The sequence below is a fragment of the Alteromonas lipotrueae genome (assembly GCF_019249255.1).
Lineage (GTDB): Bacteria > Pseudomonadota > Gammaproteobacteria > Enterobacterales > Alteromonadaceae > Alteromonas > Alteromonas lipotrueae.
The window spans coordinates 346,028-441,709 of record NZ_JAESDJ010000002.1 but is presented as its reverse complement, the minus strand read 5'-3'; the positions used below and the strand labels follow the sequence as shown (position 1 = coordinate 441,709).

General features: G+C 44.7%; 83 protein-coding genes and 2 tRNA genes (1 of these 85 running past the window's edge). 47 read left to right on the top strand and 38 right to left on the bottom strand.

Annotation, left to right across the window (positions count from 1 at the left end):
* Positions 1-2: 2 nt before the first annotated feature.
* From KYS23_RS05350 to orn, 3 genes are all read right to left on the bottom strand, one after another.
* Positions 3-75: transfer RNA gene (locus KYS23_RS05350), tRNA-Gly, on the bottom strand.
* Between the two features lie 64 nt (positions 76-139).
* Positions 140-215, bottom strand: a tRNA-Gly gene (locus KYS23_RS05345).
* 104 nt (positions 216-319) lie between these two features.
* Positions 320-865, bottom strand: a complete 546-nt coding sequence (gene orn / locus KYS23_RS05340; RefSeq protein ID WP_013785622.1) for an oligoribonuclease — start codon at positions 863-865, stop codon at positions 320-322.
* Positions 866-949: 84 nt separating this feature from the next.
* Here orn and rsgA point away from each other — a divergent pair, with 84 nt between their 5' ends.
* From rsgA to KYS23_RS05320, 4 genes are all read left to right on the top strand, one after another.
* Positions 950-1,996, top strand: a complete 1,047-nt coding sequence (rsgA, locus tag KYS23_RS05335; protein WP_126872918.1) for a small ribosomal subunit biogenesis GTPase RsgA — start codon at positions 950-952, stop codon at positions 1,994-1,996.
* 168 nt (positions 1,997-2,164) lie between these two features.
* Positions 2,165-3,115 carry an archaetidylserine decarboxylase gene (gene asd, locus KYS23_RS05330; RefSeq protein WP_159528375.1) on the top strand — a complete coding sequence of 317 codons (951 nt, stop codon included), beginning with the start codon at positions 2,165-2,167 and terminating at the stop codon, positions 3,113-3,115.
* Positions 3,116-3,118: 3 nt separating this feature from the next.
* Positions 3,119-4,003: a DMT family transporter gene (locus KYS23_RS05325; protein ID WP_126872920.1), complete on the top strand. Its 885-nt coding sequence runs from the start codon at positions 3,119-3,121 to the stop codon at positions 4,001-4,003.
* Positions 4,004-4,693, top strand: a complete 690-nt coding sequence (locus KYS23_RS05320) for a glycerophosphodiester phosphodiesterase (protein WP_159528373.1) — start codon at positions 4,004-4,006, stop codon at positions 4,691-4,693.
* An 83-nt stretch (positions 4,694-4,776) separates the two neighbouring features.
* Here the strand turns inward: KYS23_RS05320 and KYS23_RS05315 are convergent, their stop codons facing one another.
* Both KYS23_RS05315 and KYS23_RS05310 read right to left on the bottom strand, forming a co-directional pair.
* Complete coding sequence (locus KYS23_RS05315) at positions 4,777-5,205, bottom strand: MerC domain-containing protein (protein WP_159528371.1); 429 nt, start codon at positions 5,203-5,205, stop codon at positions 4,777-4,779.
* Positions 5,206-5,537: 332 nt separating this feature from the next.
* Positions 5,538-6,380, bottom strand: a complete 843-nt coding sequence (locus tag KYS23_RS05310; RefSeq protein ID WP_218395602.1) for a divergent polysaccharide deacetylase family protein — start codon at positions 6,378-6,380, stop codon at positions 5,538-5,540.
* A gap of 302 nt (positions 6,381-6,682) precedes the next feature.
* Between KYS23_RS05310 and KYS23_RS05305 the strand changes: the two genes are divergently transcribed.
* A complete protein-coding gene (locus KYS23_RS05305) occupies positions 6,683-7,015 on the top strand; it encodes a hypothetical protein (RefSeq protein ID WP_218395604.1) in 333 nt (110 codons plus the stop codon).
* A 43-nt stretch (positions 7,016-7,058) separates the two neighbouring features.
* Here the strand turns inward: KYS23_RS05305 and KYS23_RS05300 are convergent, their stop codons facing one another.
* A complete protein-coding gene (locus tag KYS23_RS05300) occupies positions 7,059-8,159 on the bottom strand; it encodes a murein hydrolase activator EnvC family protein (protein WP_373996582.1) in 1,101 nt (366 codons plus the stop codon).
* Between the two features lie 311 nt (positions 8,160-8,470).
* On the opposite strand from KYS23_RS05300, the gene KYS23_RS05295 reads away from it, so the two are divergent.
* From KYS23_RS05295 to gpsA, 4 genes are all read left to right on the top strand, one after another.
* Positions 8,471-8,896, top strand: coding sequence for a rhodanese-like domain-containing protein (locus KYS23_RS05295; RefSeq protein ID WP_159528363.1), 426 nt, complete (start codon positions 8,471-8,473; stop codon positions 8,894-8,896).
* Positions 8,897-8,908: 12 nt separating this feature from the next.
* A complete protein-coding gene (gene grxC / locus KYS23_RS05290; RefSeq protein ID WP_159528361.1) occupies positions 8,909-9,169 on the top strand; it encodes a glutaredoxin 3 in 261 nt (86 codons plus the stop codon).
* Between the two features lie 62 nt (positions 9,170-9,231).
* Positions 9,232-9,738, top strand: coding sequence for a protein-export chaperone SecB (gene secB / locus KYS23_RS05285; RefSeq protein WP_013785633.1), 507 nt, complete (start codon positions 9,232-9,234; stop codon positions 9,736-9,738).
* An 11-nt stretch (positions 9,739-9,749) separates the two neighbouring features.
* On the top strand, positions 9,750-10,754 hold the full coding sequence (gpsA, locus tag KYS23_RS05280) for an NAD(P)H-dependent glycerol-3-phosphate dehydrogenase (protein WP_159534338.1): 1,005 nt from the start codon (positions 9,750-9,752) through the stop codon (positions 10,752-10,754).
* Positions 10,755-10,814: 60 nt separating this feature from the next.
* Here gpsA and trmL read toward each other — a convergent pair whose 3' ends face one another.
* From trmL to KYS23_RS05260, 4 genes are all read right to left on the bottom strand, one after another.
* Entirely contained in the window at positions 10,815-11,279 is a 465-nt protein-coding gene (trmL, locus tag KYS23_RS05275; RefSeq protein ID WP_218395608.1) for a tRNA (uridine(34)/cytosine(34)/5-carboxymethylaminomethyluridine(34)-2'-O)-methyltransferase TrmL, read from the bottom strand.
* Between the two features lie 84 nt (positions 11,280-11,363).
* A complete protein-coding gene (locus KYS23_RS05270; protein WP_159528357.1) occupies positions 11,364-12,329 on the bottom strand; it encodes an alpha/beta fold hydrolase in 966 nt (321 codons plus the stop codon).
* Positions 12,330-12,401: 72 nt separating this feature from the next.
* Entirely contained in the window at positions 12,402-13,772 is a 1,371-nt protein-coding gene (locus KYS23_RS05265; RefSeq protein ID WP_159528355.1) for an ATP-binding protein, read from the bottom strand.
* On the bottom strand, positions 13,769-14,509 hold the full coding sequence (locus KYS23_RS05260; RefSeq protein ID WP_159528353.1) for a response regulator transcription factor: 741 nt from the start codon (positions 14,507-14,509) through the stop codon (positions 13,769-13,771). The genes KYS23_RS05265 and KYS23_RS05260 overlap by 4 nt, the downstream gene beginning before the upstream one ends.
* Before the next feature lie 248 nt (positions 14,510-14,757).
* On the opposite strand from KYS23_RS05260, the gene KYS23_RS05255 reads away from it, so the two are divergent.
* Positions 14,758-15,582 (top strand): Spy/CpxP family protein refolding chaperone, encoded by an 825-nt coding sequence (locus KYS23_RS05255; protein WP_218418180.1) that lies wholly within the window; start codon positions 14,758-14,760, stop codon positions 15,580-15,582.
* Between the two features lie 53 nt (positions 15,583-15,635).
* On the opposite strand, the gene KYS23_RS05250 is transcribed toward KYS23_RS05255, so the two are convergent.
* Together KYS23_RS05250 and KYS23_RS05245 are read right to left on the bottom strand one after the other, a co-directional pair.
* Entirely contained in the window at positions 15,636-16,826 is a 1,191-nt protein-coding gene (locus KYS23_RS05250) for a flagellar assembly protein T N-terminal domain-containing protein (RefSeq protein WP_159528349.1), read from the bottom strand.
* 12 nt (positions 16,827-16,838) lie between these two features.
* Positions 16,839-17,588, bottom strand: a complete 750-nt coding sequence (locus KYS23_RS05245) for a flagellar basal body L-ring protein FlgH (protein WP_159528347.1) — start codon at positions 17,586-17,588, stop codon at positions 16,839-16,841.
* A 159-nt stretch (positions 17,589-17,747) separates the two neighbouring features.
* Here KYS23_RS05245 and KYS23_RS05240 point away from each other — a divergent pair, with 159 nt between their 5' ends.
* Positions 17,748-18,584, top strand: coding sequence for a hypothetical protein (locus KYS23_RS05240; protein WP_159528345.1), 837 nt, complete (start codon positions 17,748-17,750; stop codon positions 18,582-18,584).
* A 65-nt stretch (positions 18,585-18,649) separates the two neighbouring features.
* Here the strand turns inward: KYS23_RS05240 and KYS23_RS05235 are convergent, their stop codons facing one another.
* On the bottom strand, positions 18,650-19,060 hold the full coding sequence (locus tag KYS23_RS05235) for a methylglyoxal synthase (protein ID WP_159528343.1): 411 nt from the start codon (positions 19,058-19,060) through the stop codon (positions 18,650-18,652).
* Positions 19,061-19,586: 526 nt separating this feature from the next.
* On the opposite strand from KYS23_RS05235, the gene argC reads away from it, so the two are divergent.
* The 8 genes from argC (at position 19,587) to KYS23_RS05195 (ending at position 29,582) form a co-directional block, all read left to right on the top strand.
* Entirely contained in the window at positions 19,587-20,600 is a 1,014-nt protein-coding gene (gene argC, locus KYS23_RS05230; protein WP_218395618.1) for an N-acetyl-gamma-glutamyl-phosphate reductase, read from the top strand.
* The gene (gene argB, locus KYS23_RS05225) at positions 20,600-21,406 is read left to right on the top strand and encodes an acetylglutamate kinase (RefSeq protein WP_159528339.1); all 807 of its coding nucleotides are present in this window, start codon (positions 20,600-20,602) and stop codon (positions 21,404-21,406) included. Before argC ends, argB begins: the two co-directional genes overlap by 1 nt.
* Positions 21,403-22,314 (top strand): ornithine carbamoyltransferase, encoded by a 912-nt coding sequence (locus tag KYS23_RS05220; protein ID WP_218395620.1) that lies wholly within the window; start codon positions 21,403-21,405, stop codon positions 22,312-22,314. The genes argB and KYS23_RS05220 overlap by 4 nt, the downstream gene beginning before the upstream one ends.
* Before the next feature lie 14 nt (positions 22,315-22,328).
* Entirely contained in the window at positions 22,329-23,534 is a 1,206-nt protein-coding gene (locus KYS23_RS05215) for an argininosuccinate synthase (protein WP_159528335.1), read from the top strand.
* Between the two features lie 10 nt (positions 23,535-23,544).
* A complete protein-coding gene (gene argH, locus KYS23_RS05210) occupies positions 23,545-24,927 on the top strand; it encodes an argininosuccinate lyase (protein WP_159528333.1) in 1,383 nt (460 codons plus the stop codon).
* A gap of 4 nt (positions 24,928-24,931) precedes the next feature.
* On the top strand, positions 24,932-26,242 hold the full coding sequence (argA, locus tag KYS23_RS05205) for an amino-acid N-acetyltransferase (RefSeq protein ID WP_159528331.1): 1,311 nt from the start codon (positions 24,932-24,934) through the stop codon (positions 26,240-26,242).
* 132 nt (positions 26,243-26,374) lie between these two features.
* Positions 26,375-28,630 (top strand): sensor domain-containing phosphodiesterase, encoded by a 2,256-nt coding sequence (locus KYS23_RS05200; protein WP_159528329.1) that lies wholly within the window; start codon positions 26,375-26,377, stop codon positions 28,628-28,630.
* A 91-nt stretch (positions 28,631-28,721) separates the two neighbouring features.
* Positions 28,722-29,582 (top strand): alpha/beta hydrolase family protein, encoded by an 861-nt coding sequence (locus tag KYS23_RS05195; protein WP_218418179.1) that lies wholly within the window; start codon positions 28,722-28,724, stop codon positions 29,580-29,582.
* Here the strand turns inward: KYS23_RS05195 and KYS23_RS05190 are convergent.
* The 4 genes from KYS23_RS05190 to KYS23_RS05175 all read right to left on the bottom strand — a co-directional run bounded on the left by KYS23_RS05190 (position 29,572) and on the right by KYS23_RS05175 (position 36,293).
* Positions 29,572-32,406, bottom strand: coding sequence for a tetratricopeptide repeat protein (locus KYS23_RS05190; protein ID WP_218418178.1), 2,835 nt, complete (start codon positions 32,404-32,406; stop codon positions 29,572-29,574). The genes KYS23_RS05195 and KYS23_RS05190 overlap by 11 nt on opposite strands.
* A gap of 26 nt (positions 32,407-32,432) precedes the next feature.
* A complete protein-coding gene (locus KYS23_RS05185) occupies positions 32,433-33,383 on the bottom strand; it encodes a choice-of-anchor A family protein (RefSeq protein WP_159534337.1) in 951 nt (316 codons plus the stop codon).
* 297 nt (positions 33,384-33,680) lie between these two features.
* Positions 33,681-34,853: a DUF2855 family protein gene (locus KYS23_RS05180; protein ID WP_218395628.1), complete on the bottom strand. Its 1,173-nt coding sequence runs from the start codon at positions 34,851-34,853 to the stop codon at positions 33,681-33,683.
* A gap of 18 nt (positions 34,854-34,871) precedes the next feature.
* Complete coding sequence (locus KYS23_RS05175; protein ID WP_218418177.1) at positions 34,872-36,293, bottom strand: NAD(P)/FAD-dependent oxidoreductase; 1,422 nt, start codon at positions 36,291-36,293, stop codon at positions 34,872-34,874.
* A gap of 152 nt (positions 36,294-36,445) precedes the next feature.
* Between KYS23_RS05175 and KYS23_RS05170 the strand changes: the two genes are divergently transcribed.
* Positions 36,446-37,036, top strand: coding sequence for a TetR/AcrR family transcriptional regulator (locus KYS23_RS05170; RefSeq protein ID WP_218395630.1), 591 nt, complete (start codon positions 36,446-36,448; stop codon positions 37,034-37,036).
* A 102-nt stretch (positions 37,037-37,138) separates the two neighbouring features.
* Here the strand turns inward: KYS23_RS05170 and yghU are convergent, their stop codons facing one another.
* The 3 genes from yghU to KYS23_RS05155 form a co-directional block, all read right to left on the bottom strand.
* Positions 37,139-37,996 (bottom strand): glutathione-dependent disulfide-bond oxidoreductase, encoded by an 858-nt coding sequence (gene yghU, locus KYS23_RS05165; RefSeq protein ID WP_159528317.1) that lies wholly within the window; start codon positions 37,994-37,996, stop codon positions 37,139-37,141.
* A 964-nt stretch (positions 37,997-38,960) separates the two neighbouring features.
* On the bottom strand, positions 38,961-40,652 hold the full coding sequence (locus KYS23_RS05160) for an NAD-dependent malic enzyme (protein ID WP_159528315.1): 1,692 nt from the start codon (positions 40,650-40,652) through the stop codon (positions 38,961-38,963).
* A gap of 71 nt (positions 40,653-40,723) precedes the next feature.
* Positions 40,724-43,402 carry a penicillin-binding protein 1A gene (locus tag KYS23_RS05155; RefSeq protein WP_218418176.1) on the bottom strand — a complete coding sequence of 893 codons (2,679 nt, stop codon included), beginning with the start codon at positions 43,400-43,402 and terminating at the stop codon, positions 40,724-40,726.
* A gap of 139 nt (positions 43,403-43,541) precedes the next feature.
* Here KYS23_RS05155 and pilM point away from each other — a divergent pair, with 139 nt between their 5' ends.
* From pilM to KYS23_RS05110, 9 genes are all read left to right on the top strand, one after another.
* Positions 43,542-44,609: a type IV pilus assembly protein PilM gene (pilM, locus tag KYS23_RS05150; RefSeq protein ID WP_218418175.1), complete on the top strand. Its 1,068-nt coding sequence runs from the start codon at positions 43,542-43,544 to the stop codon at positions 44,607-44,609.
* Entirely contained in the window at positions 44,597-45,181 is a 585-nt protein-coding gene (locus KYS23_RS05145) for a PilN domain-containing protein (RefSeq protein ID WP_159528309.1), read from the top strand. Before pilM ends, KYS23_RS05145 begins: the two co-directional genes overlap by 13 nt.
* Positions 45,178-45,789: a type IV pilus inner membrane component PilO gene (locus KYS23_RS05140; RefSeq protein WP_159528307.1), complete on the top strand. Its 612-nt coding sequence runs from the start codon at positions 45,178-45,180 to the stop codon at positions 45,787-45,789. Before KYS23_RS05145 ends, KYS23_RS05140 begins: the two co-directional genes overlap by 4 nt.
* On the top strand, positions 45,789-46,319 hold the full coding sequence (locus tag KYS23_RS05135) for a pilus assembly protein PilP (RefSeq protein ID WP_201299235.1): 531 nt from the start codon (positions 45,789-45,791) through the stop codon (positions 46,317-46,319). Before KYS23_RS05140 ends, KYS23_RS05135 begins: the two co-directional genes overlap by 1 nt.
* Positions 46,319-48,079, top strand: coding sequence for a type IV pilus secretin PilQ (locus tag KYS23_RS05130; RefSeq protein WP_218395634.1), 1,761 nt, complete (start codon positions 46,319-46,321; stop codon positions 48,077-48,079). The genes KYS23_RS05135 and KYS23_RS05130 overlap by 1 nt, the downstream gene beginning before the upstream one ends.
* 272 nt (positions 48,080-48,351) lie before the next feature.
* Positions 48,352-48,867, top strand: a complete 516-nt coding sequence (gene aroK / locus KYS23_RS05125) for a shikimate kinase AroK (protein ID WP_013785664.1) — start codon at positions 48,352-48,354, stop codon at positions 48,865-48,867.
* Positions 48,868-48,894: 27 nt separating this feature from the next.
* Positions 48,895-49,962, top strand: a complete 1,068-nt coding sequence (gene aroB, locus KYS23_RS05120; protein WP_159528301.1) for a 3-dehydroquinate synthase — start codon at positions 48,895-48,897, stop codon at positions 49,960-49,962.
* Positions 49,963-50,036: 74 nt separating this feature from the next.
* Entirely contained in the window at positions 50,037-51,530 is a 1,494-nt protein-coding gene (locus KYS23_RS05115) for an SPOR domain-containing protein (RefSeq protein ID WP_246604292.1), read from the top strand.
* A gap of 211 nt (positions 51,531-51,741) precedes the next feature.
* Positions 51,742-52,620, top strand: a complete 879-nt coding sequence (locus KYS23_RS05110) for a Dam family site-specific DNA-(adenine-N6)-methyltransferase (protein ID WP_159528299.1) — start codon at positions 51,742-51,744, stop codon at positions 52,618-52,620.
* Here the strand turns inward: KYS23_RS05110 and KYS23_RS05105 are convergent, their stop codons facing one another.
* The 3 genes from KYS23_RS05105 to KYS23_RS05095 all read right to left on the bottom strand — a co-directional run bounded on the left by KYS23_RS05105 (position 52,621) and on the right by KYS23_RS05095 (position 54,053).
* Positions 52,621-52,821 (bottom strand): DUF2970 domain-containing protein, encoded by a 201-nt coding sequence (locus tag KYS23_RS05105; RefSeq protein ID WP_159528297.1) that lies wholly within the window; start codon positions 52,819-52,821, stop codon positions 52,621-52,623.
* Positions 52,822-52,854: 33 nt separating this feature from the next.
* Complete coding sequence (locus tag KYS23_RS05100) at positions 52,855-53,133, bottom strand: hypothetical protein (RefSeq protein ID WP_159528295.1); 279 nt, start codon at positions 53,131-53,133, stop codon at positions 52,855-52,857.
* Between the two features lie 194 nt (positions 53,134-53,327).
* On the bottom strand, positions 53,328-54,053 hold the full coding sequence (locus KYS23_RS05095; RefSeq protein ID WP_159528293.1) for a TorF family putative porin: 726 nt from the start codon (positions 54,051-54,053) through the stop codon (positions 53,328-53,330).
* A 387-nt stretch (positions 54,054-54,440) separates the two neighbouring features.
* On the opposite strand from KYS23_RS05095, the gene rpe reads away from it, so the two are divergent.
* The 8 genes from rpe to KYS23_RS05055 all read left to right on the top strand — a co-directional run bounded on the left by rpe (position 54,441) and on the right by KYS23_RS05055 (position 63,158).
* Positions 54,441-55,118 (top strand): ribulose-phosphate 3-epimerase, encoded by a 678-nt coding sequence (rpe, locus tag KYS23_RS05090; RefSeq protein ID WP_218395636.1) that lies wholly within the window; start codon positions 54,441-54,443, stop codon positions 55,116-55,118.
* A 30-nt stretch (positions 55,119-55,148) separates the two neighbouring features.
* Complete coding sequence (gene trpS, locus KYS23_RS05085; RefSeq protein ID WP_013785674.1) at positions 55,149-56,156, top strand: tryptophan--tRNA ligase; 1,008 nt, start codon at positions 55,149-55,151, stop codon at positions 56,154-56,156.
* A gap of 30 nt (positions 56,157-56,186) precedes the next feature.
* Positions 56,187-56,762 carry an anthranilate synthase component II gene (locus tag KYS23_RS05080; RefSeq protein ID WP_218395638.1) on the top strand — a complete coding sequence of 192 codons (576 nt, stop codon included), beginning with the start codon at positions 56,187-56,189 and terminating at the stop codon, positions 56,760-56,762.
* Between the two features lie 232 nt (positions 56,763-56,994).
* Positions 56,995-58,161 carry an HDOD domain-containing protein gene (locus tag KYS23_RS05075; RefSeq protein WP_218395640.1) on the top strand — a complete coding sequence of 389 codons (1,167 nt, stop codon included), beginning with the start codon at positions 56,995-56,997 and terminating at the stop codon, positions 58,159-58,161.
* Between the two features lie 325 nt (positions 58,162-58,486).
* Positions 58,487-59,695, top strand: a complete 1,209-nt coding sequence (locus tag KYS23_RS05070) for an aspartate aminotransferase family protein (protein ID WP_218418174.1) — start codon at positions 58,487-58,489, stop codon at positions 59,693-59,695.
* Between the two features lie 24 nt (positions 59,696-59,719).
* Complete coding sequence (gene astA, locus KYS23_RS05065; RefSeq protein WP_159528283.1) at positions 59,720-60,757, top strand: arginine N-succinyltransferase; 1,038 nt, start codon at positions 59,720-59,722, stop codon at positions 60,755-60,757.
* Between the two features lie 16 nt (positions 60,758-60,773).
* Positions 60,774-62,243 (top strand): succinylglutamate-semialdehyde dehydrogenase, encoded by a 1,470-nt coding sequence (gene astD, locus KYS23_RS05060; RefSeq protein ID WP_159528281.1) that lies wholly within the window; start codon positions 60,774-60,776, stop codon positions 62,241-62,243.
* 108 nt (positions 62,244-62,351) lie between these two features.
* Positions 62,352-63,158, top strand: a complete 807-nt coding sequence (locus KYS23_RS05055; RefSeq protein WP_159528279.1) for a DUF1338 domain-containing protein — start codon at positions 62,352-62,354, stop codon at positions 63,156-63,158.
* A 74-nt stretch (positions 63,159-63,232) separates the two neighbouring features.
* Here the strand turns inward: KYS23_RS05055 and KYS23_RS05050 are convergent, their stop codons facing one another.
* The 3 genes from KYS23_RS05050 to parC are packed head-to-tail and all read right to left on the bottom strand — an operon-like array spanning position 63,233 to position 68,311.
* Positions 63,233-65,404: a putative bifunctional diguanylate cyclase/phosphodiesterase gene (locus KYS23_RS05050; RefSeq protein WP_159528277.1), complete on the bottom strand. Its 2,172-nt coding sequence runs from the start codon at positions 65,402-65,404 to the stop codon at positions 63,233-63,235.
* 3 nt (positions 65,405-65,407) lie between these two features.
* A complete protein-coding gene (locus KYS23_RS05045; protein ID WP_159528275.1) occupies positions 65,408-65,944 on the bottom strand; it encodes a heme NO-binding domain-containing protein in 537 nt (178 codons plus the stop codon).
* A gap of 60 nt (positions 65,945-66,004) precedes the next feature.
* The gene (parC, locus tag KYS23_RS05040) at positions 66,005-68,311 is read right to left on the bottom strand and encodes a DNA topoisomerase IV subunit A (protein WP_159528273.1); all 2,307 of its coding nucleotides are present in this window, start codon (positions 68,309-68,311) and stop codon (positions 66,005-66,007) included.
* Positions 68,312-68,605: 294 nt separating this feature from the next.
* On the opposite strand from parC, the gene KYS23_RS05035 reads away from it, so the two are divergent.
* Complete coding sequence (locus tag KYS23_RS05035) at positions 68,606-71,737, top strand: hybrid sensor histidine kinase/response regulator (protein ID WP_218418173.1); 3,132 nt, start codon at positions 68,606-68,608, stop codon at positions 71,735-71,737.
* A 14-nt stretch (positions 71,738-71,751) separates the two neighbouring features.
* On the opposite strand, the gene KYS23_RS05030 is transcribed toward KYS23_RS05035, so the two are convergent.
* The 3 genes from KYS23_RS05030 to KYS23_RS05020 all read right to left on the bottom strand — a co-directional run bounded on the left by KYS23_RS05030 (position 71,752) and on the right by KYS23_RS05020 (position 76,927).
* Positions 71,752-72,444 (bottom strand): DUF2982 domain-containing protein, encoded by a 693-nt coding sequence (locus KYS23_RS05030; RefSeq protein WP_159528269.1) that lies wholly within the window; start codon positions 72,442-72,444, stop codon positions 71,752-71,754.
* Positions 72,445-72,629: 185 nt separating this feature from the next.
* Entirely contained in the window at positions 72,630-75,776 is a 3,147-nt protein-coding gene (locus KYS23_RS05025; protein ID WP_218418172.1) for an efflux RND transporter permease subunit, read from the bottom strand.
* On the bottom strand, positions 75,773-76,927 hold the full coding sequence (locus KYS23_RS05020) for an efflux RND transporter periplasmic adaptor subunit (protein ID WP_159528265.1): 1,155 nt from the start codon (positions 76,925-76,927) through the stop codon (positions 75,773-75,775). Before KYS23_RS05020 ends, KYS23_RS05025 begins: the two co-directional genes overlap by 4 nt.
* 120 nt (positions 76,928-77,047) lie before the next feature.
* On the opposite strand from KYS23_RS05020, the gene KYS23_RS05015 reads away from it, so the two are divergent.
* From KYS23_RS05015 to KYS23_RS05000, 4 genes are all read left to right on the top strand, one after another.
* Positions 77,048-77,704, top strand: a complete 657-nt coding sequence (locus KYS23_RS05015; RefSeq protein WP_218395648.1) for a TetR/AcrR family transcriptional regulator — start codon at positions 77,048-77,050, stop codon at positions 77,702-77,704.
* Between the two features lie 85 nt (positions 77,705-77,789).
* Positions 77,790-78,821, top strand: a complete 1,032-nt coding sequence (locus KYS23_RS05010) for an aspartate carbamoyltransferase (protein ID WP_218418171.1) — start codon at positions 77,790-77,792, stop codon at positions 78,819-78,821.
* Entirely contained in the window at positions 78,808-80,091 is a 1,284-nt protein-coding gene (gene hemL / locus KYS23_RS05005) for a glutamate-1-semialdehyde 2,1-aminomutase (protein WP_159528261.1), read from the top strand. Before KYS23_RS05010 ends, hemL begins: the two co-directional genes overlap by 14 nt.
* 91 nt (positions 80,092-80,182) lie before the next feature.
* Positions 80,183-80,509, top strand: a complete 327-nt coding sequence (locus tag KYS23_RS05000) for a hypothetical protein (RefSeq protein WP_159528259.1) — start codon at positions 80,183-80,185, stop codon at positions 80,507-80,509.
* 41 nt (positions 80,510-80,550) lie between these two features.
* Here the strand turns inward: KYS23_RS05000 and KYS23_RS04995 are convergent, their stop codons facing one another.
* From KYS23_RS04995 to glnK, 4 genes are all read right to left on the bottom strand, one after another.
* Positions 80,551-81,480 carry a Dyp-type peroxidase gene (locus KYS23_RS04995; RefSeq protein WP_159528257.1) on the bottom strand — a complete coding sequence of 310 codons (930 nt, stop codon included), beginning with the start codon at positions 81,478-81,480 and terminating at the stop codon, positions 80,551-80,553.
* A gap of 50 nt (positions 81,481-81,530) precedes the next feature.
* Positions 81,531-83,210: a gamma-glutamyltransferase gene (gene ggt / locus KYS23_RS04990; RefSeq protein ID WP_159528255.1), complete on the bottom strand. Its 1,680-nt coding sequence runs from the start codon at positions 83,208-83,210 to the stop codon at positions 81,531-81,533.
* Between the two features lie 183 nt (positions 83,211-83,393).
* Positions 83,394-84,641, bottom strand: a complete 1,248-nt coding sequence (locus KYS23_RS04985; protein WP_013785694.1) for an ammonium transporter family protein — start codon at positions 84,639-84,641, stop codon at positions 83,394-83,396.
* A 32-nt stretch (positions 84,642-84,673) separates the two neighbouring features.
* On the bottom strand, positions 84,674-85,012 hold the full coding sequence (gene glnK, locus KYS23_RS04980) for a P-II family nitrogen regulator (RefSeq protein WP_013785695.1): 339 nt from the start codon (positions 85,010-85,012) through the stop codon (positions 84,674-84,676).
* 224 nt (positions 85,013-85,236) lie between these two features.
* Here glnK and KYS23_RS04975 point away from each other — a divergent pair, with 224 nt between their 5' ends.
* Positions 85,237-86,067: a hypothetical protein gene (locus KYS23_RS04975; protein ID WP_159528253.1), complete on the top strand. Its 831-nt coding sequence runs from the start codon at positions 85,237-85,239 to the stop codon at positions 86,065-86,067.
* Between the two features lie 17 nt (positions 86,068-86,084).
* Here the strand turns inward: KYS23_RS04975 and KYS23_RS04970 are convergent, their stop codons facing one another.
* Together KYS23_RS04970 and KYS23_RS04965 are read right to left on the bottom strand one after the other, a co-directional pair.
* Complete coding sequence (locus tag KYS23_RS04970; RefSeq protein ID WP_159528251.1) at positions 86,085-86,966, bottom strand: DMT family transporter; 882 nt, start codon at positions 86,964-86,966, stop codon at positions 86,085-86,087.
* 214 nt (positions 86,967-87,180) lie between these two features.
* Entirely contained in the window at positions 87,181-87,924 is a 744-nt protein-coding gene (locus KYS23_RS04965; protein ID WP_218395649.1) for a helix-turn-helix transcriptional regulator, read from the bottom strand.
* Between the two features lie 172 nt (positions 87,925-88,096).
* Between KYS23_RS04965 and KYS23_RS04960 the strand changes: the two genes are divergently transcribed.
* Positions 88,097-89,011: a DUF808 domain-containing protein gene (locus KYS23_RS04960; protein ID WP_218395651.1), complete on the top strand. Its 915-nt coding sequence runs from the start codon at positions 88,097-88,099 to the stop codon at positions 89,009-89,011.
* A gap of 246 nt (positions 89,012-89,257) precedes the next feature.
* Here the strand turns inward: KYS23_RS04960 and KYS23_RS04955 are convergent, their stop codons facing one another.
* Positions 89,258-89,674, bottom strand: a complete 417-nt coding sequence (locus KYS23_RS04955; protein ID WP_159528245.1) for a hypothetical protein — start codon at positions 89,672-89,674, stop codon at positions 89,258-89,260.
* 440 nt (positions 89,675-90,114) lie between these two features.
* Here KYS23_RS04955 and KYS23_RS04950 point away from each other — a divergent pair, with 440 nt between their 5' ends.
* Entirely contained in the window at positions 90,115-90,402 is a 288-nt protein-coding gene (locus tag KYS23_RS04950; RefSeq protein WP_159528243.1) for a hypothetical protein, read from the top strand.
* A gap of 209 nt (positions 90,403-90,611) precedes the next feature.
* On the opposite strand, the gene mrcB is transcribed toward KYS23_RS04950, so the two are convergent.
* Entirely contained in the window at positions 90,612-92,882 is a 2,271-nt protein-coding gene (gene mrcB, locus KYS23_RS04945; RefSeq protein WP_246604301.1) for a penicillin-binding protein 1B, read from the bottom strand.
* 301 nt (positions 92,883-93,183) lie between these two features.
* On the opposite strand from mrcB, the gene KYS23_RS04940 reads away from it, so the two are divergent.
* Together KYS23_RS04940 and KYS23_RS04935 are read left to right on the top strand one after the other, a co-directional pair.
* A complete protein-coding gene (locus KYS23_RS04940) occupies positions 93,184-93,387 on the top strand; it encodes a hypothetical protein (RefSeq protein WP_218418169.1) in 204 nt (67 codons plus the stop codon).
* A 127-nt stretch (positions 93,388-93,514) separates the two neighbouring features.
* Positions 93,515-94,741 (top strand): lytic murein transglycosylase, encoded by a 1,227-nt coding sequence (locus KYS23_RS04935; protein WP_159528237.1) that lies wholly within the window; start codon positions 93,515-93,517, stop codon positions 94,739-94,741.
* Between the two features lie 28 nt (positions 94,742-94,769).
* Here KYS23_RS04935 and hrpB read toward each other — a convergent pair whose 3' ends face one another.
* Positions 94,770-95,682: the 3' portion of an ATP-dependent helicase HrpB gene (gene hrpB, locus KYS23_RS04930; RefSeq protein ID WP_218418168.1), read on the bottom strand. The gene runs 1,721 nt beyond the window's last position; only the last 913 of its 2,634 coding nucleotides appear in the window; its start codon lies off the right edge, out of view; its stop codon occupies positions 94,770-94,772.

The following is a 95,682-nucleotide window of genomic DNA, read 5'->3' as shown; positions in this document are numbered from 1 at the left end:
GGAGCGGGAAACGAGATTCGAACTCGCGACCCCGACCTTGGCAAGGTCGTGCTCTACCAACTGAGCTATTCCCGCATAGAGTCGATGCTGTTGCATCTGATGATACTCACTACCATTTGGATTGTGATAGGAGTTTTTTTGGAGCGGGAAACGAGATTCGAACTCGCGACCCCGACCTTGGCAAGGTCGTGCTCTACCAACTGAGCTATTCCCGCATGCAAAAAAAGGCACTTCGTTTTGAAGTGGTGCGCATTGTACAAAAATATTTTTATTTGGCAACCATTAATTGGATTTTTTTGTACAAACGCACCTTTCCCGCTTAAATCGTGAACACTTTCTCACGATAGTAGCGCATTTCTTCAATAGACTCTCGAATATCATCAAGGGCTAGGTGAACCCCCTTTTTATCAAATCCATCTAATACTTCTGGCTTCCATCGCTTAATCAGCTCTTTTACGCTGCTCACATCAATACTGCGGTAATGAAAGTAATCTTCTAGCTCTGGCATGTACTTCACCATAAAGCGTCTGTCTTGCCCTATAGTGTTTCCGCACAAAGGAGATTTACCGGCATCAACATAGTCAGATAAAAACGCCATTGTTTGACGGGCGGCTTCAGCTTCATTCACCGAACTGGCTCGACAACGTGCAGTAAGCCCAGTTTCACCGTGTACACGCGTACACCACTCATCCATATTATCAAGTACATCATCAGGCTGATGCACTGCAATAACGGGGCCTTCAGCAAGCACATTTAGCTGTGCATCTGTCACTATGGTTGCAATTTCCATCACCACACAAGTCTCTGGATCGAGCCCTGTCATCTCCATATCAATCCACACTAAATTACTGTCGTGCTTTGTCATCGGCTTCCTCTTAGTACTGAGGCATGGCAACCATGCCCTACAAACGTTATTATAAGCGCAGTATACGTGAACTAGAAAAGAATCGTGGCGAAAAAACCAAAACTTACACATAGACAGAAACGCCAAGTCGCAGCTAACAGAAGCAAACGGCTGCAAGATAAGCATGGTGACAACAAGCAAACGTCAGTAGATGAAAGCCAACTAATGAGCGGCGTTGTGACGGGTCGCTTTGGCAAACATGCCGATGTTGAAGACGCCGAGGGCAATGTGTCACGGTGTCATATCCGCCGTACAGTAGACTCTGTGGTATGTGGTGATAAAGTACTATTCAGTAAAGGCGACGATGCCGACTCTGGTAGTGTACGTGGTGTTATTGAAATAGTTAACGATCGCCATTCAGTCCTCACTCGCCCCGACTTTTACGACGGCATAAAGCCCATTGCGGCTAATATCGATAAAATTATTGTGGTAAGCGCTACCCTTCCATCACTCTCTACGCACATTATCGACCGCTATTTAGTGGCTTGTGAAGACATTGGCATTACCCCTTTTATTGTTTTAAACAAAGTGGAGCTCCTTTCACAAAGCGAAAGAGAAACCATTAATGAACAATTAAAGGTTTATAACGATTTAGGTTATGAAGTGCTTTTCACCAGCTGTAAGACCGGTGAAGGTATTGATGAACTTAATGCCTATCTTGATAACAATGTAAGTGTTTTCGTAGGTCAATCGGGTGTAGGGAAATCTAGCTTAATTAATAAAGTATTACCTGGTGCCGACATACTCACCGGTGAAGTATCAGATAACTCAGGCTTAGGCCAACACACCACTACCGCAGCCAAACTACTGCATTTACCGGCTGGCGGTGATTTAATAGATTCTCCAGGCGTCCGTGAGTTTGGCTTATGGCACATTCCTACCGAACGCATTACTTGGGGCTTTATTGAATTTAGGGATTACTTAGGTGGGTGTAAATTCCGTGACTGTAAACACCTTAACGACCCTGGCTGCATTCTTCGGGAAGCCGTAGAAGAAGGTAAGATTAATGCCGAGCGTTTTGCTAGCTACCACAAAATATTAACCACCATGGACGAGCAACGTCCGAGCCACAGCCAACCACCTGGCGCATAAGGCTTATATTTACGTTTTGTTTGGCTTGTTGAAACAGAATATAGACACGACTTCAACAAGCCCAACCTTTCTGGCTTATTCCAAGTTTGTAGCATACATAATCTTAAAGTTGCTTACGCGCTTATAAGTTAGGGTACAATTAACCTGTCTTTTTAATGGAGAGCTTTCGTGCTGGACTGGCTTAAAATAAACTTACAATACATTACCCCTAAACATTTGTTGTCTCGCCTAGTAGGCAAATTAGCGGCAGCAGAGCTTGGTGGTTTCACTACGTTTCTTATCAAGCTTTTCATCAAGCAATATAATGTTGATATGAGCGAGGCATTGCATTCAGATCCTGCGCATTATCGCAGTTTCAATGCCTTCTTTACTCGCCCACTAAAACCTGAAGTGCGCACCGTTGACCCACGAGAAGACGTGTTAATTCAAGCGGTAGATGGGGCGGTAAGTCAATTTGGCGACATTGAAGCTGACAGTATATTTCAAGCTAAAGGACACGATTACAGCCTAACCAGCTTATTAGGCGGTAAGCCAGATTTAGCGGCGCCGTTTAAAGACGGAAAATTTGCCACCATTTATTTAGCCCCTCGAGACTACCACCGCATTCATATGCCGGTAGAGGGCACGCTTACCGACATGGTTTATGTGCCTGGTGAGTTGTTTTCTGTAAACCCGCTTACCGCACAAAACATTCCAAGTTTATTTGCCCGTAACGAGCGCGTTGTGGCGTTATTCGATACGCCCGTAGGCAAAATGGCTATGGTACTAGTGGGTGCTACGATTGTTGCCAGTATAGAAACCGTTTGGGCAGGTACTGTATCGCCGCCTACCGGTAAAAATGTACAACATTGGACTTACGAGAAAGATACCGAAGCGAGCGTTCACCTTGCAAAAGGTGACGAACTAGGTCGCTTTAAACTAGGCTCTACCATTGTGGTATGTTTCGAAAAAGACATGATAGATTTTGATGCATTAGCGCCTGGGCAAATAACTCGCCTAGGTGAACCTATGGCTTTTGTTGCCAACGCGCCCGTAAATACTGATGCGAGCGCTGATTTAGGCGATAACACTGGCGATGACACAAGCGCTGATTTAGGCACGCAAGCGACAACAAGCTAGTTTATGAATGCAGTAAAACGAAGTTTGATATCACTGCACTTTACCGTTGTGTTATTGGGCGGTACCGCACTTTTTTCACATTTAGTGCCCCTGAGTGCCAGTGATATTACGCTAATGCGATCGGTATTTGCCTGTATCGCATTATTTCTCTTCCTGAAATTTTCTAGCGAAAATTTGGCGCTGGCAAGCCGCAAAGATTATCTGATAGCCATAGGGCTAGGTATCTTAATGGCCCTTCACTGGGTAACCTACTTCGCCGCAATGCAATACTCTAGTGTGTCGGTGGGTATGATTGCACTATTCACGTTTCCGGTGATTACGGTACTGATAGAGCCGTTCTTCGAAAAAGTAAGCTTGGTATGGCAAGATATTGTATCTGCGCTGACCGTTATTGCAGGCGTCTATTTTATTGTGCCTGAAACGTCACTGGATAATGACATCACTTTAGGGGTGCTGATTGGCGTAGGTTCTGCGGTGCTTTACGCGTTCAGAAACCTAATACATCGAAAACACTTCAAACAATACAGTGGCGCTAAAGCCATGGCATGGCAAACCTTAGTGATTGCTATTTTCCTGCTACCTACCGGCAGTAATGAAATTGCAAATGCCCCGATGAGTGCATGGTTAATGCTTTTGCTATTAGGTACGGTTTTTACCGCGTTGCCACATGCACTAATTGCGGCAAGTTTACGGCATTTACGCGCTAAAACTTTTTCGCTGATTGCCTGTATGCAGCCTTTCTACGGGGTTATTCTTGCCGTATTGCTGCTGGATGAAAACCCCAGTGGAAGCACACTTTTAGGTGGTATTCTTATCACCTCAGCATCTATCTACGAAACCTTAAATACCCATAAGCTACACGGTAAGTCAGAAAAGGACAGCGACTAAATGCTTATTATTGCCCACAGGGGCGCGAGTACGCTTGCGCCTGAAAACACGCTTAAAGCATTTACGCTAGCCTTCGAGCAGCAATCTGATGGTATAGAATTCGACACCTACCAGCATGATGACGCCATTATAGTATTTCACGATAAAACCCTTGTGCGCACCACAAACGGTTCAGGATTTTTATTACAAACTTCACTGGCGGATTTAAAGCAGCTAGATGCTGGGGAAGGTGAAGTTATTCCTACCTTGGAAGAAGTGCTGGCTACCGTACCAGATGGTGCGCTGTGTAATATTGAAGTGAAGCACTTGCGCAATGCTGAAGCCTGGGTGCAAGACGTAAAGTGTGCAGTAGAAGATGCACAGATAAACTCAAATTCCTTACTTATTTCTTCGTTTAATCACCATTGGCTAGCCGAAATAAGCGCATTATGGCCACAGGTGGCTATTGGCGCATTAACCGCCACCTACGCACTTGATGCAACGTACTGTGCCCGTCAGCTTAAAGCGAAATCGATTAATATTGCGTTAGATGTGGTGAATGCTGATTTTGTGAATGCGGCGAAGCAAGCAGGATTGGATGTGTATGTTTATACGGTAGACGAGCCAGAAGATATGCTGCAATTGAAGCTATGGGGCGTGAGCGGTATTTTTACCAACGTGCCGGATATTGCAAAGCGAGTTCTGGGTTAGGAAGCTAAAATTTAGCGTTATTTTTAAAGCTTGGGGCGTAAAGCTTGAGTTAAAAATTTATGCCAGTTAGCTTACGGAAGCGGCTATTCTACTTCGGTAGATAAGTGATTAGAGAATACCGTTTCTTTACAGCACTTACATTGACGGCACAAACGCATGTTAATCCAATGCCCTGCCACAATAAGTAAAGCCCCCACAGCGATGGTGAACGGCTCATAGGCTTCACCAAACATGTTCTTGTTCCAATAAATTGCACCTCCCGTAAACAGCAACGCCAACGGATAATAACGGCCGTGATAGCGTGTGGCCCCGCCGATAAGTGCAACCGCACCAATAAATAACGAAATGGTTAATATAGTACGTTCAAACCAAACCTGTGCGAAAAACGATGAACCAATAAGTGGCAATAATGGCACAACAACAGGCAGCGCTAGGCAATGCAACGCACACAAGCTCGACACCCAAATGCCAAGTCTGTCTAATTTTGTTGGATTGTCATCTACCGGATTCATTTACTGTACCTTTACAACATCAAAAACTTTAAAACACGCCACTTTACACATGCGCTTTAGTCTTAAGGGCATTGCTTATATTAACAATAGCCGCACGTGCACTGTAGACGCAGAGTAACTCTGCCAGAGACGTTATAATATAACATTTTAAAGGGAATGCGAAACTTTCCCCTATGATATTTTAAATCTTTAACAGAACAAAATGCCATAAGTGAAGATTCAGGTCCGGAAATGGCTGATTATTAAAAGATTAAATGTCGACCGGCTAATCACGGAAAAAGCAGAAAGGAAGAAAAAGGTAGCGCTTATTACTTCAATGAAACTAACAAGGGCTATTCATTAGGCGCGGCCGCTTCGGTTTCTAACAGCGACTTTTGATGAACCTCTTTTACCAAAGCGTTATTGGAGATGCTATAGGAGGTATTAGCCACCTGTGTGAAATAATCGTTTACCGACGCTAAAGAGATCCCCTCGTTAGCGAGGCTAGGCAAACTGTGCGCTAAAAAGGTAATAGTTTCTGGATAAGGGTGTGCAATAACCACAACGGTGCCGTTTCGTTTAGCCAATCGTTTTGTGTATTCGAATTGCTTACTAAGCGATGCTACTGAGCGATCGTTATCAAGAAACACCTGCCGACTTGCGTTCGGCACCCCCACTCTATCCGCCACCTGTTGCGCTGTGGTATTTACGCTGGTTCGACTATCTACAAAGAAGAGTCCTTGGCGCTTTATCTCTTCCATAATGGTTTGCATGGCAGGCTCTTCAACCGTAAATGCACTGCCCATATGATTGTTAACCCCCACTGCATTTGGCACACTTTTAAGTGCTGCTCTTAGCGTGTGAGTAATGGCAGCAGGATACATATCGGTAGATAACCCTAAGGGTCCCATGGCTTTGCCACTGGTCGATTGCATTGGCATGTGTAACATGACAGCGCGGCCTTGTTGCTCTGCTTTACGTGAAATAGTTTGCGCAAGAGGGGTTTGCGGAAGGATGGAAAAGGTCACTTCACTGGGAAGCGCAAATGCCGCCATATCTGATTTTCTATAACCCAGATCATCAAGAATAATAATAACACGAGGCTTTACTGGGATAGTCGCTGACGCAGCAGCATGACTGGTAAAGCTACTCATTAAAATTAACGATAAAATACACAGACGCCAAAGCACCTTCATCTACGTTTCTTCACTTCCATTATTGATTTTATTATTTCCACGCGCACTGCTGATATTAACAACGAGATACTATGCCTAAAAAGAACTGAGCCTAATAAGAGCTGAGCCTGACAACAATAGTTTGGCTACATCTTGGCTCCGTTGAACCAGCATTAATGCAGCATACCAATTTACAAAAAGGAAACAAGCACTGCTGAGCAGTTGTTAGCATGTAAAGGTTGCGTAAAGAGTGACCACTAAGCTCAATTTCCGCTTTAATAGTCGATAAGGTTAAAACGTATACTAATTATTGTGGAGTAATTATGATTTCTTCTGTAAACAGCTCGGCCATGCAAGCTGGCATGTCGCCTCGCCCTGAAGGCAAAGCACTTAGCGATACACAAAAAGAGTCCGTGAGTGCTATTCTGTCATCTTACGATCCCGAAAACCTATCAAGCGAAGATGCGGCTTCTATTGTAGAGCAATTCAAAGAGGCTGGTATTGAGCCAAGTAAATCATTGAATACCGCGTTAAGCAGTGCTGGATTTGAAGGTAAGAATATTGCTGAATTAGCGGGAATGGGTAAACCACCGCCTCCACCGCAACAAGAAGCATCGAATTTACCTGACAATTCAACATTTTCGATAACGGTGTAACCGCGGAAAAAGTTAACTTTTCGCAGTGTAGTGTGCTTGGCGATTAGTTAAACCAAGCGGTGGGATTTAACGCTTTTCCCTTGTGGCGTATTTCAAAATACAAATTAGGGTAATCTTGTCCGCCGCTTCTGCCTACCAAGGCAATACTTTCGCCTAAAAGAATATCGTCGCCAGCTTGTTTCAACAACGCTTGGTTGTGCCCGTAAACACTCATGTAACCTTCTCCATGATCGACAATGGCCACTAAACCAAACCCGCGAAGCCAATCGGCATAAAGTACTTTGCCCGATGCCACGCTCTTTACCGCTTCGCCTTCCGAACCATCGATAATAATACCTTTCCAGCGCACCTGCCCTTGTCTGCGATTGCCAAAGAGTTTACGAATGTGACCTTCAACAGGCACTGACAACTTACCCTTTAACTTGGCTAACCCATCCAGCGATACCTTGGCTCTAGCCGCAGCGCGTTCAGCGGCAATACGGGCAGCTTCAATAGCATCAAGTAAAGCCTTTTCATTTGCCTGCAAGGTGGCAATTCGTCCGCTTTCACTGGCAATGGTTTTGTTGAGTTTTACTAAGGTTTGCTTTCTATCATCTTGGCGAGTCAATAACACCCCGCGCTGACTTTCTTGTGTCTTGCGAAGGGCAAGCAAAGATTCCGCTTTATCAGCAAGCTCTTCGGTTACCGCTTCAAGGCGAGCCACGTTGTCTCTAAATCGGGTAATTTCTTGCTGACGTGCTTTTGCCAAATATTGATAATACGTAATGACCCGTTCGAAATTACGGGCATCTTCTTGATAAAATAGCATTTTGGCGTAGTCGTAATGCCCCGCCATAAAAGCACTTTTCAATTGACTTGAAAGCAAGGACTGTTGCTGGCGAATGGCTTCTTTTAACCCTTCCTGCTCTTTTACCAGCGCTTCTTCTTCCGCTAACACACTATTTAATTGCTGTTTGTTTTGCGCCAACGCTTTCGCCACTTTCGCTATTTCAAGCTCTGAGCGCTTGAGTACTTGCTCAAGTTCTTGTGCGCTAGCTTTGTTATTTTCTAAAACCTGCTGACGCGCTCTTAATTCAACTTGTAGCTCTGCCAGCTTCTCTTGGCTAACATCTTGCGCCTTTACGGTAGATGAGACTAAACCCATACCGAATATGACAGCAAGTAAACAGACAATTGTGCAAAATCGTTGAATAAACATAAAAAGGTAATAGCGGCCTTTAGCGGTGTATTGGTGGCAAAAACAAATTGCAGAATCCGCCTACAATCATGATGATAGTTAGCGTATCAGTGTATCTGAGGGCTAGATTAAATCCCAGTGCAATTTGATTGTAATATCAAGCCGCTATTGTACCGCGCACAATTACAAGACACGCTTGACTATTGCAGGGTGGTTTCTCGCCCGTTTTTCTATATACTTTGCACTCTTTTTATGGTCTGTAGACAAGGTTAGAAGTAATGGATCAGCTAATAGCGTTTGCCAGCGATAATATTGTACTTGCTGGTGTATGGGTTGCTTTGGTAGGCATGTTGGTGTTTAGCTACATTTCAACGTTTACCTCTTCAATCAAAGAAGTAAATACACACGAAGCCACTTTGTTAATGAATAAAGACGACGCAGTTGTCTTTGATACTCGTGCGGCAAAAGACTTTAAAGCAGGGCACATTTTAGGTGCTAGACAAATAAAACCGGAAGAATTGCGCGAGAAAAACTTCGCTAAGCTTGAAAACAGCAAAGATAAACCCATTATCGTTGTATGCGCTATGGGCAATCAAGCTCGTGGTACAGCCGGTGCGATGTCGAAAGCAGGCTTCACTAATGTGAAAGTCCTTAAAGGCGGCATGAACGCGTGGCAAAGTGCAAGTTTACCGATTTCAAAATAATAGGCGATCATAGTGAGTAAAGTAGAAATTTACACCAAGGGCCATTGCCCATACTGCCATCGTGCTAAAGCACTTCTCGCACAGAAAGGTGTTGAGTTTCAAGAGTACCCTATTGATGTTCAGCCAGAGTTGCGTGACGTGATGATTGAGCGCGCGAATGGCGGTTGGACAGTGCCACAAATTTTCATCGACGATAAGCTTGTAGGTGGCTGCGATGACATGATGGCACTAGAAGCACAGCAAAAACTAAATCCTATGCTTGGGTTAGCATAACGCGTCAGCGCGTAAAGCAACGCAATACATTAAAGTAAAACGACAATTAAACAGGAAATATCATGGCTGACGATAATCAGACTACTAACGGCGCCGCAGCAGGCGACCAAGCGCAAGCCCCTCAATTCAACATTCAGCGTATATTCACTAAAGATATCTCTTTTGAATCGCCAAATGCGCCGGCTATTTTCACGAAAGAGTGGAAGCCAGAAATTAAGCTAGATATTGACACTAGCACCAACAAACTAGACGAAAACGTTTACGAAGTGGTGTTGTCAGTAACAGTTACCGCTACACTTGGCGAAGAAACTGCATTCTTATGTGAAGTTCAGCAAGCCGGTATTTTTGCCATTGGTGAAATGCCAGATCAGAACAAAGCGCATACGCTAGGTTCATTCTGCCCGAACATGCTTTTCCCGTATGCACGTGAAACGATTTCAAACCTTGTGAACCGTGGAACTTTCCCTCCACTAAATTTAGCGCCAGTTAACTTCGACGCTATCTTCGCTGCTTACGTTCAAAAGCGTGCACAGCAAGCACAAGGCGAAGCGCCTAAGATGGACGCGTAAGCACCATTATGATGAACCCGAATTCGGTTTCAGTATTAGGGGCGGGGTCTTATGGCACCGCCCTTGCTTTTTGTTTAGCCCGAAATGGCAACCCTACTTTGCTGTGGGGTCGCGACGAAAAGCACATGGAAGCACTGGCCTCAAGTAGAGAAAACGCGCGCTATTTGCCAGGTGCTACCTTCCCTGATGCGCTTAGTGTAGATGCCAATTTAGAAACGGTCATTGCCGCAAGCCAAGATATCCTTGTGGTGGTGCCAAGCCACGGCTTTGCTGCAATGCTTCAAAGCATTAAGCCTTTGTTGCAGCCTAACCATAGAATTATTTGGGCAACCAAAGGGCTTGAACCTAAAACCGGCAGATTGCTTCGAGAAGTTGCAGAAGAGATTCTGGGTACTGCCTATCCGCTAGCCGTATTATCAGGCCCCACATTCGCGAAAGAAATGGTGGCTGGCTTGCCTACTGCTATTTCGTTATCGTCCACCGACAACACTTTCGCTGACGAATTTGCCGCTAAGCTACATTGCGCGAAATCGTTTAGGGTATACAAAAACCCAGACTTCACCGGCGTACAATTAGGCGGTGCAGTGAAAAACGTGATTGCCATAGGCGCTGGTTTGGCAGATGGGTTAGGTTTTGGTGCGAATGCCCGTACCGCATTGATTACTCGTGGTCTTGCAGAGCTTACACGTCTTGGCGTGAAGCTAGGTGCTCAGCCGGAAACCTTTATGGGCATGGCTGGCCTTGGCGACTTAGTACTCACCTGCACCGATAATCAATCACGTAATCGTCGATTTGGCTTAGCCTTAGGCCAAGGTAAATCTGTCGATACTGCCATTGAAGAAATTGGGCAAGTGGTAGAAGGCTACCGCAACACGGAAGAAGTACATGTGTTATCACATAAAGTAGGTGTTGAGATGCCAATTTGCGAGCAGATTTATGCTGTGCTTTATCATGGCAAATCGCCCAAAGAAGCCGCATTAACCTTGCTCGGCCGCGATCTTAAAAACGAAGCCTAACTAAACAAATTATACAAAATTGATAAAACGCGCAGCGTCAACACTGCGCGTTTTTTATGTCTAGCGCGCGCCGTCGTAGCCTAACTGGCGCCAGCTTTCATACACAAAAACCGATACCGCATTCGATAAATTCATACTTCTGCTGTCGGGTAACATGGGAATACGTACCCGCTGTTCTGGCGGTAGCGCGTCAATAACATCGTCGGGCAAACCTCTGGTCTCTGGCCCAAACAATAAAGCATCACCCTTCTTGTATTGAGCGTCACTGTGAAATGCTTTGCCCTTCGTGGTGCAAGCGTAAATACGACTTGGCTTTTCAGTTTCAATGTAAGCTTCCAAAGAGGCATGGCGCTTAACGTGGGCAAATTCGTGGTAATCCAGCCCTGCCCTACGTACACGCTTATCGTCCCACTCAAACCCAAGCGGCTCAATCAAATGCAGCATAAAGCCGCTGTTGGCACATAAGCGGATAATATTTCCCGTATTGGGGGGAATTTCTGGCTGGTAAAGTACGATGTCTAACATGCTGGCTCACTGTCGAAATGCTAAATTGCCACGCTTTTAAATGGCGATATGACGTACGGGCGCTCATCGCCCATCTACTTTATTTTACGCACTTAAAAAATCAAATACAGTAGAAAGTGCGGCATCGCGAATGTCGTCCGATTCGGTAAGCACCTCATGATACGCCACAGGTATAATTTCTACCTGAGCATTGGGGAACTTTGCCGCCACACGACGTTGGCGTTTGTTCTCTATAATACTGTCGCCATCAGCACTTAAGATTAACGATCGCGTAGTAATCGAGGCCGCATTGAGTTCAATGGTATTCATCGCGGCTTGCGCTGCACGTAACCATTCGGTGGTTACACCACCAAGTTGAATTTGGCGCTCTTCATCATACAGCTGACGAAATAAGCTGTAGCGGTTTTTACTATGCGTAAGCTTATTAAGGGCATAAGGAAAGGCAATATAAGGGGTTTGCCCAAAAAAGTAACCCGACTCGCGCTTTTTCAGTTTATTGATACTAAGCCCAACCTTTATAAGGCTATTGGCCAACCAGTTTGGTAGCGCAGGTTTAATACCAAACATGGGGGATGCGAGTACTGCTTTGTCGAACAAGCTAGGGTCTCTTAACAGGGTTAGTGCGCCAATAGCGCCGCCCATAGAATGGCAAAGTAACTGCAACTCGCCCTGTTGTCGCGGCATGACAATATCATTTACGAAGGTGATTAAATCATCCACATAATCGGCAAAATCTGCCACGTATCCGTGTTGAGGATCGTGAGTCATACGCCCCGATAGCCCTTGACCTCGGTGATCAAGAATGAAAACTGCAAAGCCATTTTGGTACAAATCAAACATGAGCTCTTTGTATTTTAAGTACGACTCGATACGCCCAGAACTGATCACTACCGTGGATTTCGGGTTTTCTGGTATGCACCACGCGTAGCGTACATCAATACTGTCTTTACCAACAAACTCGCCAAGGGTGACAGAAGTTTGCCAAAAAGGATTAATTGCAGTGGCAAACGTTGAAGCTAAGTCTTGCTCTGACGTAAACGTCCAGCTCATAGAAGCATATCCTAATAGAATTGTGACGCAGTGATGATTTGAACGCTACACGGCAGTGCGAAGCTATGCGCGTTAACGGTTTTCTAACTTACGAGGGAAGGACAGTGTGACACATAAGCCACCTTCTTCTCTTGTCACTGCTTTAATAGCGCCATGATGCAATTCTACAGCAGCTTTTGCAATGGATAAGCCCAACCCCACCCCGCCAGAGGCTCTTTCTCGGGCTAAGGTTGCACGATAAAAAGGGGCAAATACCCGCTCGCACTCCTCACTTGATAAACCTTCACCATCGTCGCAAATGGTCACTGCCCACTCCGATTCTGTAACGTTAAACTCAACCGTCGTTAAATATGCGCTGTGGCGGATGGCGTTACGTAATACATTCTCTACCGCTCGGCAAAGTAAAACTTGGTCTACCAACACGGTCAACTTGGGTATTTCATCGATATCGAGGGCTTTGTTGCTATTCGCGGCTTCAAACTGCCCGTCGGTAAAAATGTCGCTAAACAACAAAGATAATGAATAAGACGAGAAGGTAGTTACCCCGTTTTCAGCGCGGCTCAGTTCCAGCAATTGCGTCACTAAGGCTTCCATACGCTCGGCCTCTCGCTCAATACGCGCCAGCGAGGCTGGGTCTACATTTTGCTGATGTGCCAAGCCAAGTGCCATTTGTAATCGAGCCAATGGAGAACGAAGTTCATGGGATATATCTGCCAGCAAGCGCTTTTGAGCGCTCCACATTTTCTCTAATTGATTGGCCATAGAGTTGAAATCTCTGCCCAACTGGCCTAGCTCGTCTTGGCGCTTATCCGTGTTACAGATACGCGTTTCCCAGTGTCCACCGGATAACAAGCGTGCAGATTTCTGAATTCGCAGAATAGGACGGGTGAGCGATTTTGCGAACAACCATGACAGTAAAGAGGTAGTTATGATGGCAATACAAAGAAACAATATGAAAGGCGGCGCATTTTCGCTAGGGCCCTCAAATTTTGCTAAGAAAAGCCCGAAACGTCGTCCATCACGCTCAAAAAAAACGGGGCCTGTAATTTTTAGCGCGCCACGATTTAGTGTGATGGGCACTTTTTGATCTATGATGCGCTTTATGTCACGTTTGTCATCTTGGGGGATTGGCGGTCCTCCTGACGTTATTACCATGCCGGAATCAACATCCACAGCAATAATTCTGCCTCTCACACCCCGCGCATTCCTGTCTAAAACCATCCTTAGCGGCGTACGAATAGAGCGATCACGAGAGACCCCCTCAAGAACTCTTTCTAGCTGGCTAACTTCTTTTGGCGATGCACTATTGACTTGAAGCTCTTCAAAGAAAAAACGACTTCCCCACCCAGCCAGCACAGCGGTAACAATAAAGGTAGCCCAAAACCATAAAAACAAGCGCCCCATAATGGCGCGAGCAGGATTTATTTTACGAAAAAACGTCATTGACCAGAGAGCAACATATAACCCACGCCGCGGATGGTTTTAATTTTTTCAATATGACTAATAGCGGCTATTTTTTTGCGCAAGTTACTTACGTGCATATCGATACTTCTATCAAACGCTTGAAGAGATTTACCTAATACCTTCAAACTGATTTCTTCTTTCGTCACTCGGCTTCCTGTGTTTAGCATAAGCAACCGAAGAATAGAAAATTCTGTACTGGTTAAGGTCATTTCAACCTCACCGACTTTGGCGACTTGGCTACTGGTGCTTAAAAACAATTCATTCACAACCAAGTCTTGCTCAATAGTACCACCGCTGTTGGTCAATGCTAGTCTACGGAATATGGCTTTAATTCGCGCGACCAGCTCTCTATGATTGAACGGCTTTGGCAAGTAGTCGTCGGCACCTAGCTCTAACCCTAGAATGCGGTCGTAGTCATCACCGCGCGCCGTCAACATAAGCACAGGTGTAGCATGACTTATTCTTAACTTTTTAAGTACGTCGAAGCCATCCATTTTAGGCATCATAACATCAAGCAGAATAAGGTCGTAATGACCGCCGGCCGTCGCTTCCGCCAACCCTGACTGCCCGTCATTACTGACGTGAATTTGATACCCCATACTTGAAAGGTAGGTGGCTAGCATGTCAGTTAGTTCATTATCATCATCGATAATAAGAATGGACTGCAAATGAAACTCTGAACTCATGTTTTTGAAACCTACGACGGCTTGATTCATCTTTCGGATACCCAAGTATAATGCATAGAGGAATGACAACGATTAAATACTGCGCGCTGCGTTAAAAAACTAGGAAACGCAACGAGCGACGACCTAGCCATTCCCACACACAAACGATGGAAATGATAAACTTTGTGACCGATAGAATCTGCGTATGGTTCAAACTTTACACAAGCTTTACAATGCGTTGACTGCTTTTGGCCGCAGAGCTAGTAATATTCTGGGGTGCGAATACAAAGGAGACGCCCGTGAAATCAATTCTCATTGTTGGGTTATTAGCGACCACTTTTACCCTAGCCCACAGCGCAAATGCGGCCCCTCAAGGCCCCAAAATGCGTGATCATGCTCCTGGGATGGAAATGATCAAAACCTTAAGCCGCCTTTCTCTTTCTTCAGAGCAAATGGATGAGGTGAAAAAGCTTGTTACCGCGTTTAAAGCCAATCATGAACGCCCAGACGCCTCGCCGGAGCACCCAGACAAGCCCGACCTCGCTACCCTTTCAGAAAGTGAAATTCGTAGCCTTGTAGAAACCAGAATACTGAAACAACAATCGCATCATTTTGCTAGTGCAGAACTTCGCAATGCAATTTATGGACTTTTAACCGAATCGCAGCGCGCGTTACTTTCTGAGCAAAAATCAGCACGGGATGCCAGAAGAAGCTCAATGCAAGATGAAGCGCAAAATAGACCGCAAGGCAAGCCATTTGGGGCCCGCAGAGGTAACCCGTTAAATAACCTTAGACCGCCGTTTGAAGCACTTCAACTGACTGACGAGCAGTTAGCATCACTTGAAACCTTAAACGCCACTTTTCGTGAAACCCGCTTTCAACATAAAATGACACTGGATGAACTCAGAGACGCTGAGCAAGCCCTTGTGCGAAGTGGCAATTTCTCCGAATCTGCATGGGATGCACTTTACGCTGAATATAAAGATGATCTCGTTAATGCAGCAATAGAAAATATTACTCATAAACAAGCCACGTTTGCGGTACTTACCGACGCCCAGAAAACTGAGCTACAGCAAAGGCGAGAAAATGTGGACGCGCTTCGCCGTTTGTTCAGCGATAATTAACACTACTCGCTAGAAAAAGATAACAACATGGAACATAAGCAAAGACGCAAACTTTAGTTTGCGTCTTTTTTTTGTACTGGCGACACTATGTCATATAAGTGAACTGCCGATTCTGCGCCTTCAACCTTTAACACACTCACTTCATCCCCTAAATGGGTAATGGCGAATTGTCCATCTTCTACCGGTAACATAACGCTCTTAGTTGGTGATAAAAGTACCGGTAACGACTGCTGCTTGTACAACTGAAAGCTGTCGCCTTCGCGGATACCTTGGGCAAGACCTAAATCGACAATCAACTGCTGGTTACTGGTATTAACCACGCGCGCAAAGGTAGGCTCGCAGGTAATAGCGGCAGATATATCGGTTACTGCTGCATTTACGGTGTTTAATACCATTCGCCCATACTCACTGCGCCAGAATAAGCTGTTGTTAGTATCGACTTGATAGCTATTTTCAAACTCCCAATCTGCTTCACTGTGATAACTGTCGTTATAAATGATACGTTGCCTGAAGGTATCTAGCACGAACACTTGAAGGGTAAAGTTGCGCCTAACCGCTACCTCGTCGCTGCTAAAAAAGGACTCACTTTGTGCTATTTGCTCAAACAGACTTACATCTTTAATGTAGCCGAATAGTGCGAACTGCTGACCATAGGTATCGCGTAAGTAAGTCGATTTTTGTTGTAACTCTACGCCTGAAAGTGCTTCGGCAGACCACATATCGGCGCTAGTCATGGCTTGTGATATCTGCATGACATTAGGTGTATCCGCGGTATTTTTCAGTTGCTGCGCAAATCGTTGTGTAATGTGTTTACCAATATTATAAATACCGCCTGTGGCCGCCTGTCGTGAGTCGAGTAAGGCAAAGTGCGTCACCAGCAAACGCTTTTGAAAACGATTGGGTTCACAATCAAACAAGGGAGTTAGATTGACATTCACCACTACCGATAGGACATTGTCTTTAACGCTTTCGCTAATGATTTCAACCCGCTGTATTCGGCCTGCTGTACGAAGCTCGGCTTTGCTGCTGAGTATTAACCCATTGATTAGAACATCTTCGGCAGCAATAACACTTCCGCTCTTGTAAGACGCATCCGCGATAGCATTTTTAATCACTGTAGGGCGCACAGAATCTAAGTCTGCACCGGTAAAATTGAGACTTGCTTCACCTTGTACCCATATCGCCATGGCCGGGACATGCCACAGCGTTAATAGTGCTATACCCAGACGAAGATAGCCTTTCATACTTTTCACCTATTAACCGAATATTGCGAACAATTTGTCTATCACAGAGCGCTCTTGATTCTCTTGCAAATCACCGGTTCCACTATATTCAATGAGTGCGTTGCCTACTTTTGAAGACACCACTGTATTGCTTTCATCAACGTCTTGCTTGCGTACTTCACCAGAAAAGCGAATGTATTCTTTTCCTTTATTCATGGTTATCCATTTTTCCCCTGTGACCAGCAGGTTTCCCGCAGGCGTAATGGCGGTGACGTAAACCGTAATGCTGCCTTGCAATGAGTTTGACTGGCTTGATTGAGCCGAACTGGTAAATTCACTGTCTTGTCCGTGGTCTACTTCAAGATCATCGCCTTCAATTTGAATTCCCCCTACCCGCACAGTTAAAGGTTCTATATCAAAGGTGCTGTTTTTATCTTGGTTGTAATCAAGTGACTTCTCAGACTGGGTGGTCTCATCCAGTTTTATTAGAATCATATCGCCCACTTTGTACTGACTATGGCGCTGGTATAAACCCATGGCTAGCTCCGGGTTAAACAAAGAGCCACTAGGAATACGAACTTGTTCAACAGGATAAGCCCGCGGTGGAGCATAAGTGGGATCGCCGGGCGCAGGGTTATCAGAGGTAGGCGAGATGGCTCGTTGCTCTACTTTTGGGTTAGTTGGACTGCTTGCCACCACTTCTTCTTCTTGTGAAACCGTTTGGGCGCAACCGGTCATTGTAAAGATTATGGCAAGAAACACTTTCTGGCATCGATTTTTCATAATGTGCTCTGAAGGAAATAAAAAATAATGTTAATTAAATGCCATCCATGACCCGAACAGGAGCAAGTTTAAACGAATAATTTCCACACGAAATACGTTCTTTAGTAACTTTGCAAAACCTTTACAAAACAATGATATGCCTGCGGGTATGGGGGAGTTATGGCCATTGAAACATCGACACAAGGCACAATAAATTCGTTGCTTTCAGCAGTACCATTAACGGGGGACAATTCCACCTCGAATACGGCAGAGGAAGCGGCAACAACTAGCCAGTCTTTGCCGTCTATGTTTGCCGCTTTGTTGTCAAATGAAGAAGCTAGCAATGACGAAACGTCAGATTCACAAAGCAGTACTAGTACAAGTCAATTTGATACCAGCTTGTTATCGAACCTCGTCACTGATGACGCCATTAGTCTAATGCAAAACCAATTGCTTGGTGCGCTACAAAATAATGTCTTCGCGGCGCTTACTGCGGCAGCATCAACGTCTTCAACCGATACCGAAACACAAGCATCAAGCAGCGCTGCTATTTCAACTACCACTTCAACTTCTGTAGAAGCAGCAAGTACTGAAATCGATGCCGAAACAACCTCGATGTTCGATAGCATGATGACATCGGTATTTGGTGAGGACGGGCTGGGGCTTCAAGACGGGTTCGACGCACTAAATATTGTGAACCACTTGCCAGTTGTGTCTGATATTTATGAGGCGACGACATCAAGCCATATTGCGGCGGCATCCAGTATGGCAGGCAGCTTCTTATATGGTGGCCTCGGCGGATTACTTTATAACGCCGTCGACCTAACTGTAGAGGGGCTTACCGGTAAGAGTATCTCAACTAATTTATGGGATGCGGGCAAACAAATAATAAATGGTAATACGGCCACTGAAAGCACAGGTGAAAATAGCCTAATGATAGATGAGGCCGATGGCGAGACATCATCAACACCTGCCAGTGACGTTTATGAATTTGTACGTCGACAAGCTGGTGGCTAAGGGGTTACGCAAACTTTGGGGAGGTAACGTACGAGAGCTATAAGCGGCGGCTAGCGCCGCCACGCTTAAAAATTGGGCTTAATTGGTTTGTATTCAGACGATAAGAAAAGTGGTGACGTTACCATTAAATCGGCGGTGGCTGGCGTACATGCCACTGGCACATTCCACACTGAACATAATCGCAATAGTGCGCGAACATCAGGGTCGTGAGGAGCTGCGTTTAACGGATCCCAAAAGAAAAACAGCGCATCAAGTCTGTTTTCAGCGATTAATGCACCAATTTGCTGATCGCCGCCAAGTGGACCACTTTTAAACCGTTTTACTACTAGTCCGGTTTCGTCACTAATGAGCCCGCCTGTAGTACCTGTTGCCACTAGGTCACATTGTTTCATTATTTCGATATGATTATGAACCCATGCCAGTAATTCAGGCTTTTTATGATCGTGAGCGACTAGCGCAACGGTAAGTTTACTCATACTTAGAAATTCCAACTGTCGTTTGTTTAACCATGGATAATCCGTATCTTCGCCGATTTATGCGATAATTAGTATAAATATTCAGTTTTATACACTCAATTGTCAACATTATGTCATATCTCAGTGGCTACTATAGACAAAACTCCTCACAAGCTATTTCGTGCCAATTCTTCGGCGCTGAAAACTTAAAATATTTATACATTTTTATTGCATAAATATTCCATATAAGTAAACTAGGTGACGGTTAAGGCATCCAACCCACTTTAGGGTTGATACAGACACAGGAAGCACTGATGACACAACCAACTCTCGTTCATGGTAGTAATACTGGGAACGTAAAAGAGTTAACCTCTCCCCTGGATAGCTGCACATTGCATGGCTTGCGACGACGATTGTCTGCGAATATGCTTTTTCGGTAGCACACTTTTTACCTTTGTAATGTGGTAGCGGTTAGGCAAAGGATTACGCCAAATCAGTTTACAAAGGTAAAAAGTGATTTTTTTCTCCATTTATTGAATTTTTCATTATGTATAACGTTTCGATTATTGGTGCCAGTGGTTACACCGGCGCACAGCTAGTTCAATTAGTTCATCAACATCCTGCTTTGTCGCTTGAGGGTACTTATGTCTCTGAAAATAGCGCTGATACGGGCAAAAACATTGCGGCTCTGCATGGCAATCTAGCCCACCTCAACTATACGTTGACGCCTATTAGTAATGACATATTAGTCGAGCTGGCCGCCGAGATGGACTTCGTATTGTTAGCAACGCCGCATGAAGCTAGCCACGACTGGATGGAAACTTTGTCTGCGGGCAAAGCAAAAATACTCGACTTATCTGGTGCATTTAGAATTAAAGACACCCAAGTTTTTGAGCAGTTTTATGGTTTCCCTCATACCGCAAAAGCCAGTTTGAGCGAGGCGGTATACGGTCTGGCGGAATGGTACGAAGACGATATTGCACAAGCAGATATCATTGCAGTACCTGGCTGCTACCCAACTGCGAGCTTGTCAGCACTGAAACCTTTGGCTGCAAATGGCCTATTAGATGATGCGGTTCGCCCTGTGATCAACGCGGTATCGGGTGTCTCGGGAGCAGGCAGAAAAGCCAGTCTAACGTCAAGTTTCTATGAAGTTAGCTTGCAAGCTTACGGTGTGCTTGGTCATCGCCATACGCCAGAAATTGAAGCCTATTTAGCGACGCCGGTTATATTTACTCCTCATTTAGGCAACTTTAAACGGGGCATACTTGCCACTGTTACGGTTAAGTTAAATAAGGGAGTGACTAGCGCTCAACTAGATGCCGCCTTTACCGAAGCATATGCTAATGCGCCTTTGGTAAGATTACGCGAAAGCTTCCCTAAAATTGACGATGTGGCGCATACGCCTTTTGTTGATTTACACTGGAAGTTTGATGAAACATCTGGTTATGCAGTAGTGACGGCAGCCATCGACAATGTTATGAAAGGGGCAGCATCCCAGGCGATTCAGTGCCTTAACATTATGACTGCCCAACCGGTTGAAACAGGACTCGTGCAATAATGAACAGTTCACCCGTTGTAATAAAAGTGGGCGGTGCATTGCTAGACGACGCAGCCGCTATGCAAAAGCTATTTTTAAGCATTAAACACGTCAGCCAATCACGCCCTGTTGCTGTGGTTCACGGTGGCGGCCCTTTGGTTGAAACCCTGATGGCAAGTTTAGGCTTGGCAAGCACCAAAATTGATGGTTTGCGGGTTACCCCGGATGAGCATATGCCTTATATCTGTGGTGCATTAGCCGGCGCTGCAAACAAACAGTTATGTGCTGCGGCGATTGCCTCAGGATTAACGCCCGTCGGTCTTTCTTTACTTGATGGCAATATGGTAGTGTGCCAACCGATGGCTGAGAAATATGGCGCTGTGGGCATTCCTTCAACTGCCGATGCCTCTTTCCTTAAGAGTGCATTAGCGCAAGCCACATTACCGATTATAAGCTCAATTGGCAGTAGTCCTGAAGGGCGTTTGTTGAATATCAACGCAGATCAAGCCGCCACTGTCGTTGCCGAGTTGCTTGATGCTGAATTATTGTTGCTATCGAACGTTGATGGTGTACTTGATGCTGACAAGCAACTCATTGAAGTGCTTAATCACGATTCAATTACCGAGCTAGCACATGCAGGGGTGATTACCGACGGTATGAAAGTTAAGGTAGACGCCGCGCTGCAGTCTGCCAATACCCTTGGACACCCGGTTTATATTGCTAGCTGGACGGCTGACATAACTGATATTTTAAATAAGAATACGGGCACGCAGGTATTACCTACATCGCAAGCACCGGAACATGGCGTACTAGGAGACGCATTATGAAACAAGACCTACTGACTTTTTCCAATTGGACACCCGAAGCAATGCATAAGCTGTTGAATTTGGCTGTTGAAATTAAGCAATCACCTTCGAGCTACAGCAATGTATTAGCCGGAAAATCGGTAGTCGCCTTGTTTGAAAAGCCTTCCTTGCGTACCCGTGTCAGCTTCGATATTGGTATTAATCGCTTAGGCGGCCACATGGTGTATCTAGATAGCCAAGGTGGAAAACTTGCAGGCCGTGAAGACGCGGTCGATATGGCGGCTAATCTAGCATGCTGGGCAGATGCTATTGTCGCCCGAGTTTTTTCTCACAACACGTTAGAGCAGTTCTCTACTGCCTCTAAAGTGCCTGTAGTCAACGCACTCTGCGACAAGTATCACCCTTGTCAGGCATTAGCCGATTACCTCACCGTATTCGAACGCTTTGGTAAGACCCAAGGCATTACCATGGCCTACATTGGTGATGGCAATAATGTAACCCACTCTTTGTTAATTGCAGGTGCATTATTAGGCTGCAATCAAGTAGTGGTTACGCCAGAAGGTCACGAATGTGATGCCGAGATTGTCGCGCATGCTAAAAAGCTTGCCGAAAAAACGGGCGCGACCATCGTTGAAAGCCACGACGTTAGCGCTGCAAACGGCGCTGATGTGATCTACGCTGATACCTGGTTGTCGATGGGTGACGAAACGCCGCTGGCTGATATTAAAGCGAAATTTATGCCGTATCAGGTCAATGAAGCGCTGATGGAATCTACCGGTGCAAGCTATGTAATGCACTGCCAACCGGCACACCGCGACCTAGAAATTACAGGTTCGTTGATTGATAGCGACAAGTCGTTATTAATGCAACAAGCCGAAAATAGAATGCATGGCCAAAACGCCATTCTCACTCAATTATTAAGTGCCTAAGAGGACTCTTTTAGATGCAAAACGTAAAGAAAATCGTACTCGCCTATTCAGGCGGCCTTGACACTTCAGCCATCATTCCATGGCTTAAAGAAAACTATCACTGCGAAGTCGTTGCCTTTGCGGCCGATGTTGGCCAAGGCGATGAAGAACTAGAAGGTTTGCATGAAAAAGCAATCGCTTCAGGTGCTAGTGAATGTCACATCGTTGACTTAAAAGAAGAGTTCGTGCGCGAATACATATACCCCACCATTAAAACGGGCGCGGTATATGAAGGCGAATACCTACTTGGTACATCAATGGCTCGCCCGGTTATTGCCAAAGCGCAAGTTGAAATTGCCTTAAAAGTAGGTGCTGATGCACTTTGCCATGGTTGTACCGGTAAAGGTAACGACCAAGTTCGCTTTGAAAGTACCTTCGCTGCCCTTGCACCACAGCTCACTGTTATTGCGCCATGGCGAGAGTGGGACATGGTATCGCGTGAAGACCTATTGGCTTATTTAGCTGAGCGTAATATCGAAACCACGGCATCTGCCACCAAAATCTACAGCCGCGATGCAAACGCATGGCATATTTCCCACGAAGGCGGGGAATTAGAAGATCCATGGCAAGAGCCAACCAAACAAATCTGGACCATGACGGTTGATCCAGAAGATGCTCCAGATGCACCTGAGCGTGTTACGCTTTCTTTCAATGAAGGTGAACTCACTCACGTTGACGGTGAAGCCTTATCGCCTTACCAAGCGCTGGTTAAGCTAAACACAGTGGCAGCTGCACACGGTGTGGGTCGTATTGACATTGTTGAAAACCGTTTAGTGGGCATGAAGTCCCGTGGTTGTTATGAAACACCAGGAGGCACAGTAATGCTCAAAGCTTATAAAGCCCTTGAAACAATGGTGCTTGATAAAGCCGCGCTTAAATACCGTGAGCAAATTGGCCTTGAGTTCTCGCACGTGATGTACGATGGCCGTTGGTTCACAGCCTTAAACGATGCCTTACTAGCCGGCGCAGAATCTTTCGCTAAGAAAGTGACTGGCGACATCGTAGTGAAGCTTTATAAAGGTCAGGCGACCGTTACACAACGCCGCTCACCTAACAGCCTTTATTCAGAAGATTTTGCTACCTTTGGTGCAGATGATGTTTACGACCAAAAACACGCTGAAGGCTTTATTCGCCTGTTCAGTCTTTCAAGTCGTATCGCTGCATTAAAAAATCAAGGTTAAGGAGTAACACATGGCATTGTGGGGTGGTCGATTCGAATCAGGCGCGAGTAGCATGTTCAAGCAGGTTAACGATTCGTTGCCGTTTGACCAAGTGATGGCAAGCCAAGATATTCAAGGCTCTATTAGCTGGTCTCGTGCGCTGCAAAAAGCAGGCGTACTGACCACAGACGAACAAGCACAACTTGAAGGTGCACTAAGCGATTTGAAAGCGAAAGCTGACGCGGGTGAACTAGACTTTAACGCTTCTAGCGAAGAAGACATTCATAGCTTTGTTGAGTCTGCACTTATTGAACAACTTGGTGATATTGGCCGCAAACTTCATACGGGCCGAAGCCGTAACGATCAGGTAGCTACAGATTTTCGTTTGTGGGTGCGTGAGCATATTGCGTCACTTCGTAGTGATGTTGTGGCCGTTATTCGCTCACTCCTTAATGCCGCAAGTCGTCACCAGGAAGCCATTATTCCTGGTTACACCCACTTGCAACGTGCTCAGCCTATACACTTTGCTCACTGGTGCTTAGCATATGTTGAAATGTTTAAGCGCGACTTAAGCCGCTTAGACGATTTAAAAGACCGTATGAATCAGTGCCCACTGGGCTCTGGTGCATTAGCGGGTACGACTTACCCCGTTGACCGCCACGCTATTGCACAAGAGTTAGGCTTTGACTCGCCATGCTTAAACAGTCTAGATGCTGTATCAGACAGAGATTTCGTATTAGAGCTTTTGTTTGTCGCGAGCACCAGCATGATGCACCTGTCTCGCGTGGCCGAAGACATGATTTTTTATAACTCTGGCGAAGCGGGCTTCTTGCAGCTTGGCGATAGCGTAACCTCAGGTTCGTCGCTAATGCCACAGAAGAAAAACCCTGACGCATTAGAACTTATGCGCGGTAAATGTGGCCGTGTATTCGGTTCACTGCAAGCCTTGCTGGTGACCATGAAAGGTTTACCTCTTGCGTACAACAAAGATATGCAAGAAGACAAAGAAGGTGCCATCGACACGGTAAACCAATGGCATATTTGTTTGTGCATTGCTTCCGAGGTACTTGACTCATTACAGCTTAATGAAGAGCGTTGCCGCGAAGCCGCGACACAAGGTTTTGCCAACGCCACTGAGCTTGCCGACTACTTAGTAGGCAAGGGTATTCCGTTTAGAACGGGTCATGATATTGCCGGTAAAGTGGTACTAGAAGCCATTGAAGCAGGCTGTGCGATTGAAGATTTACCATTAGAAAGCTTGCAAGCTGTATGCGATAAAATTGAAGATGATGTTTATACCGTATTGCAATTAGAGTACGGCGTAAATCAGCGCAACATATTAGGTGGCACTAGCAAAGAAACAGTGACTAAAGCACTGTATCAAGAGCTAGAAAACCTAGATAAGCAAGGGTAATCACATGGTGCTTGCCCATCATGACGGCGTTAAACTTTTCAGGAGTTCACTGCCGTATATCAATGCTCATCAAGGGAAAACCTTTGTTTTGATGTTCGGTGGCGAAGCCATTGAACATCCTAACTTCCCCAATATTATTCATGACATTGCCCTGCTGAATACCTTAGGTGTTCGCGTGGTAGTAGTACATGGTGCACGCCCGCAGATTGATCAACGCGTGGCCCTTCGCAACATTGAAGGTCGATTTGAAAATGGCGTGCGTATTACCGACAAGCAAACCCTAGAGTGCGTTAAAGATGCCGCAGGCTCTGTGCGCTCACAAGTAGAAGCCTTACTTACCATGGGACTACCTAATTCACCGATGCACGGCGCACAAATTCGGGTGTGTTCAGGTAATTTGGTGGTTGCTAAGCCTATGGGTGTGCGAAATGGCATTGATTTCGAAAATACCGGCATGGTTCGCCGTATTGATACCACCGGCATTAACGACCACTTAAACGATGGTTCTATTGTGTTGCTCTCCCCTATGGGGTATTCAGCTACAGGGGAAGTATTTAATCTTTCCCATGAAGATGTAGCCACTCAAGCGGCCATTGCGCTTAAGGCTGATAAGCTCATTGTGTTTTCTAACTTTGACGGTATTTACAATAGTGAAGAAAAGTTACTTCGCACTATTGAGCGCCCGCAGCTAGAACAGCTCATTATGAGTGGCAATATCACTACCGAAGATACCGTTTTGCGTGCCCTTACCACCAGCGTAGCCGCTGGTGTGCCAAGAGCGCACTGCATTAGTTACGAAAAAGACGGCGCATTGCTGCAAGAGCTCTTTACCCGCGATGGTACAGGCTCGTTGGTGATGGAACATCACTACGAACAACTGCGTGCCGCGACTATTGATGATGTGGGTGGCATTTTAAAACTCATTAAACCGCTAGAAGAAAGTGGTGTATTGGTTAAGCGCTCACGTGAACGGCTGGAAAGTGAAATCAATCAATTTATTGTAATTGTTCGGGACGGGATGATCATCGCGTGTGCGGCGCTTTACCTTTACCCCGAAGATGGTTGCGCTGAATTAGCCTGTGTAGCTACCCACCCTGATTATCGCGGTAAAAATCGTGGTGAACGAATTTTAGATGAAGTTAAAATACGAGCCCGCGAAGCGGATATCAATCGTGTATTCGTGCTTACTACAGTTACTGCGCACTGGTTTTTAGAGCAAGGTTTTGAACACGCAGATATTAGTGCTCTGCCAGAAGTGAAAAAAGAACTTTATAACTTTCAGCGTAACTCTAAAGTGTTCACCCTAAACATATAGATTATGATTTAGCGCGCACCTTAAAAGAAAAATTAAATTATCAATAAATATCAGCAATTTAAAACAATATTCTCGACAAACAGCCAAGGCTGAGATAACGTTGATGATAGAATAATTACTCGGTTATATGTAGTGTTTAATCGTTGCAGTACGTTACTCAAACGTTACCTTCTTCTTGATGCAGAGCATGTTCGCGCCCCAGACGCTGATACATGGAAGCTTAGCGTGCTGCGAATTATCCTTCTTATTGGTGTTACCTTAACCTCAGCCATCGTACTGCACTCATCTTATGCCGCCTATCAAAAGGGCATGTATTACGTTTTGTATCTTACTATTGGCTTTTCAGCGTTACTTTACGCCACATTGGGGCTTCGTAAAGGTCAAATAAAACTCGCGTCAGCCAGCCTTACCCTCACTATAGTTTTAGCGGGGCTGTGTATACTATTCTTCACGATAGATATTGCCTCGGCTCGTTACGGCTTGTTATTTTTCTTCACGCTTCCCATTATTTTGAGGCTGTTTTATGGCAATAAAGCCGCCATGATTGGTATGTTTGTGAACCTTATTCCTTTTGCCGTTCTAATAAACAACCAGCCAATTGCCCCACTTTTCGGCATCGACATCACCTTACCCGACACTCACACCTATTTAAGTTCGTTAATATTCCTGTTTTTTAACTTTTGCCTTCCCATGGCAGTGATTCGCGTGATGACATCATTGGAAAGTCAGTCATCGCAAAACTTGAAGCAAACGAAAAAGATGGAAAAACTGGTAAGTCGCTATCAAGAAATTTTTAACAACGGCGGCACCCCTTCCCTTTTTTGTGATCAGCAAGGGAAGATATTGCAAGCTAACAAAAGCGCCCGAAAACTGATTAATCAATTACCGGAACCCTGCCATTATATTCATCAACTTTTTGAGCTAAATGAGCCGCTAAGTGCAGGTCATCGGCAAAAGACACATATATCGGGCAATCCACATGCCACCTTCGAGCTTCAATCTGCCAGCCTTCAGCACCACAAAAAACAATTGATCCATTGCTTCGACGTATCTGAGGCAACGGAACATGACCGCAAGTTTGACGCTTTTAAACGCCAGCATTTTGAAAAGCATTATTACGATGAGCTCACCGGCCTGCGAAACCACCATTATTGGAATTGCAGTATTAATCAGCCCGTTCCCGCAAACACACACGCGGTCATGCTAAAACTTGCGAATTTACGTGACATTAATTTGCAGTATGGTTACACCCAAGGTGATAAAGCATTGGCCAGATGTGCGGCGCAGATACAAAGTGTGCTGCCCGCATCGGTGAACGTATATCGATTACCTGGCGCTAGATTTCTGGTCTCAAGTCAACATGACTCCCGCAAGTCCAAAGACTTTAATACTTGGCTTCGGAATAAGCTTCCCCGCACTATTCAGATTGATGACAATTTCGTAAAGCGAACTCAAACACTAAACTGGTTGGGCGGTTTTGTACAAGTAAACACCCCCAAGTCGCCCTCTCAGGTTACTGAGTCTTGTGCAATCGCCTTAAGCCAAGCCAGTAGCGACAAAGATTTCAGTCAGTTCGATAGCAACGTAGTAAAACTTATTCGTAAAGACACGCAACATAGAGACAAGGTGAAACGGTTACTCGACAATCGCTGCTTAGCGTTATGGCTACAACCTCAAGTTTCAATTGATAATGCAATTGTCGGCTTTGAAGTGCTTGCTAGGCTCAAAGATGATGAAGAGGATAAGATACTTCACCCCTACCATTTTCTTCCTGTTATTGAAAAGAATAACTGGCATATTCTCTTTACTCAAAAGGTGCTCGATAACACCATCGAGCTTATAGAAAACTGGCCGAACACTATTCCGCCAGTTCCCGTGGCAATAAACTTGTCAGGCCCTGAACTACTCAGTGATTTGTTCTACGAAAAGCTACTACGCCGCTATTCAGAGAGCCCATTTTTACGAGAGCGCCTGAAACTTGAATTAACAGAAACATCAGTATTGGCAAGTCACCAAGAAACGAAACGCAGGCTAACTTCATTGGCCAATGTGGGCGCAACTATTATTATTGATGACTTTGGTACTGGCCACGCGTCGTTGTCGCAACTTATTGATATGTCAGCATCGGTATTAAAGGTTGATAGAGAATTTATAGATCGTATAGACAGTTCAGAGCGTCACCGAAAAATTGTTCAGATGACGCTAGAGTTGGCAAAAAGCCTCGATATGAAAACCATTGCCGAAGGGGTAGAAACCCAAGCACAGCTTAAGTTACTCACCGACATGGGTTTTACCCTATTTCAAGGCTACCTTTTCGGGAAGCCAGCTCCTCTTGAGGCCTGGCAAGGAATGGAGACAGCCATCATCGTTGGAAAATCCGCAGTTTGATAGCGGTCTATAACAAATTTAAATACCCATTCTCTTGCAATTTCAATCGGCTCCCGCTTTACTGGTAAGACCAGAAGAGCGAGAACGACGAATGCTTAAAGATATCAGCGTTACCTGTGAAGACAGTACTCACTTAACCGCGACACTTTACACACCAGAGCACGCCGTTAGAGGCGCAATAATGATAGCGCCAGCCACGGGTATCAAGCGTCAATTTTACGCGGCGTTTGCTAGCTACCTTTGTGAGCAGGGATTTGGTGTGATCACATTCGATAACCGCGGTATTGCTGAATCGTTAAAAGGTAAGGTTAAACACAGTAAAGCGTCGCTAGTCACTTGGGGGCAACAAGATATGCCCGCCGTATTAGAAACCCTAAAAATGCACTTCCCTAAGATCCAATACTTTTTAGTTGGCCATAGTGCAGGCGGCCAACTTTTAGGGCTAATGCCAAACGTAAACGATCTTACTGCATTTTGTAACTTCGGAAGCTCATCGGGCAGTTTACGCAACATGCGAGCAAGCTACTTACTAAAAGCGCACTTCTTCATGAATTTTTATATTCCCTTAAATAACCTACTTTTCGGGCACACTAAATCGCATTTAGTGGGTATGGGTGAGCCTTTGCCTAGCGGTGTTAGTAGGCAGTGGCAAAAGTGGTGTAATGGCCAGGGTTATGTAAAGGAAGCCTTTGGTAAAGAAGTACTCAAGCACTGGTATGATGATATACGCCTGCCATCTAAATGGTTGTTAGCCAGCGATGATGATATTGCCAACCTGTTGAATGTTGAGGATATGATTAGCGTTTTTCCAGAGCTAGACGCTGAAATCCGTCTCATCGAGCCAAATGACTATAACCTTGCAGAGATAGGCCACATGAAGTTCTTCTCAAGGAAATGTCAAGCGCTGTGGCCGGAGGTAAGTGATTTTCTGATAGCTCACCTCAACGTTTAATTTCTGTAAGCAACGCTTCGGCCTGTGAGTGGAGATCAACATATTCTTCTTTGGCTAGTAATGACGTTAGAATTCGTTCGGCCTCATCAAGGCTACCCAAGTTATAAAGTGTATAGGCTAATCGATATTTAAGTGATGGTGATATCGCATCCCTTGCCGATGCCTCTCTTAGAATAGGTAAGCTTTCTTTGTAACGGCCATTAAGCGCTAAGCTCCACCCATAGGAATGCAAGACATCTGCATTGTTGGGCGCAAGCTCAAACGCTTGTTTTGCATAAACGAAGCTTTGGCTAGTATTGGTGGGAAAATGTAAAATAGCCAACCGATTTAACATGGCATATCGGCTATTGTCATCAACAAGACTAAGTAATTGCTGATAATGACCAATAGCTTGTATTCTATCGCCATAGTAGTAGTGATATTGAGCAAGTAAATTGCGAGGGAAATAACGCGTTGGATCTTGCTTTACTATACTATCTAAGCGCGCCAACAAGCGGTTAAAGCTTTGCTGTTGCACACTAATTGAATACAGCTTTGCTAAGGCCAAGTCGAAACTTGCATCTAGTGCCAAAACGTTTTCAAAATACTGATAGGCTGTGTCTAATTGCCCTTGCGCTTGTGCTAATTCACCTTGCTTAAATCTCACTAGCGGGTCATTAGGGAAGTCGCTTTCAAGTATTTCAAGGGAAGTCGCGGCAGCTTTCAATTCCCCAGAAGCAAGCATCAACTTCACCAGCTGCAAATGGATATTTTTATCACCTGGCACTAGTTCATGTGTACCTTTCATGACCTCTAACGCCTTGGCTTGCTGGCCTAATGCTGTCCAAAGCGCGACTTGCGCGAGTCGAGTGTTGATAGAAAGCGACGGGATAATATCCATCTTTTTAAGTGTAGTAAGCGCTTGTTGTTTATCTCTTACTTTTACATAGAACCCTGCTAGTTGCACTAACGCGACTTGGTTTCCAGGTTCACTAGCTAACAGCGTTCTCAGCAAGTCTATAGCACGCTTGTAGTCGCTTACTTGCGCATAGGCTGCTACTGCCGCAAAGGTAACGTTCGATGGTGCCGCAGCACTATTAGACACTAATATTTTACGAAAGCCTGAAATGGCTGCCTGAAGATTACCCATTTGGAAATCAATTTTGGCCAGCTGAAAAGCAACTTGCAAATGTTCAGGACGTAAAGCAGATAGGGAGAGTAATATTTCCCTTGCTTCATCTAACTCATTACGCTGGAGCAACAAGGTTGCCTGATTATAGCGTGCTGCGAACAACCTCGGTGATTGTATAAGTACCTTATCAAGAACCTCTTGCGCTTTTTCGTACTGCTTATTAATAATAAGCTGCGCAGCGTACATATTTTGAATCGACACGTCACTTGGAAAGCGTGTTATCAGAAGCGCAATTGCTTCACCAGCGAGTACCGAGTTTCCGTTATTGAGATGATGTAGCGCATAGGTCATCAGTACTTGCCGATTTTCAGGGTAACGTGCTTTTAAACGAGACAGTTGCGCATTGCTTTGTGCAACTTTCCCGCGACTTAAGTTTACTCGCACCGCATATAAAGCGACGTTAACGTTATTTGGATATGCTTCTTCCAATTTATTCAATAAGTTTACTGCTGCAAAATTCTGCTTGTTCTCAAGAAAAAGCGTTCCGAGCATTAAGGCTTGATCAATATTGTTGTCTATCAAGGTGTCTGCATGAGGCTGCAAAGCTGACATCGCTGATTTCTTATCCCCAAGCGCAATATTAGTACTTGCTAGCAATATCGCCGTTTGTACATCTTCTTCTGTGTACTTCGCATAACTGAGAAAATTATCGCGGGCTGTTTCGTAATTTTTCTGCATCAACGCCACCATACCGCGTAGGTAATAAAGTGCGGGGTCAGTATGCAACATCACGTCATCTACGTTGGCTAATTGGGTAGCAATTTGCTCTAACTGAGGCCGGATAACCGCTAAGGATTCAACCTGACTAGTCAGCCAACTATTGACGAACAATACGTAAAGATCGCCTTCCGTTTGCAGCAACAAATCTTCAGTGATTAAAAGCGCAGCATCAAAGTCAGAAGAAGAAATGTAAGCATCAATTAAACTACGCGCCATGGTTGGATTATTGGGAGACAACAAGAAAGCTTTGCTGTAAAACGTTTGTGCTTGCGCATACTCCCGACGTTCTTTGGCCAGTTGCCCCTTTAGCCACCACGTTTGCGCTTGGATATCACTTTGCCTCATGGACTTCGCTAATAGGGATTCAGCTTCTTTAAAACGACGCTCAAGTATGGCTAATAGTGCCAACCCGTTGAGGCCTTTGGGATGGTCAGCAGCGCGTGTTAAGATCTGGTCATATTCATACCTAGCGCACAATATTCTAGATTGCTGTATACACGCCTTAGCACGAATTGTATGCCAGTTTATTCGCGCTTCAACAGGAAAGGTTGAATCAAAATCAAGAGAGAGGATGCGCTCACTCTCACCTAAGCGAAGTAGTACCTCGCCCCAAGATTCGAAAATAAGCCCTGCATCGCCCCCTGCGTCATAGGCAGCTTGAAATGCAGCGTCTGCTTGGTTAAACATGCCGTTAACCTGATACAACTGTGCCAATAATATCTGTGCGGGTAAATAGTCTGGTTCAGCTTGAAGTGCATTCTTCGCATAAATAAATGCTTCTTTGTATTCCTTTTGGGCGAAGGAAGCCTTCCCTTTTTCATAGTCTTCGTTATTCGCAGGATATACTGAGAAAGAAAAAGAAAAACACACAAAGAAAACAAGCGCACACAGTGCGCTTGTATTCATAGAAAGCGGGGGAGAGATTTTACTCATCAAGTAACATAGTCTGCTATGGAAACTTAGTCGCAGCGTGCTCTTCTAAAGCTTAAGAATAACAACAATAACGCTAATACTGCAATGGTAGGTGGCTCTGGCACACTCACCACTGGAGGCGCTGAAGGTGTCTCATAATTAAATACATAGTTATGAAATTCTCGGGCGCCGGTATATGAAACCGCAGCGAAAGAGCCATCGAACGACGCACCACCACGGGTTGTCGCTAAGGGCGCTAACACCGAACCTTTAACCGCTAAACTATTAAAGTCAATGCTCTCTGCGTCGTAGAAGTTCCACAGTACATTTGAAAACGCTTCACTACCGTTGAAACCATTGTTCAGGTTCACTCCACCACCTACTACTATGTCATTCGCAAGCGCGTTGCTCGCAGAAACATTGATGATAACGGTTTCTGCATCGCCCCAGTTTAGTGACAAATTACTATTTTGCGCAAAGATATCGTCAGCTGACACATTAAATACTGCAACGCTGTCAGTACCTATATAGTTAAATATACCATCACTGTACGTGCCATTCGCGCTAAGGCTAGCAAAGTAAGCTGAATCGGCGTGAAGTGAGGCCGCGACGTCATCAACACTGAGGTCGGCGTTATAGATTGCTTTGCCATCATTACCGTCATTCAGTTCTACGTGCGATACATTAAGTGAACCGCCATAAACTAAATTATTGTCATTTAATACACGAATTTGGTTAGCATTGACGTCGCCCATAATGGTAACGGCATCTATGGCAGTATTTGTATTTGCAAGTCGACTTCCGAACTCAGCCGCATGACCGCTAGCATTCAAATCACCACCGATAAGCACCTGTCCCTGCACGTCTCCACCTTGAAAGTTATAATCTTCCAACAAGATGAGGTTGTAAGTACCTAATGTGCTTGAAGTAGTCTCTTCGGCGCTCACCGAAGCTATAAATGTAAACAACGACATCACTAACACTGCTAAGCGAATCATTACGCACTGCCTTATGTTTGTATAAAGTATGGCCAAGTCTATTAACTTAGGAAATAAAGCTAAAACTTGTGCCTTTTAGTACGCGATTTGCAAAATTCACACCAAACATGCAAACTCATGATTTAAATAAAATTTATAGACTCAGCTATTATATTAAATATCAGCTTGTAAAATTTACTGACATCCGACAATATTTTTTACATTAAATTAACTTAAGGCACAACATTGGTGCAATGAGTATTCTAAAAAACGTTTTGTGTCTCCGCCCCCATTTGAAAGGGGGGCGTTAAAAATAATTTATGGCGCGAATATCAGGCCTTCTTTAGGTGAAACATCGCCATGACAAATAGCATCAAAGTTATGCAGTAACGACGCAATATTTTCATGCTCTCTTACCGATAACCACGATGCTGTCCACAGCATAGCTTCTTTTACAAAAGCCCCGCTTTTTGCGTGAAATACACCCGCACCTAACTCAGTCATTCTGGTTTGAATGTGTGCAGGAGCAAAAAAGAATTCATCACTTACGCCAGAGGCGTCTTTTGTATTTTCAGTGCCATCACCTGTGCTTACTTCTTGCCAATGGGTTAATCCCACTTGCACATAGCGCATAAGATCATCGCCAAGCTTATTCTTAAGCCGCAGCTTTACCTTATTGTTGCCCGACATATCTACCACAATGCTGGCTTTGTTGGCGATGTCATCTAGGTCGTCATAACAGACCACTTGATGGTAAACATCTAGTCCTTCAACAAATCCTTGGCTTTTACCAGAAGTCACACCTACCACGTGATAGTCATCTTTTTTAAGAGCATAAGCCAATCCCAGACTGGTTTTACTTGATGCGCTTAATACAATCACTTGTTTTGGTTTAGGTGCATTGCACTGGTCGATTAAATCCCATAAGCAATAGGATGTGATGTATAAAGGCCACAATAACATTTGCAGGTTTTCACGGTGTGACTGAGCTTTATCACCACTACGTTCTAATGGCCGATACAGGTTATAACCCTGCGGTAGTGCTTTTCTATGCGCGCTGGTATCAATCAAATTTCCTTGAGCAAAAGTAATGGCGTCCATATGCAGATGAGTGGCAGGCGGGAAATACCCAAAATAACGACTGCCTACGTCCACACCTTCTACGCTAGATGCTGATACCTTACCTATACCCCACACAGGAATAACGCCCCATTTGTCGTTGGCGTTGTTCTCCAAAGGTTTGTTGGAAGTCGCGTCACCCGAAACAGCTGGAAAAAACTGCCAATACCCAAGCTTTTCACCCATCATGAAATAAGTGAGATTGTTGGCCGTAAACGCAAAACGCTCTACTTCAAAGGTCACACCCTCTTTGGACTGTTCTTCTTTTAATGGTGCGTCTTTTAATGGCGCTTGTTTATAAAGATCGGCATGTTCTATGGAGACTATACGGTGTTGGCTTAAGTCCTGTTTATCAACTTGAAACTGTTGCATTACTTTATTTCCCTTTTCTTAAGATGCGAGTTTGCCGCTGGCTTTCAGCATATGCATGTACTCCATGAGTTTACCCATAGCAGGTTGCGACCCGGCTTTTAGGCGCCCTAACACTTGTAGTTTTGGCATATCGTCTTTGGCCACACCATGAACAATTTTGGAAAAACCATCGAGTCTACAATTATGGATCCATGCACGAAGTTCAGGCGCTTCGCCCCAAACATGCATATTTCGTAGCATCGCTGCCGTCATAGGAACCCAGTCAATATCACGATTTGGCAGAGGAACAACTTGTGTCAGTTTCTGTTTGGTGGCTTCATCATCATAGGCTGCCTCAACATGCGCAATCAGCGCTGCACTGAACACCGGTTGGTAAGCTCGCACGGTTTGCGGCGTAATCGTATTGCCTTCAAAAACAGGTTTTATTTCTAAATTTGTGAGTGCTGATGCCGAACAGTCCACCACCAATGCATCTTCTGGCATTGCCCACTGAGTATCCTCAAACGTAAGCGCCTCTTTTCCAACATGCGTTACTCTGCCATGGCGAATTATATTAGGTAAGGTTTGCAGTGCTGCCAATTCGGCTTCACTTACCGTGGCACCATGGAACATAGCAGGCCTGACGTCTTTATCTATACGCAGCATGACGCCCTTTTCCTCTAATTTATCGAACATGTCATCGATAGAGGTCGACTGTGCAATGGCTTCCATTTGGTTAGCTTGCGCGCCAATGGTATCGAAGAAAAATTCATCTAGTGGCTGGGTGTTTTTTCTATTGAGCAGCCATGCGTCCCGAGATACCACCCAATGAATGTTTTCAGGGTTTACAAAATTGCTAAGTAACCATAAACAGGTGTCGATCCCCGTTTTACCTCCCCCAATGACGACATAATTTTTATGACCTGTTACTCGTTGGGTTAAGGTATTGACTGGCGTAAAATCAACCTTGTCATCACGGGTAAAGCTTGGCTTGTGGGTAATGGGAATACTGGTTTTTAAATAAGTCGCGTCTACTGTCTTTTTGTTGACGGTAACGTCGTACGTTTTACCGCCAGTGATATTGGTAAATTTGCCCTCGCCTTCGTATTGGCTGAGGGGAAAATATTGAACACGACCCGAGGGCAAAAAGGTCTCTTGCATGACTGAATCGAAGTAGGCACTCACCTCAGCACCAGAGGCTAAGCTCATCAAGCCCTCATTCATTCCTGTTTTATCAATCACCCCGCGATTTAGCTCTCGTGAACAGACTCCATAAAAAGCAGATGGCTGATGCAGGGTGACAAAAGGATAAACTAAGTTCCAATGGCCGCCTGGCTTGGCATATTTATCGACTATGATAATGCTGGCATCGGTTTCACTGAGTAGTACATCGGCAAACGCCATGCCTACCGCCCCACTTCCCACAATCAAATAATCGCAAGTTAATTGTTCTGCTTTCATATACTATGTCCTTTATGTATGAACCTGCCTGCACGCGGGTTTAATAAATGTAATCACGCTAAACGACAATCTAATGGAACGATTGAATATAACAGTGTTATATTCAATATATATAACGCCGTTATATTGCGCAACATGTAAATTCAATGTAAATGAAAAAAGATACTCGTCAGAAAATTTTAGAAGCGGCTTCAACCCTGTTCTTAAAAGGGGGGAGTCACGCGTTAAGCGTACGTGCTATTGCTGAGGGTGCAGGTATGTCTACGATAGGCATCTACAGCCACTTCAAGGGGAAGCAAGGTATTCTTGATGCCCTGTATATTGAAGGCTTTACCCTTGTTGATGAAATGATGAAGCAATCTGAGGGTAGTACCCCATCAGATAGGTTGCTCAATGCCTGTGAACACGTACTTCAATTCTCTGAAGCACATGCAGCGCATTACAATCTAATATTTGGCTCTAATCTAAAAGATTACACCCCCAACGAAGACGCGATTGCTGCTGGGGAAAAGGCATTTATTACCTTAACTAAAGTGGTATCAGCGATAATTAAAAAAGAGATTGCTGTAGAAGAGCGTCAGGATATAGCAATGCAAATATGGGCGTTGTGTCATGGCTATATAAGTTTAAACCAACATGAGATTCGCAATAGAATTAATTGGGTAGATTGGAAGACGCGGGCGTTAAATGCTATTCGGCTGCACGTTTACGCGTTGGTAGCTACGCACAACAATAATTCATAACAACAATACAAAGCGGCAACACACAAACCAGCCTATCAAGAGAGTATACTCGAAATAGGTAACAATTTTATGTGTTGCTAACTCTTATCGCTGTTCGAGGGCTTATTTCACTTCGTTTAGCGCATCATCGATGTCTTTAGCACTATGTCTATTTTTAAGCTGCGCATCCCCCCACGTACGATTAACAATCACCCCTCGCGTTACAGCAGGGCGCGCCTCAATTTCTGTTGCCCAGCGTAAAAGGTGTTTGTAGTCGTTCACTTGCAAAAAAGTGGCTGCATCATAAAGATTACCGAGTACTAAGTTGCCATACCATGGCCAAATAGCCATATCAGCAATACTGTACTCCTCTCCGGCAAAATAGGTATTTTTGGCGAGATGTTTGTCTAGCACATCCAGTTCACGTTTTACTTCCATGGTAAAACGGTTAATGGGATATTCCATTGGGTAGGGCGCATAACTGTAAAAATGCCCAAAACCGCCGCCTAAGTAGGGTGCTGAACCTACTTGCCAAAATAACCAGTTGAAACATTCTACTTTTGCAGCAGGATCGGTAGGAATAAATACCGTAAACTTATCCGCTAAGTAACGAAGTATTGAACCCGATTCAAACAGCTTCGTTTCTGGTGAAGTGGAAGTATCTACCATGGCTGGAATTTTTGAATTTGGGTTTACGTCAACGAAGCCAGATGAAAATTGATCACCTTCACCGATATTAACCAACCACGCATCGTAATCAGCGTCAGTAATACCTGCGGCCAAGAGCTCTTCCAACATGATGGTGACTTTTTGTCCATTTGGTGTTGCCAATGAATAAAGCTGAAGTGGATGCTGGCCTACAGAGCGTTCTTGCTCATGGGTAGCACCCGATACTGGGCGATTGATACTAGCCCACTTGTTACCGTCATCTTCATTTTGGCTCCATACTTTTGGAGGGGTATAGGTATTACTGTCAGACATATCAGATCCTTTTCTATCGCATTAGCATGATTATAAATTTGATGTGTGTACTGAATATGGAATTACAATGAGCAGGATTAAGGATATACGACCAAGCGCTTCTCGCTAGGACAGTTCGCAAAGAAGGCAGAATAAAATCGTTTTTAAACGTATTTTAAACTGCCCCTGCGATAATAAAAGGCGCGCAATCCATTGCCCGCAAACTGTGTGGCCATTTGGTGCCTGCTAGTCATAGTGCATTCACTATGACTAGCAGCCCCAGTAACCGAATTCTATTCGAACAAGTACTCAATGTTGCTTGAAAAAGCCTAGTCTTGTTCCAAAGAGGACAATGCATCAAGCAACATGCACGTATTGAAATCGTTCGACATAAGCTCGTTTGACCTAAGCTCATTATCAAAAATGCTTCTGGTAAAATTCCTTACTATTGCAAACATACGCTTCCTCCCTGTGGGTATTGGGTTAACTCACAATACCGATGCTGTTATTACCGTGTTTCCAGTGCCGTGTTCCAAATACTATACAACTAGCATTACGATGCATTAAACCAAGCGATGCCCAAACTTATTAGGCTTAAAGCCCCCTTCCTCTTTTAAAGAGTACTACTTAAAAGGCGCGAGGCTGAGCTAGGCGAACCGACCAACGTAATGGAGCGGTTGCTGGCTTTCTAACTTGGAGCCCTACTAGGGTTCTTACCCGAACTTCTTAAGCTAAGCAGCATTTATGCCATCACAACAAATCAAATAATATCAATAACTTAATAGTAATATGAAATTAGGAAAGATAGGGGGGACTGAGAAAATGTTGCACTCTCGCAACACTTTATTACTGACGTGGAGAATAGCTGGAACTTGTAGTGAAAAGAGTAAGTACATGTGAGCTAGAAAAAGCTACCAGAAGAAACAAAAAAGCAGCCCTAGGGCTGCTATCGTATACTTGAACAAACGCGTGCAAAGATACTTATTTAAATACTCACGCGCTTATATGGTCTGTATTCAGCTTTCCAGAAATTACGCTCAATATGGTCATTCAACGCATCGTCTGACATCTCAAGGGCTAGCCCTTGCGCCATTGCGACCTTACCTACTTCAAAGGCTATTTTACGGCTAAGCTCAGCGATAGCACCCAATGGTGGTAATAAGGAACCTTCACCTGTGTTTACCAAAGGCGACGCGTCTGCAAGTGCGTTACTTGCCGCCATCAGCATTTCATCACTAATTAATTTTGCTTTTGCAGCAACCACACCAAGGCCTATGCCAGGGAAAATATACGAGTTGTTACACTGGGCAATGGTAAATACTTTACCTTTGTATTCAACTGGCTTGAACGGGCTTCCCGTTGCAATAACCACTTCGCCATCGGTCCATTCAATAACCTGCTCTGGTCGTGCTTCAACCTGACGAGACGGGTTACTTAATGGAAAGATAATCGGTAGCTCACAGTTTTGCTTCATGGCGCGAACCACCTGCTCAGTGAACAAACCAGGTTGCCCCGATACCCCAATAAGAATATCTGGCTTGGCACAGTGCATAACATCAAGTAGCGATGCGTAATCGCCGCTAAAAGTCCAAGTTTCAAGGTCGACTAACTGCTGATTGAGCTTTTGCTGGAAATCGCGTAGGCCTTCCATACCTTCGGTCACTAGGCCAAAGCGGTCTACCATGAAGACTTGCTTACGCGCCTGCGCATCGCTAATACCTTCATGCACCATTTGCTGAATAAGCATCTCAGCAATACCACAGCCGGCTGAACCTGCCCCAACAAACACCACTTTCATGTCAGATAACTTTTGTTGTTTCATGCGACATGCCGCTAAAATAGTGCCTAACGTAACCGCAGCAGTACCTTGAATATCGTCGTTAAAGCAACACACTTGATTGCGATAGCGGTTCAGCAAAGGCATCGCATTAGGTTGTGCGAAATCTTCAAACTGAATCATTACTTCAGGCCAGCGGCGTTTTACAGCCTGAATGAACATATCGACAAATTCATCGTAGTCTTCTTGCCCAATACGAGGGTGACGTGCCCCCATATACATAGGGTCGTTGAGCAACTTCTCGTTGTTAGTTCCCACATCAAGCATAACGGGCAAGGTATACGCAGGGCTAATACCACCACAAGCGGTATATAGCGAAAGCTTACCAATCGGTATACCCATTCCACCAATGCCTTGATCGCCAAGGCCAAGAATGCGTTCGCCATCAGTCACTACAATCACTTTGACTTTACGCTTGGTGGCATTACGAACAATGTCATCTATTTGGTGGCGCTCTTCCCACGATACAAACAGCCCGCGCGAACTACGATAAATGTCCGAGAACTGCTCACAAGCATCACCCACTGTTGGGGTGTATATAATTGGCATCATCTCATCAATATGTTTTTGAATAAGACGATAAAACAGGGTTTCGTTGTTATCTTGAATGGCGCGTAAATAGATATGCTTGTTCAGTACTTCGTCGAAGCTACTGTATTGCATGTACGCACGCTCAACTTGCTCTTCAATACTTTCGTAACGAGGCGGTACTAAGCCCGTTAAGTTAAATGCAGCGCGCTCTCTCGAGGTAAATGCACTGCCCTTATTTAACAGGGGCGTTTCCAACAGCGAGGGTCCAGCATGAGGAATATAAAGATATCGATTTGAATCTTCTGACATGGGTAATCCGGTTTTATTTACAGGCAATTACTTAGCTGCAACCTGATAAGCGTGCTTTTGCACGCTTTTTATTAAAATATTTCTTCAGGCTCTGGCGTCGTCGTTTTATTTTGCGAGGCAGGGTCGACCACTTCATCATCAAGAACATATGAGGTGGGTTCAGTGCCTTGCAAGAAATATTCGAACAGTGTCGTATGGTCTGTCCTTCGGGTCAACTTCCCACTGGTACGATCAATGCGGACACGCACTATTTTTTCAGGTACAGGAATAGGTGAATGAGGCTTTTCTGCCAATGCATATTCCATAAATCTTATCCATGCCGGACCGGCCGCTTTTGCCCCGTCTTCGGTACCAATTAACGCATTACCAATCCAATTGAATTTTTCAGGGTTGCGATTAACGAGGTTTTGATTGCGAGTAGCACGGCCAAGTTGTCTTCCCATGTTGTCAAAACCAACCCAAGCGGTCGCGACGATATCTTTTTGGAAACCACTGAACCATGTATCTCTTGAATCGTTCGTGGTACCTGTTTTACCTGCAATATCGGTGCGCTGCAGAATATTTCGTGCACGCCAACCTGTACCAAGCCAATAAGTCTTCTTACTCCAATTCCCATTAGCACGGACACCGGTACGCATCATCTCACCTACCAAGAAGGCATTTTGTGCGGTAATGACTTGGGGTGCACTCTGCTGTTCCGTTGTTTCGCTCTGTGCTAGCAATACATCTTTATTAAGCTGGGCTTCGAGTAAGGCTTCAACATCAACATCGTTATTGTCTAAATCGTTTTCTACATCACTTTCCGGATAGCTTTCAGGCGCATGAGCCTTGGTGCAGTTATCGCATGCCCAAACAGGGTTAGCTTCCCACAACACTTGATTATGTTCATCCAGCACTTTAGCAATAAAGTGAGGGTTTACTAAGTAGCCGCCATTAGCAATAACTGACATACCACGAACCACTTCTAGCGGTGTATGAGAGCTAGACCCTAACGATACGGTTTCGTCTAATGGAATATCGTCTGGATCGAAACCAAAGCGAGTCAGATAGTCTGCCGCTTTACGAAGCCCAACACCCCGCAGTAGACGAACTGACACTACATTCTTCGATTTACCCAAGGCTTTACGCATACGAATAGGACCATCGTACTCCGCCGGTGAGTTTTGAGGGCGCCAAGCAACACCGGTTGCCGCATTCCATTGATTGATAGGGGCATCATTAATAATAGAAGCGAGGGTATAGCCGCTGTCTATCGCCGCAGAATAAATAAAGGGCTTAATGTTAGAGCCTACTTGTCGTTTTGCTTGCGTCGCACGATTAAACTGGCTTTGGTAAAAACTGTATCCACCGACTACCGCTTCAACCGCACCATTTTTTGGATTAAGCGCAATAAACGCCCCGCTCACTTCTGGCAATTGCGCGATACGCCATGCGTCGTCTTGTTCACGAACATAAATTACCGCACCAGGTTGGGTGATATCTGAGGCTGTTTCGGGCTCGCTACCTTGCCTAAAGTCGGTGATATATCGTCTCGCCCAGTCTAAACCTTCCCAAGTGATCGTTCGCTTCTCGCCGTTTACATCAAGCACATCAATAGATTGATCAGCGGCCAAAAGTACAACTGCAGGCACAAGAGGCTTAATGTATGGCACTCGTGACAACGCAGAAAGCATCTCGCGCTCGCTCCAGTCACTGGCGAGCAACTTTTCACTTACGTCAAAATCTAAAGAAAGCTGAGGTACTGGCTCATCTTGGCTCTCTGGCGAAGGGGCGTCCCACAAATAGCCAAGCGGCCCTTTGTAACCATGGCGCTCATCGTAGTCGTGTAGATTCCTTACCACCGCGCGCTGAGCAGCGAGTTGTAAGTCGGAACCCGCGGTCGCGTAAACCTGATAGCCGCCTGTCTCCGCTTCATCTTTACCGTAAATATCGACCATTTCGTTATAGATGATGTCGGCTAAATAAGGTGCATCCACTTCAATTTCAGCCCCATGCTTACGTGCAGTTATAGGCGCGCTTACCGCATTATCAAAGTCCACTTTAGATATGTATTTTTCATCAAGCATGCGCAGCAACACCACGCGGCGACGGCCTGCTGATGCTTCAGGGTCAGTAATAGGGTTAAGCGCTGAAGGCGCTTTTGGAAGGCCTGCAATAGTGGCAAGTTGTGCCAAAGTGAGTTCATTAAGAGATTTACCATAATACACTTGGGCAGCGGCACCAAAACCAAACGAACGATGGCCTAGCTCAACTTTATTTAAATAGAGTTCAAGGATCTCTTCTTTACTGAGTTCCTGCTCCATGTGCCACGCGATAAATATCTCTTTTACCTTACGAATATACGTTTTTTCTCGACTTAAAAAGAAGCCTCGAGCAAGCTGCATTGTTAATGTACTCGCCCCCTGCCTTTTTTCTCCCGTAATAATTAAACTTAACGCAGCACGGGCAATTCCAATGGGGTCAATTCCGTGATGTTCAAAGAAGCGACTGTCTTCGGTTGCCAATATTGCGTGGATTAATTGTTCAGGAACTTCCTCAAGTTTTACGGGTATCCGCCGTTTAACGCCATATTGGGAAATTAATTTTCCATCATGAGTATATATCTGCATGGGCGTTTGGAGTCTAACATCCTTAAGTACAGTAACGCTTGGTAGGTTAGGTTTGATATAAAAGTAAATACCAACAAGCGCGACACACCCAATAAGGCCTGAGATGACAAAGAATAATAATAACGGTTTAATGTACTTCACAATTTAAGGATACCAAGGCATTTTTGCGAAAATGACGTATATTTTCATACGTATGTGTTATCAATAGAACCATACGCACAATAAAAACTGAGTAATATTGTACTTTAGAGCAACTACCATTGAAACCGGACACTTGTAAATGAAATCGCTGTTCAAGAAAAAGATGCCTCCCATTGTGGGTTTAGACATAGGCACACGTCAAATAAAAGCGGTATGGCTAGAACCTTCAGTCAATGGCTATATGCTTCAAGGCTATGCTTGTGAATCTATCAATAAAGTGGCTTTTTCTGAGCGAGATATTAAAGATTACGAGGCGGTAAGTTTAGCACTTAAAAAAGTACGTAACAGCTTAAAAACTAAAATAAAGCAAGCTAATGTAGCGGTAGCGGGTACATCAGTAATCAGTAAAATCGTTTATATGGAGCCAGACCAAAACGATTATGAACTTGAAAGCCAGATAGAAATTGAAGCGGACAGCCTCATTCCTTTTCCCCTTGAAGAAGTTTATATAGACTTTGAAGAACTAGGCCCAAGTGAAACACATTCTGGCAAGGTCAATGTTCTGTTGACGGCCGCACACAAAGATTTAGTAGATAGCCGATTGCTACTGTCCCGCGAAGCCGATTTCGAACCTAAAATTGTTGATGTGGAAAATTACGCAATTGGAAACGCTATCGACTTTTTCTATAACGGAAAAGTGGAAGATGAAACCATTTGCGCCATTAATGTAGGTGCCTCATTACTTCAAGTTAGCGTGGTACGTAACGGCAATGTTGCCTATACAAAAGAGCATGCGTTCGGGCTAAATAACTTAGTCAACGACATTAGCGCTATTCAAATGATTGAGCGTGATGAAGCCGAGCGTCTATTGATGGACGAGTCATCGTCTGACAGTTGGTTAGACGAAGTGTTACCTATCTTTGCCGCTAATTTACAGCAGAACATCAATCGTGCATTGCAAATGTACATGACGACATTTCATGTTGACCGGCCTGCGAAAATTTTACTTTGCGGCGGCGCTGCCACCATCCAACCTTTGGTCGATATTTTACGCCAAGACTTGGGCCTACACGTTGATGTATTCGACCCCTTTTTGGGCATGACCATGAACCCTAAGTTAGATTCCCAGCGGTTACGTCGTATCGCCCCACAGCTAACTATTGCCGCGGGCCTTGCTAGCCGGAGTTTCACATCATGGCACATGTAAACTTACTTCCTTGGCGCGAGCAGCGACGCCAACATCAAAAGCAGCAGTATTTGATGGGTCTGCTAGCCGTTGCTGCTATCGTGGGGTTAATTTTTTGGTTTATCGGTCAGGCCATCGACCAACAAATTAATCATCAGAATTCTAGGAACCAGTTTCTTGAGCGCGAGATTGCCTTATTAGATGCGAAAATAGCAGATATAAAGAATATTAAAGAAAGTAAAAATGCGATTGAACAACGCATGGCCCTCATTGAACAACTACAGGCTAGCCGAAATGTAGCGGCCATTATATTTGATGAGTTGGCCAAAATCGTACCTGTGGGTGTGACCTTTCAATCCATGAAGCGCATGGGAAATAAGTTAGAAATTGAAGGCGTTAGTGATTCAAATAACCGACTTTCTGATTTCATGCGTTCATTAGATAACTCTGATGTTTTTGTTGGAGCAGAATTATCGTCAATAAAAGCAGACACCAATGCCTCGCGCGCGATTAGCACCTTCACGCTTACCTTTATGGTTAGCGCTTCGGTATCACCGTTGAAGCAAGGCGCTGAAGGGAAGACTAATAAATGAAATTTGATGTAGAAAAGCTCAAAGAACTCAATGAGCTAGACTTTGAACAAATTGCTATTTGGCCCAATGAAGTACGCATAGTGGTTGCTGCCTTCGTGGCAATCTTAATTGGCGCGCTTAGCTATTATCTGCTTATAAGCCCTAAACTGCCTATCCTTGATACGGCCGAGTTAAAAGAACAAGAGCTGAAACTGCAATATGAAGCCAAGTACCGCATTGCGGTAAATGAAGAAGCGTACCGAGAACAGCTTGCCCAACTGGAAGATGACTTTTCTTCCATGCTGAAAAGCTTACCTACCAGCAATGAAACCCCAGGTTTGCTAGACGATATAACCTATGTAGGCACATCATCTGGGCTTACCTTTAAATTATTGAACTGGCAACAAGAAGTACCTAAAGAGTTTTACACCGAACTGCCTATTGAAATTGAAGTCAGTGGCGGATATCACCACTTTGGAGAATTTGTCTCCAAAGTGGCTGGACTTTCTCGTATTGTCACCTTACATGATTTCGATATTTTACGAGATAGCAATGGGCTCACATTGCAACTGCAAGCGAAAACCTACCGCTCAGAAAACAGTACCGGAATAAGCGGAGGATCTCAGTGATGCGCTTTTTTTTAGTACTTGCTGCGGTTGTTATGGTAACCGCTTGCTCGCCAAAACTTGATGACTTGCAGGCATATACGCAGAGTGTCAGCGAAAATGTAGTTCACAATATAGAGCCCTACCCTGAGTTTGCTACACCTACAACCTTTATATATTCAGCGAGCGAATTGCCTAGCCCTTTTGATTCGCCTAAAGAAAACACGGCGCCATTAACGCAAACTCGACAAGAAAACTGTTTTCAACCTGACTTTGAACGTACAAAGCAGAAATTGGAAAGGTATGGCTTAGACTCATTAGGCTTAACCGGTAACTTTAAAAGCCAAGGCATTGAATGGGCACTAATCACCAGTAATGACGGCGTTTTACATAAAGCCAAAATTGGCAGCCGCATCGGGTTATTTTACGGTAAAATCACCGGAATTAATCCAAACTCACTAACAATAGAACAGTTAATACCTGATGGCGCAGGTTGCTGGCAGAAAAAAGAGATAACGTTGAGCAAAACCTCAACGTCAGGAGAGAAAAAATAATGGCTGAGCGTTACCTATTTAACAAGTCTTTAAATCGTAGAAGTGCTCGCTGGCCTTGGTTGCTGGGTTTTGCCGCTATCTGTACGGTATTGATACTTTATGTTGCGCCCGCCAAAGCGTTAGAACCCGTATTGTACGACCCAAGTGACAACACACCGTCAACCCGGATTACCGATATAGACTTTACCCGAGAAGCAAATAATATCGGTGTTGCGCTAGTCACCTTTGAAGGAGCTTCACCTACCCCGCAACTCGTTGAGTCTCAAGGAAAGGTTACCATTACCCTCGCTGATAGCGAGTTAGATGAAAGTCAGCTCGTTGAATTAAACGTGACAGAGTTTTCCACGCCAGTATCAATCATTGAGACATTTCAAGACGAAAAAAGTACCCGCATAGAAATTCTTTATAGCGATACCGTGACCGCCCGCCACGCGGTAGAAGATAACGTCATTCGCATCAAAATTGAGCCGATGAGCTTGTCGCAACAAGAAGAATTAGAAAACAAAAAAACCTACACTGGCGACCCGATTTCGTTAGATTTTCAAGATGTACCTGTACGTCAAGTGTTGCAAATTATCGCGCAAGTTAATGGCTTTAACTTGGTGACCACAGACACAGTTACCGGAAATGTCACCATAAGCCTGTCTGGTGTTCCATGGGATCAAGCCCTTGATATGATTTTACGCGTTAAAGGGCTGGATAAACGCCTAGAAGGTAATATTTTACTGATTGCACCAACAGAAGAGCTTACCGCCAGAGAAACCCAAGCGCTGCAGTCAAAGAAACAGGTGTCTGATTTGGCCCCTCTTAGCACCGTCAATATTTCGGTAAATTACGCCAAGGCAGCCAAGCTAGCGACTATCTTGAAATCTTCAGAGGGTGGCATTTTATCTGAGCGCGGCACTGTCACCGTAGATGAGCGCACCAACACTATGCTTATTCGAGATACCTTACCTTCAATTGATGAAGCAAGAAAAATGATTGATGCACTGGATATTCCGGTTAAACAAGTATTAATTGAAAGCAGAATGGTCACCGTACTTGATAACGTTGATGAAGAGCTAGGCGTTCGTTGGGGCTTAAGCGATAGAGAAAGTGACAGTGGCGTTTCAGGGACTATTGAAGGGGCGGAAACTATTGCAGGCGGCTCTGTTCCAAGTATTGACGATAGACTAAACGTAAACCTCCCTGTTTCTGGTGCAGCTGGCACTATTGGCTTTCAAATAGCGAGCTTGGTTGATGGCACCATATTAGACTTAGAATTGTCAGCACTTGAATCTGAAAACAAAGGTGAGGTTATTGCTAGTCCGCGTATTACGGTAGCGAATCAGCAAGAAGCTTATATTGAACAAGGAACTGAAATTCCGTATGTTCAAGCTACCTCAAGTGGTGCTACTTCGGTTGAATTCAAAAAAGCGGTGTTATCGCTTCGTGTAACACCACAAATTACGCCAGATAATCGCATTATTTTGGATTTAGTTGTTACTCAAGATACCCGTGGTGAAACCGTTTCAACTTCAACCGGTGATGCGGTGGCCATTGATACCCAAGAAATCAAAACTCAGGTCTTAGTAGAAAACGGCGAAACCATAGTATTGGGCGGTATTTTCCAGCAAACGAGTACCGATAGCGTGTCAAAAGTGCCATTATTTGGCGACTTGCCGTTTTTAGGTGTACTGTTTCGAAATACATCAGAGTTTCAAGAGAAGCGTGAGCTACTTATATTTGTAACGCCCAAAATAATTACAGAAAAACCGTAACAACCTATAATTCAAGGTAAAATGCGGACTGAGAGTAGTCCGCTTTTTACGTTTTCTCGTACTGCAATGCCTCTGTATTTACATTATAGTGCTAATTGTTTTCAACAATACTTGCAAGGGCTTGTTAGAAACTGAGATAATCGCGGTCTCGAAATTTTAGCGAGGTTAAAGGAGTAGTGCTTATTGGACATTAAATAAGCACGAGTCAATGGGTAGGCTGGTAAGGCAACAGTGCATGCCCCTAACATGATAAAGTTGTGATATAAGCAAATATGGCTGAAAAACGTAATATCTTTTTGGTTGGCCCAATGGGTGCTGGCAAAAGCACCATCGGTAGACACCTAGCAGACGAACTTCACCTGGATTTTTATGACTCCGATCAGGAAATAGAGCGCCGTTCTGGTGCTGATATCGCCTGGATCTTCGACCTTGAGGGCGAAGATGGATTCCGTGCGCGTGAAGAAAACATCATCAATGATTTAACAGACAAGCAGGGTATCGTGCTTGCCACTGGTGGCGGTTCAATTGTAACCAAAGCAGTTCGTAATCGTTTGTCTGCACGAGGCATTGTTGTTTACTTGCAAACTACGATTGACAAGCAAGTTGCTCGAACACAGCGCGATAAGCGTCGCCCTTTACTTCAAAACAACGATCCGGAGCAAGTACTTCGCGATCTTGCTGATTTGCGTAATCCTCTTTACGAAGAAGTTGCAGATTATGTAGTTGATACTGATGACCAATCTGCTCGCGCAGTGGCTAACCAGATCATTAGTAAAATCGGTTTATAAATAAAATAATTAGGAGGTGCTACGCCCATGTCAACTTTAACTGTGGAACTTGGCGAACGTAGCTATCCTATACATATTGAGGCCGGGCTGCTTAAGCAGCCTGGCCTTTTTGTGCCTTATATAAAAGGCCCATTAGCGGTTATTGTCACCAACGAAACCGTGGCGCCTTTATATCTTGATGCAGTGAAAGCCGCATGTGGTAGCAAGCAAATCGAAACCATTGTCTTGCCTGACGGTGAACAATACAAAAACCTTGAGCAATTTGAGGTTGTCATGACCCACTTGCTTGAAATCAACGCTGCACGCGATACCACCCTTATTGCATTAGGTGGCGGTGTTATTGGCGATTTATGTGGTTTTGTTGCTGCAACGTATCAACGCGGCGTCCCCTTTATTCAAGTGCCCACTACCCTACTTTCTCAAGTAGACTCTTCTGTTGGCGGTAAAACCGCGGTTAATCATCCGTTGGGTAAAAACATGATTGGCGCTTTTTATCAGCCAATCTTAGTCGCCATTGATACGCAATCATTGTCTACGCTACCTCCCCGTGAATTCTCTGCAGGTATGGCGGAAGTCATAAAATACGGCATCATTTATGATGAAGCCTTTTTTTCTTGGCTTGAAGCGAATGAGCAAGCGCTAAAACAGCTTGATGAATCAACCCTTAATGTCGCCATTAAACGTTGCTGTGAAATTAAAGCGGAAGTGGTTGCTAAAGATGAACGTGAAGGTGGACTGAGGGCTATTTTGAACCTGGGTCACACCTTTGGTCACGCAATCGAAGCTGAGCAAGGTTACGGTAACTGGTTACATGGCGAAGCCGTGTCAGCTGGTACTATAATTGCTTGTATAGCAGCAGAGCAGTTAGGTTGGTTTACAGCGTCAGAAACTCGTCGCGTACGTTCACTCTTCGAGGCATTTTCACTTCCAGTGGAAGGCCCTAGCACAATGAGTAAGCCGGATTATGTTAAGCATATGAAGCGCGATAAAAAAGTAGAAGCAGGTAATATTCGTTTTGTGCTGCCTAAGAATATGGGTAATGCAGTCGTCACTAAAGACGTCACTGACGATATTCTTACTGAAATTCTGCGCTAGTCGTTTACTGGCGCATACCTAACTAACACCAACATTCGTTTTTTGCTAGCCCTTTTACGCAGGTATTGGGCTTTATGGGGTTATTGCGCATGCACAGTGAATTGCATGAACGTCTTGAGTATTTAGTTAATTATTCCTCTCAACTGGTTTTTGTCAGTGGCGACTCTATTGCAGAGCAACAGCAAACCCTTGAAGCCTTCGTTTACCAGCAGCATGACGATACTGAAATAGCATATTTAACTGCTGAGTCTAATATGGATATTTCTGACTACCGTGGTCAGTTATGCCGTCAGTTGTTAGGTCAAGTAGTAGGCAGTTTTGTACGCCCTCTTAACGAACTTTTATCCGCACTTAACATCCATGAAGGGCCAGTACTCATTGCTATAACGCAAGCCGAGCACATGCCCGACAAACTGCTTCAAGAACTATGGGATTTGGTGTTACAAAGCCGCTTTGCGGGTAACAAGCAGCATTTGAATGTATTGCTATTTGCCACAACCGAGTGGGCTGAAAATGCCAAAAAGTGGCTCCCAGCCAAAAATACCGATACGCCATTGCTTATTAGTAGTCAGTCTATTTCTTCAAATCTTCAAGGTTCAAAGTCTCAAGGCTCTGAACTAGATAGGATGATTTCCCAGCGCAGAGAAGCGTTTCAAGCTCACCTTGATAAACGAAACCTTCCTATCGAAACGACCCCGTCAAATCCACTTACCTCTACGGGGTTCTATATTGCTATTGCCTTAGTTTTCTTAATAACCTTTGGCGGGTTGGTTACCTGGCAATATGGCGATTCAATATCGTCATTATTTTCACCTATTGCACAACCGTCTATGCCTTCTGAGTCTGAAAATGTGATACCAGGCTCTGCTTTTAGCAAGGTTGCAGACAATCAAGCTGAACAGCCTATTGCCTCAATCACAGACAATGAGAGCAATGTAGAACTGGTGACTGACTGGAAAGGTGCCGTTTCCTCGCTTAATGGCGACGCAACAGATAGCGTTTTAATAGACGGCTCTGCTGAACAGACTACGCTTGTAGTAGATTCAATAGTGCAAAGCAGTAACCAAGATTCTCAGCAAAGTGGATTGTCTAATGAAGTTGACAATAACGCGCCTTCATTGAGCAAATCTGATACCAATACACCACAGCCCACTGAAAATGACACTAAACAAACCGCCACGGCTCAACAAGGCAACGCGCAGGCACAAGTTCAACCTCAAAGCGGTGATGAGACAAGCAGTGAAGGCATTACCTCCACCAAGGCAGAAATGTTACGCCCCAACATGGTTTTACCCAATGACTTTGTCATTCAAATGGTCGGCATTAAAGATAAAAACGTTGTTCGACAATTTATTGCTCAGAATAACCTACATGCCGTTACTCGTCAGTATGTGACTACACGGTATGGCGGTGATTGGCACGTGGTGGTCTTTCATCAGCCATTCAAATCATTAACACAAGCTCGTGCGGCGCTGTCCGCGTTGCCCGATTACCCGACTAAGAACGAAGCGTTCATTAAACGTGGGCAGCAAATTCTAGACGAAATGGCACTGGTAGCTGGCGAATAATAGTACGTTGTGCCCATTGTACTGACTTCAAACAAAAGAAAAGCCGTCAGCTTTACTTTTCATGGTTGTTCCATCGTATGAGGAAAGATACAATCTATCTTTAGCGTGGTATTGCGAAGTAATTGCAACGCCACTCCCCAGAATTACGCCAAACTCGGCGAGTACCGGATTGACAACCGTCTATATTCCGTGCAGGTAGTAACGTTTACGCATGATGCAGAAGAAAAACCGGGCCTTTTTAAAGTGGGCCGGTGGCAAGTACAGCCTAGTAGAGCATATTCAGGCAAGGTTACCTCAAGCAAACAAACTTATTGAACCGTTTGTAGGCGCGGGGTCAGTGTTTCTGAACACTCAGTATAAGCGGTATTTGCTGAACGACATCAACCCTGACCTTATAAACCTGTACAACTTCTTAAAAGTTCAGCCCGATGCCATCATCCACGACGCACGCAGTTTCTTTAACGGCGAACGTAACGATGAGAAAATGTACTATGCATTGCGAGAAGAATTTAATGCAACCGAAGACGAGTACTACCGAGCTATTTTGTTTCTATACCTCAATAGGCATGGGTACAATGGATTATGTCGCTATAGTTTAGCGGGCAGGTTCAACGTCCCTTTTGGCCGCTATAAAAAGCCTTACTTTCCTGAGCATGAAATGTTTGTGTTTGCAGAAAAAGCCCAAAAAGCCACGTTCACTTGCTTACCTTTTGAAAAAGTATTTACTCGCGCTCGTCGTGGAAATGTCATTTATTGTGACCCACCCTATGCGCCTATTAGTAAAACAGCTGCGTTTACAAGTTATGCGGCACGCAGTTTTGGGCAAGACGCGCAAGAAAAGTTAGCTGAACTCGCGATGCGATCAGCAAAAAAGCGGGGAATTCCTGTATTGGTATCAAATCACGACTTGCCACTTACTCGCACCTTGTACAAGGGCGCAGATTTCAGCATGTTGTCAGTAAAGCGCTCCATTAGTCAAAATGGTGCTACTAGAAAGCCTGTAGATGAAATTTTGGCGTATTTCCCGCCTAGCGCAGTAGCAAAAAAGCCAAAACGAAATCAACGCAAAAGTATAAAATTAGAAAAATAGCTAATAACCAGTTAGCCATTTCACAAACATCATTAACGATATCACCATCATGGCAACGAGAACTATGCCAATGATCAAAAAGCTGACAAAGGTTCCTTTCGTAAAATCACGCTCGTAGTTTTTATGGCTTTGCACACCGAAAACACCCGCGACAACACTCATAAGCACTGACCAAAAGCCGGTACCCGGTTGTTGACTCATTACTGATAAGTCTTTTGTTGGCAAGCGGCAATGTTACTTGCTGTCATCGTCATGAAGCAACTCAAGCAAGTCGAGAAAATGGAACTGAAATGAGGGTGACTTTCCAGCAATCCATGAAAGCCAACTGACTTCAGCAACGCCATCTCTGTGCCTGGCACACTGATTTTGCACATGGCTAGCGGGTAACTTAGGATTAAAACTAGAAGAAGGTTGAAACTCGCACACTGAGGCTTCCGAGCCCGAACGTGGATAGACCGCTACGCTAACTAGCGCAACCATGCCGCATACTGCATAAAATGGAAGTACTTTCATCCTGAACACTCCTTACGCTATTTTGCTTTGAACATCATTATAAATAAAACCTTATTAGTCACAAGATAATATTCATTAATGATGAATATAATTACTATTTCCAACAGTAAAAAAAACCTGACACATACGCATCAGGCTTTTAATTTTAAACATCAATAACAATTAATTCATTGTTTTTGATGTCATTTATCAATTTACAGTTCGAAGTCCATGCTATAAGCAACAGTAAACTTAACTGAATCGTTATCTAACGAATCATCATCACCACTGTCATCTAAATCAGTACCCGTTACTGCGAAGCTAAATCCGTCTTTGGCAATAGAAACACCCCAGTCTGCGTAACCGCCAACTACACCGTTGAAGTCTTCTGCAAAGTCACCTTGATGGTAACCAACATGGAAACCAAGTTCCGAGCCATTTAGCACTTCCATACCGTAGTCTAGAGAAACATAGGTAGCTTCACCAAAACCGTAATCGCGGTTGGTAGGCTCATCTGCTTCAGTGTGAGCAAGTACAGAAAGAGTAAGACTTAACCCGCCCATACCCACTGAGCCATATACTTCAGCAAAGTCAAAGTTTGCTGCAGCATCATAGTTGTAGTACAGGTAACCAACATCATAAGAGATGTCGCCAGACTCTCCTGAGAAACCGAAATACATATCGTGTTCGTACGAGTAATTATCATCTGAACCGTATTTCACGTTTGATGCCCAAGTACCTGCGTAAAAGCCGCTTTCGTTTGCGTAATCAATTCCGCCCTGAACTGCAGCTTCATTCATTGTTTGAGTTAGACCACGCCAAATATAGTTACTTGTTGCACCAGCGTTAGCAGTAACTTCTGCGTAAGTAGGTAGCGCAGTAAACAGGCAAGCTGACGATACTGCAACAGCAAGCAATGTGCTTTTAGTAGATAATTTCATGTGTGTGTTCTCCAGTAAATTCCAAAACTTGTTTTAATTAATTTTTCTGTCTTGATTTTTCTTATATTTGGGTTGGATTACGCAAGAGTGATGCCCACTTAATGCACATATACCAGCTCTCACAGAAAATACATAAGTAATTGATTTTATTACAAGTAAATTAAATAAAGTTATTTGAAAGAAAATTAACGTCTAAGATAAGTGCACAGAAATGCACCAAAAAAAGGCAGGCTCACCAATAGAGTGCGATTAATTTAATCTTTTGTATCCCTTCTATTTACTTACTCGTAACACAGCGGCGAATGCAATCAGCGCTGTTTTCAACTGCTAACTTTCGGTAAACTTCCCCCTTTACCACGTGCATCGCCTCGTAAATAGGGAAAACTGATGAAACCATTTTTGATTGCCCCCTCAATTCTGTCTGCCGACTTTGCGCGACTAGGAGAAGAAGTAGAGAACGTACTGAGCGCAGGTGCCGATGTGGTCCATTTTGATGTAATGGATAATCATTATGTGCCCAACCTCACATTTGGCCCTATGATATGCGAGGCGTTAAAAAAGTACGGCATTAGCGCACCTATCGATGTACACCTGATGGTGAAACCGGTTGATGACTTAATTGAAAAATTTGCTGATGCAGGTGCCAGTTATATTAGTTTTCACCCTGAAGCATCAGAGCATATCGACCGGTCACTGCAGCTTATTATTGATGCAGGGTGTAAACCAGGTTTAGTCTTTAATCCTGCTACGCCTTTGCATTATCTGGATCATGTCATGGACAAGTTGCACCATATCCTTATTATGTCGGTCAATCCGGGGTTTGGTGGGCAAAAATTTATTCCCAGCACATTAGATAAAATACGCGCCGTTAAGCAGCGAGTACTGGAAAGTGGTCACGATATAAGAATAGAAATTGACGGTGGCGTAAAAGTCGATAACATTCGCGCCATTGCTGAAGCTGGCGCTGATATGTTCGTAGCCGGCTCTGCTATTTTTTCCGAGCCCGATTATCGCGCAGTTATTGATGACATGCGCACTGAATTATCTCGTCTTTCTAAGGCGTAACTAAATAACGTTAACGTACAGGTACACATTATGAGTAACAAGCCTATTGTATTAAGTGGCTGTCAGCCTTCTGGACAACTTACCCTTGGTAATTACATGGGTGCGCTTAAGCAGTGGGTTTCCATGCAAGACGATCATGACTGCCTATACATGTTGGTCGATTTACATGCCATCACAGTTAGGCAAGACCCTAAGCAATTGTTTGAGGCCTGTCTTGATGGATTGGCGTTATACCTAGCTTGCGGTATTGACCCAGAAAAAAGCACCTTATTCGTTCAGTCTCATGTGCCTCAACATGCCCAGCTTTCATGGGTACTCAATTGCTACACGCAAATGGGTGAGCTAAATCGCATGACTCAATTTAAAGATAAGTCAGCGAAAAACGAAAACAATATTAATGTTGGCCTTTATGGCTATCCGGTATTAATGGCAGCAGATATCCTAATGTATCAAGCTGATAAGGTACCTGTTGGCGACGACCAAAAACAGCATCTTGAACTTACCCGTGATATCGCTAACCGCATGAACAACTTGTACGGCGATATTCTACGTGTACCAGAACCTCATATCCCAGAGTTTGGTGCCCGTATCATGAGCCTACAAGAACCAGAAAAGAAAATGTCGAAGTCTGACGTTAACCCGAACAACTTCATTGGCTTGCTTGAAGATCCTAAAAAAATTACCAAGAAAATTAAGCGTGCGGTAACCGACTCAGACGAACAAGCAAACATTTACTTCAACCCACAAGAAAAGCCAGGGGTATCAAACCTGCTTACCTTATTGTCATTATCGACAGGAAAGTCGATAGATGAATTAGTACCGGCCTACGAAGATAAAATGTATGGTCATTTGAAGGGTGACGTAGCTGAAGCAGTAGTGGGCCTGTTAGAGCCAATTCAGCAACGCTATGCCGATATTCGTACCAATCGTGACTACTTAAACGATGTTATGCGAAATGGCGCTGAAAAAGCATCAGCCCGCGCAGAAGAAACCCTTAAGAAGGTTTATGAAGCCGTTGGTTTTATCCCAAAACCTTAATGAATGTTTTATGGAACAGGTTAGGTTGTCGTGTTGCTGTTAATTGACAATTTCGATTCATTTACTCACAACCTGGCCCGTTACCTTACTGAATTAGGTGCATGCGTTAAGGTGGTAAGAAGCAATGCCCTTAGCATAGCCGATATAGAAGCCTTATCACCGAGTCATTTAGTGATTTCACCTGGCCCCTGTACACCTAATGAGTCGGGTATCAGCTTAAATGCAATCAGGCACTTTGCCGGGAAGATCCCAATACTTGGCGTGTGCTTAGGCCATCAAGCCATTGGCCAGGTTTTTGGGGCCTCTGTTATTGGGGCAAGAGAAATTAAGCACGGCAAAACGTCTGCGCTCTTTCATAAAGACCGAGGCTTATTTAGCGGGTTTGCGCAAGGTTATGCGGTAACCCGCTATCACTCGTTAGTGCTTGATGAAAGCCACTTACCCGAAACCTTAAATATAGATGCATGGTGCGTGACTGATGACGGGGAAAAAGAGATTATGGGCATCTCCCATAAAGCACTCCCTATCTGGGGTGTACAATTTCACCCTGAATCCTTACTGACCGAGTATGGCCACGATATTTTAAGTGCGTTTCTAAACGCCTAGAGCGTAACCCTTATTTATTCTTCCGTGGGTTCAGAATAAACTTAAGCTATATGGCTTCCTGCCGATAAAAAAGTTCTGCAATTATTCGCATTTGGCGTTGTTTTTCTTTACTTTTTATAGGTTAATCAACAAAGCGCCTTTGTTAGTATTTAGATTTAGGAAGTAGGGCGACCCAATGCACGGCATCTATGAACAGACGCACGAACAGTTACTTAGCAGGAGCTACTTTAAGATGACGACCCCAGCATCGACCCCGCCGCCTATCGATGAGCGCTTTGAGAGTCTATTAATTTCTCCAGAGCTCGCGATAAAAATGCTGGGAAAGCGTGGTCCAGGTGAGGTCAGCTTTGAACAATCAGAACAAGGTGACGCCCGCAGACAGTTACTGCATGTAGAAAAAGTCGCTATTGAGAATAAGCGCCTAAAAGCCCAATCTGATGCCTCGTATACCGAAACGGTTAACCATTACTTACATGAAGTCTTATTGGGTGAGCTTACTGAGCAGCTATCGTTTACCTCAGATGTTTTCAACAACACATTAAATTTAAGTGATGACACAGGTGCGTTACTCGACGCGCTATCGGTACGCGCAGCATCGGTATCAAAACTAGAGCCTATTGCAGCTAATTTACCTTGGCTTTATGATGAGTTGATGCACGTTGTGAACTCTCCGGCTTTTAGAAGACGGGATTCTAAAGGTAGAGTAATCGTTGTTGAAACCTTCAGAACGGCGCTGAGCTTTTTGGGGATTGAGAATTTACGCTTGCTTATTCCTTCTCTCGTCATAAAGCGCGCCATGCCTCAGGTAACCGACCCCTACCCGTGCATTAAACTCAAACTCACTCAGTTTGCGCACGGCACAGCGGTATCGGCTAGGCATCTCGCGCCACATTACAAACTAAATCCCGTTCAGGCTTATACTTTCGGCATGCTAAGTCAATTAGGTCGCTGTGCCATTATACGGTTGTACTTCAAGCTATTTGATAAGGTGCAGCTTCACCTGTTAACTGAAAGCCAAAAAGACAAAGAACGCATGCGTCATGAAGCCTTATTAAAATTGGCTCCATCGGCGAGTTATCTGATTGCATTACAAGATGAATATGCCGATGCGGTATCCGCCGATCTCATTGACAACATGATGTTGAAACGTTTATTTATTGGCGATGCGATGCGCCAATGTGCCACCAGAGAGCCCTGTGAAGCAGGGTCTTTGCCTAAGCTTCTGCACCAAGCGCGCGCTTATTCGAAAGTAAGAATGCTACATCAATCACGTATGGTTGAAGTGGCAGAAGTAAAACCAATGATTAATGAGCAAGAATATCCATCAGGTGCATTAGAAAAACTAAAATCTGTTGATATTTTCACCCTTCCTTTATCGAGGGACGAAGAAAATAGCTAATTTTTTGTGGATATTCATGCAAATTAGCTAAATGTGCCCTTTTGTCCCCATTTGAACTAAGCCAGATCAACGCGCTCTGGCTATGGGATTAAACACCTAATTCACCTTTTAATTACACTATTCCTAAACAATATGGCTTAGTAGTAAATAGTTATTCACTTTTCTTGCAAATTAAGCCAGAGTCCTTGTATATAAAGGGCTGCAGCCATTCACAAACAAGACAAACACTTAAAAAAATGGCATACTCACCGGTAATTTCGTTTATTTTTCCGCCTGTTCGAGGTCTATTGTACCAACACGGGCGCTTAAAACAGAGGTAACAAAAATGACAGTAACTCGCGCAACGTTTGATGAAGTGATGGTGCCTAACTACAATCCTGCGGGCATGGTACCCGTACGCGGTGAAGGTTCACGTGTTTGGGATCAGGATGGTGCTGAGTACATCGACTTCGCTGGCGGTATTGCCGTGAACGTACTAGGTCATTGTCACCCTGAACTCGTTAAGGCGCTTAACGAACAAGGCAGCAAGCTGTGGCACTTGAGCAACGTATTCACTAATGAGCCAGCACTTCGCTTAGCTTCTAAACTGGTGAACGCCACGTTTGCAGAGAAAGTGTACTTTGCTAACTCAGGCGCAGAAGCCAATGAAGCCGCATTAAAATTAGCTCGTCGTTTCGCATTAGATAACTACGGTGAAGACAAAAACCAAATTATTGCTTTTAACAAAGGTTTTCACGGCCGTACTTTCTTTACCGTAACGGTTGGCGGGCAAGCCGCTTATTCTGATGGCTTTGGCCCTAAGCCGGGCGCTGTTGAGCATTGCGATTATAACGATTTAGCCGCTTTTGAAGCATTAATCTCTGACAATACGTGTGCGGTTATGATGGAGCCGCTTCAAGGGGAAGGTGGTATCATTTCTCCTGATGTTGAATTTATCAAAGGTGTGCGTGAACTGTGTGATAAACACAATGCCTTGCTCATTTTTGATGAAGTGCAATCAGGTGTTGGCCGCACCGGTCACCTTTATGCCTACATGGGCTTAGGTGTAACACCTGACATTCTAACGACCGCAAAGTCGCTAGGTGGTGGCTTCCCGATTGGCGCCATGTTAACGACTACTGCGATTGCCGCACATTTAAAAGCGGGTACTCACGGAAGTACCTACGGCGGTAACCCATTAGCCTGTGCTGTAGCTGAAAAAGCATTTGATATTGTTAACCAGCCTGAAGTACTTAAAGGCGTGTTACACAAAGAAGCCTTGTACCGTGAGCTACTTACAGCCATTAACGACAAGTACGATGTATTTTCTGAAGTACGTGGGCAAGGTATGTTGCTTGGCTGCGCATTAAACGAAAAATACCAAGGTCGCGCTCGCGACTTTATGATGGCCGCAACAAAAGAGCATCTTATGTGCTTAATTGCAGGTGCAAACGTCATTCGTTTTGCTCCTTCTTTGGTTATTCCTGATGAAGATATTAAAGAAGGCCTAGCCCGCTTTGAACGTGCCGTTGCCGCGGTTGTGAACGCCGAATAAACGCCAATTTAGCGAGTAGCGAACATGAATATAATTCGCCCTATTAAGCAAGCTGATTACAAGGCCTTGTACGACATTGCCGTAGAATCAGGTATCGGGTTTACCTCGTTACCGGTTAACGATGATCTGCTACATAGAAAAGTCGACCAAGCGCAAGAAGCTTTCACCAAAGCTAACGTGACCCAACCCGGTGATGAGTCGTACCTTTTTGTAATGGAAGATACGACAACCGGTGAAGTAGTGGGTACGTCTGGCATTGAAGCAGCCGTAGGCATTGATGATGCGTTTTACCACTATCATTTGAGTAAGGTTGTGCACGCCTCTCGCGAGCTAAACATTCACAATACGGTTGAAATTCTAACCTTTTGTAATGACTACACGGGTGTTACTGAGATTTGTACGCTGTTTTTAAGAGAGCAGGCCCGTGGTGGAATTAACGGTCGCTTTCTATCGAAAGTACGCTTCTTATTTATGATGGAGCATCGTGAGCGCTTCTCTGAAACTATCATTGCTGAAATGCGTGGTGTTAGTGATGAAGAAGGTCGTTCGCCTTTCTGGGAATGGCTTGAAACGCACTTTTTCTCGATGGACTTCCCAACTGCTGATTACCTAACCGGTATTGGTAATAAGGTGTTTATTGCAGAACTGATGCCTAAATACCCTATTTACGTCAATCTATTGAGTAAAGAAGCACAGGCGGTTATTGGTCAGGTTCATGAAAAAACCCGCCCCGCCCTTCAGTTGCTTGAAGGTGAAGGATTTAGCTGTCGCGGTTATGTCGATATTTTTGATGCGGGCCCTACGGTAGAAGCCAATCTCAGTCATATCCGAACGGCACAATCTAGCTTAAAAATGCCAATTGTTATTGATGACGCGGCGGCGGCACAAGGCCAAACCCACTACATCATAAATACCTCTGTTGCAGATTTTCGCGCGGTAGCCACCGAAATAGGGGTTAACGAAGAGCAAAATATTGCCGTGCTTTCGCGTCAGGCTGCAGCCGCTCTGAATGTGCAAGAGGGCGACCATGTTCGCCTTGCACCCGTAAAGTTCAGAGACTAATTGAAGGACACTTTTTATGTTACATACACATTTTATCGACGGACAATGGGTGACCGGTGAAGGTCACGACCTAGTCTCAATCGACCCCGCTAAAAACCAGATTATTTGGGAAGGTAAGTCAGCCTCCCCTAGCCAGATAGACTTAGCGGTAAAAGCCGCTCGTGCCGCTGCCCCTGTGTGGGGAATGATGACGGTTGAAGAACGTTTAAACATTATTAAGGTTTACGGCGAAAAGCTAGGCGAAGCAAAAGAGCACCTAGCTAAAGTGATGGCAAAAGAAACCGGTAAACCTGAGTGGGAAACCGCCACAGAAGTGGGTGCCATGATGGGTAAAATCGCTATTTCTGAGAAAGCGTATTTCGAGCGTACTGGCAATGTTGAAAACCCTATGCCTTTAGGTAAAGCCTTTATTCGCCATAAAGCCCACGGCGTTGTAGCGGTATTCGGCCCGTATAATTTCCCTGGCCACTTGCCTAATGGCCATATTGTACCTGCCTTAATTGCAGGAAATACTGTGGTATTTAAACCAAGCGACCTCACCCCTATGGTTGCCGAAGAAATGGTTAAGCTATGGGAACAAGCTGGCTTGCCTGCTGGCGTATTGAACCTAGTTCAAGGTGAAGTTGAAACCGGTAAAGCATTAGCGTCGCATAATGGTATTGATGGGTTATTCTTTACCGGAAGTTCACGCACTGGCAAAATTTTGCACGAACAATTTGCGGGTCATCCAGGTAAAATTTTGGCCCTTGAAATGGGCGGAAATAATCCATTAATCGTGAAAGATGTAGCCGATATTGATGGAGCGGTTCACGATATCGTGCAGTCAGCCTTTGTTACGTCGGGTCAACGTTGTACCTGTGCGCGCCGCTTGTTTTTGCCTGCCAATGCTCAAGGTGATGCCACATTAGCCCGCCTGCTTGAAGTCACCAAAAATATCAAAATTGATGATTATGACGCAGAAGATCAGCCTTTCATGGGCGCAATGATTTCAGCAAACGCTGCAGCGTCCATGGTAAAAGCGCAGCAAGACCTTGAAGCCTTAGGCGGCAAGGTGCTACTACGATTAGAGCAGCCTGATACCCAGAAAGGTTTCGCCACGCCAGGTATTATTGATGTCACTGGCATGCTGTCTGAATTGCCTGATGAAGAGCACTTCGGACCATTGCTTAAGGTTATTCGCTACACAGACTTTGATGGCGCAATTGAAGAGGCAAACAATACCAGCTTTGGCTTATCGGCAGGACTGCTAGCTGATAATGAAGAAGACTACCGTTACTTCTTTGCACGAATTCGTGCAGGCATTGTTAACTGGAACCGCCCTATCACCGGGGCAAGTAGTGCAGCGCCGTTTGGTGGCATTGGTGAAAGTGGAAACCATCGCGCCAGCGCATTTTACGCCGCCGACTATTGTGCGTTTCCTGTTGCCTCTGTAGAGCTTGAAAAAGTGACCTTGCCGGGCAAGTTAAGCCCCGGTCTAACACTTTAAAGAAACCACTACAGACAAAGCCGCTATCAATAGCGGCTTTATTTATTGGTTTCTATTTATAAGTTTTTATTTACCCTCGCTACACTGGAAAAAAAAAGGACACACCCCATGCATAACAACATCGATACGCTCTTTGCCAACATGTGGGACGATTATGTTGCTATTACCCCTTCAGCTCACAAAATTCATGCATTACTTGCCGATGATGAGAGCACGAACAACATTGTTAACGACCATGTTGCTTTTAGGACCTTCGCATTAGATAAAACTACGCTAGAAAAATTGGCCGCGCACTTTCTTGCCCTTGGTTATTCCGAAATGGGAGATTACAATTTCGAAGCGAAGAAGCTAACCGCCAAGCATTTCGAACACCCTGATGACACCAAACCAAAAGTATTTATCAGCGAATTGAGGGTAAACGAACTGTCTGAAAATGCGCAGGCCATAATTCAAAAGCTGGTGGCGCAAATGGATGCCGATGTAGTGACTGCTGACAACTTCCTTTATTCAGGCCGTCACTGGGACATTAGTAAAGCCGACTACGATGCTCTACTTAGTGAGTCAGAATATGCAGCATGGTTGGCAGCATGGGGATTCCGCGCCAATCACTTCACGGTTAGCGTGAATCATTTAGGGCAGACTGATGAGCTTTCAGATGTAAATGCGCGTCTTAAAGAAGCCGGTTTTGTGCTAAACACCTCTGGCGGCGAAATAAAAGGCGGGCCTGAGGTATTCTTAGCGCAGTCGTCTACTATGGCCGACCGCGCTCCTGTGAATTTTTCTGACGAGACCGCTGCCATTCCTAGCTGTTTCTACGAATTTGCTCAGCGCTACGACATGCCTAATGGCAAACGTTACCAAGGCTTTGTAGCAGCGTCCGCTGATAAGATTTTTGAAAGCACCAACGCCAGTTAGATAGTTTACTCTTTAAATCGGCACACGCTGAACGAAAAATAAGAAGTACAATGGATAAAAGAGTGAAAGCCCTTTTATTCGTTGTCTGGAAAGGTACCTTTTGGGTTAGTGTGCCTTGCAAGGAACTGATCATAGGGCATGGGCTTATCGAAATAGAAGCCCTGCATGAGGTTCACGTCTGCATTTTCCATAAAGGGCAAATAAGACTCCTGCTCTACCCCTTCCACCACAATTTCAATTTGCAACCTGTTGAGCATGGCCACCACACCGCAAAATAGCGCATTCGCTTTACTGTTGTTGTGGATATCTTTAACCAAGCTTCTGTCTACTTTTACAACTTCAAAATGAAAGTTTCGAAGATAGCTTAAGGAAGAAAAACCGCTGCCAAAATCGTCCAGTGAAAGACGGAAACCAACGTCGCGTAGGCTATTTAGCGCAGCAAGCGCGGCTTTTTCATCTCTGATAAAAATAGACTCGGTGAGTTCAAGTTCAATCATGTCGGTTCGCACTGAACAGTCATTGCAAATTTTCGTGGCTTGGGCGGGGAAGTCGGTGTCTAGCATTTGGTTTACACTGATATTAATTGAAAGCGGGATACTCTCCCCTTGCTGCGCTTCCATCATGGCAATGTAGTCACATGCAGCTTCCAGTGCTTGCAAACCAATCAGCCGGTCTAGATCGTGCTCTTCAGCAATGGGGATAAATACCAAAGGAGACACAACACCTTGCAGACCAGATATCCACCGGCAAAGCACCTCAGCGCCTTTCAAATTACCCTGCAAGTCATACTTGCCTTGAATATAATAGTCGAGCAAGTTGTTTTCGATGGCTTTACGCAAATCGTTAACCATACTGACCTGCTGCGAAATTCTTTCATAAAGCCCATCTTCGTAGACATTCACTTGGCCTTTGCCAAGTTTTTTAGCGTGATACATCGCCGCATCTGCGCATTGCACAACGCCCTCAATACTCGTATTGTGTTCGGGAAATTTGGCAATGCCGATACTTGCAGACAGTTTCAATTCGACCTTTTTAGTTACCACAACATCTTCTTCGATGAGCCGAATGAGCGCTTCGGATTTCTCCACCGCCCATTCAGTATGTTGCCTAGGAAACACAGCGATAAACTCATCTCCTCCCCATCGCGCCACATCCCCAAACGGCCCAAAAGAAGCGGTGAGCAATGCAGCAACGCGCTGAAGCTCCATATCGCCTTTCTCGTGCCCTGCGGTATCGTTAATCGCTTTGAACCCATCAAGGTCGATGAACACCACTAGGAAGTCTGTCTGACTGTCGAAAAGGTTTTGAAAAATATCACGTAGAGCGCTTCGATTACTGAGTCCGGTTAATTCATCGTACAGAGCAAGTTGCTTTAACCGCGCTTCATTGCGTTTACGTTCACTAATATCACGCATAGTGGCAATAAGCGACGAGGAGGCTTGCAGGTAATTATCAAAAACAGATACGGAGATATCAACCGGTGTATTTTTTCCTACTCTGGGCACAATAACAGACTCAAACCTAAGCTGTTTTTTATGATGCAGGTTGTTTAAATTAACTTTTGCCCCCATCAGCAAATCATTGAGATTAAGGTTGATACAGGCCATTTTGTCTGGCGCACCTACCATCTTCACAAACGCTTCATTACATTCGTTTATGCTTAAATTGGGGGATAATACCAACATAGGTTCACGGGAATTTGCAAAGGCAGATGCCATTAATTGGAAGGATTGTTCCGCTTGCCTTTGCTGCGTGATGTCTCTCGTGGTACCCACTATTTGCAAGGCTTCACCACTACTGCCCCGCTTGAGCACACGCCCTCTCAAACGAACCCATTGTAACTGGCCTTGTATGCTCATACGAAAAGAAAGCTCTATGCGTTCGCGCCCACCATGAAGCGCCATCGACCATTGAAACTGTAAGTTTTCCAAGTCGTCTTCATGCACTAACGCCATTAAATCGATTGGAGTTCCAGACCAGGTAGATTCACTTTCTGAATTGAGTGAAAAGGCACGAATATCAATAATGTCATGGCTTGCCTGCCAATCCCAAAATGACTCTTGCGATGCCCATAAAGACAGTTCTAGTTTTTTCTGGGATTGCTGACTGAAAAGTAGTGAATTGTATAGCTCGTCAGCCTTAAGCAACAGCAAGGATTCTGCTTTTTCCCTTGCCGTTTTTTCACGCTGAAGCCGCCTTTCTAAGCTTTGTAGTTTTTTCTCTAGAGGATCTAGATCGGCGCCCATAGGCTACACAACCTGAATACTAAATTCGTAAGTATGAGGGAATGACATTTGATGAGTTTCACGTTCTAGCGTGCAATCGAAGTGCACTGCTGCTGCATCCATCAACCCTTCAGCAAGGGGATACAATTCTCGTTCCGAGAAGTAGCGCAAGCGCATACTACTATCGGTTCTAGATATAACAGTAAACCTAGGCAAATCAGCATCTGGATAGAGCTTGCGCACTTGAACATGAATGTCACCATCAAGGTGCTCTAGCAACTGCAAAATGTCTTTCGTGTCCGCAAGTACATTGCCATGTACTTGCGCCAACTTACCAAAAAGGTAAACCCCAAAATCGTACAGCAGTTCATTAACCGACTTACCGGTTTTCGCGGTAAGGATAGATAAGATTTTCTGCATTTCTTCAAAAGGATAATAGCCGACCGCAGTATAAGCTCCGTCGTTTGTTAACTCGGCTTCGACAATCACTTCGTCGGCAAATTCAGGCGATACTTTCTCTTCTAGCATGTCTATCAGCGAAGTAAATACAATCCCTAACATACGGTCCCCTTATACGATTAATAATAGTGTAGTTCAGTCACACCCAACGACAACCAATGTTTAGGAAATATCATTATCTTGGGTGTCTGAACTAACGTCACTCGAAGCGCTTTGACTTTTTACCACTTCAACACTATCAACCCGCTGTAAACCTCGAGGTAATTTGTTTCCTCTTCGCCCTCGCTCTCCATAATAGTGTTCTAAATCTGAGGCAGACAACGTCATATTACGTTTACCCGCGGTAACTTTTAATGAAGCGCCATCAGGCACTACTGCCAATACGGTCACAAACTCTTCGCGGGATTGCGCTTTGGCACCAGGAATATTAATTAGCTTATTCCCTTTCCCTTTACCGAGGCTTGGCAAGTCTTTAAGCGGGAACAGCAACATACGCCCTTCGTTCGAAATGGTTAAACACCAATCTGACTCAGGGTTAGTGACAGGTTTAGGCTTCATTACCTTGGCGGCTGTTGGCAAAGAAAGATATGCTTTCCCCGCCTTATTTTTGCTCACCATGTCTTTGAATGTACCTACAAAACCGTAGCCTGCATCCGAGCCAACTAAAAATTTAGCCTCGTCTGATGCCATAATAACGTGTTCAAACGACTCACCACCTACCAATGCAAAACGCCCTGTCAGCGGTTCCCCCTGACTCCGCGCCGATGGCAAACCATGAGCATCACAGGAGAAAGTACGTCCCGAGGTATCCATGAACACCGCAGGCTGATTACTTTTTCCTTCTGCACTGGATAGGTAGCCATCGCCCGCTTTGTAACTTAATCCTTCAGCATCAATGTCATGACCTTTAGCGCAACGTGCCCACCCTTTTTCTGATAACACGACGGTGACAGATTCAGCTGGCACGAGTTCTTTTTCTGATAATGCTTTCGCCTCTCCGCGCTCAACAATAGGTGAACGTCTATCATCACCATACTTTTCAGCATCGGCGAGAATTTCTTTCTTGATAAGCGTTTTTAAGCGGCGATCTGAGCCTAGCAAGGTTTGCAATTTATCACGCTCTGCTGCCAGCTCGTCTTGCTCGCCCTTAATTTTCATTTCTTCAAGCTTGGCTAAATGACGAAGCTTTAACTCTAGTATTGCCTCTGCTTGCTTATCGCTAAGCGAGAACCGCGAGATTAATTCTTGCTTGGGTTTTTCATAAGCACGAATAATTTCGATAACTTCATCGATATTCAAAAAGGCAATGAGCAAGCCTTCTAAAATATGTAAACGGGCCAGCACTTTGTCTAATCGGTACTGAAGCCGACGGGTCACTGTCTCTTTTCGGTAAACCAACCATTCAGACAAGATAGTACGAAGATCTTTAACTTTAGGACGACCATCCAAACCAATCATGTTTAGGTTTACGCGATAGTTCTTTTCTAAATCGGTAGTCGCAAACAAATGCTGCATTAACTGGGCAGTATCGATACGGTTTGAACGCGGCGTAATAATTAAGCGGGTAGGGTTTTCGTGGTCTGACTCGTCGCGTAAATCGCTAACCATTGGCAGCTTCTTAGCCTGCATCTGCCCAGCGATTTGTTCTAGAATTTTACCACCTGATGCCTGGTGAGGCAGCGCAGTAACAACAATATCACCATTTTCTTCGTGGAACACCGCACGCATTTTAATAGAGCCGCGGCCGGTTTCGTAAAGTTTACGAATATCAGCTCTAGGCGTAATAACTTCAGCTTCGGTAGGATAATCTGGCCCATTAACGTGCTCTAGCACATCGCTAAGCTCTGCTTTACTGTTGTCGAGCAACATGGCACAGGCATAAGCCAATTCACGCACATTATGTGGAGGAATATCTGTTGCCATACCAACAGCAATACCGGTAACGCCATTAAGCAAGATATGCGGCAAACGAGCGGGTAGCACACAAGGCTCTTCTAATGTGCCATCGAAATTGGGGGTCCAATCGACGGTGCCTTGACCTAACTCATCCAGTAATACTTCTGCAAAACGAGAAAGTTTAGCCTCGGTATATCGCATGGCAGCAAAAGATTTAGGGTCGTCCGGTGCGCCCCAGTTTCCTTGCCCATCGACTAACGGGTAGCGGTAAGAAAAGGGCTGCGCCATCAATACCATGGCTTCATAACACGCGGAATCTCCATGAGGATGAAACTTACCTAATACATCCCCTACCGTTCTAGCCGACTTTTTATACTTAGCATTGGCGCTCAGTCCTAAGTCAGACATCGCGTATATAATGCGTCGTTGTACAGGTTTTAGGCCGTCGGCAATATGAGGTAGGGCTCGGTCCATGATGACGTACATGGAATAGTTTAAGTAAGCGTCTTCGGTAAAGCGCCTTAAAGGCAGTTGTTCTACACCGTCGCGGTTAATAATAATCTCGTCGCTCATGATAATTTTTTCGTTTTGTTATTTTCACAATACAGCGTTAATGCCAAGCATTTAGTTTATTTAAACAGGTAGCAGCGTTAACGAACGGCGTGTTTATGTGGAAGTGTCTAACCACAAAATAGGACTTTTTATTAAGCCTTCAATGTTTCTATTGTGGGGGAAACTAAGGGCTAGTGCAATAATCACTATTAGGTTAACTGACTAGGACGATGGACGTTAATGTTTCAATCTTTTGTACAATTGTCCGTCAGAGTGGTTTAATAACAATAGAAGAAGATTAAGAAGCTATTCAGGATGTATTTGTTTCGAATTTTTACACTGCTGTGCGTACTATTTTGGCTTACCGCCCCTCAATCAAGTCACGCTCAGCACATTGAGCAACTTTTCGATGAAGATGCTTCTTTAGACCTCTCTGATTCCCTGTACTATTTATACGAAACCAATCTGCCACTCACAATAAACGATGTAAGTAGACGTCGCAGCGACTTTCGAATGCATCCCTATAGTAACCCTAACTTTGGTTTTAGAGACAAAGGAATGTGGTTACTAACGTCATTTTCCAACGTGTCAAACCAAGAGAACTGGGTATTTTCCATCAATTTTAGCCAACTCGACAAAGTCGATTTCTATTTGGTTAAAAACGGAGAAGTATTGCAGCAAAGCCATCAGGGTAAATCTCAAAAAGAACAAATTTTTCGTATCCCCACATTACGGGTAAGGCTGGCCAACGCTGAGCGGGTTGATTTATTTATACGTGTTGAAAGCCAATCATCAAGCCTTATCACGCCATTAAGAGTGCAACCAGAGCCTGTTCATAGCAGTTCGTTCCAAATGGACAGCCTGATGTGGGGTTTGTTTTACGGTGGTTTGCTGATACTGGCCGTCTATAACCTTGTGCTGTATTTCGGGGTTCACGAACGTAGCCTTATTGCCTATGTAGGCTATATATGCGCCGTTATTCTTTGGCAATTTATTTGGGGCGGCCATATTCACTTGCTGTTTTCAGGGGGGATACCCTTTTGGCTTGTTGGTCACACCGAACTGATATTTGTGATCATAGGTATCTCATCCGGTTTGTTTACCGTGAGCTTCCTAGAAACCAAAAAGAACGCCAAGGCTGCACATCCTGTCATTGTGCTGTTATTGGCTGTACAAATGGTTATTGGGGTAGTTTGTTTTCTCGGTTTGCTTCCTTCAATCTGGAAGAACAACTTGGTTTATGGTGTAGGTCTTATCGCAATTTGTAGTTATATATTTGCGGGTATTGAAGCCTTCATTAACCGCTTCCAACCTGCCCGATACTTTATATTTGCATGGGGTATGCTGGCATCAGGTGCCATTATTGGCATGCTAAGTTTAATAGGCGTACTCCCCTCAAACGACTTCACCACTTACTGTTTCCAAGTGGGTGTATTTTTAGAATCTGGGCTCTTTTCATTCGCGCTAATGGAGAAAAGTAGAAGCCAACTTGAGCATGAGGTTGAGCAAGCCACCGACGATTTACGTAATAATATGGAGCTCATTGAAGAGCAAAATGCACGCTTAGATATTGCCCGTAAAGATGCAATTAAAGCCAGTAATGTGAAATCGCAATTTCTTGCTAATATGAGCCATGAAATACGTACGCCACTGAATGGTATTCTTGGGTTTAGCCGAGAACTTACCCACGCTTCTCTGCCATCTGATCAACAAGAACAAGTGCGAATTATTAATACCGCCGCTGACAACTTGCTGACCATAGTGAACGATGTCTTAGACTTCTCCAAAATTGAAGCCGGTAAGCTGCAAATCAACAACCAGCCATTTTCTCCCAATACGTTATTGGAAGAAATGGTGACGATTATGGCGAAGTCCTCCCATTCTAAAAAGTTGGAATTTGTTTTCGATCTAGCGCCCTTGCCAGAAAAGTTAATAGGTGATGTATTCAGAATAAAGCAAATCTTGAATAACTTGCTTAGCAACGCCTTAAAATTCACGCCTTCCGGTACTATTACTCTTGCAGTAAGAGGCCGCCCCCTTTTGCACGGAATTCATGAAATTGAGATCACCGTTGAAGATACGGGTATAGGCATAAACCGACAGGACAGAAAGAAGCTCTTTAATGCGTTTTCTCAGGTAGATGACTCGATAAACCGAAACTATCAAGGCACTGGGTTAGGCTTGGTTATTAGTCGTGAGCTAGTTCGATTAATGCGAGGCGATTTAACCCTTAAAAGTACACCAAGGCAAGGCTCCACTTTTGTGGTTACCCTTAGAACTAACCACCTAAGCCAGAAATATGCATTGAGCACTGATACCGAGTGGCACGGAAAGCATGTGGTTATATTCGACCCCATTCCCGCTACGCGCCGCGCCAGTGCCTCTATGTTGAAGCAACTTGGCGCTAACGTTACCGCTGTCGAGTCCATCGATTATCTTTCTAGGTTGTCACTACAATCATCTTCCACTGATTTCTTTATGGCGACAGTGCCGGTATCGAAAATGGACAAACGGGATGAGTTTTTAAGCCGCTTTGTACAGTTTAATGCCACTAAACGTGTACTTTGGTATTCCGGCCCAGAGCCTTTTACCCAATACCCGAGTTTATCTCAACACTTTCATACTCAATTACGCATGCCGATGACACTAAGTAAACTCGATGGCTTAGTGAACAATAAAAAAGCGATGCCTCGAAATCCACTTCAAGATAAGTTGAACTCCCTTCCACGGGCAAGAATTTTAGCCGTGGATGATATGGATATGAACCTCAAGCTGCTGCATACCTGGCTTGATAACTCCCCCATATCATTAGTGACCACAACAAGTGGGGAAGACGCCGTAAATCAGTGCCAAACCCAAGAGTTCGACTTGATATTAATGGATGTTCAAATGCCTATTATGGATGGTCTTCAGGCGTCGCGAGCGATCAGAAAGACCACGCTGAATATGGGCACACCTATTATTGCGGTAACCGCCCATGCATTTAAAGAAGAACAAGAGAGGTTATTGGCTTCCGGCATGGACGACTATTTGCCCAAACCCATTGAGATAGGTTCACTGGTAGATCTTATTCGCTCTTGGTGTCATGTCACAGAGCCAGGGCACATTTTATTACCTTCATTAGACTGGCAGCTTGCGTTAAAGCGTGCACACCAAAACCATGAAGCAGCAAAGGAATTACTTGAAGACTTTATTACCATGGCGCCGGACATGCTGACGAATTTAAAAGCGCTGTGGAATAAAAGAGACTACGCAGAGCTTAAACTCGAAATTCATAAGCTGCATGGGGCATGTTGCTACATAGGAGCCCCGCGACTGCAAAGTTTGGCAGATGAGCTCGAAAGCGCCCTTAAGTTAGGGCAACATTTTCTAGTCGCTGAGAATCTGCCATTATTACTTGATGAAATTGAGCGAGTCTGTTCAGAAGGGCAGACGCGCGCAGGTTAGCCTAACCCAAGTTATTAGGCGTTATTGGTTCTGCGAGCGGCTTGGCATTGAGAAATAAGCGCAGCAAATTCTTCTGGAGTTCTATCTATGTCAGAGGTGGCAATAAACACGTCATAACCTAGGCGCTTGCGAAGCTCTGCCATACGGTTTGCCAACATGGCTTTTACCCCAGTGAGTACCGTGCCATTGTTTAACGTAAAATGATTGTCATCGAACATAGACTCTTCGTAGCAACTTCCCGTTGCACACCCTTCATTGGTGTTATGCAGCAACAAAGGCCGCTGCTCCATAAGCAAATGAGTGGCTAAACGTGGCGATATACTGGTTAGAAACTCGGTATAGTCTTTTAATTTAAAACCCACGGTTTCAAGCCCTACATGCTCTAATCCTTGTCGTACTCTGGGGCAGTCTGCCCGCTGTAAGTTTTCCCAATGTATCCGCCAGCTGCCTAAACGGTGGCGATAGGTAATTACCTCTGTGGTCATTTCTAGGCTGAATTCAGGCTCTCTAATTTTGAAGTAGCCCACCAGCAAGGTAACTAATGCGGCGCTGGTGATAAGAATACCTGCAAGGAAAAGCCAATCAGGGAGCAATACAAACCAAAGCGCAGCAAACACCAACCCTGCGCAACCAATAACAATACTGGTTATACCGTTACTTTTTGACGCGGCTCGAATAAGAATAGGTTCAGGGTTATTGCCAGACATACAGGTACACAACCAACATAATTAAGGCCCACAGCACATAAAGTCGAATACGCTGGCAGACGGCACAGTCTGTTTTCCACCAGCTAAAATGGCGTGTTGGCGCATTTCGTTTGTTCTGACTTTTACGCATAAACAGGCAAACAGATTAATAATAAATACAGTTTACCTGTTTATACCTCGTGTTGTTAGGCCAGATGTCGATAGCGGTAGCGCTGAAATGCTGCCACCAGTATGGGGGTGAACACTAACGACAATATGACAGAAAAGCCTACGCCACCGGCCAGCACGACAGCAAGAGGCGGCCAAAAGCTCCCTTCACTGAAGAGCAACAACGGGATTAATCCACCAACCGTGGTAAAGGTTGTGGAAAGAATGTGTCGACTACAGCCCATGGTTTCTTGCACGATAGCAGCGATATTCCCGTGTTTAGCCTGCGCGTTTGCATTTATCGCCGCAATAACCACGATGGAGCCATTTATCGCAACCCCGATTAACCCTGCCGATCCTAACAAGGGGTTAAAGCCTATCGGTAAGCCTGACAACCATAAACTAAACATACCGAGCCCTACTGACAGTATCGCTACCAATACAATCACACCAGCCATACGCAAACTGGTAAAGGTTAGAATTAAAGTAGTTAGCATGAGTACAAGGAGCACCGGCGCGTAAGTCCCTAGCTGCCCCATTGCTCGCTGCTGTTCATCTGCGTCACCTGCAATATGAATACGATACCCTTCTGGCAACGCTAAGTATTCATTTAGCTTCTGCCTTAGCGTATTACTGGCATCAACAGCGGGGACATTCGGCAAAAGGTAAGCCTGAATACGATTGACCCGTTCTCCATCTTGTCGAGTAATGCTGCTGATAGACGGTGCTAGTGTTAACGAAGCCACTGCACCTAACGACGACCAGTTTATAGCGCTATTTACCGAACTGTCCGCAGCCACCGGAATGGGCATGGAATTAATACCCGCCACATCTTGTCGGAAGCTATTTGACAATCTAACCCGCACAGGAATTTCTTCTGTGCTTTCCAAAACCGAACCACCAGCAAGCCCTGAGAAGTTAATTTGCATCTGACTAGCTAAGTCGGAAAGGCTCAGGCCAAGGTAAGATAATGTATCGCTTGAGGCATCAACATTAAGTTCTGGTTCACCCATGGTGATACTGGCTGTTGATTGGGAAATACCAGGGACATCTGACATTAAAAATCGAACTTGCTGTCCTAATTCATTCAATATGTCTAAATCGGGCCCAAATATTTCTACTTCTACCGGCGCAGCAATAGGCGGACCTTGTCCAAATGCGCGCACCACAATTTGAACTTCAGGGAAGGTATCATCAAGATGATGTTGCAAACGACTAATTAGTGTGGCCGCCTCTTCTACCGTATTTGTCGTAACTACTGCATTAGAAAAGTTGGGTAAATTATCGCGCGTCATGATTTGGTTGTAATACACTGAAGGGGCAGAACCTCCTACCAACCATGTTACCTGCTTCACCCCTTCGCTTTCGCGAATAACACTGTCGACTTTGTGGGTGTAAGCGAGTGTGTTGCCTATGCTACTGCCCTCTTTTGTCCACATATAAACTTCGAACTGATCTCTATCGGCGCTGGGGAAAAATACGTTAGCCAACGTGCCTGAGAGTACAAAACCAGAGATACAAAACACAAGAACTAGGGGCAAGACTAAAAGGGGCCGAGCAATCCACCCGGCTAAGTGTTCGCGAAACGCTTGGCTTAATTTAGGGGCTTGTAACCCCACTTGCCACCAATGTTTATTCGCCATATTTTCAGCTTGTTCACCTTTAGGGAGAAAGCGAGCTGCCAATGCCGCTATTACTGTCAACGATATGAACAACGAGCCGATCAATGCCATCACCACGCTTATAGCAATAGGCCCAACAAAATCACCAATATTGCCGTTTAGCAGGAAAATAGGCATGAAGCCCAATATGGTGGTAAGTGTAGAGGCCAGCAAAGGCGCAAAAAGGTGAGAAACACTTTTGGCCATCGCGCCAACCCGAGTGGCGGATGGGTCTTGTAAGTTAATCCGAATTTCATCGGTAATAACAATGGCGTTATCGATTAACAGTCCAATAGCGATGATCATGCCGAAGATAGACATTTGGTGAATTTGTTCGTTATAAAAGTTAAGAGAGAACAACGCAAAAGACGCACACAACGGAAGCGCCAACCCCACTATCCACGATGCTTTAAACCCCATGAAGAGCAATATAACTAACATGACTACCGCACAACCCATTAATAGATTGCCCGACAGTTCGGCTAAGCGATTGCTGGTATATTTATTTTGCTCAAAAGCGATATCAGCTGTTACCGTGCCTTTAAATTCCTGATTAAAGCTATCAACGACGCTTAGCGCATCGTGAGTCCATACATCTGCACGTAGCGAGGTTTGCATACGGGCAGCAACGAAGATAACTTCTTCTCCGTCAAGCACACCGATGTCAGAACGTGGCGTCACATACCCACGAGATACCGTTGCAATGTCTTCTACCCGTAAGTAACGACCATCTTGATTCACCAGCGGGATAGCAGAAACCATTGCCACCCCGTCTAACCCTTTCGCCACAGTGAAGCGTAAATTTGTGCTTTCAGTGTCCAGCACTCCCGCAGGAAGTTTAGGATCGGCATGACTAATAATACTGCTTACTTGCCCGAGGTTTAGGCCGGTTGCCGCGAGTTTATCAGGGGAGATACTTACGCTAATTTCTTCTTCGGGTGCGCCATAAATACGCACTAACTCGGTACCATGTACATTACGAAGTCTATCGGTAAGCTCTTCCGCTAACCGACCCGTAAGGGTAAGTGATGTGGTATCAGGGTGAGAGGCTTTTAATGCTAATAATAATGTAAATGCAGTGGCCCCTCGCTTTTCATCAAAAATAGGCGAACCCGCGCCTTCTGGGAAACCTACTGATGCTTCGCCTATAGCGTCTCGTATTTCACTGAATAACTGTTCGTTACTGCTGCCATCAATCCAATCCTGCGTTTCAATATTAATGACTGAAATACCAGCTCTTGAGGTAGATTTGACTTCTTTTATTTCAAAGATTTCTCGTAGCTTGTCTTCTAATACATCACTGACTAGGGCTTCCACCCTTTCTGCCGAAGCCCCCGGGTACGACGTAATCACAAGGGCATTTCGGGTATCAATTCTAGGGTCTTCTAAGCGCGGTAAGTTACCTAGCGCAGACATGCCTGCGACAAGTAATATCACTAAGCTTAAAACGAGTAAGTGAGGCCGTCGGTAGAATAAGGTATACCATGGGTATTTTTTATCGGTATCAAATAGCATAGGGTTCATCGCGTTGCTCCATCAGCGCTATTCAAATCACCCTCGCTCAATTTAACCGCTTGCCCTGGCGACAGCTTATGCGTACCACTTAATACTAAGCGGTCGCCTTCACTTAATGCGCCGCGTACAAAGGCACGCTCACCGTCAGTATAAATAACTTCAACGGTTCTGCTTTCAAGGGTAAGCGTCTCTTGTTCTGTCACCACGAATACTCGCCATAGCCCTCGTAAACCATTGCTAAGCGCACTTGCAGGTATCCAACTGCCGTTGCTATCGCCGTGACGCTGCCCCACCAAGGTGGCAAGATCGCCCGGTCTTAAGCCAGCATTACTCGATAAATTAACCAGGATATCAACAGTACGGGTTTGTCTGTTGCGTACAGGGGAAAGCTGGCTCACCGTTGCTTCAATATTTAACGCATCAACATTAAGGGCTACCTCTTCACCTACACGAAATAATGAGACCATATCCGCAGGCACCGCAAAGCGAGCTTGTAAGGGAGCATCGCTGGTAAGACTGAGCAACGCTGCACCTGCCGCAACAACACTACCTTCATCAAAGTAACGCGCACTGATTGTGCCTGAAAAAGGCGCGAGCAATTTTGTCTTAGTTCGTTCTACATCTAGACTTTCAATGCTTGCTTCAATCTCTTTAACCTGTGCACTAGCTGCAGCCGTATTAGCGTTGACTTCATCTAAACGTTGCGACGATTCTAGTTTTTTCTCTACCAGCACAGTCACCCGTTTTTCACTGAGCTCTGCCAACGTTAAATCTGCACGGGTACGTTCTAACGTCGCGTTTAATTCAACAAGGCGGGCAGACAATCTGTCACTGTCTAGCTTGGCGAGTACATCTCCTTTTTGAACCGTATCTCCCTCGTCTGCGAAAATAGCTATGACTTGGCCACTGGTATCAAAAGACACATCAGCCGCTTTGGGAGATTCAATCAATCCATAAATTTTTACCGGCATTTCAAAGCCGCTTTGTAGCGTGACTCGCGTAGTTGAAACCGCAGTTGGTGGATGCTCGGCAAATTTTTGTGTCGCGCCATTAAGCCCGGCAGCAAACAGCAGAAGCGTTAATCCAACAACGAAGATAGCGATAGCAGCATACAATGCTGCCGATGCCCCTTTTCCTTGTTCAGTAGACTCGGTTGTCATTTCAATTTCCTTGCTTCTGCAGGCTCATACGCCTAGGCATATTTGGTATACTAATTTTACTATGCTAGATTATAAATACTAGACCGTCTAGTTTGATATTAAATTTTAAGTGAGATTCCATTGTCTGAACAAAAAAACAAACGACAAGGCCGCCCCAAAAGCGAAGAAAAACATAATCTTATTCTTCATTCTGCGTCGTGTTTATTTATCGATAATGGTTTCGCCAATACCTCAATGGATAATATTGCTAAGGCATCGGGGGTATCAAAACAAACGGTTTACTCTCATTTCGACAATAAAGATGCCTTGTTTAAGGCCGCTATTACGAAGAAATGCCAATCTTATCAACTAGACACCAACCAATTGATGCAAGGCACTAGTGCTAACCTTCCGCTAAACCATTATTTAAAGCAGGTAGGTACGCAGTTCATCAGGTTAATACAAGATCCTGAGGCGGTTGCTGTTTTCAGGTTGGTCATTGGCGAAGCACAAAGCACCCCTCATGTGGCAAAACTATTTTATGATGCTGGACCTGGAGCATCGATAGAAGCCTTCTCTGAGGTGTTTTTCTTTTATGGCAAAGGTGCGCTAACGAAAGCTAACAGTGTGCAGTTGGCCATAGACTTTTGCTCGTTGTTACAAAGTGACTTTCACAACAAATTGCTGTGCGGTGTTCAAGAGGCAATGCTTGATAAAGCAATTAGCGCTCACGTAGAAATTGCTGTCGAGAAAACCTTACTGCTATTTAACACTTATTGTACAAATAAAGACGAATAACTCACCATCGCGACGGCGACGAAGGATTACTTATTTCCTCGTTTGTTATACACTACAGCCGTTTTCGTTGATGATTGAGTGATACATGTCTGACTTTACCGGTAACCACATTCTTTCGGTTAATCAATTCGATCGCGAGGCTATTGAGAAGGTATTCTCAGTTGCAGATTCTATGCAGCCTTATGCGAAACGCCAAAAGCGCACTACTGTGCTTGAAGGCGCCATCCTTGGTAATTTATTTTTCGAACCTAGCACCCGGACTCGCGTCAGTTTCGGCACCGCGTTTAACCTTTTAGGTGGTGAAGTGCGTGAAACCACCGGCATGGCCAGTTCAGCCTTAGCGAAAGGCGAATCACTTTATGATACCGCCCGTGTACTGAGCGGTTACTCAGATATTATTGCCATGCGTCACCCTGCTGCGGGATCGGTAGCCGAGTTTGCAGAAGGCAGTCGTGTTCCAGTGATTAACGGTGGTGACGGTGCTAATGAACACCCCACTCAAGCCTTACTCGATTTATTTACCATTAAACGTGAATTGGAATACCATGGCCATGGTATTGATGGTTTGCATATCGCAATGATTGGCGACCTTCGTTACGGTAGAACCGTACACTCGTTGTCTCGCCTTTTATGCTTATTCAAAAATGTGCGCTTCACGCTAATATCGCCTAAAGAGTTAGCCATGCCACAACCGATTATCGATGCCATTGAAAACGCGGGGCATCAGCTCAACATTACTGAAACACTTGAAGGCAGTATGGATGCCGACATTTGTTACCAAACCCGCATTCAGGAAGAGCGTTTTCCTTCTCAAGAAGAAGCCAATAAATACCGTGGGAAATTTCGTTTAAATCACTCTATTTATACTCGCCATTTCCAGTCTAAAACCGTCATTATGCATCCACTTCCTCGAGATTCTCGTATAGAGGCTAACGAGCTAGATAACGACCTAAATTTAAATCCAAACCTTGCCATATTCAGACAAACCGACAACGGCGTTCTCGTACGCATGGCGTTATTTGCGCTTACGTTAGGCGTTGAAGAGTTATTGACTAAATATGAACGTGAAGTGGTATGGTTCAGCAACAAGAGCAATGAATTACATGCAAAAATCTGAAGTCCTTTTTACCCGCGCCCAAAAAACCATTCCTGGCGGTGTTAATTCACCCGTTCGCGCTTTTAAAGCCGTTGGCGGAACACCTCGTTTTATTACCAAAGCTGATGGCCCTTACATGTGGGACGCCGATGGTAAACAGTATATCGATTACGTGCAATCGTGGGGCCCCATGGTATTGGGTCATAATAATCCACAAATTCGTCAAGCAGTCATCGATGCCTCTGAATTCGGTCTTTCATTCGGTGCACCTACCGAAGCTGAAATCATTATGGCTGAAACGGTAAGTAAATTGGTGCCGTCAATGGAAATGGTACGCATGGTAAATTCAGGCACTGAAGCCACCATGTCCGCTATTCGTTTATCTCGCGGCTACACGGGTCGCAATAAAATCGTTAAATTTGAAGGCTGTTACCACGGACACGCCGACTCGTTGCTAGTAAAAGCGGGGTCAGGGGCATTGACCATGGGCGTGCCGAGCTCTCCAGGGGTACCCGCTAACGTGGCTGAGCACACGCTTACCGTCGAATATAACAATATCGATAGTGTAAAAGAGGTGTTTAACGCTCACGGAAACGACATTGCCTGTATAATTGTTGAGCCAGTTGCTGGCAATATGAACTGCATTCCCCCTGTCGAGGGCTTTTTAGAAGGTCTTCGCGATGTGTGTGATGAATACGGAAGCCTTCTGATTTTTGACGAAGTGATGACAGGTTTTCGGGTATCGCGGGGCGGCGCTCAAGAGCGTTATGGCATAAAACCAGACCTAACTTGCTTAGGAAAGGTGATTGGCGGCGGAATGCCAGTAGGCTGTTTTGGTGGTAGAAGAGATATCCTAACCCATATTGCTCCTACAGGTCCCGTTTACCAAGCCGGTACGCTTTCTGGTAACCCAGTGGCGATGGCAGCAGGTTTAGCGGCCATGCAGCAGATTCAAGAAGAAGGCCTTTACGAAGGCATCTTTGAAAATACTCAAGCACTTGCTGATGGTATGCAAGCACTTGCCAATAAGCATGGTATTAAACTAAGTACTAATGTTGCCGGTAGTATGTTTGGAATATTCTTTACAGACATTGAGCGCGTTACGAATTATCAGCAGGCGATTAACTGCAATACTGAGCAGTTTAATAAGTTTTATCACGGCATGCTGGAGCAAGGTGTTTACCTGGCACCGGCCTCATACGAAGCTGGATTTGTATCGAAAGCGCATGATAAAGACATCATTGCTAAAACATTAGAAGCGGCTGACAAGGTGTTTGCAACGCTCAAATAACATCAATGTATAGGTAATTTTGTCGACAACGGATTGGTTACTACTAAGTGTTTAGTTTTTTGCCTACCGTGTTGTCGTTACCGCTGTGCTGGTGAGGTGTCGTCAGCACAGACTTGCCTATCGGCAACGACTTAACGCCAAGTCAAAATCTTACCCCTCTGACGACCCGCACAATCAACACATTGATAATGAAGCGTTAAGTTATCTCAAGCCGTTCAAAAGTTCGTCCGCCAACAGTTTATTGACCATATTACTAAAACCGGTTCAGGCCACATTGAGCTTGGTTATGCCATGGTGGTGGTATTTGATCACCCTGATGTTAACCTCACAAGATAAAGCGATTGACGTTGGGATGGCGTTACGCGAAGCATCACATCGATGGGTGTCTTATATATCAAAACATGCTGCTGCCAGATGACTGGGATGGCGCCTTAACTATTCAGTATAGCCTCACCGACGTTATTCAGATTCTATCTTTTTCGCCTGCTCGCGAATAAAAGTAACGGATGGCGCAAAAAAGGCAGCGCCAGTTTCCGCGTTGGTGAAATCTAACCAGCGGTCATAATCTCCATCACCATTGCCGTATATTTGACTATGTAGCATGGCTTTAAAGGGCCTAGCACTGGCCGAGCAACTCACGAACAGTAAACCTTGCGACACCATATCGCCATACGGCATACCTTGTTTAATCAGCCCTGCTTTACCACTTTCAGTGGTAATTATGTTGGCGCGAACACTATGAGAAGATTCAGATTGTTCTGCACTCACTAAGTTATGCTGCTGAGTGGTTCCCATCACTTGTTCTTGCTGCCGTGATGAGAGGCTGTGCCAACGGCGCAAGTCATGTTTGTAGCGCTGTACGTGTAGATAACTTCCACCGATAAAATCAGGATCGTTTTCATTTATGATGGCAACCTCTCTGCGTTTCATTCCACGAGGGTTGTCTGCTGCATACAAGTACCCGGTAAGATCGCGACCATCAAGGTAACGAAAACCACGAATTTGTTCTACCATTTCTACGTGTAATCGAAGTAAATCCATGACCTCAATGCCAATAGCATGGCAAATATCTAAACGGTCAGCCCTAATTTGAATAAACAAATCACAGGGCATTGTAGGCGCACTTCTATCTTCACATTGCATATCAGGGAAAGGCATCAGTTCTACTGGAATTAAGCCTGGGTACACTTCAGTCCAATAGCCAGTTCCAATAGCCACAACACCGGTCACCATAGCTTCGTAATGCTCAGACTCAAAGTGTTCGAATATATCTAACACGCGGGCAAGCTTCGCCCTTACCGCCTCACTATCGTCATCAATAACGTTAAGCAGTAAATATTGCGCATGTAAATTAGGTTCTGCGCAAATCCCTTTTTGTGGTTGTGTCATGGGCACTCTTATTGTTATTTAACCATGGCGAACAATGATACGAGTGTGTATTAATAACCCGCAGCTTGTCCATCTTTTCGGCTTTCAGAAGCCCCAAAGTAAACGTTGCGCTTATCATCCCACATAATTGCCTGATAGCCCCCAAAAGCACCAACAACGCGACGCAATGTGTGACCTCGCTCCATTAACTCTCGCTGTACTGTCTCATCAAATCCTGATTCAAGACTGATATAACCGCCATCAAGCATTAACTTGCCTGTTGGCGAACTAGAGCCGCTGTGCAAAATACGCGGAGCATCACCCGCTTCTTGCAAATTCATACCAAAATCGAGCATGTTCACAATAATTTGCGCATGCATTTGAGGTTGAGTACCTCCGCCCATTACACCAAAGCTTAAAAACGGCGCACCATTACGAGTAACAAATGCAGGGATAATGGTGTGAAATGGGCGTTTTTCAGGCTTAAGCTCGTTGAAATGACCTTCTTCTAAGGTAAACATCTCCCCGCGATTTTGCAGCACAAAACCAAGCCCTGGGGGTGTCATCCCTGATCCCATACCGCGATAGTTACTTTGAATTAGCGATACCATGTTACCGTCTTTATCGGCCACCGTTAAATAAACTGTATCACCATCGTAAATACCTGCGTCTACACGTTCTGCGGCTTTATCGCCGTTAATAAGCTGCTGACGTTCAGTGGCGTAATCTTTGGAAATTAACCACTCAACTGGAATGTCGTTAAATGCGGGATCAGCATAAAACTTTGCGCGATCTTCAAATGCTAACTTTTTCGCTTCCACAAAGGTATGAATATACTCGGCAGAATTAAAGCCCATGCCTTCGATGTCATAGCGCTCTAATATATTGAGTATTTGTAATGCCGCAATACCCTGCCCATTAGGGGGAAGCTCCCATACATCGTAGCCGCGATAATTTGCTGATACCGGCTCTACCCATTCTGACGTATGCGACGCTAAATCAGCATAAGAAAGGTAGCCACCTTGCGATTTCATATAGGCGTCAATATTTTGCGCAATGTCACCCTTATAAAAAGCATCTCGCCCGCCGGTTGCCATTTTTTCGTAGGTTACCGCGAGGCCAGGATTCTTAAAAACATCCCCTTTTTTGGGGACTTTCCCATTAATAAGAAACGTTTCTGCAAACCCATCGTAATGACCTATTCTTTCGTTGTTCATTGCTAAGTAATAAGCAACCAATTCAGAAACAGGAAAACCATTTTTAGCATATTCAATGGCCGGCGTGAGCAAAGCCGTCATAGGTAACTTGCCAAACTTTTCATGTAGCATAAACCAGCCATCTACTGCCCCAGGCACAGACACTGGCAGTGGGCCAAATTTAGGTATTTGCGCTAAACCTCTATCGTTAAACACTTGTTTGGTCAGCAGCTTTGGAGAGCGGCCCGATGCATTTAACCCAACTAGCTTGTTTTCCTTTGCATCCCACACCATTGCGAATAGATCGCCACCTACCCCCGCTCCTGTGGGCTCAACAAGCCCCAGCATAGCGTTAGCAGCAATGGCGGCATCTACGGCACTTCCACCGCGTTTAAGAATATCAAGAGCCACTTGGGTAGCAAGAGGCTGGCTTGTCGCAGCCATACCATGTTGAGCAATAACTTCTGAACGACTCGCAAACGGCGCGCCGGTAACCCTATCGTACCCATAAGCCATTTGACTGACACACAGTAGTAACAAACATCGCAACAGCATGATTTACTTTCCTAATAAGAGAATAAACCTAATGTAGCATTATTGCTAACTAAGTAAATTATCAATAGTTTAGCGTTATTTTTAACTTTATGAAAAACGAAAAAAGCCCCGCAGATGCGGGGCTTAAGATTGGTGATACAGGCATTATCGTTATTATAAGTAATTTTGCCTGTTCAGACTTCCTTACGTACGGCCGTTGGTGAAGTCAGGATAAGCTTCCAGACCACATTCACTCATATCAACACCGTCGAATTCTTCTTCTTCAGTTACACGAACACCAATAACGGCTTTAATCGCTAACCAAACAACTAGGCTTACTACAAACACCCAAACAAAGATGGTAGCAGCACCAATTAACTGACCCACAATGCTTGAACCGTCGTTAGTGAATGGAACAAGGATAAGACCAAGTAAACCAACCACACCGTGAACAGAGATCGCACCTACTGGATCATCAATTTTAAGTTTATCTAACGCTACAATGCTTAGTACTACTAAGATACCACCAAGGCCACCGAATAAGGTTGCTTGAAGCGGAGTAGGCGTTGAAGGCTCAGCGGTAATTGCTACCAAACCAGCTAGTGCACCGTTAAGGGCCATAGTTAGGTCAGCTTTGCCGAACATAATGCGTGCTAAGATAAGCGCGGCAATACAACCACCAGCTGCTGCGGCGTTAGTATTCATAAATACAATCGCAACCGCGTTTGCACTTTCAACTGTAGCAGTAGCAAGTACTGAACCACCGTTAAAGCCAAACCAACCCATCCATAAAATGAATGTACCTAGCGTAGCAAGTGGAAGGTTAGCACCTGGAATAGCGTTAACTTTACCATCAGCAGTATATTTGCCTTTACGAGCACCGAGTACCAGGACACCAGCTAGCGCTGCAGCAGCACCTGCCATATGAACAATACCAGAACCTGCAAAGTCAGAGAAACCAAGGTCACCAAGGGTGTACATGCCAAATACAGCTTCACCGCCCCACGTCCAAGCACCTTCCATCGGATAGATGAAACCAGTCATTACAACAGCGAATGCTAAGAAAGCCCAAAGCTTCATACGCTCAGCCACTGCACCCGAAACAATAGACATTGCCGTTGCAACGAATACTACTTGGAAAAAGAAGTCAGCAGAAGGTGCATACGTTGCTGCATCTTCAGCAACACCTGTTGCGCCGTCACCCATAATTCCACCTAGGAACGGGCTCCACTCGCCGCCGCCATACATGATGCCGTAGCCGCAAATCATATACATGGTGCTAGCAATGGCAAATAACGCGATATTTTTAGTTAGAATTTCTGTCGTGTTTTTAGCGCGTACTAAACCAGCTTCTAGCATGGCGAAACCTGCCGCCATCCACATAACTAGTGCACCGCAGATTAAGAAGTAAAAGGTATCAAGTGCATACCCGAGTTCAAATGTAATTTCCATTATGCTTTTCTCCGCAAATTAATCGTTTTGGCTTACAACGCGTCTGTGTCTGACTCGCCAGTTCGAATACGTACGGCTTGTTCAAGGTCGTAAACAAATACCTTACCGTCACCAATCTTGCCCGTCTTGGCTGCGCCAACGATGGCTTCTACCAAGCGATCTACCTGATCGTCCTGAACTGCAATTTCCAGTTTGACTTTAGGTAAGAAATCCACTTGATATTCCGCTCCGCGGTAAAGTTCAGTGTGTCCTTTTTGACGTCCGAAACCTTTCACTTCGGTAACGGTTAGACCGTCAATTCCGATTTCTGAAATGGCTTCACGAACATCATCTAGCTTGAACGGCTTGATGATAGCTGTGACTAGTTTCATGAGTTGCTCCAGTTTTTTAATGGTTGTTTTGCACATTTCGTGTCTTGTACAGGGAAGTAAACCAAGAGATGTGCCACAAATATTTAGCAAACAAAAACAATAAGTTAACTAAAATGATGTGCATTTTATTTACATTTAACGCACAATATTGGTGCATTGCGCCATCAATGCCCATTTTTGGAGCGTGGTGAGGTAAAATAACTGAAATTAGCGATGAAATTAGGATGGAACTAATTAGTCACGAAGCAGGTCAGTTAATAGGTATGACAAATATCACCCCTTCCATAGAGCTCAACTATGCGCCTGAACGTGCGCAGTTTTTTCGTGCAAGCAATAAGAGAAAACTCGCAAAAGGCTTACTTATCTCAACCCTTTTACACCTGATTGGGTTAGCAATAGTCATTTTCTCCACAACATTTGAAAGCGGCGTAACACCTGTACAAAAACCTGCTCCCATTAGTGCAACCTTGTATTTCCCGCCCGTTAGCGTAAAGCAGCCTGTTATCAGCCCAGCTGACCAGGTAGAAGCTGAGCCGAAGGTAGACGTTACTCCCCCCCCTGAAAATGACGCTTCTGCAAAAGACACTTCCAGAATAGACAAGCCGATTGCAACCCCACGCACATCGAGTCCTTCAGTGGAGGAAAATCCAGTACAAGAAACTCAATTACCAGAAAAGATGACTATTGATAGCAATGCGACCAACAATGATGCCGCAGTTAGGAACCAAAAAGCTGGTAGCTTAAATTTATCTCCTCGGGCAGGTGCCGCCCAATTTTTCAATCAACGAGAGCAGGAAGTGGTAGCTGAAGAAGGTTTGCGAGCTGCCAAAGCCCATAGACAAAAAATACAAAGCCCTGACCTTGTTGATACCAGAAAAGGCGAAGAGGATAAAAGCTTTGATGCAAGACCAGTGAAAAAAGTAAACTGCTCTGGTACAACAAATAAAACCCTTACTATTTTAAGTGGTATTACGGGCGGTACGCTTGAGTGCAGCAAGGGCAGCGATTATGAGCGTTTCATCGATGAACGCGTCGCTAAAAAGCCATCGAAATAACGAATCAAAAAACTACGCTACTGCGCGCTTGCCACTCGCCGATGTCGACGTTTTATAATTAGCGCAGGTACAGCATTGCTAATTACCGCGCCCAGCATAATAAGTGCAATTGCCATTGTAATTGCGCCAGACAGTGTACTTATTCCAAATAGAAATAGTGCAATACTGGAAATGACTGGTGTGGCAAAGCTTAGGCTTGCTAACAACTGGCGATTACCAAATTTAAGCCCAATATCCCATAGGTAAAACGCGCCGCCTACAGGCCCCAAACCTAATAATATGGCACTTACCCAGACGGTAAATGAAAGGTCCCAATGGCCTGACTCAAGGGTTAAATGGGAACCCAGCGCCAATATTGCTACTGCAATCGATATCCAGCCAATGTCTTCAACATCGCTTTTAGTGCCAGCCATAAACCACGAATAACCCGACCAAATTAAGGCGCAAATAAATGCCAGCCCATAGCCTAGTGTATATTCGCTGTTAAAGTGAATGCTTTCACCCCCTGTGACTAAAATTCCGCAACCAACAAACCCTAGTGCCCCCCCTATCACGGCAAACGCCCGTTGATGCGCATTAGCCACAGCAATACCGAGCAGCAGTGGCCAAAGGTAGGCAATAAGGCTTGCTTCGATGGGCGGTGCGTAGCGAAGGGCAAGGAAATAACAAAAGTGAAATCCAAATAGACCACAGGTAGCCACTATCCATTGGGTAAGTGTTAATTTAGGCAATTTGTATAAAGATTCTCGCTTGATTAGTCGCTTTATAAAAAGCAATAAAGCAGAAACTGAAAAGCAGATGAAAAGTAACTGGAAAGGCGGCACTGACGATGCGTAAACACCCAATACAGCTAATACGCCCCACGAAATGATGGCCACAAGCCCTATAAACGTTGCCATTACTTGCCTATTGTTAAAAGTTAAGAAGCCTAAGCATAACCGTAATTGTATATTCTATCTGTGCAGAAAAGGCGGTGTGGTTGATTTAAAAGCCTGATTTTCAGTTAAACTTTGCTGCGTTAATGAATACTACGCTTTCAAATATTTTGCGGGCAAATACTACTCGAATAAATACTTAGCTAATAAAAGGGACTGATCATAGTTACCTTCTTGGCTATCGACGTTTAAAGTGTGAGGGCGGCATGCCCAGATGCTGTTTAAACCGACGGGTAAACGCAGACACATCGTCATACCCCACGCTTGCAGCCACCGCAATAATAGGCATATCTGTGTTGCTTAGTAAGGCCCGCGCTTTCTCCATGCGCACATTAATAAGGTATTCCCTTAGCCCCACCCCAGTAGCGGCTATAAAGCGCTTTTTAAATTGTGTTGCGCCCACACAGGCAATGTTAGCAAGCGACGTGATAGTGTGTGGATAGGCGACATCTTGGTGAATGCAAGAAAGCACTGGAGCAATACGTTTATCGGTGGCAACACCGCGTTGCTGTTGAGCTAAAAGTGCCGAGAACAAACCTAGCATGGCATCATTTTCATCATAAGTTATGTGATGTGTTAATTGCACTTCAACGTACGCTAAAAACGCCTGCATGGGTGTGCTTATTCGAAAAATGGGAGCGCCTTTAGCGGGTAAAGAGCCTTCTGCAAATAAAATGCCGCCAGCAATATTGCCCGGCACCGATTGCAAGTCCGCTACAATGAATTTCGCCAGCTCATCAGCAGTAAAGCCATGAATGAACCCAGGCGCGATACAAATACCCTCTCCTACTCCTACACTGCCACTAAAATGATCAAGCGTTATATCGATATGTCCGTTAAGTGGTAACACTAACTGGTAATAGTCATGAGCATGCATGCACATAGTGCGGGTATACGAACGAATAGATAATGACGGCTTCACGTTACCTCACAGGTATGCATAGTTGCTTTAAATTAACCACCCCCTGTTAAACGTAATTGGGGCACAAAAACTCAATATATTAAAAATTAGCTATTACTTTTTATACCTTAACATTGCCAACCTATGACAGTGCAACGTATGCTGCATTTTTGGTTTTTTAAAGGAATGTGATGTGGCCGCTGCGAACTTATTAGCCCTTCTCGATGATATCGCAACATTGATGGATGACATTGCTGTTATGTCGAAAGTGGCAGCAAAGAAAACTGCTGGAGTACTGGGTGATGATTTAGCGCTTAACGCTAACCAAGTGCAAGGGGTGAAAGCTGATAGAGAATTACCCGTTGTTTGGGCAGTAGCGAAAGGCTCATTGCTAAATAAAGTTATCTTGGTCCCTGCCGCCCTCCTTATTAGCGCTTTTGTGCCCTCGTTAATCACGGTACTTCTTGTACTAGGCGGGCTTTATTTGTGCTTTGAAGGGGCCGAAAAGTTGCTCCACAAATACTTACCTCATGATGATGAGTCAGCAGAACGTGAAGCGAGAATAAATGCCCTTGCTGATGAAAAAGTGGATATGGTCGCGTTTGAAAAAGAGAAAATTAAAGGCGCTATTCGTACCGACTTCATTCTTTCAGCGGAAATTATTGTGATTGCACTAGGTAGCGTAACAGATGCGACTTTTACCACCCAGGTAGGCGTATTGGTGGCCCTAAGCATTGCTATTACGGTAGGGGTTTACGGGCTGGTTGCTGGTATTGTCAAAATGGATGATGTAGGGCTGTATTTACTGCGTAAATCACTCACGGGTACCATGAACACCCTACAACGCTTCTTTGGTCGGGCACTGTTAATTGCCGCGCCCATTTTAATGAAAACCCTTGCAATAGTTGGCACCATTGCCATGTTTTTGGTGGGCGGCGGTATTCTTACTCACAACATTAGTTTTCTGCATCACGCCGCAGTGTGGTTCAGCGAACTCGCGCCATCTATAACTACCGTAATGGCGATTGCTGCCGATGGTCTTGCGGGTTTAGTCGCTGGCGCGATTTTGGCTGTAGTCGCAACTATTATCAGTCGCCTACGCAAATAGTAAATATTAAGGGGCAACTTTATTGCCCCTTTAACGCTTTCTATCACTTTCCTAGTACTTTCCAACACTCTTCTATGCGCAATGACTCCATGTGAAAGCTAGCCTACGCATCTTATCATTGAGAAAGAGAGTCATACCAACGCCTCAACAATGGGCCCGCTAATACTTGGCTATAAATAGCGACTAAAAACCTCACGCCGAACGTTTTGCGTCATTTTGGTTAACTAGTTAGGCAATTTCACACTGCTATTCAATTTTGCTAATTTGAAGTTCTTCTCCAACCAAAGTTAGCCATAACTGAAGAGGAGGCTCCTTGCTGTACTCCAGAATCGACTGGGTTAAAAATTCTAAATCTTCACTAGGAACGTCAAAATTCTCTAGGTAGATCATGTACCCAGCCAGATCTGATTTCGATAATTGATGACTTCCAATTAAGAGAACTTTTTTGTTGTTCAGTAGTGATCTACTATCAAATGGAGCGTGGCCAATAAATGGTGACAAACCTTCAACTTCATTCAGCATCGGGATAGACTGGAATTTCTCCTGATAAATTGCGATATGGTAATCATCCCTATTGAAATCTAGTAGCCGAAACAAGGTTATCTCACCATTATCATCGGAGATACTTGCATAATAGCCACCCCAAGAAATTTCTATATCCACAATTATATACTCTCTTATTTCTTCCGTGTTGTTGGCCCTTTGCACGTCATCGCACGACTTAAAACGTTTGTTAGATAGTCACTTTTAATTAAGTCTAATACTTTAGATAACTGAGCCAAATATTTATCTTCTTACCTTACAAATATTCTCTGGTTTTCTGCGCCACACTTTAATTTTCACTTCCCACAATGACGAGCGTTAGTTATTTTGACCAAAACACATCTACAAACTAACTAAATATTAGTTAATTCGTTAATTACGAAAACCTACCTTAAAAACAATAAAAATAAAATACCATATTAATCATTAACTTAACTAATTATAAAAAGATGGCACATCCCTCGCTATAAACTAATTGTTAATTGATAACGACTTAATAAATAACTGCCAAGCAGTCCGATTTAGTGCAGTGACTCACTTTTACTCATAGGAGATGACCCATGTTTACCAACAAAAAATTACTTACTGCGCTGATTCTAAGTACTGCATTTACAGCCACCACTGCAATGGCGGATGAACCAACAAGTAACCTAACCTCGCAGACCGATTATTTAGTGGCCAGTGCGATGGCAGATGTAAAGCAAGATATGACAACAGGCATTACGTACGACGTGTTAACGGCCAGCCATACTTTTGAACCGAACGCGGCAGAAGCAAGCACTTTAATTGCAGATATTACGATTACGCCAATGAAAAGTGATGAGTTTCAAAACGATAACGACGCGTAAGGAGGCAGGTATGCTAACCGCGAGCTCATTATTGATGTTGATTTTGGCACCCGTAGCAGCATTTGCACTTAGCGCTGTAGTGTTTTCAACAGCGCGATATATGTTAGACCAGTTTTAGTACTACTTTTAAATTTTAGCCACTCCCTGGGGCTTTCAGGAGGCAATAAAAAGCATATTGAGTTGGATGCTTTTTACTGCCTACCTGTTTTTTATCCAAATATTCTTTCCCACCAGCTTTTCTTTTCGCTCTCTTTTTCTCCATCAGGCCTCACCGCATTGCCAGAACAATCTTGTTGTGCCGGCGGCAATACATCAAGAATAGCGGGTACACTCATGCTTCCTGCACACCCGGCAATCACCACCGCACCGGTCTTCGCGTCAAAGTGCGCAATACCCAGACCATCAGGAAAGCGGCGAGATAACGATTTAGGCGACTGAGACTTCATATAATTAATAAAAACCGGTAAGGCACCGCTGGCACCGGTTAAATTTACAGACAAGTTATCATCATTGCCTACCCACACAGTAACAACATTGTTGCGGTCAAAGCCGCTGAACCAACTATCTCGGTAATCATCTGTAGTACCGGTTTTACCTGCCATATTCACGTTACCAAAGTTGGCACCTATTTGTTTTGCGGTTCCATCTATCGTGACTTTGTAAAGTGCATAGTTCAGTAAGTAAGTAGCAGCTTCATCGGTTCGCTGCGCATAAAATTCCGCTTTTTTCCATAACAGTGCATTGTCGGCAGTTACGACTGAACTTACCGTATGCAAAGGCACATAGCGCCCGCCGTTCGATAATGTTTGGTACATTTGGTTGGTAACAAACGGCGTTAACTCTACCGCCCCTAAAGTAAGAGAAGGCACCAAATTGACCTGAGAAGTAACGCCTAGTCGTGCAATCGTGTCAGCAATAACATCAAGCCCCACTTGCATGCCTAAATTAACGGTAGGCACATTCAAAGATTCAACTAATCCTTGAATAAGCGGCACTTGCCCTCTGAATTCTTTATCGTAATTTAATGGTGACCATTGCTGTCCATTACGGCTTTCTAGCGTAATAGGCTCATCTTCCAGTGGCGTGGCTAAATTAAACTGAGTGGGATCTTCAAGGGCTGATAAATACACCGCAGGTTTAATTAATGAACCGATTGGACGCTTCGCTCCTAACGCTCGGTTAAACCCTTTAAATGAGTAATCTTTACCGCCAACAATGGCCCGCACTTCGCCTTTAGCACTGTCGGTCACAACCATCGCGCCTTGAAGGGGATTTTTTCTGTTCGTTTGTAAACTTGCAATCGTGCCAGAGAGGGCTTTTTCTGCCCGGCGCTGAGCCACGATATCTAACGTGGTAAACACTTTTACACCGGAGTCACGCAAGCTTGAGTCGGCTAGAATATCTGCAAGCTCTCGTCTTACCTGCTCCATAAAAGCAGGATGTTTGCCGCTGGCCAAACTAGCGCCACTGGCCAAACCTAACGGCATATTAATCGCCCGCTCATATTGGCTGCGGTCGATTTCATTTTCGTCAAATAACATACGCAACACCAAGTCTCGGCGCTCTTTGACGCGCTCGGGGTGTTTACGTGGATTGTAATAAGAAGGGCCTTTGATAATAGCCACAAGCGTTGCTATTTCAGTTGTGCTCAGTTCATTCGCTGGGCGGTCGAAGTAGAAATAACTAGCCAGCCCGAAACCGTGCACCGCCATGTCACCATTTTGCCCTAAGAAGACTTCATTTAAATAGGCTTGAATGATTTCCGACTTGGAATACCTGGCGTCTATGAGCACCGCCATAATGGCTTCTTTCGCTTTACGCACAATCGAGCGTTCACGGGTTAGAAACATATTTTTGACTAATTGCTGGGTAAGCGTGCTACCACCTTGTACGGTTCTGCCCGCCGCAATATTTGCTAATAGCGCCCGTAATATAGATAAAGGAGCTACACCGTGGTGATTATAAAAATTGCGATCTTCCACCAACGTTAACGCTTTTGGCAGCATATCGGGAATAGTATCCAGTGTGACCAACATTCTGTCTTCCTGACTACCGCTGACCATGCGCGTAACCAACCATGGCTCAAGTTTTACAGTGCCAAATGGGCGAGTTTGCGTTCTGTCTTGAATCAGACTAATCCGACTGCCTTGCCAAGTTATCTCTAAATGACGAAGCCCTTCTGCCCCTTCAGGAAAATGAAACGCGCGGCGCTGAATATTTAAAATGCCATTTCGATAACTGTACTCGCCGCTACCATCTGCCTCATTAACTTTGCGATATCCCAACAAGGTTAATTCATCAATCACTTCGGTGGGAGTAATTTCCTGCCCTTTACTGAGTTCTAAGGGGCGGGCAAAAATCTGTGCAGGAACTTCCCATTTATTACCTGAAAATTCATGTTTAATTTGCGCATCTAAGTAAAAGGCGTAGGCGCCAAGTACCACTACGCCTATCAGAAATAAGCGTAAGAAGAGCTTCATTATTGAAAAAGAGTTAGGTTTGGATGCCGCTTTAGTTTGTTTTTTTGCCACTTTTTTTGCCACTGAGAATGCCATGATATGAAGCTGAAAAAATTGTGCAGCTTTCTGAACACAATTTCCAGCGAATGCTGAAGAATTTTGTAGCCGCATATAAACAACTGCGTGCTGCACACTCTGAAGTTAGCGAACACTACCACTGCTCCTTCTCGGCAACAACTACAAAAATAGCACCACGTTAAAATCAATCGTTTCAATGACGCCACCCGTAGTAATGTTGAATACATACACTCAAGGAGCAATAATGACATCTGAAAATAGGGCGAGTTCTATTGCCAATATGGAAGGGTTACAATCGGCTATCGTGGCGGGAGAGACGGCCAGAGTGAAAGAGCTATTAGAGGGTCGTTCGTTAGATGAACTTCAAAAAGGGTATTTAATCGAGCTTGCTGAATTAAACAATGATGGCGAAATCATTGGGGTTTTAAAACAAGCGCCAACGGCATAACGCCACAAGGTAGGTTTACATATTGTTACGTATCATCTGCCATAAACCTTAGCGCATCATTGAATTATACTCGCGTTTTACAGTCACATTGAGATAGCATGTGTGCTCGCAATACAGGAATTGAACTATGGGTTTTAAGGGTAAAGGGAAGCAGTGGGTTACTGCAGTATCAATGATGTCGGCACTGCTGTCAGGGCTGTGCACCGCTTCTGCAATGGCCGATGAGGCGTTTTCCATGTGTACCTCTCAACTTGCTAACAAAGCACTTGAGCAAGGTGTCAGTCAAGACACTGTCGATGCCATTTTCCCCACATTAGCATACCAAGCACGTGTTATTGAGCTTGATAGAAGCCAACCAGAATTCGTTCAAACCTTTCCAGGCTACTTTAGTAAACGTGTAACCGATTGGCGCACGAACAAGGGCCAGGAAATGTACGAGAAGCATAAGGACTTGCTGCACAAATTAAGTGACAAGTACGGTGTGCCGCCGCACTACTTGCTGGCCTTCTGGGGGCTTGAAACTAACTTTGGTAATTACAAAGGCAAAATGCCTGTTCTTGATTCGTTAGCCACGCTTGCTTGCGATCCCCGAAGAAGCAAATACTTTACCCAAGAGCTTTTGGTAGCAGTGAAATTATTTGAGCGTGAGTCACTCACCCGTGAGGAAATGGTAGGTTCTTGGGCTGGCGCTATGGGTCATACCCAATTTATGCCGTCGGCTTATACCCATTACGCGGTAGATGGCGACAATGACGGTCAAATCAACTTATGGAATAGTGAAGAAGATGCGCTAACCTCTGCGGCCAACTTTCTTGCGAGTTTAGGCTGGCAACGAGGCTTTCGTTGGGGCCGGGAAGTGCAGCTTCCAGAAAATTTTGATTATCAACTCTCTGGGTATAAAAACCGCCGTACTCTAGCCCAGTGGAATGAACTCGGCGTGAAACAAGCCGATGCAAGCCCGTTGGGCGAGGACGACACGAAAGCGTATGTGGTGGTTCCTGCTGGTCATGCCGGTCCCGCGTTTGTGGGTTACCAAAACTTTCGCGTGATCATGCGTTGGAATAATTCAGAGTTTTACGCCATTGCGGTAGGCGTATTAGCCGATAGAATTTCAGGCGCATCAGGTATTATTGCTCCCCTTCCGGATTTACCAGCTTACAGCCGAAACGATATTATTGGCCTACAGAAAAAGTTGAACGACCGTGGCTTCGATGTAGGCACCCCCGATGGAATAATTGGCCCTGCTACCCGCGAAGGTATTCGCAACTATCAAATAGCAAACGACATGATTGCTGATGGTTTTCCAGGTTTAAACGTGATGCAGTCGTTGAACTTGGTTGATAAGAGCGCCTAGCTGCTTTTAAAAGACTTTACTTGCCCCGTTAACCCATTGCCTTCTTTGTTCTGGCAGTGGGTTTAGCGGTAGCCGGTTCATCTGGCCAAAAATGCTTCGGGTAACGCCCTTTCATTTCTTTTTGAATTGCTAAATAACTGCCTGTCCAAAACCCTGCTAAATCTTTGGTGGTTTGCAATGGCCGACCTGCTGGCGAGAGTAACTCATACACGATATGTATTTTGCCACCCGCCACCGTAAGTGGGGCAGTTTGGCTATACATCTCTTGCATCCTAACCGCTAACACCACATCACCGTTATCGCGATACTCAAGTGCGGCATCACGCCCTGTGGGTATCGACAAATGAGTAGGCAATAATGAAGCAAGAGCATCTTGCTGCGGCCAACTAAGTGCATTATTTAGCGTATTTTTCCAAGGTAACTTTTGTAGTTTCGCCAAAGATTCACATCGGCTTAAGGGCTCAATTAATGTCTCTTTTGCGCTGTGCATTAATGCTGGTAAAGACTGTGGCCAAGGGTCTGGTTTGTCGAACGCCTGCGGTTGAGGTAAATTCAACGATGCCGCAAGTTTAAGCCGATTCCACCATTGCCAGTCCCTCTCAGTTAGTGGCCACTCACTTACTGGAATGTTCTCTAAATATTCGAACCAAGCATGAGCAGTCTGTTTTTTCCAGAAGCGATTATCTTGTTGCTTCTCTTGACCTGATACGGGTTCACTGGCTAAGTCGATGGCATGAAAACCAGTAATAATACGTGCTTCCATGACCTTCTTTGTCACATTAAAACGTACTTGTTTTTTGTGAGTAAACTCATCCTGGAATACGGCGCGAAGCCCAGCCTCGTTAATCGGCTGAGCTAACCTGAACTTCACCGTATTTCCGGTTTGCTGGCCATGTAATACTGCCAACCACTGAGGCGGGGAATGCAGCTCTAATTCGCCG

Excerpts from the sequence above, each read along its gene's own strand:
- KYS23_RS05035 (WP_218418173.1), top strand. The coding sequence starts at position 68,606 with ATGTATTTGTTTCGAATTTTTACACTGCTGTGCGTACTATTTTGGCTT.
- KYS23_RS05315 (WP_159528371.1), bottom strand. The coding sequence starts at position 5,205 with ATGAATCCGGTAGATGACAATCCAACAAAATTAGACAGACTTGGCATT.
- KYS23_RS05010 (WP_218418171.1), top strand. The coding sequence starts at position 77,790 with ATGTCTGACTTTACCGGTAACCACATTCTTTCGGTTAATCAATTCGAT.
- KYS23_RS05185 (WP_159534337.1), bottom strand. The coding sequence starts at position 33,383 with ATGATTCGCTTAGCAGTGTTAGTGATGTCGTTGTTTACATTTATAGCT.
- KYS23_RS04950 (WP_159528243.1), top strand. The coding sequence starts at position 90,115 with ATGTTTACCAACAAAAAATTACTTACTGCGCTGATTCTAAGTACTGCA.
- KYS23_RS05170 (WP_218395630.1), top strand. The coding sequence starts at position 36,446 with ATGAAAAAAGATACTCGTCAGAAAATTTTAGAAGCGGCTTCAACCCTG.
- KYS23_RS05190 (WP_218418178.1), bottom strand. The coding sequence starts at position 32,406 with ATGAGTAAAATCTCTCCCCCGCTTTCTATGAATACAAGCGCACTGTGT.
- aroK (WP_013785664.1), top strand. The coding sequence starts at position 48,352 with ATGGCTGAAAAACGTAATATCTTTTTGGTTGGCCCAATGGGTGCTGGC.
- KYS23_RS05320 (WP_159528373.1), top strand. The coding sequence starts at position 4,004 with ATGCTTATTATTGCCCACAGGGGCGCGAGTACGCTTGCGCCTGAAAAC.
- ggt (WP_159528255.1), bottom strand. The coding sequence starts at position 83,210 with ATGCTGTTGCGATGTTTGTTACTACTGTGTGTCAGTCAAATGGCTTAT.
- KYS23_RS05300 (WP_373996582.1), bottom strand. The coding sequence starts at position 8,159 with ATGGGTTTAGTCTCATCTACCGTAAAGGCGCAAGATGTTAGCCAAGAG.
- KYS23_RS05220 (WP_218395620.1), top strand. The coding sequence starts at position 21,403 with ATGAAACAAGACCTACTGACTTTTTCCAATTGGACACCCGAAGCAATG.
- KYS23_RS04975 (WP_159528253.1), top strand. The coding sequence starts at position 85,237 with ATGGAACTAATTAGTCACGAAGCAGGTCAGTTAATAGGTATGACAAAT.
- KYS23_RS04940 (WP_218418169.1), top strand. The coding sequence starts at position 93,184 with ATGACATCTGAAAATAGGGCGAGTTCTATTGCCAATATGGAAGGGTTA.
- KYS23_RS05095 (WP_159528293.1), bottom strand. The coding sequence starts at position 54,053 with ATGAAATTATCTACTAAAAGCACATTGCTTGCTGTTGCAGTATCGTCA.
- trpS (WP_013785674.1), top strand. The coding sequence starts at position 55,149 with ATGAGTAACAAGCCTATTGTATTAAGTGGCTGTCAGCCTTCTGGACAA.
- KYS23_RS05145 (WP_159528309.1), top strand. The coding sequence starts at position 44,597 with ATGGCACATGTAAACTTACTTCCTTGGCGCGAGCAGCGACGCCAACAT.
- secB (WP_013785633.1), top strand. The coding sequence starts at position 9,232 with ATGGCTGACGATAATCAGACTACTAACGGCGCCGCAGCAGGCGACCAA.
- argH (WP_159528333.1), top strand. The coding sequence starts at position 23,545 with ATGGCATTGTGGGGTGGTCGATTCGAATCAGGCGCGAGTAGCATGTTC.
- KYS23_RS05075 (WP_218395640.1), top strand. The coding sequence starts at position 56,995 with ATGACGACCCCAGCATCGACCCCGCCGCCTATCGATGAGCGCTTTGAG.
- KYS23_RS05250 (WP_159528349.1), bottom strand. The coding sequence starts at position 16,826 with ATGAAAGGCTATCTTCGTCTGGGTATAGCACTATTAACGCTGTGGCAT.
- KYS23_RS05140 (WP_159528307.1), top strand. The coding sequence starts at position 45,178 with ATGAAATTTGATGTAGAAAAGCTCAAAGAACTCAATGAGCTAGACTTT.
- KYS23_RS05050 (WP_159528277.1), bottom strand. The coding sequence starts at position 65,404 with ATGGGCGCCGATCTAGATCCTCTAGAGAAAAAACTACAAAGCTTAGAA.
- pilM (WP_218418175.1), top strand. The coding sequence starts at position 43,542 with ATGAAATCGCTGTTCAAGAAAAAGATGCCTCCCATTGTGGGTTTAGAC.
- KYS23_RS05135 (WP_201299235.1), top strand. The coding sequence starts at position 45,789 with ATGCGCTTTTTTTTAGTACTTGCTGCGGTTGTTATGGTAACCGCTTGC.
- KYS23_RS05175 (WP_218418177.1), bottom strand. The coding sequence starts at position 36,293 with ATGAAAGCAGAACAATTAACTTGCGATTATTTGATTGTGGGAAGTGGG.
- argA (WP_159528331.1), top strand. The coding sequence starts at position 24,932 with ATGGTGCTTGCCCATCATGACGGCGTTAAACTTTTCAGGAGTTCACTG.
- trmL (WP_218395608.1), bottom strand. The coding sequence starts at position 11,279 with ATGTTAGACATCGTACTTTACCAGCCAGAAATTCCCCCCAATACGGGA.
- KYS23_RS04970 (WP_159528251.1), bottom strand. The coding sequence starts at position 86,966 with ATGGCAACGTTTATAGGGCTTGTGGCCATCATTTCGTGGGGCGTATTA.
- KYS23_RS05020 (WP_159528265.1), bottom strand. The coding sequence starts at position 76,927 with ATGACAACCGAGTCTACTGAACAAGGAAAAGGGGCATCGGCAGCATTG.
- rpe (WP_218395636.1), top strand. The coding sequence starts at position 54,441 with ATGAAACCATTTTTGATTGCCCCCTCAATTCTGTCTGCCGACTTTGCG.
- KYS23_RS05310 (WP_218395602.1), bottom strand. The coding sequence starts at position 6,380 with ATGAAGGTGCTTTGGCGTCTGTGTATTTTATCGTTAATTTTAATGAGT.
- KYS23_RS05260 (WP_159528353.1), bottom strand. The coding sequence starts at position 14,509 with ATGAATCAAGCCGTCGTAGGTTTCAAAAACATGAGTTCAGAGTTTCAT.
- KYS23_RS05245 (WP_159528347.1), bottom strand. The coding sequence starts at position 17,588 with ATGAAAAATCGATGCCAGAAAGTGTTTCTTGCCATAATCTTTACAATG.
- KYS23_RS05025 (WP_218418172.1), bottom strand. The coding sequence starts at position 75,776 with ATGAACCCTATGCTATTTGATACCGATAAAAAATACCCATGGTATACC.
- KYS23_RS04995 (WP_159528257.1), bottom strand. The coding sequence starts at position 81,480 with ATGACACAACCACAAAAAGGGATTTGCGCAGAACCTAATTTACATGCG.
- KYS23_RS05030 (WP_159528269.1), bottom strand. The coding sequence starts at position 72,444 with ATGTCTGGCAATAACCCTGAACCTATTCTTATTCGAGCCGCGTCAAAA.
- KYS23_RS05235 (WP_159528343.1), bottom strand. The coding sequence starts at position 19,060 with ATGAGTAAACTTACCGTTGCGCTAGTCGCTCACGATCATAAAAAGCCT.
- gpsA (WP_159534338.1), top strand. The coding sequence starts at position 9,750 with ATGAACCCGAATTCGGTTTCAGTATTAGGGGCGGGGTCTTATGGCACC.
- KYS23_RS05110 (WP_159528299.1), top strand. The coding sequence starts at position 51,742 with ATGATGCAGAAGAAAAACCGGGCCTTTTTAAAGTGGGCCGGTGGCAAG.
- KYS23_RS05100 (WP_159528295.1), bottom strand. The coding sequence starts at position 53,133 with ATGAAAGTACTTCCATTTTATGCAGTATGCGGCATGGTTGCGCTAGTT.
- glnK (WP_013785695.1), bottom strand. The coding sequence starts at position 85,012 with ATGAAACTAGTCACAGCTATCATCAAGCCGTTCAAGCTAGATGATGTT.
- KYS23_RS05295 (WP_159528363.1), top strand. The coding sequence starts at position 8,471 with ATGGATCAGCTAATAGCGTTTGCCAGCGATAATATTGTACTTGCTGGT.
- KYS23_RS05265 (WP_159528355.1), bottom strand. The coding sequence starts at position 13,772 with ATGACGTTTTTTCGTAAAATAAATCCTGCTCGCGCCATTATGGGGCGC.
- KYS23_RS05325 (WP_126872920.1), top strand. The coding sequence starts at position 3,119 with ATGAATGCAGTAAAACGAAGTTTGATATCACTGCACTTTACCGTTGTG.
- KYS23_RS05305 (WP_218395604.1), top strand. The coding sequence starts at position 6,683 with ATGATTTCTTCTGTAAACAGCTCGGCCATGCAAGCTGGCATGTCGCCT.
- KYS23_RS05180 (WP_218395628.1), bottom strand. The coding sequence starts at position 34,853 with ATGCAACAGTTTCAAGTTGATAAACAGGACTTAAGCCAACACCGTATA.
- mrcB (WP_246604301.1), bottom strand. The coding sequence starts at position 92,882 with ATGAAGCTCTTCTTACGCTTATTTCTGATAGGCGTAGTGGTACTTGGC.
- KYS23_RS05045 (WP_159528275.1), bottom strand. The coding sequence starts at position 65,944 with ATGTTAGGGATTGTATTTACTTCGCTGATAGACATGCTAGAAGAGAAA.
- KYS23_RS05055 (WP_159528279.1), top strand. The coding sequence starts at position 62,352 with ATGCATAACAACATCGATACGCTCTTTGCCAACATGTGGGACGATTAT.
- KYS23_RS05130 (WP_218395634.1), top strand. The coding sequence starts at position 46,319 with ATGGCTGAGCGTTACCTATTTAACAAGTCTTTAAATCGTAGAAGTGCT.
- yghU (WP_159528317.1), bottom strand. The coding sequence starts at position 37,996 with ATGTCTGACAGTAATACCTATACCCCTCCAAAAGTATGGAGCCAAAAT.
- KYS23_RS04985 (WP_013785694.1), bottom strand. The coding sequence starts at position 84,641 with ATGGAAATTACATTTGAACTCGGGTATGCACTTGATACCTTTTACTTC.
- aroB (WP_159528301.1), top strand. The coding sequence starts at position 48,895 with ATGTCAACTTTAACTGTGGAACTTGGCGAACGTAGCTATCCTATACAT.
- astA (WP_159528283.1), top strand. The coding sequence starts at position 59,720 with ATGAATATAATTCGCCCTATTAAGCAAGCTGATTACAAGGCCTTGTAC.
- astD (WP_159528281.1), top strand. The coding sequence starts at position 60,774 with ATGTTACATACACATTTTATCGACGGACAATGGGTGACCGGTGAAGGT.
- KYS23_RS05215 (WP_159528335.1), top strand. The coding sequence starts at position 22,329 with ATGCAAAACGTAAAGAAAATCGTACTCGCCTATTCAGGCGGCCTTGAC.
- KYS23_RS05160 (WP_159528315.1), bottom strand. The coding sequence starts at position 40,652 with ATGTCAGAAGATTCAAATCGATATCTTTATATTCCTCATGCTGGACCC.
- KYS23_RS05270 (WP_159528357.1), bottom strand. The coding sequence starts at position 12,329 with ATGAGCTGGACGTTTACGTCAGAGCAAGACTTAGCTTCAACGTTTGCC.
- argB (WP_159528339.1), top strand. The coding sequence starts at position 20,600 with ATGAACAGTTCACCCGTTGTAATAAAAGTGGGCGGTGCATTGCTAGAC.
- parC (WP_159528273.1), bottom strand. The coding sequence starts at position 68,311 with ATGAGCGACGAGATTATTATTAACCGCGACGGTGTAGAACAACTGCCT.
- argC (WP_218395618.1), top strand. The coding sequence starts at position 19,587 with ATGTATAACGTTTCGATTATTGGTGCCAGTGGTTACACCGGCGCACAG.
- KYS23_RS05240 (WP_159528345.1), top strand. The coding sequence starts at position 17,748 with ATGGCCATTGAAACATCGACACAAGGCACAATAAATTCGTTGCTTTCA.
- KYS23_RS04935 (WP_159528237.1), top strand. The coding sequence starts at position 93,515 with ATGGGTTTTAAGGGTAAAGGGAAGCAGTGGGTTACTGCAGTATCAATG.
- hemL (WP_159528261.1), top strand. The coding sequence starts at position 78,808 with ATGCAAAAATCTGAAGTCCTTTTTACCCGCGCCCAAAAAACCATTCCT.
- KYS23_RS05195 (WP_218418179.1), top strand. The coding sequence starts at position 28,722 with ATGCTTAAAGATATCAGCGTTACCTGTGAAGACAGTACTCACTTAACC.
- orn (WP_013785622.1), bottom strand. The coding sequence starts at position 865 with ATGACAAAGCACGACAGTAATTTAGTGTGGATTGATATGGAGATGACA.
- KYS23_RS05105 (WP_159528297.1), bottom strand. The coding sequence starts at position 52,821 with ATGAGTCAACAACCGGGTACCGGCTTTTGGTCAGTGCTTATGAGTGTT.
- KYS23_RS05115 (WP_246604292.1), top strand. The coding sequence starts at position 50,037 with ATGGGGTTATTGCGCATGCACAGTGAATTGCATGAACGTCTTGAGTAT.
- KYS23_RS05070 (WP_218418174.1), top strand. The coding sequence starts at position 58,487 with ATGACAGTAACTCGCGCAACGTTTGATGAAGTGATGGTGCCTAACTAC.